118 protein-coding genes, 3 tRNA genes, 3 pseudogenes and 2 riboswitches (1 of these 126 only partly in view) are annotated in these 108,258 nt (G+C 67.2%); of the genes and pseudogenes, 59 read left to right on the top strand and 65 right to left on the bottom strand.

From position 1 onward, the window contains the following. Positions 1-178, bottom strand: a riboswitch (cyclic di-AMP (ydaO/yuaA leader) (it extends 15 nt beyond the left edge of the window). 271 nt (positions 179-449) lie between these two features. Next, positions 450-1,412, bottom strand: a complete 963-nt coding sequence (locus AB0P21_RS28745) for a threo-3-hydroxy-L-aspartate ammonia-lyase (protein ID WP_363700346.1) — start codon at positions 1,410-1,412, stop codon at positions 450-452. Between the two features lie 89 nt (positions 1,413-1,501). Between AB0P21_RS28745 and AB0P21_RS28740 the strand changes: the two genes are divergently transcribed. Continuing rightward, entirely contained in the window at positions 1,502-1,864 is a 363-nt protein-coding gene (locus AB0P21_RS28740) for a YciI family protein (protein WP_363700345.1), read from the top strand. A gap of 57 nt (positions 1,865-1,921) precedes the next feature. Here AB0P21_RS28740 and AB0P21_RS28735 read toward each other — a convergent pair whose 3' ends face one another. After that, a complete protein-coding gene (locus tag AB0P21_RS28735) occupies positions 1,922-2,104 on the bottom strand; it encodes a YegP family protein (protein ID WP_363700344.1) in 183 nt (60 codons plus the stop codon). A 51-nt stretch (positions 2,105-2,155) separates the two neighbouring features. Next, a complete protein-coding gene (locus AB0P21_RS28730; protein ID WP_363700343.1) occupies positions 2,156-2,836 on the bottom strand; it encodes a TetR/AcrR family transcriptional regulator in 681 nt (226 codons plus the stop codon). Positions 2,837-2,923: 87 nt separating this feature from the next. On the opposite strand from AB0P21_RS28730, the gene AB0P21_RS28725 reads away from it, so the two are divergent. Then, on the top strand, positions 2,924-4,351 hold the full coding sequence (locus tag AB0P21_RS28725) for an MFS transporter (RefSeq protein ID WP_363700342.1): 1,428 nt from the start codon (positions 2,924-2,926) through the stop codon (positions 4,349-4,351). A 24-nt stretch (positions 4,352-4,375) separates the two neighbouring features. On the opposite strand, the gene AB0P21_RS28720 is transcribed toward AB0P21_RS28725, so the two are convergent. Further along, complete coding sequence (locus tag AB0P21_RS28720) at positions 4,376-5,140, bottom strand: phytanoyl-CoA dioxygenase family protein (protein WP_363700341.1); 765 nt, start codon at positions 5,138-5,140, stop codon at positions 4,376-4,378. A gap of 70 nt (positions 5,141-5,210) precedes the next feature. Here AB0P21_RS28720 and AB0P21_RS28715 point away from each other — a divergent pair, with 70 nt between their 5' ends. Further along, the gene (locus tag AB0P21_RS28715; RefSeq protein ID WP_363700340.1) at positions 5,211-6,098 is read left to right on the top strand and encodes an AraC family transcriptional regulator; all 888 of its coding nucleotides are present in this window, start codon (positions 5,211-5,213) and stop codon (positions 6,096-6,098) included. Here AB0P21_RS28715 and AB0P21_RS28710 read toward each other — a convergent pair. Next, positions 6,091-6,936, bottom strand: coding sequence for a biopolymer transporter Tol (locus AB0P21_RS28710; RefSeq protein WP_363700339.1), 846 nt, complete (start codon positions 6,934-6,936; stop codon positions 6,091-6,093). The genes AB0P21_RS28715 and AB0P21_RS28710 overlap by 8 nt on opposite strands. Before the next feature lie 20 nt (positions 6,937-6,956). After that, positions 6,957-7,427 carry an NUDIX hydrolase gene (locus tag AB0P21_RS28705; protein WP_363700338.1) on the bottom strand — a complete coding sequence of 157 codons (471 nt, stop codon included), beginning with the start codon at positions 7,425-7,427 and terminating at the stop codon, positions 6,957-6,959. Positions 7,428-7,545: 118 nt separating this feature from the next. On the opposite strand from AB0P21_RS28705, the gene AB0P21_RS28700 reads away from it, so the two are divergent. Then, positions 7,546-8,664, top strand: coding sequence for a serine hydrolase domain-containing protein (locus AB0P21_RS28700; protein WP_363700337.1), 1,119 nt, complete (start codon positions 7,546-7,548; stop codon positions 8,662-8,664). Here the strand turns inward: AB0P21_RS28700 and AB0P21_RS28695 are convergent. Then, a complete protein-coding gene (locus AB0P21_RS28695) occupies positions 8,654-9,505 on the bottom strand; it encodes a carbon-nitrogen hydrolase family protein (RefSeq protein ID WP_363700336.1) in 852 nt (283 codons plus the stop codon). The genes AB0P21_RS28700 and AB0P21_RS28695 overlap by 11 nt on opposite strands. A 351-nt stretch (positions 9,506-9,856) precedes the next feature. Between AB0P21_RS28695 and AB0P21_RS28690 the strand changes: the two are divergent. Continuing rightward, positions 9,857-10,627, top strand: a pseudogene (locus AB0P21_RS28690) (LysR family transcriptional regulator); the annotation flags it as partial. A gap of 107 nt (positions 10,628-10,734) precedes the next feature. Here the strand turns inward: AB0P21_RS28690 and AB0P21_RS28685 are convergent. Continuing rightward, a complete protein-coding gene (locus AB0P21_RS28685) occupies positions 10,735-11,481 on the bottom strand; it encodes an oxidoreductase (RefSeq protein ID WP_363700335.1) in 747 nt (248 codons plus the stop codon). Between the two features lie 121 nt (positions 11,482-11,602). Between AB0P21_RS28685 and AB0P21_RS28680 the strand changes: the two genes are divergently transcribed. Genes AB0P21_RS28680 through AB0P21_RS28665 form a run of 4 tightly spaced genes read left to right on the top strand, consistent with a single transcriptional unit; the run spans position 11,603 to position 13,582 of the window. Further along, complete coding sequence (locus AB0P21_RS28680; RefSeq protein WP_363700334.1) at positions 11,603-12,118, top strand: DinB family protein; 516 nt, start codon at positions 11,603-11,605, stop codon at positions 12,116-12,118. Positions 12,119-12,166: 48 nt separating this feature from the next. After that, entirely contained in the window at positions 12,167-12,514 is a 348-nt protein-coding gene (locus AB0P21_RS28675; protein WP_363700333.1) for a winged helix-turn-helix domain-containing protein, read from the top strand. A 3-nt stretch (positions 12,515-12,517) separates the two neighbouring features. Next, entirely contained in the window at positions 12,518-12,997 is a 480-nt protein-coding gene (locus AB0P21_RS28670) for an SRPBCC domain-containing protein (RefSeq protein ID WP_363700332.1), read from the top strand. 6 nt (positions 12,998-13,003) lie between these two features. After that, positions 13,004-13,582, top strand: a complete 579-nt coding sequence (locus tag AB0P21_RS28665) for a dihydrofolate reductase family protein (RefSeq protein ID WP_363700331.1) — start codon at positions 13,004-13,006, stop codon at positions 13,580-13,582. Positions 13,583-13,590: 8 nt separating this feature from the next. On the opposite strand, the gene AB0P21_RS28660 is transcribed toward AB0P21_RS28665, so the two are convergent. Next, positions 13,591-14,187 (bottom strand): cadmium resistance transporter, encoded by a 597-nt coding sequence (locus AB0P21_RS28660; RefSeq protein WP_363700330.1) that lies wholly within the window; start codon positions 14,185-14,187, stop codon positions 13,591-13,593. Positions 14,188-14,251: 64 nt separating this feature from the next. Between AB0P21_RS28660 and AB0P21_RS28655 the strand changes: the two genes are divergently transcribed. Next, positions 14,252-15,070 (top strand): phosphotransferase, encoded by an 819-nt coding sequence (locus AB0P21_RS28655; RefSeq protein ID WP_363700329.1) that lies wholly within the window; start codon positions 14,252-14,254, stop codon positions 15,068-15,070. Between the two features lie 6 nt (positions 15,071-15,076). On the opposite strand, the gene AB0P21_RS28650 is transcribed toward AB0P21_RS28655, so the two are convergent. Then, positions 15,077-15,682: a choice-of-anchor C family protein gene (locus AB0P21_RS28650; RefSeq protein WP_363700328.1), complete on the bottom strand. Its 606-nt coding sequence runs from the start codon at positions 15,680-15,682 to the stop codon at positions 15,077-15,079. 394 nt (positions 15,683-16,076) lie between these two features. Between AB0P21_RS28650 and AB0P21_RS28645 the strand changes: the two genes are divergently transcribed. The 4 genes from AB0P21_RS28645 (at position 16,077) to AB0P21_RS28630 (ending at position 20,779) form a co-directional block, all read left to right on the top strand. After that, positions 16,077-16,265, top strand: a complete 189-nt coding sequence (locus AB0P21_RS28645; RefSeq protein WP_363700327.1) for a hypothetical protein — start codon at positions 16,077-16,079, stop codon at positions 16,263-16,265. A gap of 30 nt (positions 16,266-16,295) precedes the next feature. Continuing rightward, positions 16,296-17,303, top strand: coding sequence for a methyltransferase domain-containing protein (locus AB0P21_RS28640; RefSeq protein WP_363701253.1), 1,008 nt, complete (start codon positions 16,296-16,298; stop codon positions 17,301-17,303). Between the two features lie 674 nt (positions 17,304-17,977). After that, positions 17,978-19,630, top strand: a complete 1,653-nt coding sequence (locus AB0P21_RS28635) for a DUF6119 family protein (RefSeq protein ID WP_363700326.1) — start codon at positions 17,978-17,980, stop codon at positions 19,628-19,630. A gap of 333 nt (positions 19,631-19,963) precedes the next feature. Then, positions 19,964-20,779, top strand: coding sequence for a hypothetical protein (locus AB0P21_RS28630; RefSeq protein ID WP_363700325.1), 816 nt, complete (start codon positions 19,964-19,966; stop codon positions 20,777-20,779). A gap of 167 nt (positions 20,780-20,946) precedes the next feature. Here AB0P21_RS28630 and AB0P21_RS28625 read toward each other — a convergent pair. The 5 genes and pseudogenes from AB0P21_RS28625 to AB0P21_RS28605 all read right to left on the bottom strand — a co-directional run. Further along, positions 20,947-21,216: pseudogene (locus tag AB0P21_RS28625) on the bottom strand (HAD hydrolase-like protein); the annotation flags it as partial. A 13-nt stretch (positions 21,217-21,229) separates the two neighbouring features. Next, positions 21,230-21,445, bottom strand: coding sequence for a hypothetical protein (locus AB0P21_RS28620; RefSeq protein ID WP_363700324.1), 216 nt, complete (start codon positions 21,443-21,445; stop codon positions 21,230-21,232). Further along, positions 21,442-22,143 carry a GntR family transcriptional regulator gene (locus AB0P21_RS28615; protein WP_363700323.1) on the bottom strand — a complete coding sequence of 234 codons (702 nt, stop codon included), beginning with the start codon at positions 22,141-22,143 and terminating at the stop codon, positions 21,442-21,444. The genes AB0P21_RS28620 and AB0P21_RS28615 overlap by 4 nt, the downstream gene beginning before the upstream one ends. 97 nt (positions 22,144-22,240) lie before the next feature. Next, entirely contained in the window at positions 22,241-22,723 is a 483-nt protein-coding gene (locus tag AB0P21_RS28610) for an SAM-dependent methyltransferase (RefSeq protein ID WP_363700322.1), read from the bottom strand. A gap of 25 nt (positions 22,724-22,748) precedes the next feature. Then, on the bottom strand, positions 22,749-24,140 hold the full coding sequence (locus AB0P21_RS28605) for a hypothetical protein (protein WP_363700321.1): 1,392 nt from the start codon (positions 24,138-24,140) through the stop codon (positions 22,749-22,751). A 255-nt stretch (positions 24,141-24,395) separates the two neighbouring features. On the opposite strand from AB0P21_RS28605, the gene AB0P21_RS28600 reads away from it, so the two are divergent. From AB0P21_RS28600 to AB0P21_RS28585, 4 genes are read left to right on the top strand one after another with little or no spacing between them, the layout of a single operon-like run. Further along, positions 24,396-24,632, top strand: coding sequence for a hypothetical protein (locus tag AB0P21_RS28600; protein ID WP_363700320.1), 237 nt, complete (start codon positions 24,396-24,398; stop codon positions 24,630-24,632). 25 nt (positions 24,633-24,657) lie between these two features. Next, a complete protein-coding gene (locus AB0P21_RS28595; RefSeq protein ID WP_363700319.1) occupies positions 24,658-24,936 on the top strand; it encodes a hypothetical protein in 279 nt (92 codons plus the stop codon). A 14-nt stretch (positions 24,937-24,950) separates the two neighbouring features. Beyond that, complete coding sequence (locus tag AB0P21_RS28590) at positions 24,951-25,925, top strand: MvdC/MvdD family ATP grasp protein (RefSeq protein ID WP_363700318.1); 975 nt, start codon at positions 24,951-24,953, stop codon at positions 25,923-25,925. Positions 25,926-25,975: 50 nt separating this feature from the next. Next, positions 25,976-27,019 (top strand): methyltransferase domain-containing protein, encoded by a 1,044-nt coding sequence (locus AB0P21_RS28585; protein ID WP_363700317.1) that lies wholly within the window; start codon positions 25,976-25,978, stop codon positions 27,017-27,019. 421 nt (positions 27,020-27,440) lie between these two features. Here the strand turns inward: AB0P21_RS28585 and AB0P21_RS28580 are convergent, their stop codons facing one another. The 12 genes from AB0P21_RS28580 to AB0P21_RS28525 form a co-directional block, all read right to left on the bottom strand. Then, complete coding sequence (locus AB0P21_RS28580; RefSeq protein WP_363700316.1) at positions 27,441-28,583, bottom strand: tyrosine-type recombinase/integrase; 1,143 nt, start codon at positions 28,581-28,583, stop codon at positions 27,441-27,443. After that, positions 28,583-28,792, bottom strand: coding sequence for an excisionase family DNA-binding protein (locus tag AB0P21_RS28575; protein ID WP_363700315.1), 210 nt, complete (start codon positions 28,790-28,792; stop codon positions 28,583-28,585). The genes AB0P21_RS28580 and AB0P21_RS28575 overlap by 1 nt, the downstream gene beginning before the upstream one ends. 76 nt (positions 28,793-28,868) lie before the next feature. Beyond that, on the bottom strand, positions 28,869-30,425 hold the full coding sequence (locus AB0P21_RS28570) for a replication initiator (RefSeq protein WP_363700314.1): 1,557 nt from the start codon (positions 30,423-30,425) through the stop codon (positions 28,869-28,871). 65 nt (positions 30,426-30,490) lie between these two features. Next, a complete protein-coding gene (locus AB0P21_RS28565; protein WP_363700313.1) occupies positions 30,491-30,745 on the bottom strand; it encodes a hypothetical protein in 255 nt (84 codons plus the stop codon). A gap of 107 nt (positions 30,746-30,852) precedes the next feature. Further along, a complete protein-coding gene (locus tag AB0P21_RS28560; protein WP_363700312.1) occupies positions 30,853-31,863 on the bottom strand; it encodes a hypothetical protein in 1,011 nt (336 codons plus the stop codon). Positions 31,864-32,161: 298 nt separating this feature from the next. Then, positions 32,162-32,428 (bottom strand): hypothetical protein, encoded by a 267-nt coding sequence (locus AB0P21_RS28555; RefSeq protein ID WP_363700311.1) that lies wholly within the window; start codon positions 32,426-32,428, stop codon positions 32,162-32,164. Further along, positions 32,425-32,745, bottom strand: coding sequence for a hypothetical protein (locus tag AB0P21_RS28550; RefSeq protein ID WP_363700310.1), 321 nt, complete (start codon positions 32,743-32,745; stop codon positions 32,425-32,427). Before AB0P21_RS28550 ends, AB0P21_RS28555 begins: the two co-directional genes overlap by 4 nt. Then, the gene (locus tag AB0P21_RS28545; protein WP_363700309.1) at positions 32,742-32,954 is read right to left on the bottom strand and encodes a hypothetical protein; all 213 of its coding nucleotides are present in this window, start codon (positions 32,952-32,954) and stop codon (positions 32,742-32,744) included. Before AB0P21_RS28545 ends, AB0P21_RS28550 begins: the two co-directional genes overlap by 4 nt. Next, a complete protein-coding gene (locus AB0P21_RS28540) occupies positions 32,951-33,790 on the bottom strand; it encodes an FtsK/SpoIIIE domain-containing protein (protein WP_363700308.1) in 840 nt (279 codons plus the stop codon). The genes AB0P21_RS28545 and AB0P21_RS28540 overlap by 4 nt, the downstream gene beginning before the upstream one ends. After that, positions 33,783-34,616 (bottom strand): hypothetical protein, encoded by an 834-nt coding sequence (locus tag AB0P21_RS28535; RefSeq protein WP_363700307.1) that lies wholly within the window; start codon positions 34,614-34,616, stop codon positions 33,783-33,785. The genes AB0P21_RS28540 and AB0P21_RS28535 overlap by 8 nt, the downstream gene beginning before the upstream one ends. A gap of 130 nt (positions 34,617-34,746) precedes the next feature. Then, positions 34,747-35,106 carry a hypothetical protein gene (locus tag AB0P21_RS28530; RefSeq protein WP_363700306.1) on the bottom strand — a complete coding sequence of 120 codons (360 nt, stop codon included), beginning with the start codon at positions 35,104-35,106 and terminating at the stop codon, positions 34,747-34,749. A gap of 52 nt (positions 35,107-35,158) precedes the next feature. Continuing rightward, on the bottom strand, positions 35,159-35,494 hold the full coding sequence (locus AB0P21_RS28525) for a hypothetical protein (protein WP_363700305.1): 336 nt from the start codon (positions 35,492-35,494) through the stop codon (positions 35,159-35,161). Positions 35,495-35,759: 265 nt separating this feature from the next. On the opposite strand from AB0P21_RS28525, the gene AB0P21_RS28520 reads away from it, so the two are divergent. Further along, entirely contained in the window at positions 35,760-36,536 is a 777-nt protein-coding gene (locus AB0P21_RS28520) for a GntR family transcriptional regulator (RefSeq protein ID WP_363700304.1), read from the top strand. Between the two features lie 581 nt (positions 36,537-37,117). On the opposite strand, the gene AB0P21_RS28515 is transcribed toward AB0P21_RS28520, so the two are convergent. From AB0P21_RS28515 to AB0P21_RS28505, 3 genes are all read right to left on the bottom strand, one after another. After that, a tRNA-Phe gene (locus AB0P21_RS28515) sits at positions 37,118-37,190 on the bottom strand. A gap of 49 nt (positions 37,191-37,239) precedes the next feature. Continuing rightward, positions 37,240-37,316 (bottom strand) — tRNA-Asp (locus AB0P21_RS28510). Positions 37,317-37,375: 59 nt separating this feature from the next. Beyond that, positions 37,376-37,448: transfer RNA gene (locus tag AB0P21_RS28505), tRNA-Glu, on the bottom strand. Between the two features lie 236 nt (positions 37,449-37,684). Between AB0P21_RS28505 and AB0P21_RS28500 the strand changes: the two genes are divergently transcribed. Beyond that, positions 37,685-38,026 carry a metallopeptidase family protein gene (locus AB0P21_RS28500; RefSeq protein WP_363701251.1) on the top strand — a complete coding sequence of 114 codons (342 nt, stop codon included), beginning with the start codon at positions 37,685-37,687 and terminating at the stop codon, positions 38,024-38,026. A gap of 120 nt (positions 38,027-38,146) precedes the next feature. Here the strand turns inward: AB0P21_RS28500 and AB0P21_RS28495 are convergent, their stop codons facing one another. From AB0P21_RS28495 to AB0P21_RS28460, 8 genes are all read right to left on the bottom strand, one after another. Further along, positions 38,147-38,875 (bottom strand): polyprenol monophosphomannose synthase, encoded by a 729-nt coding sequence (locus AB0P21_RS28495; protein ID WP_363700303.1) that lies wholly within the window; start codon positions 38,873-38,875, stop codon positions 38,147-38,149. Positions 38,876-39,190: 315 nt separating this feature from the next. Next, positions 39,191-39,775: an SIS domain-containing protein gene (locus AB0P21_RS28490; RefSeq protein WP_363700302.1), complete on the bottom strand. Its 585-nt coding sequence runs from the start codon at positions 39,773-39,775 to the stop codon at positions 39,191-39,193. A 22-nt stretch (positions 39,776-39,797) separates the two neighbouring features. Further along, positions 39,798-40,826 carry a LacI family DNA-binding transcriptional regulator gene (locus AB0P21_RS28485; RefSeq protein WP_363700301.1) on the bottom strand — a complete coding sequence of 343 codons (1,029 nt, stop codon included), beginning with the start codon at positions 40,824-40,826 and terminating at the stop codon, positions 39,798-39,800. Positions 40,827-40,926: 100 nt separating this feature from the next. Further along, the gene (locus tag AB0P21_RS28480; RefSeq protein ID WP_363700300.1) at positions 40,927-42,756 is read right to left on the bottom strand and encodes a CheR family methyltransferase; all 1,830 of its coding nucleotides are present in this window, start codon (positions 42,754-42,756) and stop codon (positions 40,927-40,929) included. A gap of 9 nt (positions 42,757-42,765) precedes the next feature. Beyond that, positions 42,766-43,557, bottom strand: a complete 792-nt coding sequence (locus AB0P21_RS28475; RefSeq protein ID WP_363700299.1) for an ATP-binding protein — start codon at positions 43,555-43,557, stop codon at positions 42,766-42,768. Next, positions 43,554-44,453 (bottom strand): chemotaxis protein CheB, encoded by a 900-nt coding sequence (locus AB0P21_RS28470; RefSeq protein WP_363700298.1) that lies wholly within the window; start codon positions 44,451-44,453, stop codon positions 43,554-43,556. The genes AB0P21_RS28475 and AB0P21_RS28470 overlap by 4 nt, the downstream gene beginning before the upstream one ends. Before the next feature lie 25 nt (positions 44,454-44,478). Continuing rightward, positions 44,479-44,868, bottom strand: a complete 390-nt coding sequence (locus AB0P21_RS28465) for an STAS domain-containing protein (RefSeq protein WP_363700297.1) — start codon at positions 44,866-44,868, stop codon at positions 44,479-44,481. A gap of 194 nt (positions 44,869-45,062) precedes the next feature. Continuing rightward, on the bottom strand, positions 45,063-46,454 hold the full coding sequence (locus tag AB0P21_RS28460; RefSeq protein WP_363700296.1) for a hypothetical protein: 1,392 nt from the start codon (positions 46,452-46,454) through the stop codon (positions 45,063-45,065). Positions 46,455-46,559: 105 nt separating this feature from the next. Between AB0P21_RS28460 and AB0P21_RS28455 the strand changes: the two genes are divergently transcribed. Together AB0P21_RS28455 and AB0P21_RS28450 are read left to right on the top strand one after the other, a co-directional pair. Continuing rightward, positions 46,560-47,207: a DUF305 domain-containing protein gene (locus tag AB0P21_RS28455; protein WP_363700295.1), complete on the top strand. Its 648-nt coding sequence runs from the start codon at positions 46,560-46,562 to the stop codon at positions 47,205-47,207. Further along, the gene (locus tag AB0P21_RS28450) at positions 47,204-47,944 is read left to right on the top strand and encodes a DNA alkylation repair protein (protein ID WP_363701249.1); all 741 of its coding nucleotides are present in this window, start codon (positions 47,204-47,206) and stop codon (positions 47,942-47,944) included. Before AB0P21_RS28455 ends, AB0P21_RS28450 begins: the two co-directional genes overlap by 4 nt. Here AB0P21_RS28450 and AB0P21_RS28445 read toward each other — a convergent pair. The 3 genes from AB0P21_RS28445 to AB0P21_RS28435 form a co-directional block, all read right to left on the bottom strand. Then, positions 47,941-48,432: a hypothetical protein gene (locus AB0P21_RS28445; RefSeq protein ID WP_363700294.1), complete on the bottom strand. Its 492-nt coding sequence runs from the start codon at positions 48,430-48,432 to the stop codon at positions 47,941-47,943. The two genes, AB0P21_RS28450 and AB0P21_RS28445, sit on opposite strands and share 4 nt — an antisense overlap. 131 nt (positions 48,433-48,563) lie before the next feature. Then, positions 48,564-49,838: a hypothetical protein gene (locus AB0P21_RS28440; protein WP_363700293.1), complete on the bottom strand. Its 1,275-nt coding sequence runs from the start codon at positions 49,836-49,838 to the stop codon at positions 48,564-48,566. 64 nt (positions 49,839-49,902) lie between these two features. Beyond that, positions 49,903-50,733 carry a hypothetical protein gene (locus AB0P21_RS28435; protein WP_363700292.1) on the bottom strand — a complete coding sequence of 277 codons (831 nt, stop codon included), beginning with the start codon at positions 50,731-50,733 and terminating at the stop codon, positions 49,903-49,905. Between the two features lie 390 nt (positions 50,734-51,123). Between AB0P21_RS28435 and AB0P21_RS28430 the strand changes: the two genes are divergently transcribed. After that, on the top strand, positions 51,124-52,197 hold the full coding sequence (locus tag AB0P21_RS28430) for a hypothetical protein (RefSeq protein WP_363700291.1): 1,074 nt from the start codon (positions 51,124-51,126) through the stop codon (positions 52,195-52,197). After that, complete coding sequence (locus AB0P21_RS28425; RefSeq protein ID WP_363700290.1) at positions 52,194-53,414, top strand: hypothetical protein; 1,221 nt, start codon at positions 52,194-52,196, stop codon at positions 53,412-53,414. The genes AB0P21_RS28430 and AB0P21_RS28425 overlap by 4 nt, the downstream gene beginning before the upstream one ends. On the opposite strand, the gene AB0P21_RS28420 is transcribed toward AB0P21_RS28425, so the two are convergent. Then, positions 53,352-53,837, bottom strand: coding sequence for a GNAT family N-acetyltransferase (locus tag AB0P21_RS28420; protein ID WP_363700289.1), 486 nt, complete (start codon positions 53,835-53,837; stop codon positions 53,352-53,354). The two genes, AB0P21_RS28425 and AB0P21_RS28420, sit on opposite strands and share 63 nt — an antisense overlap. A gap of 220 nt (positions 53,838-54,057) precedes the next feature. On the opposite strand from AB0P21_RS28420, the gene AB0P21_RS28415 reads away from it, so the two are divergent. Beyond that, positions 54,058-56,067, top strand: coding sequence for a neutral/alkaline ceramidase (locus AB0P21_RS28415; RefSeq protein ID WP_363700288.1), 2,010 nt, complete (start codon positions 54,058-54,060; stop codon positions 56,065-56,067). Here AB0P21_RS28415 and AB0P21_RS28410 read toward each other — a convergent pair. Both AB0P21_RS28410 and AB0P21_RS28405 read right to left on the bottom strand, forming a co-directional pair. Continuing rightward, positions 56,054-57,532 carry a DHA2 family efflux MFS transporter permease subunit gene (locus AB0P21_RS28410; RefSeq protein ID WP_363700287.1) on the bottom strand — a complete coding sequence of 493 codons (1,479 nt, stop codon included), beginning with the start codon at positions 57,530-57,532 and terminating at the stop codon, positions 56,054-56,056. The two genes, AB0P21_RS28415 and AB0P21_RS28410, sit on opposite strands and share 14 nt — an antisense overlap. Before the next feature lie 31 nt (positions 57,533-57,563). Continuing rightward, complete coding sequence (locus AB0P21_RS28405; RefSeq protein WP_363700286.1) at positions 57,564-58,295, bottom strand: hypothetical protein; 732 nt, start codon at positions 58,293-58,295, stop codon at positions 57,564-57,566. A 198-nt stretch (positions 58,296-58,493) separates the two neighbouring features. On the opposite strand from AB0P21_RS28405, the gene AB0P21_RS28400 reads away from it, so the two are divergent. The 9 genes from AB0P21_RS28400 to AB0P21_RS28360 all read left to right on the top strand — a co-directional run bounded on the left by AB0P21_RS28400 (position 58,494) and on the right by AB0P21_RS28360 (position 65,494). After that, complete coding sequence (locus AB0P21_RS28400; RefSeq protein WP_363700285.1) at positions 58,494-59,333, top strand: DUF4397 domain-containing protein; 840 nt, start codon at positions 58,494-58,496, stop codon at positions 59,331-59,333. A gap of 8 nt (positions 59,334-59,341) precedes the next feature. Continuing rightward, positions 59,342-59,974 carry a sortase gene (locus AB0P21_RS28395; RefSeq protein WP_363700284.1) on the top strand — a complete coding sequence of 211 codons (633 nt, stop codon included), beginning with the start codon at positions 59,342-59,344 and terminating at the stop codon, positions 59,972-59,974. A gap of 73 nt (positions 59,975-60,047) precedes the next feature. Further along, entirely contained in the window at positions 60,048-61,412 is a 1,365-nt protein-coding gene (locus AB0P21_RS28390) for a S41 family peptidase (protein ID WP_363700283.1), read from the top strand. 166 nt (positions 61,413-61,578) lie between these two features. Further along, entirely contained in the window at positions 61,579-62,199 is a 621-nt protein-coding gene (locus AB0P21_RS28385) for an L-threonylcarbamoyladenylate synthase (RefSeq protein ID WP_363700282.1), read from the top strand. A gap of 91 nt (positions 62,200-62,290) precedes the next feature. After that, positions 62,291-63,262 (top strand): penicillin-insensitive murein endopeptidase, encoded by a 972-nt coding sequence (locus AB0P21_RS28380; RefSeq protein ID WP_363700281.1) that lies wholly within the window; start codon positions 62,291-62,293, stop codon positions 63,260-63,262. Between the two features lie 12 nt (positions 63,263-63,274). Continuing rightward, positions 63,275-63,916 carry a nitroreductase family protein gene (locus AB0P21_RS28375; RefSeq protein WP_363700280.1) on the top strand — a complete coding sequence of 214 codons (642 nt, stop codon included), beginning with the start codon at positions 63,275-63,277 and terminating at the stop codon, positions 63,914-63,916. 53 nt (positions 63,917-63,969) lie between these two features. Continuing rightward, positions 63,970-64,497, top strand: coding sequence for a CGNR zinc finger domain-containing protein (locus AB0P21_RS28370; RefSeq protein ID WP_363700279.1), 528 nt, complete (start codon positions 63,970-63,972; stop codon positions 64,495-64,497). Beyond that, positions 64,494-65,189, top strand: a complete 696-nt coding sequence (locus AB0P21_RS28365) for an AzlC family ABC transporter permease (RefSeq protein WP_363700278.1) — start codon at positions 64,494-64,496, stop codon at positions 65,187-65,189. Before AB0P21_RS28370 ends, AB0P21_RS28365 begins: the two co-directional genes overlap by 4 nt. After that, entirely contained in the window at positions 65,186-65,494 is a 309-nt protein-coding gene (locus tag AB0P21_RS28360) for an AzlD domain-containing protein (protein WP_363700277.1), read from the top strand. The genes AB0P21_RS28365 and AB0P21_RS28360 overlap by 4 nt, the downstream gene beginning before the upstream one ends. On the opposite strand, the gene AB0P21_RS28355 is transcribed toward AB0P21_RS28360, so the two are convergent. The 6 genes from AB0P21_RS28355 to AB0P21_RS28330 form a co-directional block, all read right to left on the bottom strand. Beyond that, positions 65,481-65,978, bottom strand: coding sequence for a DNA polymerase ligase N-terminal domain-containing protein (locus tag AB0P21_RS28355; protein ID WP_363700276.1), 498 nt, complete (start codon positions 65,976-65,978; stop codon positions 65,481-65,483). The genes AB0P21_RS28360 and AB0P21_RS28355 overlap by 14 nt on opposite strands. A gap of 86 nt (positions 65,979-66,064) precedes the next feature. After that, positions 66,065-66,877 carry a sigma-70 family RNA polymerase sigma factor gene (locus AB0P21_RS28350; protein ID WP_363700275.1) on the bottom strand — a complete coding sequence of 271 codons (813 nt, stop codon included), beginning with the start codon at positions 66,875-66,877 and terminating at the stop codon, positions 66,065-66,067. A gap of 215 nt (positions 66,878-67,092) precedes the next feature. Continuing rightward, complete coding sequence (locus tag AB0P21_RS28345; RefSeq protein WP_363700274.1) at positions 67,093-67,956, bottom strand: LysR family transcriptional regulator; 864 nt, start codon at positions 67,954-67,956, stop codon at positions 67,093-67,095. Positions 67,957-68,216: 260 nt separating this feature from the next. Then, entirely contained in the window at positions 68,217-68,495 is a 279-nt protein-coding gene (locus tag AB0P21_RS28340; RefSeq protein WP_363700273.1) for a DUF4235 domain-containing protein, read from the bottom strand. Beyond that, entirely contained in the window at positions 68,492-68,746 is a 255-nt protein-coding gene (locus AB0P21_RS28335) for a DUF3618 domain-containing protein (protein WP_363700272.1), read from the bottom strand. Before AB0P21_RS28335 ends, AB0P21_RS28340 begins: the two co-directional genes overlap by 4 nt. Beyond that, complete coding sequence (locus AB0P21_RS28330) at positions 68,743-69,177, bottom strand: phage holin family protein (RefSeq protein WP_363700271.1); 435 nt, start codon at positions 69,175-69,177, stop codon at positions 68,743-68,745. Before AB0P21_RS28330 ends, AB0P21_RS28335 begins: the two co-directional genes overlap by 4 nt. A gap of 56 nt (positions 69,178-69,233) precedes the next feature. Here AB0P21_RS28330 and AB0P21_RS28325 point away from each other — a divergent pair, with 56 nt between their 5' ends. Continuing rightward, the gene (locus AB0P21_RS28325) at positions 69,234-69,605 is read left to right on the top strand and encodes a glyoxalase superfamily protein (RefSeq protein ID WP_363700270.1); all 372 of its coding nucleotides are present in this window, start codon (positions 69,234-69,236) and stop codon (positions 69,603-69,605) included. Positions 69,606-69,885: 280 nt separating this feature from the next. Continuing rightward, positions 69,886-70,059: a hypothetical protein gene (locus tag AB0P21_RS28320; RefSeq protein ID WP_363700269.1), complete on the top strand. Its 174-nt coding sequence runs from the start codon at positions 69,886-69,888 to the stop codon at positions 70,057-70,059. 10 nt (positions 70,060-70,069) lie between these two features. Here the strand turns inward: AB0P21_RS28320 and AB0P21_RS28315 are convergent, their stop codons facing one another. Continuing rightward, complete coding sequence (locus AB0P21_RS28315) at positions 70,070-71,869, bottom strand: AfsR/SARP family transcriptional regulator (protein WP_363700268.1); 1,800 nt, start codon at positions 71,867-71,869, stop codon at positions 70,070-70,072. Positions 71,870-71,927: 58 nt separating this feature from the next. Between AB0P21_RS28315 and AB0P21_RS28310 the strand changes: the two genes are divergently transcribed. The 4 genes from AB0P21_RS28310 to AB0P21_RS28295 all read left to right on the top strand — a co-directional run bounded on the left by AB0P21_RS28310 (position 71,928) and on the right by AB0P21_RS28295 (position 75,490). Then, the gene (locus AB0P21_RS28310) at positions 71,928-72,797 is read left to right on the top strand and encodes an alpha/beta hydrolase (protein WP_363700267.1); all 870 of its coding nucleotides are present in this window, start codon (positions 71,928-71,930) and stop codon (positions 72,795-72,797) included. A 20-nt stretch (positions 72,798-72,817) separates the two neighbouring features. Next, positions 72,818-73,753 (top strand): LysR family transcriptional regulator, encoded by a 936-nt coding sequence (locus AB0P21_RS28305; RefSeq protein WP_363700266.1) that lies wholly within the window; start codon positions 72,818-72,820, stop codon positions 73,751-73,753. A 97-nt stretch (positions 73,754-73,850) separates the two neighbouring features. After that, a complete protein-coding gene (locus AB0P21_RS28300; RefSeq protein ID WP_363700265.1) occupies positions 73,851-74,600 on the top strand; it encodes an SDR family oxidoreductase in 750 nt (249 codons plus the stop codon). Beyond that, entirely contained in the window at positions 74,597-75,490 is an 894-nt protein-coding gene (locus AB0P21_RS28295) for an SDR family oxidoreductase (RefSeq protein ID WP_363700264.1), read from the top strand. The genes AB0P21_RS28300 and AB0P21_RS28295 overlap by 4 nt, the downstream gene beginning before the upstream one ends. On the opposite strand, the gene AB0P21_RS28290 is transcribed toward AB0P21_RS28295, so the two are convergent. Continuing rightward, a complete protein-coding gene (locus AB0P21_RS28290; protein WP_363700263.1) occupies positions 75,462-76,379 on the bottom strand; it encodes a TIGR03564 family F420-dependent LLM class oxidoreductase in 918 nt (305 codons plus the stop codon). The genes AB0P21_RS28295 and AB0P21_RS28290 overlap by 29 nt on opposite strands. Before the next feature lie 88 nt (positions 76,380-76,467). Here AB0P21_RS28290 and AB0P21_RS28285 point away from each other — a divergent pair, with 88 nt between their 5' ends. Further along, positions 76,468-77,328: a LysR family transcriptional regulator gene (locus AB0P21_RS28285; RefSeq protein WP_363700262.1), complete on the top strand. Its 861-nt coding sequence runs from the start codon at positions 76,468-76,470 to the stop codon at positions 77,326-77,328. A gap of 2 nt (positions 77,329-77,330) precedes the next feature. On the opposite strand, the gene AB0P21_RS28280 is transcribed toward AB0P21_RS28285, so the two are convergent. Then, positions 77,331-77,561 (bottom strand): DUF3072 domain-containing protein, encoded by a 231-nt coding sequence (locus AB0P21_RS28280; RefSeq protein WP_363700261.1) that lies wholly within the window; start codon positions 77,559-77,561, stop codon positions 77,331-77,333. A 158-nt stretch (positions 77,562-77,719) separates the two neighbouring features. Next, positions 77,720-77,817, top strand: a riboswitch (glycine riboswitch). A gap of 142 nt (positions 77,818-77,959) precedes the next feature. Here AB0P21_RS28280 and gcvH point away from each other — a divergent pair. From gcvH to AB0P21_RS28230, 10 genes are all read left to right on the top strand, one after another. After that, positions 77,960-78,367 carry a glycine cleavage system protein GcvH gene (gcvH, locus tag AB0P21_RS28275; protein ID WP_363700260.1) on the top strand — a complete coding sequence of 136 codons (408 nt, stop codon included), beginning with the start codon at positions 77,960-77,962 and terminating at the stop codon, positions 78,365-78,367. After that, positions 78,364-79,638: a serine hydroxymethyltransferase gene (glyA, locus tag AB0P21_RS28270; protein ID WP_363700259.1), complete on the top strand. Its 1,275-nt coding sequence runs from the start codon at positions 78,364-78,366 to the stop codon at positions 79,636-79,638. The genes gcvH and glyA overlap by 4 nt, the downstream gene beginning before the upstream one ends. A 181-nt stretch (positions 79,639-79,819) precedes the next feature. After that, complete coding sequence (locus AB0P21_RS28265; protein WP_363700258.1) at positions 79,820-82,081, top strand: MFS transporter; 2,262 nt, start codon at positions 79,820-79,822, stop codon at positions 82,079-82,081. A 182-nt stretch (positions 82,082-82,263) separates the two neighbouring features. Next, on the top strand, positions 82,264-83,577 hold the full coding sequence (locus AB0P21_RS28260; protein WP_363700257.1) for an SWIM zinc finger family protein: 1,314 nt from the start codon (positions 82,264-82,266) through the stop codon (positions 83,575-83,577). Then, a complete protein-coding gene (locus AB0P21_RS28255) occupies positions 83,574-84,968 on the top strand; it encodes a DUF5691 domain-containing protein (RefSeq protein WP_363700255.1) in 1,395 nt (464 codons plus the stop codon). The genes AB0P21_RS28260 and AB0P21_RS28255 overlap by 4 nt, the downstream gene beginning before the upstream one ends. Next, positions 84,965-86,044 carry an AAA family ATPase gene (locus AB0P21_RS28250; RefSeq protein WP_363700254.1) on the top strand — a complete coding sequence of 360 codons (1,080 nt, stop codon included), beginning with the start codon at positions 84,965-84,967 and terminating at the stop codon, positions 86,042-86,044. The genes AB0P21_RS28255 and AB0P21_RS28250 overlap by 4 nt, the downstream gene beginning before the upstream one ends. Further along, positions 86,041-88,218, top strand: a complete 2,178-nt coding sequence (locus AB0P21_RS28245) for a DUF5682 family protein (RefSeq protein ID WP_363700253.1) — start codon at positions 86,041-86,043, stop codon at positions 88,216-88,218. Before AB0P21_RS28250 ends, AB0P21_RS28245 begins: the two co-directional genes overlap by 4 nt. After that, on the top strand, positions 88,215-89,381 hold the full coding sequence (locus AB0P21_RS28240; protein ID WP_363700252.1) for a VWA domain-containing protein: 1,167 nt from the start codon (positions 88,215-88,217) through the stop codon (positions 89,379-89,381). The genes AB0P21_RS28245 and AB0P21_RS28240 overlap by 4 nt, the downstream gene beginning before the upstream one ends. A gap of 9 nt (positions 89,382-89,390) precedes the next feature. Then, positions 89,391-90,236, top strand: coding sequence for a formyltransferase family protein (locus AB0P21_RS28235; RefSeq protein WP_363700251.1), 846 nt, complete (start codon positions 89,391-89,393; stop codon positions 90,234-90,236). 57 nt (positions 90,237-90,293) lie between these two features. Then, on the top strand, positions 90,294-90,578 hold the full coding sequence (locus tag AB0P21_RS28230) for an antibiotic biosynthesis monooxygenase (protein WP_363700250.1): 285 nt from the start codon (positions 90,294-90,296) through the stop codon (positions 90,576-90,578). A 4-nt stretch (positions 90,579-90,582) separates the two neighbouring features. Here the strand turns inward: AB0P21_RS28230 and AB0P21_RS28225 are convergent, their stop codons facing one another. Continuing rightward, a complete protein-coding gene (locus AB0P21_RS28225; RefSeq protein WP_363701247.1) occupies positions 90,583-90,918 on the bottom strand; it encodes a YciI family protein in 336 nt (111 codons plus the stop codon). A gap of 78 nt (positions 90,919-90,996) precedes the next feature. After that, entirely contained in the window at positions 90,997-91,638 is a 642-nt protein-coding gene (locus AB0P21_RS28220; protein WP_363700249.1) for a hypothetical protein, read from the bottom strand. Positions 91,639-91,766: 128 nt separating this feature from the next. Here AB0P21_RS28220 and AB0P21_RS28215 point away from each other — a divergent pair, with 128 nt between their 5' ends. Continuing rightward, entirely contained in the window at positions 91,767-92,336 is a 570-nt protein-coding gene (locus AB0P21_RS28215) for a TIGR03086 family metal-binding protein (RefSeq protein ID WP_363700248.1), read from the top strand. On the opposite strand, the gene AB0P21_RS28210 is transcribed toward AB0P21_RS28215, so the two are convergent. Next, complete coding sequence (locus AB0P21_RS28210) at positions 92,337-93,614, bottom strand: hypothetical protein (protein ID WP_363700247.1); 1,278 nt, start codon at positions 93,612-93,614, stop codon at positions 92,337-92,339. It lies immediately after the preceding gene. Then, positions 93,502-94,551 carry a glycosyltransferase gene (locus tag AB0P21_RS28205; RefSeq protein WP_363700246.1) on the bottom strand — a complete coding sequence of 350 codons (1,050 nt, stop codon included), beginning with the start codon at positions 94,549-94,551 and terminating at the stop codon, positions 93,502-93,504. Before AB0P21_RS28205 ends, AB0P21_RS28210 begins: the two co-directional genes overlap by 113 nt. Before the next feature lie 116 nt (positions 94,552-94,667). Between AB0P21_RS28205 and AB0P21_RS28200 the strand changes: the two genes are divergently transcribed. Genes AB0P21_RS28200 through aceB form a run of 3 tightly spaced genes read left to right on the top strand, consistent with a single transcriptional unit; the run spans position 94,668 to position 97,676 of the window. Further along, positions 94,668-95,231 carry a TetR/AcrR family transcriptional regulator gene (locus AB0P21_RS28200; protein ID WP_363700245.1) on the top strand — a complete coding sequence of 188 codons (564 nt, stop codon included), beginning with the start codon at positions 94,668-94,670 and terminating at the stop codon, positions 95,229-95,231. Beyond that, a complete protein-coding gene (locus AB0P21_RS28195; RefSeq protein ID WP_363700244.1) occupies positions 95,228-96,094 on the top strand; it encodes an LLM class F420-dependent oxidoreductase in 867 nt (288 codons plus the stop codon). The genes AB0P21_RS28200 and AB0P21_RS28195 overlap by 4 nt, the downstream gene beginning before the upstream one ends. Before the next feature lie 10 nt (positions 96,095-96,104). Beyond that, positions 96,105-97,676, top strand: coding sequence for a malate synthase A (gene aceB / locus AB0P21_RS28190; RefSeq protein ID WP_363700243.1), 1,572 nt, complete (start codon positions 96,105-96,107; stop codon positions 97,674-97,676). Here aceB and AB0P21_RS28185 read toward each other — a convergent pair. Both AB0P21_RS28185 and AB0P21_RS28180 read right to left on the bottom strand, forming a co-directional pair. After that, positions 97,645-98,046, bottom strand: coding sequence for an SMR family transporter (locus AB0P21_RS28185; protein WP_363700242.1), 402 nt, complete (start codon positions 98,044-98,046; stop codon positions 97,645-97,647). The two genes, aceB and AB0P21_RS28185, sit on opposite strands and share 32 nt — an antisense overlap. A gap of 36 nt (positions 98,047-98,082) precedes the next feature. Beyond that, the gene (locus tag AB0P21_RS28180; protein WP_363700241.1) at positions 98,083-98,403 is read right to left on the bottom strand and encodes an SMR family transporter; all 321 of its coding nucleotides are present in this window, start codon (positions 98,401-98,403) and stop codon (positions 98,083-98,085) included. Positions 98,404-98,522: 119 nt separating this feature from the next. On the opposite strand from AB0P21_RS28180, the gene AB0P21_RS28175 reads away from it, so the two are divergent. After that, the gene (locus AB0P21_RS28175) at positions 98,523-98,960 is read left to right on the top strand and encodes a MarR family transcriptional regulator (protein WP_363700240.1); all 438 of its coding nucleotides are present in this window, start codon (positions 98,523-98,525) and stop codon (positions 98,958-98,960) included. Positions 98,961-98,980: 20 nt separating this feature from the next. On the opposite strand, the gene AB0P21_RS28170 is transcribed toward AB0P21_RS28175, so the two are convergent. The 6 genes from AB0P21_RS28170 to AB0P21_RS28145 form a co-directional block, all read right to left on the bottom strand. After that, positions 98,981-99,883, bottom strand: a complete 903-nt coding sequence (locus tag AB0P21_RS28170) for a universal stress protein (protein ID WP_363700239.1) — start codon at positions 99,881-99,883, stop codon at positions 98,981-98,983. Continuing rightward, on the bottom strand, positions 99,880-101,334 hold the full coding sequence (locus AB0P21_RS28165) for an amino acid permease (RefSeq protein ID WP_363700238.1): 1,455 nt from the start codon (positions 101,332-101,334) through the stop codon (positions 99,880-99,882). The genes AB0P21_RS28170 and AB0P21_RS28165 overlap by 4 nt, the downstream gene beginning before the upstream one ends. A 72-nt stretch (positions 101,335-101,406) precedes the next feature. Then, positions 101,407-103,902: a VIT domain-containing protein gene (locus tag AB0P21_RS28160; protein ID WP_363700237.1), complete on the bottom strand. Its 2,496-nt coding sequence runs from the start codon at positions 103,900-103,902 to the stop codon at positions 101,407-101,409. Continuing rightward, a complete protein-coding gene (locus AB0P21_RS28155; protein WP_363700236.1) occupies positions 103,899-104,669 on the bottom strand; it encodes a MerR family transcriptional regulator in 771 nt (256 codons plus the stop codon). The genes AB0P21_RS28160 and AB0P21_RS28155 overlap by 4 nt, the downstream gene beginning before the upstream one ends. 53 nt (positions 104,670-104,722) lie before the next feature. After that, positions 104,723-105,523 carry a serine protease gene (locus tag AB0P21_RS28150; RefSeq protein WP_363700235.1) on the bottom strand — a complete coding sequence of 267 codons (801 nt, stop codon included), beginning with the start codon at positions 105,521-105,523 and terminating at the stop codon, positions 104,723-104,725. Between the two features lie 10 nt (positions 105,524-105,533). Beyond that, entirely contained in the window at positions 105,534-106,244 is a 711-nt protein-coding gene (locus tag AB0P21_RS28145; RefSeq protein ID WP_363700234.1) for a DUF4386 domain-containing protein, read from the bottom strand. A gap of 91 nt (positions 106,245-106,335) precedes the next feature. On the opposite strand from AB0P21_RS28145, the gene AB0P21_RS28140 reads away from it, so the two are divergent. The 3 genes and pseudogenes from AB0P21_RS28140 to AB0P21_RS28130 all read left to right on the top strand — a co-directional run. Next, entirely contained in the window at positions 106,336-107,007 is a 672-nt protein-coding gene (locus AB0P21_RS28140; RefSeq protein WP_363700233.1) for a TetR/AcrR family transcriptional regulator, read from the top strand. Positions 107,008-107,210: 203 nt separating this feature from the next. Further along, positions 107,211-107,906: a GAF and ANTAR domain-containing protein gene (locus AB0P21_RS28135; RefSeq protein ID WP_363700232.1), complete on the top strand. Its 696-nt coding sequence runs from the start codon at positions 107,211-107,213 to the stop codon at positions 107,904-107,906. 17 nt (positions 107,907-107,923) lie between these two features. After that, positions 107,924-108,258: pseudogene (locus AB0P21_RS28130) on the top strand (glycogen debranching enzyme); the annotation flags it as partial.

The following is a 108,258-nucleotide window of genomic DNA, read 5'->3' as shown; positions in this document are numbered from 1 at the left end:
GCCTGTGAAGTTAGCTGTCGGGTTCGGGCTGAGAGTCAATAGCCCGGTCCGCTCCCGCGGACTTCACCCCAGGGCCCCGACCACTCACGGTCGAGACCCAACTTCCTGGGTCCCCCACTCCTGCCATGGTTGTTCGAGGGGAGCGACAGTGCCTGGCAGGACTCGGCGTTGACACAGTCGCAGTTCGGCGCATTTGTCGAACCGCCGACGACTGTATAACAGAATGATCACGACGCAAACCCTCAGATCGGCAGGGACCCTCTTGAAAGGCCCTGAGTGCCTCTCTGACGGATCAGGGACCCAGCTTGAACACCAGGTGTCCTGAGCGTGTCTGAGCGTCTCTCAGGCGGCCGCTGAGCATATTCGTGTGACCCCGGTCACAGTGAACGATCGCTTTCTGTGACGGTGAGCACAGTGCGTACTCAGGCTGCCCTTGGCCGTGGCCCGGATCAGCGCTTTCCGAGCAGCTCCAACCACCGCTCCAGGCCCACGTTCCCGCCTGAAACCACCACTCCGACCCGCTCCGGCAGGTTTTTCACCCGCCCGGCCAGCAGGGCCGCCAGCGCGCAGGCGCCGCTCGGCTCGGCGACCACCTTCACCCGCTCGAACAGGAACGTCATCGCGGCCCGGATCTCGTCGTCGCTGACCAGCTCGACGCCGTCGACCAGCCGCTGCACGATCGGGAAGGTCAGCTCGCCGGGGCTGGAGATCGCCTGGCCGTCGGCGATCGTCCGCGGGATCTCGATCTCCACCCGCTCGCCGGCGGCCAGCGACCTGGCGGTGTCGTCGCCGGCCTTCGGCTCGACACCTATAACTCGTATGCCCGGCGAAAGCTCGGTCGCAGCGGTCGCGCAGCCCGCAATAAGCCCGCCGCCGCCGATCGGCACGAGCAGCGCGCCGAGCGGCCCGACCTCCTCGATCAGCTCCAGCGCGACCGTGCCCTGCCCGGCCATCACGTCGTAGTGGTCGTACGGCGGGATCAGGGTCAGCCCGCGTTCCTCTGCCAGCTGGTTGGCCAGTGCGGCCCGGTCCTGGGTGTACCGGTCATAGGTGACCACCTCGGCGCCGTACCCGCGGGTGGCCGCGAGTTTGGTCGGCGGCGCATCCTTCGGCATCAGCATCACCGCGGTCGTGCCGGCCAGCTTGGCGGCCAGCGCGACCGCCTGGGCGTGGTTCCCCGACGAGTACGCCGCGACGCCGCGGGCCAGCTGCTCGGGGCTCAGCCGGCTGATCGCGTTGAAGGCGCCGCGGAACTTGAACGCGCCGATCCGCTGGAAGTTCTCCGCCTTCAGGAACACCTCGGCGCCGACCCGCTCGTTCAGCGTGCGCGATGTCAGCACCGGCGTCCGGTGCGCGAATCCCTTGATCCGTCCGGCCGCCGCTTGGACGTCCGCGAGAGTCAGCTCAGTCATGACTCGACGCTATGTCAAAGTGGCGGAGCCCGCTCCGTACTGATGACGAGAGGTTCCCGGCAGGGGAGCCGCCGGTGAAGGAGAGATCCGTGAAATACCTGGTCGTGTTGAACATCAACCCCGACGTCCTGAACGCGCTGACCGAGGCCGAGCAGCAGGCGATCTTCAGTGGGCACGAGAAGTTCCTGCAGGTCGTGCAGGAGTCCGGCGAGTTCCACAGCACGGTCGCGCTGGCCGAGCCGGCCAAGACGTCGGTGGTCAAGGTGCGCGACGGAGTACCGGCGGTCACCGACGGGCCGTTCCTGGAGGCCAAGGAGTTCCTGGCCGGCTACTACCTGCTCGACTGCGCCAGCCCGGAGCGGGCCCAGGAGCTGGCCGCGATGATTCCGGACGCCTCGGTCGAGGGGCTCGGGGTCGAGGTGCGCGAGGTCATCCACGAGCTCGGGCTCTGACCTGCAGAGCGGCAGGAACTCCGCTGTCGCGGGTGTTCCTGCCGCTCACTGTTACTACTAAGCAGTCTGGTCGTCGACCTTGGCGTCGCCGGCGTTCTTCTTCACGGACTCGATGCCGTTCAGCGCGCTGTCCTTGGTCTTGTAGCTCTCGCTGACCGCGATCACCTCGCCGTTGCCGGCCTTGAGGCGGAACCGGAACCCGCCCGACTTGTCTTCGTACAGCTCGAACTTTCCCGCCATGACGAAACCCTCCGTGTGATGGTTTGACTCCGCTTCGGAGCGTAGCGGGATTCAGGCCGCAGGCCCCGCCAGCACGCCGCGAATTCCCGCGACGACCAGGTCGAGTCCGAGGGCGTAGTACTGGTCGGCGGAGGTCGGGCAGATCAGGGTGTCCGCGGCCGCGGTGATCAGCGGATAGCGGTGCGGCGACAGCGCGGAGAGCGCGGCGCGCTTGGCGCGGAGGGCGTCCTCGCGGGTGGTCGGGTCGATGTCCTCGTTGGCGCCCGGCTCGGTGGTGACCAGGGTGATCAGCGAGCAGATCGACTGCCGGCCGACCTCTGCGGCGTTGTCGGTCGAGAAGCCGCCCTGGGTGAGCAGTTCCATCGTCCGCTCGGCCATCGCCAGGCCGGGCGGCGAGACCAGGATCCGGAACAGGGTCAGCCCGGCTGTCTTCGGGTGCGGCCGCAGCGCCTCGGTAAAGGCAGTCAGTACTGCGCGCAGCTGGGTCTCCCAGGGCTCCTCGGTCGGCGCGGGCAGATCGATGTCGGCCAGGATCCGGTCGCCGACCGCCGCGAGCAGGTCGTCCTTGTCGCTGAAGTGCCGATAGAGCGCCATCGGCGTCACGTCATGCGCCTGCGCCAGCCGGCGAATGGTGAGCGCCTCCAGCCCCTCGGCGTCGGCGATCGCCAGCGCGCTGGTGGCGAGCTGGTCCGGGTCCAGCCGCTTGGCGGTCTGACTGCTGGTGGGAGACACGTTGACAAGTTTACAACGTAGACCTACCGTTTACGACGTACGCATACAACGTATACATACAACGTAGACATCTCCTGTGAGGCAGACATGCGACGCAGTCCCTGGGCCACCCTTGCGGTGCTTGCCCTAGCGCAGTTCATCGTGGTGCTCGACGTGACGATCGTGAACGTCGCGCTGCCTGACATCCAGGCGGACCTGAACTTCTCCGCCGACTCGCTGCAATGGGTGATCAACGCCTACACGCTGCTGTTCGGCGGCTTCCTGCTGCTCGGTGGCCGGATGGCCGACCTGCTCGGCCCGCGCCGGGTCTTCGTCGCCGGACTGGTGCTGTTCGGCATCACCTCGCTGGTGGCCGGGTTCGCGAACTCGCCGGAGTTCCTGATCGGGGCGCGCGCAGTACAGGGGCTGGGTGGGGCGTTGTTGTCGCCCGCCGCGCTGGCAATCCTGACCGTCACCTTCGCGCACGGCCGGGAGCGCAACATCGCGATGGGCGTCTGGGGTGGCCTGGCCGGCCTCGGCGGCACGCTCGGGGTCGTGGCCGGCGGCCTGCTGGTCGACTCGCTGAGCTGGCAGTGGGTGTTCTTCGTGAACGTGCCGATCGTGGCCGTGCTGGTCGCGCTGATCCCGGTCTTCGTCCGCGACACCCGGCACAACGAGAACCGCAGCCGCGCCTTCGACACAGCGGGCGCAGTACTCGGTACTTCGGGTCTGCTGGCGGTCGTCTACGGCGTCGTACGGTCCGAGCCGAAGGGCTGGGGATCGGGCGAGGTCATCTTCTTCCTCGCGGCCGGAGTCGCGCTGCTGGCCGCCTTCGTGATGGTCGAGGCCCGCTCGAAGGCACCGCTGGTCCCGCTGCGGCTGTTCCGGTCCCGGGCGCTGAGCGTGTCGAGCGGCGCGCTGGCGCTGAACGGCGCGGGCTTCCTGTCGATGTTCTTCCTGACCGCGATCTTCCTGCAGCAGGTCCGCGGCGACTCCGCCCTCGAGGCGGGCGTGCACTTCCTCCCGATGGGTGGCGCCGCGATCATCGGCGCAGTACTCGCCTCACAGCTCGTCCAGAAGATCGGCACCCGCACAGTGCAACTCTCCGGCGCAGTACTGAGCGTCGGCGGCCTCCTCCTTCTCTCCCAAGCCGACGCGACCGGCAGCTACGTCACCCAACTCCTGCCCGGCCTGCTCATCTTCGGCTTCGGCATCCTCGGCGTCGGCGTACCGGGCCAGATCACCGCCGTCTCCGAAGTCGAGAACCACGAAGCCGGCGCCGCCTCAGGCGTGGTCAACGCGATGTACCAGGTAGGCGGCGCACTCGGCCTGGCCATCGTCACCACCCTCTCCATCACCCGCACCACCGAAGCCCTCGCCGCCGGCGTCCCGCAACAAGAAGCCTTGGTAGAAGGCTTCCAACGCGGCCTCCTGGTAGCCGCCGGCTTCGCGGTCGCCAACGTCTTCCTGACCTTGGCCTCCCCGCAACTACAGCCCACAGCCGAACAACTAACAGAAGCCACCGCAGCCGCCTGATAAGTCAGTTGCCGCGGCTGTTCTCTAGAGAGAGGACAGCGGCGGTTGCGCGGGTTGGGGGAAGGAGTCGCTGTTCAGGGGTTGGTTGGGGGTGAGGTTGAGGGGGTCGGTGACGGGGTGGGGGTTGCCGTTGAAGTGGGTGGCGGCGTCCATGTAAATGGTGACGTGCGCGATCCGGGCGATGTCGGTGCGGTTGGGGAGGGCCATGTGGCCGGTGTAGCTGTTGTGGAAGGTGCAGTCGCCGGCGCGGAGGGGGACGGTGACGCGGGGGATCCAGCGCAGGGACGGGTCGAGCTGGAAGAGGTCGTCCTCGTCGTGCAGGTTCTGGGGTTGCAGGGTGGTTTGATGCTGGCTGCCGGGGAGGAAGGTCATGCAGCCGCGCTCGGGTGGCACATCGACCAACGCGATCCAGGCTGACAGTGAGTGGCGGTCGTTGGTGTGCGGCCAGTACGGACGGTCCTGGTGGAACTCAGTGGCCGCGTTGTTGTGCGGCTCCTTCACCAGCAGTTGGTCATGCCACACCCGAACCGGTACGCCGGACAGCTGCTCCGCGACGCGAGCCACCTTCGGATGCAGGGTCAGGTCGCGCCCGGTCTCGTCGTGCTGCCACACGTTGACGAGCTGGCTGAACACCCCGCCCTTCTCCAGGCTCTCGTGCCGGTGCTGTACCAGGTACGCCGCCGCGCCCTCCCGGAAGCGCTCGACCTCCGCCGCGGTCAGGATCCCCGGCACTCGGACGAATCCGTTCTCCCGGTACTCCGCCACGAGCTCCTCGCTGATCTCAGTCATGACTCCAGCCTGGCCGCGCAGCCCGTCGATCGGCTAGGCGGATCCCGGCCAAGAGTCGTACGATCCCGACATGCCGGAGACGCTGCACGAGTATCCGCTCTTCGCCGGCAGCGCGGTGCTCGGCGCCGTCCACCTCTTGACCGACGATGTCGCCGCCCACACCCACGACTTCGTCGAGCTAGCCGTCGTCGGTCCGGGCGAGGGCCGCCACCTGACCAGTCGCGGCGAACACGCGCTCCACCACGGGGACGTCATCGTGCTCCGCCCCGGCGCGTGGCATGCCTTCGCCGACTGCGAGGACCTCACCGTCGCGAACTGCTGCGTCTCCACGCGAGCGCTCCGAGCTGAGCTGGCCGGCCTGCGCGAGTTCCCGGCGTACCGGCGGCTGCTCTGGACCGAGCCGTCGGCTCCCGGCGCGTACGGCGTACATGTTGCCGGCGTTGATCCGGCTGCGGCGACCGAGGCAATCGCCGCAATCGCTGCTCTGGAAGGACATCTGGAGAGAAACGCCAGCCCCGGACGGCTGCTCGGACATCTGGCGACGATCCTCGGCATCCTCGCCGACGCGCGCGTCGAGGCCGACGCACGTGCCGCCTCGCGCACCCCAGCCGCCGCCACGTCCGACGACACCGCCGCACACCCAGCAGTCCTCACTTGCATCGCCAGCCTCGAAGCCGACCCGGCAAAACCCTGGCGCCTCGACGACCTCGCCGCCGCGGTCACCCTCGACCCGGCGTACCTCGGCCGTCTCTTCCGCAAGTCGACCGGCCTCTCGCCGCTCGACTACCTCGCCCGCCTCCGCGCCGAACGCGCCGCCGCCCTCCTCGCCAACAGCGACCTGCCGATCGCCCGCGTAGGCGCCGAGGTCGGCTGGCCCGATCCGACGTACTTCGCCCGCCGCTTCCGCACGATCGCCGGCCTGACACCGACCGAGTACCGCCGCCGCTCAGCTACTTGATCGGGTAGGCCACATAGGCGAACTGCCGCCCGTCCGGCGACCAACTCGGCACGTTCATCGTCCCCTGCCCGCCGAACAGCCGCGCCACCTCACGAACCTGCCCGTCCTCCAGCACCCGGACGCGAACATCCTCGACATTCTCCGGATGCCCCTCCGTGCCCGGCGGGAAGCTCACATACGCGACCCGCGAACCGTCCGGTGACGGATGCGGAAACCAGTTCACCCGCTCGTCAAAGGTCAGCTGCTCAACAACCCCCTGATTGATCCGGAACAACTGCGCCTGTCCGGCCCGCTCGGAGTTGAAGTAGATCCACTCCCCATCCGGCCCGTACTCCGCCCCGTCGTCCGCGAAGTCGTCGTCAGTCACCTGCACGTCGTCCCCACCAGCCGCCGGAACCGTCCACACGTTGGTGATCCGCAGCCCGTCCCGGTTCTCCAACCCGATGTACGCCAACCGCGACCCATCAGGCGAAACCCCGTGCAGGTAATGGTGAACACCATGCTCATTACTCACCCGCCGACCAGCCCCACCCGCCAGCGGTACGGCGTACAAATGCCCGTCCTCGGCCGACACATAAACCGTCGACCCATCCGGACTCACCACATGATCGTTGTTGATCTCCGGTACGCCGCCGAGCTCGATCCGCTCGAGCTCGCCGTCCCCACTGACCGGCACCCGGAACAACCCACCGTCCCCGTTGACGACCAGCCAGTCACCAACCCAGTTAGGTGCCTCGAACAACAACTCGTCCGAGGACAGCACCAACCGGCGCTCCCCGCTGGCAACGTCGAGCACGTACAGCTCAGCTGTCTGACCCTCAAGCAGTTTCCTAGCCACACCTCAACACTAGGCGGCGACTAACCTGCCTGTGCCGCCAGCGCCATCTTCAACCACCGTGACACCGGCGCGTCCGGCGGCAGCTCGGCCAGCGTGGTGGAGACCCAGCGAGCCTCGGTGAGCTCCGAGTTGATCCGGAACTCAGGCGAGATCGGTTCCGCCAGGAAGATCGTCAGGCAGTCGACCTTGCCCTCCCGGGTGGTGACCAGGGTGTCCAGCACGCGCGGCGGCTGGGTGATCGTCAGCGACAACTCCTCCGAGACCTCCCGGATCGCAGCCGCCGCAGCGGTCTCGCGTTTCGGGTTGTAGCCGCCGCCGGGCAGCGCCCACCACGACCGGTCGACGTACGAGTGCCGCACGACCAGGCACCGGCTCGGATCATCCGGGTGCAGCAGCAACACCTTGACGCCGTACGACGAGGGCTTGCGCACCTTCCACCACAGGCGCCGCCCCCGATGACCCCACCGCATCAAGCCCGCTGCCACCTTCACCGCGCGATCCTCTCACGCCGTCCGGGCGATCTCCGGGACTCCCAGGGCGTTCCCTGATGCGGCCGCCGCGACCTGCGCCGCAGGGTGGATCGACAGCGTGTTGAGGGAGAGGCCGGGGATGAAGCGAGTACTGCGGATGCTGGTGACCGCCACGACGGCGATGGCGGTGATTGCTGTGCCGAGCGTTGCGATTGCTGCGCCACCCGGGCTGCAGCCGGAGTTGGATGATGTGGTCGCCGCGGGGTCGATCGGGGCGCTGGCCGAGGTCCGCGGCGACGGTCGCGTGTGGCGGGGGAGCAGCGGGGTCGCAGTACTGGGGACGACGCGAGCGATGCCGGTCGGCGGACGGTTCCGGATCGGCAGCGTGACCAAGACGTTCGTCGCCACTGTCGTGCTGCAGTTGGCTGACGAGCGGCGGTTGCGGCTGGACGACCCGGTCGAGAAGTGGTTGCCCGGAGTCGTGCCGAACGGCCGGAACATCACCTTGCGGCACCTGCTCAACCACACCAGCGGGCTGTACGACTACGTGAACACGATCCCGTTCCCGCCGAGTCAGGCCTTCCACGACCTCCGTTGGCGCACCTGGACCGCGGCCGAGCAGGTGCAGCGGGCACTGGCCTACCCGCCGACCTCAGAGACACCCGGTACGACGTACGCGTACTCCAACACGGGCTACCTCCTGCTCGGTCAGGTGATCGAGAAGGTGACCGGCAAGCCGTACGGCAAGGCGATCGAGCGCCGGATCATCAAGCCGCTGGGGTTGCACGGCACCGAAGTACCGGGGACGTCGCCGTGGATTCGCGGGCCGCACCCGCACGGCTATGTGCCGCTCGAGTCCGGCGACGGCTGGCGGCTGGTCGACTTCACCGAGATGAACCCGTCGTTGATGGGCGCGGGTGGCGAGATGATCTCCACCACCCGCGACCTCAACACGTTCTTCGCCGCGCTGCTCGGCGGCGACCTGCTGCCACGACGCCTGCTCGCCGAGATGAAGACACCCGGTACTGCGACCAAGAACTACGGGCTCGGCCTCGCCTGGCGCGACACCGCTTGCGGAGTACGGGCTTATGGCAACGACGGCGATGCGCTGGCGTACAACGTGTGGTCGTTCTCCACCGTCGATGGCCGGCGTCAGGTGACGGTTGCCCTCACCCCCAATTTCGCCGGAAGTGTTGACGGCGCTGTCAAAGCCTTTGTGGACAAGGGAATCTGCGGCCGCTCAGCTCTCAGGAGCTGACGCGAGCCCGGGTCTTGCGCCGGAAGTCTCGCCCGATCAGCGTGACTTCGTCGCTCTGCAGTTCGGTCACCACGACGGCCGGCCTACCATCCGCCGGCCCCTCGATGACCCACTCGCCGCGAGGGTCGATCACACCCGACTCAAGACCTGCCCCGGGGTTGGCGGCCGTCGCGATGCTGACCCAGCAGGTGTTGTTCGCGGCGGTACCCCGCGCCTGGACGCCGACCTGCGCGTTCTGCGAGACGCCGGTGGAGGCGTACGACACCAGTACGGCGTCGACCGCGAGCTGGTCGTACTCGGTGAAGATCTCCGGGAAGAGCACGTCCAGCCCCAGCGCGAGGCCGAACCGCCACCCGTCGACGTCGAAGGTGACCGGCTGATCGCCTTCGCTGTACATCCAGGTGACCTTGGTGGTGGAGAGCCGGCGTTCGTCGTACCGGTGGACGATCTTGCCCTGGTCGGACACGACGTACATGCTGTTGTACGGCCGCGCCGGCGCCGGCAACTGGTGCACCAACGGGATCACGGTCCAGATCCCGAGCTCGCCCGAGAGCGCGACGATCTGGTCCAGTTCCTCTTGCAGCACAGCCCATTCGGCCTTGTTCCAGTCGGCCGGACCGACCTCGTCGGGCCCGAGCTCGGACATCACGAACTTGCTCGGAAAACAGATCGCGCCCTCGGCGAAGTGCACCAACCGGGCACCCGCCGCGGCCGCATCGGTGATGAACCGGCGTACTTCGGCCGCGCTCGCGCGCAGCCCGTCGACATCGGTGGGATCCTGCCGAACCGTCGACTGGGCGACGGCGATCCGCAGGGTGTTCTGGGGGTTGTGATCCGGCATCTCTTCTCCAACTGGAGTCGGACGGAAGTGCCGGAGGGCAGCCGTGTAGGACTCGCCCGTTTTGGCGGCGCGGGCCCGAACCCGTCGCTTGAAGTTCCTGTGCGCTGTCATCTGGCCTTCCACGCACCCGCACGCGATCCCCCAGCGATCCCGTCCGAGGCAGCTGACCAGGACGAGCGGCCCGAGATCCGAGATCCCTTTGCCTTCTGAGGAGGACCAGGCTGGGGCCGGTCGACGAAGGTGAGGCGCAGGCCGCGCCGGGCCCTCATCCTTACCGATCGCCGACCCGCTCGTCAAACACCACCTGACCTACAATTACATGATTACATCTGCCTGCTGGAGGGTTAGCCGATGAGCCTGCGTCAGTACGAGTACGCCCTGGCCGTTGCCGAGCAGGGGTCGGTGACCGCGGCGGCCGAGCTGCTGCACGTCGCTCAACCGTCCGTGTCGCAACAGATCCGTGGCCTCGAACGCGAACTCGGCGTCAAACTCTTCGCCCGTACGCCGACCGGCCTGGTCCCCACCGCGGTCGGCCGCGCGTTCCTGCGCGAGGCAGAGGTCGCGGTGAACGCCTCGCGGCGTGCCCGGGCCACCGCGCGAGCCGGCGCCGACGAGCTGGTCGGCGAACTGGTGGTCGCCGCGCAGCTGGGTCTGGGCACAAGGCAACTACCAGGCGCACTGGGTGCACTGCGCCGCCGCTTCCCGCGGCTGGAGGTCACTGTCTTCGAAGAGTCGAGCTTCGCCGAGTTGGAGCGCCTCTGTCGCCGAGGCGTGGTCGACCTCGCCCTGATGGCTTCGTGCGACCGAAGCCCCTCGGACGCCCACCACCTCGGAGACGAGGAGTTCGTCGTGGTGCTGGGCGCCAACCACCCGCTACTCGCCGAAGACCGCGTCGACCTGCGCGACCTGGCGGGGGAGTCATGGGTCCGCTTCGACCGCGACAGCGCGCTCGACGGCGTACTGCTCGCCGCTCTGCGTGATGTCGACCTGACGCCGACCACAGTGGCCCGCGTCTCCCAAACTGCGACGGCAGTCGGCTGGGCCGCTCAGGGTCTGGGGACGGTCGCTGGTGCCGGCTTCCGCAGTACCACCTGGTCAAGAGCACCTCGTACGGCCACTGTCCCCGCCGGTCTCCCAGCCCGTCATCGCCGTCCTACGACAAGCCGCCGGCCCGGCCGAGACGGCCCTCCTCGAACTCCTGCGCCAGGAAACCTGGTCCTCTTCCTTGATCAACCTCTAGGGAATTCCCCGCCGTCGACCACAAGATTGCTCCCGGTCACCCAACTCGCCTGCTCGGACGCCAGAAACAACACCGCATTGGCAATGTCATCAGGCAACCCATCCCGCCCCAACGGCGGCTTGCTGTCATTCTGCCCCGGCCCTGATCCCAGCCGCGCCCACTCCTCCCGAGTCCGCTCCCCACCAGGAGTAGCAACCTTCCCCGGCGTCACCGTATTGACCCGAACCCCATACGGCGCCAACTCCGCAGCCAACCCCCGACTGTAATTCTCCAACGCCGCCTTGGCCGCCGTGTAATGCAAAAACGGCGGCGGCGCAGCTGGCACCGCAGCCGACGACACATGCACAATCACCCCGGCCCTGCGCTCCCGCATGCCCTGCGCCACCAGCGAATCCAGCCGCACCGACGCCAGATAGTTTAGCTCGAGCTGCTCCTGCCAAACCTCATCAGGAATCTCCGCCGCCGTCGCATATGGGCTCGCCCCACCCGCGTTCTCCACCAGAATGTCCACCCCACCCAGCTGCTCCTGCGCCGCCGAGGCGATCGCCTCCGCCCCCGCCTTCGTCCGCACATCAGCCACCACAAACCTGGCCCCCTCCGGCACATCACTCCCCGCCGACCGGGCGGTAGTCAGCACCTCCGCCCCGGCATCCAGCAACTGCCGCACAATCGCCGCCCCGATCCCGCGCGACCCACCTGTCACCACCGCACGCTTGCCTGCAAATTCCAGCGTCATATCGTCCGTTCCTCTCAATTCCGTGACCGTCCATTTCACGGTACGTCCGGAAAAGAACCACAGACAAAGACGAAATAGCAGTGGGTCCTATAGGCGTTTCCTATACGGCTATGGTCAGCTGATGGTATTCACCTCGCCCGTCGAGCGGGCCACGCCGAATCGTCTGGCTGACGAGCGCGACGCGCTCACCCAGCAACTCGACTTCCACCGCGCCACCCTGCTGCTCAAGCTGGAAGGCCTCGACGACGAGCAGCTGCGCCGCCCGATGACGGCATCCGGGCTAAGCCTGCTGGGGTTGGTGAAACATCTCGCCGAGACGGAGCACGGCTGGTTCCTCAAGATCTACGCCGGGCTGCCCGAGCCGGACCTGTTCCCGACCGACGACTCCGACCCAGAAGCAGAGTTCCGCGCCGGTCCCGACGAGACGACCGACGCCATCGTCGCGCAGTACCTGCGGACCAACGAGCGCGCCCGGGCGGTAGTAGCCGCCGGCAACCTCGACGACATCGTCACGACGCCCTGGGGAGCAGAGGTCAATCTCCGGGCGATCCTGATCCACCTTGTCCAGGAGACCGCGCGCCACAACGGCCACGCCGACCTCATCCGCGAGGCACTCGACGGCAGAACCGGCCACTAGAAAAACACCACTTGCCAAACCTCCGACGCCCGTCTAACGTACAACCACATGGTTGCACTTCAGAACGAGAGCGAGACCGAGGAGTCGCTGAACCAACTCTTCCGCGCGCTGGCCGACGGCACCCGCCGCGACATCCTGGCGCGGTCACTGACCGAACGGCCGTCGGTCTCCGAGCTGGCCGCGCGGTACGAAATGAGTTTCGCCGCCGTCCAGAAGCACGTCGCAGTACTGGAGCGGGCGGGGCTCATCCAGAAGCAGGCCACCGGCCGGACGCAACTGGTCTCCACCAACCTCGCGCGACTCCAGCGTGCCAGCGAGGTGCTCGACGCCTACGAAGCCATCTGGCGCCACCGCGTGGCGCAGCTCGATGAGCTTCTCCAACCGAAAGACGACTGAACGATGCCGATCACCGCTGTCACCAAAGACCCCGAGAACCTCACCCTGACCGTCGTCGCCGACTTCCCGGTGCCGCAGCAACGCCTCTGGGAAGCCTGGACCGACCCGCGTCAGCTCGAACGCTTCTGGGGTCCGCCGTTCGCGCCGGCCACCTTCACGCACCACGACTTCACGGTCGGCGGCCGGGCGGAGTACTTCCTGACCCTCGCCGACGGCCAGAAGTGGAGCGGCTCCTGGAGGTTCACCGCGATCAACCCGATCGACTCGTTCGAGGCGAGCGACGGCGACGACAACGCCGAGGACGAGAACTTGCCAGCAGCAATCAAGTTCCACTTCGAGGCGACCCCGACCGGCTCGCGGATGATCAGCATCAACTCGTTCGAAAGCCTCGAAGCGATGGAAGAAACCCTTCCTGGCATGGAAGAAGGCCTCCGGGCCGCACTACCCCAACTCGACGCACTGCTGACCGAAGACAAGGACTGACCCATCATGAGAGACCTCAAGATCATCCAGCACATCACCCTCGACGGCGTCATCCAGAATACTGCGGACGAGAACGACTTCCCGTACACCGACTGGGGCGCCGCCTACCGCAGCCCCGAGGGCCGCGACGCCGTCTGGGCCGCCCATGGCGAGACCTTCGACATGCTGATCGGCCGCCGTACCTACGATTCCTGGGCCTCCTTCTATCCACAGATGACGTTCCCGCTCGCGGACCGGATCAACGCGGGTACGAAGTACGTCGTCACCCACCACCCGGACACCCTGACCTGGGGCCCGTCCGAAGCCATCGGCCCGGATCTCGTCGAGGGCGTCCGCCGTCTCAAGTCCGAAGACGGCCCGGATCTCGTCGTCTGCGGCAGCTCCACCCTGACCTCGACCCTGCTCGAACACGGCCTGGCGGACGAGGTCTGGCTGATCACCAACCCGGTCCTGCTCGGCACCGGCAAGCGCCTCTTCGCCGAAGGCACTCCCGCGCAGACCCTCGAGCTGACCGACTCGAAGACGTTCGCCTCCGGCCTGATCCTCGCCACCTACAAGCCCGCCGGCCAGCTGAAGCCCGCGTAGTACGCCGGTCAAAGGCCGAACGCGTGCCCGTCGACCAAGATGACGAGGCCGATACCGATCAGCACGAGCGGCAGGACGACATGCCCCCACCGGGACAGCGCTCGTGCGATCACCGGCCGCGTCGCGAAGTACCGGCCGGCCAGGCACCAGACCGCCACGCCGACCAGGAAGACCACCACGAAGACGACCATGCCGCCGAGGCCCGCCACGGCGAACACCGGCACATAGACGCCGATGTTGTCGCCGCCGTTGGCAAAAGTCACAGCAGCGACCTGCCAGGCACTGGGCCCCGCGGTTGGCTCGTCGGTCAGGTCGTGGTCGGCGCGCTGCCGCCAGATCGACCAGGCCGCACGCAGCCCGAGGGCCAACGGCAACAATCCTAGATATGGGATCACCGCTTCGGGCAACAGCCCGGCGCCCAGCGCACCGATGATCGAAGCGGCGAGAATCGCAACAAATCCGAGGTACTGACCTGCCACCACCCGCAGCGCACCTGCGCGACCGCCTCCGCGTGCTTGCCCGAAGAACAGCGCCAACACCACGAGGTCATCGACATTGGTCACGGCGAACATGCCAATGGCCTGCCCCACCACCCCAAGGCTCACCGCTACTCCTGCCCGCTCAAATTGAGGCGACCAAACAAGACGGCAAATGTAGCCTGGCCGGACCATGGAGCCCCTCGACGTCACCCGCGCGATCGCCGCCGCGACCTCACTCGCCACATCACTCGACCTATCGGCCGATGACGCGATCGTTCTCCACAACTCCAACAAACTGGCGCTCCGCCTGACCCCTTGCGACGTCGTCGCCCGGGTTGCCTTTGTGGGGCAAGAGGTTTCCGAGTTCGAAGTCGAGCTGGCTCAGCGGCTCTTGGCAGTCGGATCACCGGTTGGCACCTTGGAGCCTCGGGTGGACCCGCTTGTCTACACACGTGACGGCTTCGCAGTAACGCTGTGGACGTACTACGAACCCGCGACCTCGCACGTCGCGCCAGCCGACTTCGCCGAAGCACTGGAGCAGCTGCACGTCGGCATGCGCAAGGTCGACATCGCGAGCCCACACTTCACAGATCGAATCGCCGAGGCAGAAGCAGTCGTCGCCGACCCCGCTCGCTCACCGGAGCTCGCCGATGTGGACCGCTTGTTCCTCGGCGAGAAGCTGGCCAGCCTCCGACGAGCAATCGAGGACCGCGGCGCCGCCGAGCAGTTGCTGCACGGCGAGCCGCATCCCGGCAACGTGCTGAGTACGAAGTACGGGCCGCTGTTCATCGACCTCGAAACGGTCTGCCGCGGCCCGATCGAGTTCGACCTCGCCCACGCTCCCGAAGAGGTCTGCGCCTACTACCCGAACCTCGACCAAGACTTCTTGGCCGACTGCCGCCAGCTAGTCCTCGCGATCATCGCCGCCTGGCGCTGGGACCGCGACGACCAGTTTCCGAACGGCAGGCAGTTCGGAGAAGACCTCCTCCGCTCGCTGCGAGCTGGTTAGGTCCTTTCAGCTTTGAATCCGGTTCACTGTGGAAGCCGAGGCCGGGCAGAAGATCAGCAGACAACTCTCCACCTTGACGTCGTCGAGCGCCGGCCCCCAGATGGACGGCGAAGTACTGCTGAACTGCAGCACCGACGAAGCCGACAACAGGTTGGTGAAGTAGAAGCTGCGATACACCCAGCCCATGTTGTAGATGCTCTTCCCCGCAATGCTGAAGCTAAAGGCATCCACCTGCTGCCCGTTGATGCTGACCTTCCCGCTCTTGACGGTCGGCCCACCTTCCGGATTCCCCGCCACGGCGTAGGTGACCTTGTACGTCGTAAGCAGTTGCGCGGGCACTGTGCGCGAGACCGCCCCCTCTGCGCTCCCGTTGAGGTCAAGCGACTGCTGCCCTTCGGCGTGCTCCCAGTAGGTGACGATGTCGACGCTCCCCGAGGCCACAGTCCATGCGCCGAGTTGCTCGCCTGCGGCGTACTGCTTGAACCCATCTGAGATTTGTGGATCCTCGAACCCACTGGCGAACACTGGCGCAGCCGAGGCCGGCGACGCGGTCAGGGCGACAAGCGCGGTGGTCAACGCGATCAGCAACGTCGTACGGCGAAATCTCGGCATGGCGGTGCCTCTCAGGCTGGACGGACGGGTCCTACCTGTCAGGCTACGGTCACCCTCCGCAGCCGGCCCGCCTCAACGGCGTGGGGCGGAAGTAGTTTTTCTTTCCCACGCAGGCTCCGCAGCCGCGCTTCGTCGCTTCGCTCCTCGCTACGTCTGCTGCGCTCTGCTCCCGCCCGCCCTCCGGCTGCGCCGGCGGAGGTTTGACGGCTGGCGCCGGGTGCATCGGCTTCCGCCGGACTTTGTTGGCTGTCGCCAGGCTTCGGCTGCGCCGGGCCTTTTGCGGCTGCGCCGGGCTTTGTGCGGCTGCGCCGATGTGTGCGGCTCCGCCGATGTATGCGGCTCCATCGCGCAATGCGCATACCCAGTACCGGGGTGTCGAGGTGCCCGAAGGTATATGCCGCGCGTGCTCGATCTGCCGCGCGAATTGCGGCTGACCTTCGCGGTGCTCGACTTCAGGCCTGAGCCTGAGCGTAGCTGGATCCTTCTCGAAGCCAACCCCAATGGACAATGGGCCTTCATTCCTGACCCGCGCGAATCCATCGCCGATGCGATCACGGACTTTCTGGAGACGAGTTGCCGATGAGCGAGCCTCGACCGTCAGGCCGCGGCCGACCTGGACAAGCTGGTCAGCGAACTCGTTGCCAACGGCTACATCACTGATCCACGCTGGCAGGCCGCGTTCAGCGCAGTACCGCGCCACCTATTCGTACCTCGGTTCTATCGAGGTGACGAGCAGGGCACGTCGATCGTCGACTCCACCTCCGGAGACCAGTGGCTGTCGGCCGTCTACTCGGACATCCACCTCGTCACGACCGAAGACGTCAGGTCGTCCTCGACGGCGCCGAGTCTGATGGCCGGCATGCTTCAGGCACTCGAGTTGTCCGGCGATGAGCGAGTGCTCGAGATCGGAACTGGTACTGGGTACAACGCGGCGCTGCTCTCGGAGAGGCTTGGCTCCGGCCAGGTGGTAAGTGTCGACATCGATCCTGAGCTTGTTGCTCAGGCGCGGAGTCGGCTCGACGCGGCGGGGTACCGCCCGCTGGCGGTAGTCGCTGATGGTGTCAATGGCTATCCGGACGCAGGCCCGTACGACGCTGTCATCGCTACCTGTCGGCTCGACTACGTGCCGGTGGCTTGGCTTCAGCAGCTTCAGCCGGGTGGGGTCATCGTGACTCCGCTCGGGGCGGGCGTCGCTGTGGTTCGGAAGAGCGGCCCTCGGGAGGCGACGGGAGAGTTCTTGCCGATCTCGGCGTACTTCATGCCGATGCGTCATCAGCCGGAGCCAGCGGTCGTCGGGGATGCGATACAGGTTGCCCTGAACGGAATCGGTGACAGTCGGGAATACCGCTTCGACGCCTCGATCTATCGCGACGACGAGGCGCGGTTCTGGCTCGATCTGACGAACCCTGACATCCGCGCGATGACTGTGGGCGGGGTCTCGGTGGTTGTTCGCCCAGATGGCTCTTGGGCCCGTCTGGCGGATGGTCTGGTGGTCCAAGGCGGTGGTGGGGCCGTCTGGGACGACGTTGAGGCGGTTCATGGTGAATGGCTCGCCGCGGGTCGACCTGCGCGGGAGCACACCGGCTGGTGTTCAGTGAGGCTGGTCAGGAGGTCTTTCTGATTGGTGGGCAGGTTGATCCATCGATTGAAGCCGTTGCCCGAGTGAGCTGATTCGCGGCGGGCTGGCGCAGGGCGATGGCCAGATCGGGTTCGTCGAGCTCGGAGGAAGCGGGCTGCTTGCAACATCCGTGCAACTGCGAAGAGGATCCGAGGCAACTCGGGTGGTTGGCGAACTGGCAGATGCGCGGTCGTGTCGACCGAGAGGCGGGCCATTGGTGACGAGCGCGCAGCGCGCGGCGCAGCCGCAAATGTCGGCGCAACCGAAGCTCGGCGGCAGCCATCAAAGCCCGGCGGAAGCCGATGCAGCCCTGCGTGGGAAAGAAAAATCCCTCTCCGCACGAAGGAGAGGGATCAGAAGAATTCTGTGTGGTCAGGGGCGGTCTCGAACCGCCGACCTTCTGCTTTTCAGCTCGACAGCGGGCCACCGACCGGCCCTCTATGCAGTCGTTTCTGGCCGGTGCCTATCGGCTGCCGTTGCTGGACCAGTCGCTGGACTCGTTCCCGCCGTTCGCTGCCGCTACTGAATGCACTGCCAGGCGTGACCCGTATTCCGCTGAATCACCGCAACTGCCTGAGATCTAGTCATGGCTCAGAGAAGCTGCTTAACTCTCTGTAGTCGACGGCTCGTGGCATCACGCGGGTCGAGGAGCGTTGGGGGGGCCAATGCGGTTAACGATGTATCTGCTTCGCAAGGACGCCAAAGGGGACGACAGTGTTATCCGTACGAAAGCGAGTGTGAAGTCTTTAAGTTCTAGGACTAACGAACCAAAGATTAAGAAGGTCTTCTTAATTGAAGGCGACTCGAAAGCGCCGAAATGGCTGATCGACCTGGATAAAGTTGCTGTCGCAAATGCGAGGAACAAGAAATACTCCAGTCCCAGTCTTGGGGCGGTGATGTTGGTGGCTGCTGAGGATCGTCTCGTGGCAGTGACGTTCGGGACGGGCTTTCACGCTCTAGATCCTAGTCTAGTGGAACGCGGCTTCGGATTGAAAGTAACTGCGAATATTATTGCCGCAAATAAAATAAAGAGTGTGCAGACGCGTGGTATCGCCAGCAATTCACGTGATCAGTACACTATGCTCCCCGTCGATGGGGAATTCTCCGATCTCAACGTCGAGGTTGACGAAGAGTGGTTGAGGCAACTTTCAGGCAAGGCTACAGATCAGAGCTTCGCCACCACCGTCGCCGGGTCGGACTCGCTCCGGATTGCTGTACCAGACTTTCCGCTATCACAAATAGCTTCAAAGGTCGAAAGTGTTCTGGCTGTTTATGTGAAGGATGACTATAAGAAGAACTTTGCCTTCCTTGATCAGATCACACCTCTTGACAAGAATGATCCATTGATTGAGTCGCTTGATGGTGAGCTAATCAAACTCTTGCGTGGTGGATCAGAGAAGATTGCCTTCTCTGCGCCTGACCCGTTCGATCAGGCAAATCTCGACCACTACGAGCTAGCCTGCGGTCGGCAAGGGCGCTTTATGCTGGGGAGCTTGGACAGCGGCCCGGTGATGAGCGTCGTGGCAGGACTTGAAGGCACAAAGAATCCATTGAAGGATATCAACGTGCATGCGTTGTCTGAGGATGAGAAGCCGGTCGATCGAGTACATCCTCTGAAGTCATATGTTATGGCTGAGGTTACCAGTGGTGGTGCCGACTATCTTTTGTCCGCCGGATTGTGGTTCGAAATTCAGAAGGAGTTCAGGAAAGAAGTGGACTCGAGGATTGCGTCGATCGAGGATGTCACCGATGATCTCAACCTCCCCCTGTGGGACGTGAGTGCTCTCGACGATGATCCGTCGGACGATACGATCGAGGGTTCGTACAACAAGATGGTCGCAGATAAAGAGACCTACGGCTTGCTGGACAAGAACTTGGTGTACTTTGCTCAGTATGACAAGTTAGAAATATGCGACTTGCTTACGCCGAATGCGGAACTCCTCTGCGTTAAGGCCGCCTCGAATTCTCCGAGCCTCTCGCATCTCGTTGCCCAAGCGATAAACAGTGCGCAAGCGTGGGGTGATGAGAAATACCAGAGCAAGCTGGGTGAAGTATGGGGTGAGATTCGTCCAGGCGATCCCATACCTGATCGACGGGATGCCAAATTCGTTTTGGCGATCGCGACGGACAAACCGGGGCCACTTAGTAAGAGTCTCTTCTTCTTCACGAAGGTGCAGATCGCGTTTTGCCTGAAGGAGATCAGTCGCTCTGGCTTCGGCGTGGCGCTGGCCCGGATCGATGTAAAGCCGGGTCTGGTAATTAAGAAGAAGCGCAAATCAAAGAAAGAATCGCCACCCGCAGAAGATGGAAATGTCCCGGACCCTAACTGAGTTGCGGCGCTCGCGAACGGTGTTGGGTCCGCTATCGACGACTCCGATCGTCCGATGGAGGCTTGAGATCGTAAAACGGTTCCTGGGTCCACCTATCCTGGGTGCCCGGGGACCGCTCTGTGTGCGAGTCGCCCGCCTGCCCGCGCCACACTTCCCTGACTAGGCGACATCGGTTCCGGCCCGCTGGGTTCCACTAGTCGAGTGCTGAGGTTAAATGGTCGGCGTAACTGTTGATCCGGTGAAAATGGTGAAACTGGAGAAGGCGTTTAGAATATGAATGCTAATGCAGATGAATCCCACGAGCAGAATCTTACCGAAAGGATACGGAGATGGATGCAAACCCAGGGTTATCCCCTGGAGATGCAGATCGCTCGCATCGCTCAGGAGGTGGGATTGATGGCTCACCAAGGCTTCCATTATTACGACAGTGAACAGCAGGTTCATCGCGAGATTGACGTTATGGTTACAACGGGCCGTGCGCAATCTAGGACTGGGCGCAGTCTACAATTAAGGGTGGTTTTCGAGGCAAAGAGTAGTACGGGAAGGTCGAAACCGTGGGTTATTTTGGCCGACAAGTCGAGCACGATGGCAAACCCTGCCAGAGTTGTTCAGCGCTATGTTAATGATCAGGCGAAGGATTGGTGGCGGCGGTCCGTCGGTCGGAGTCAAGCTGTCCACGGGCTATCACTTTTTGACGTGGACGACGTCCGCGGCTACTCGTTGATTCGCCCAACGCTTGCTGCTGGCGGTTCAAGGGATGATCAGGCATTCTCCGCAATGATGCAGGTTTCAAAAGCAGCTCATGGAGTATGCGAGTGGTTGACGGAGACTGGATCGAAGTCGAAGCGCCCGCGTGACTCATCAGAGCTATTCGCGATAGTACTGCCCGTGGTAGTGGTTGATTCGCCGCTCTACCAGTGTTGGCTAGATGGCGATGGTCAGATCCAGCTAGAGGAAGTTGGTGTAGGTACCGTTAAATGGGGTAATCGAGTATCTCTTCGAAGGTCGCCCAATACAATCATCAAAGTGATGCGTCTTGATGCGGTTCGGAAATATTTGCAAGATCTTGAAATTGCTGCTGACGTGTTATACGAGGATATGATGCGCTGGTCTAGAGAAACTGATGGCGAACTCGGCGCTGGCGCTTAATGATGCAAATGTCTATTATGTGATTCTGAGGTTGGGCTGACATGATCTGTCAATGAATCGCTGTCGCTAGGTCGAACATGGTACTCAATACGAAATCCGCGCCGGTGGCTTAGTGCCTTAGTCTTTCCTGGCTTGTTGGCATAGCCTATCGTTGTGATGCCTGCTGCTCAGCCAGCTTCAATATCGGTCGGCTGATCTCCGACAAAGGCGCAGGCAGACGCGGCAACTCCAAGCGCGTTGATCGCCCGGTTGATGAGATACGGGTCCGGCTTCATTAACTTCGGATCGTCCGGGTTGCGTCCCGTTATAAGAGCAACACCTTCGGAGAGGCCCGCGCGGGTGAGGTAGGTTGTGACCGCTCCGGAGTAATTGTTGCTAACGACAGCTACTGCTTGGCCACTTGCGCCGCAGGCGGCAATGGATTCGGCTGCACCCGCTGTTGGGCTAGTTCTAGATCGTCAGCCGCAGCCAGGAGTAGTTCATGTGGGCTGGTGGAGTGCTCCAAGGCATGCGGAAGGTCGCCGCGAAGCTGGTGCGCCAGCTCCAGGAGTTCACGAGTGATCTGGGGGCTGGGTAGCCGTCGAAGACGGAGCAGATTGGGCCGTCGAAGTCGAAGAGGACGGCTTCCGCGGAGCTGAGAATCTTGGCGAGGGGATCGATGGTCACAGGGCGCGGACCTGCCCGAGGGTGCCCCAGAGGCTGTCGAACCAGCGGCGGGCTTGGTCGACGTACTGGGAGCCTGTTGCGCGGTCGTCGTCGCTGGTTGAGTGGTGGAAGAGGACGGTGTCCTTGCCGACGGCATGGAACGTTGAGACCGGTTTGCCATCGATCTCAAGGTCTCGTTCTACGACGGGGTAGAAGCCGAAGAAGACCTCTTCTTCGTTCAGGGTGTAGAGCTTGAACATCATCGGTAGGCCGATGACGCGGAGTTCTGCGGAGACCTTGGAGACCAGGCCCAGCTTGCCGAGCTCGCGGATTGATTCGAGGATCTCTCCGGCTGAGTGGTGTGCGATCTTCTCGATGCGTCCTCTGACTGCGGGGTCGTCGCCTGGGTTCTTGCCAGCGCGGGGCGGTACGGCCATGGGCTGGGAGAGGTCCGGCAGGAGCATCCGGATTGTGATGGCCTGAGGGGTGAGGCGGCCGCGTCGGATGCGGTCGATGGGCTCTTCGAGAGCACCTAGGAGCGTCTCGCCGGTCAGGCCGGCGAAATCGATCGTGACTGAATCGCGCTCGAAAGCCTTCTCGATGTGCGGGCGCAGGCCGACGGCCTGGTCGGCCTGCTCGCGGACGTATACGCCGCTGCCGACGCGGGAAACGATCAGACCTTCATCCCGCAGTACGCGTAGCGACTGCTGGATGGTCATGCGAGCGACGCCGTACCGGGTGGAGGGGGCGTTCTGGGAAGGGAGTTCTCTCTCGCCTTGAACTTGGGCGTTGGGATAGCCGAGCGCAGCACGTTGGCTAGTCGTGCGGTGCGAAGTAGTTGGTGAGCATTTCGCTGGGCCAGGTGGGTTGGAGGACAGACCCGCGGGGTCCGAAGTCAGTGAACCAAGGCTTGATGTCGAGGACAGGTGTGCCGTCAACTGCGTCGAGGTCCTCGACGTGAAGGTCCAGGCCGTCGACTTTGAGCAGGCGGCAGCGGGAGACGCCTAGCCAGTTGAGGCGGCGCATGTTGCGGTGGGCGAAGGTACCTGCCGCGGGCCAGTCGGGGTTGTTGCGGGCTGGGCGGGCGCCGAGGTGGAGGTCCGATTGGTCGGTCAGGTGAAAGTGGAAGACGATCTCGAGGTGGGAGAAGTCTTCGAGGCCTTTGGTGGAGTCGGCGTCCAGGCGGGGGTCATCGATGCGGATGATGGCTTGGGTGCCGCCCCAGTAGTCGTCGGTGGGCTCGACTCGGCCGCCGATGACGTGGGCGACTGGGTGGAGGGTGATCGGCTGGTCAGTCATTGTTTCCCTTGTGAGTAAGGCACTGTCAGCGGTCGACTGAGGCGAGGTATCTGGCTGCTCGGGTATCGAGTTCAGCTACGGAGCGGATGCCCTTGGGGCGGTAGACCGAGAGGCTGGAGCGCATGTCGCGGACAGCCTGGCGAGCACGGCCGGAGTGGACTCCGTCCATCGCGTCGAGGGCCTCGGACCACGTGCCGCAGGCTTCCTCGATGTTGCCACTACGAGCCTGTACTGCGCCTAGGTAGCCAAGGGTCACCGAGTGGGTGCGCGTGAAGGTTGCAGCCTTGCGAGTACGCACGCTGTGCTGAAACTGTTTGGTGGCCATGGCAAGGTCGCCCATGTCGCGCAGCGTGCAGGCAGTTTCGTGCGCGAGGCTTGCCTCGCCGAAGAAGAACACGCGGCCAGGTTCGTCGTCGCCGGCTTCCGCGGAGGCGAGGTCCTTCTCTGCGCGGAGTAGAGCGCGGGCAGCAGCCGTGCGTTGACCGTCAACCGCCAGTGCTCGGGCCTGGACCACGCCGATCAGAGCGCGTTCGCGCGGGCTGGCGTCTTGGTAGCGGCGTCCGTCCAGCGATGCCTCGGCGACCTTGACCGCCTGACGGTGATGTCCTAGATCAACCGCCTGGTGCGCCATAGCGCGAAGGATGTGGCCGGCCAGCGGTGCATCGTCGGCTTCTGCGGCCAACTTCACTGCCACGGCGAAGTACTGCTGGGCAATCGCGTGCTCGGAGTTGTCGAATGCCATCCAGCCGACGAGATAGGCGAGTTCGCCAGCGGTGGAGAACATGCTCTTGCGGACGCCGTCGTCGGTGTAGGAGGCGCGCAGATATCCAGCGACATCGGAAGTCAGATACTGAACGACTGCCGCGCGGGCATGGCCTCCGCCTCGACGCTGGTCGATGCGGGTGAAGAGTTGCACCGTCTCCCGGACAGCTTCGAGATCTCCGGCACCGACCAACCGGCCGCGGCTGACAGTTCGCTTCGCGGATCGATCGGCGAGGTGGTCCCACCAAGTCTGGTCCGGTATGGCCAACCCGGCCACCGAGTAACCGGCGGCCCGCAGTACCGACCTGCGCTCGACATCCAAGGTGCTTCTCCCGAGATCGACCAGCGCCGTCAGCGTATCGGCATTCCAGTCGAGTATCGGCGACAAGGTCAACTGAGTGAGGCCGATCTCATCGGCCGTGATCGGCCGCCCGAGACGGCGGGACAGCGTCTCGACGAGGATGCCGGGCGCTGCACCGGAGGGCCTGGAGCCAGCCACCCAGTGAGAGACGTGCGATCGGCCGACACCTGCCTGGTCTTCGGATCGGCGTTCAGCCGCGACGCGTCCGAAAGCGAGCGCCAGTTGGGCATGCGACCAGCCGGCCTCAGCGATCACTGCCGCGAGCTTCTCGTTTCGTTGCCGGGTCTTTGACACGACAGCCGCCTCCCCTCGGCGAAACAGCTGATCAGGCTGCCGTTCACCGCTTTCACCACACCGGACCACCACTGCAGGTACCAACTCACCGTAACCGATGGTTCGCTCGACGTGTCGAGAAATTCCAGCTGTCGGGGCTGGACCGAAGGAAGTGGTGGATGTCGTGAACATACAGATGCGAGTGCTCGCCGTGATCGCTGCGGTCCTCGCTGTTGCGATGGTGGTCGACGTACTGCGTGATCTGCGGGGCCGTCCATGACAGTCCTCGAACGCCGCAGGGTGCAGGTCTGGTTCGGCAGCCATGTGATCGCTACCTACGTGGCCGAGAGGACCCTCGCGGATCGGTACGCCGCTGCGATGGGTCGCCGATTCGCCGGCCTCCGCGTCACCAATGAGCCGCTGCCGCCCATCGCCCTTGCCGAGCCCGACCAACTCCCTGACCATCCACCGATTCCGTCCGAGGCGCGGCTCTGGCCGTTGACCGTGCTCTGATTTTCAACTCACCAGGAGGACCGCTATGTGGCAAGACCAGGATCGCTTTCCGCTCAGCAGCGCTCAGGCTTCGGAGGCCCTCACGGAGGACCTCGTCCGCCCGTTCGGACTGCGATTCGTCGACCACTCGCCAGGGCGGCCGCGGTTCACTCGTCCGAGGGTGACGCTTTGCGGGGAGCGGCAGGTCGGACTCGTAGATGGGCAGCTGGCGACCGGAGTGATGCCATTGGCGGCGACCATGACGCAGACCGAGTCCGACGGCAAGGACGTGCTTGCCGTGGACTGGATGGTCGACGACAAGTAGCGGGGACGACAGAGATGATCGAGCCTGCCCGGATCCTGGTGCTGACTCACGATGACGACCCGACGGCGGATGTGGTCATGCACCAGCTCAATGACCGAGGCATCCAGTTCGTACGCTGCGACCCGGGAGACTTCCCGACAGATCTCTGTCTGACGGCGAGGCTCGATCCGGGTGGGACGAGCTGGGTGGGTCAATTCTCCGGCGCACCGCGAGAGATCGATCTGCAGTCGCTTCGCGCCGTCTACTACCGCCGGCCTTCGGAGTTCCGGCTTCCGGGCAACGGATCGCCGAGTGAGGTTGCCTTTGCTCGCTCGCAGGCCAGACATGGTTTTGCGGGTGTCCTCAGCAGCCTGCCGTCGGCAGTGTGGCTCAACAATCCGTCGGCGATGGCGGACGCACGAGTCAAGCCGCGTCAGCTTGCGCTCGCGGCACGTTGTGGCTTGCGAGTGCCGGCCACGCTCATCACCAACGAACCGGAGGTCGTCGGTGATTTCGCCAGGTCGGTCGGTGGCCGGGTCATCACCAAGTCATTGGCCACGATGGTGACGATTGATGATGTGCGGGGCAGCGGTGTTCTCTATACGGCTGAGGTCGCCGAGGAACTGTGGTGCGACCCCGGTATCGCCGCCACCGCGCATCTGTTCCAGGAACTCATTGATGGTGTCGATGTCCGCGTGGCTGTCGTCGGTAGGGAGTTCTTCGCTGCTGAGATCCGTCCCACGGATCCTGCCGGACCGGTAGACATCAGAGCTCATCATGAGAATGTCAGCTATCGGGTGGTCAAGGTGCCTGATGACGTACGTCGGGGCGTGCTGGACCTGATGCGCGAATTGCGACTGAGCTTCGCGGCCCTCGACTTCCGGGTAGTGCCGGGACGTGGCTGGATCTTCCTCGAAGCCAATCCTAATGGACAATGGGCCTTCATCCCGGAGCTACGAGACTCCATCGCCTCGGCGATTGCAGACTTCTTGGAGAGCAGTTGCCGATGAGCGAGTCGAGAGCGGACCTGGATCGCCAGGCAGCTGAAGCGCGGGACCGGATGGTCGGGGAACTCGTTGCGAGCGGCAACATCTCGGACTCTGGTTGGGAAGCGGCTTTCAGAGCAGTACCCCGTCATCTCTTCGTGTCCCGGTTCTATCGCGGCGACGCGAACGGAAGCGCGGTAATCGACTCTGGCGCCGGGAACGAATGGCTGGCAGCCGTCTACTCGGACACTCACCTCGTGACGACGGAGGACGTCAGGTCCTCGTCGACCGCGCCGAGTTTGATGGCCAGCATGCTTCAGGCCCTCGAACTGACCGGGAATGAGCGGGTTCTCGAGATTGGTACTGGTACTGGCTACAACGCGGCTCTGCTCTCGGAGCGGTTGGGAGCCGATCAGGTAGTGAGCATCGACATCGACCCTGGTCTGATCGTTGAGGCTCGGGAGCGCCTGGAGGCCGCGGGGTACGAACCCTTGGTGGCGGTGGCCGATGGGGTGAATGGCTATCCGGTTGCAGGGCCGTACGACGCGGTCATTGCGACCTGCCGGCTCGACTACATCCCCGCGGCTTGGCTTCAGCAGCTTCGCCCGGGTGGTGTAATCGTGACGCCGTTGGGTGCAGGCGTCGCGGTACTGCGGAAGACTGGTGATGGCGCTGAGGGTGAGTTTCTGCCGAACCCGGCGTACTTCATGCCTCTCCGTCATCAACCGGAGCCGACTGACATCGCTGAGCTGATCCAGGTCGCGCTGAACGGAACCGGTATCAGTCGGCCGCATCGCTTCGACACCTCGATGTATCGCGACGACGAGGCGCGATTCTGGCTCGATCTGACGCAGCCCGGCGTTCGCCTCGTCACCGTGGATGGCGTCGCGTTGGCCTTCCGTCCTGACGGTTCCTGGGCGCGTCTGGTCGATGGCTTGGTGGTGCAAGGCGGTCCTGGGTTTGTGTGGGATGACGTTAAGGCCGCGCATGAGGGTTGGCTGTCGGCTGGGCGCCCGTCACGTGAGCGACACCGGTTGAGGGTCAGCAGTGCTGGTCAGGACGTCTATCTGGTTGATAGTTCGGAGTCGAGGCATCGGCTGGAACCGCTGCAGGGCTGATCTGGTTCCGCCTCCGCCGGTTGGTGGGGTAGGTCACGTCAGTAGCGGGGGATGGCGGAGGTGGTCGAAGCGCGCAGCGCCCGGCGCAGCCGCAGAGTCGGCGGTAGCCGATCAAGAACCGGCGAAGGCCGGCACTCCGGCGGAGCCGGGAAACCCCGGCGCCAGCCGGCAAGCTCCGCCGGCGGTAGCCGGAGGGTGGGCGGGAGCGGGGCGTAGCTGGCGGCCGGAGGAGCGTAGCGACGGAGGTCGACTGCGGAGCTCGCGTGGGAAAGAAAAAACCCTCTCCGGACAGACGGAGAGGGTGGTGATGAGATGTGTGGTCAGGGGCGGTCTCGAACCGCCGACCTTCCGCTTTTCAGGCGCGCACATAACCGCAGGTCAGAGGCCACTTCCAAGCACGGCGTGCGATCCCCGTGCGACATCAGTCGATTTTAATTGTGCGAGGAAGCCGAGCCGCAGAACCGTTTGCCGCGATGTCACTCAAAGCCTTGGCGACTTCCTTGTCGCGACCTTCCACAGCGTGGATGTACCTCTGAGCAGCGACAGCCGTGGAATGGCCGGCGCGCTTCATCAGGTCAACGGTGCTCGCTCCCGACGCAGCCGCCAAGCTCTGGCCGGTATGGCGAAGGTCGTGAAACGTAAGTGTCAGTCCGACCTTCTTACGGGCGCGGACGAACGCCTGATAGACGGCATTGCCGCGCATCCGGTTGCCATCCTTACCGATGAAAAAGAACTCCGGCCCAGCGAACTCGTCAGCATGCGCGGTGAGCAGTGGCCAGACGTGCGGAGGCACAGAAATCTCGCGCTTGCCCGCCTGAGTTTTCGGTTCCTTCTCAAACTTCTTCGGTGATTCCAGCAGCTCGACCCAATTCTTTCTCACCCAAACTTCTTGATGCTCAGTGTCGATATCTGCTGTCCGGAGACCACACACTTCACCTCGTCGCAACGTGCACCAGGCGGCCACTGCCACGGCGGCCCGGTACCTCGGGGTTATTGCGTCAATGAGTTGTTGGACCTGGTCAGGCGTTGCGATGGGCCGCTCGGTTGCCTTGTCCGCACCAGCTCCCGGAATCTGGCATGGGTTCTTGACGATCGCCTCATCTCGAACCGCCGCATTCATCACAGCTCGCAGGAACCGATATGACTGCGCGATGGAAGTCCGACCGCCCTTGCCTTTGCGTGCTTTCGAATACCACTTACGCACGACAGGTGGCGTGATGCTTCGCAACGGTATGTCAAGGATATCCACCATGTGCAATCGCATGTTTCGCCGACAGGTTTCCGCCCACCGCTCGCCGATCTCTTCGTTCTCGTTGAGATAGTCCTCGGCGTACTGCCGAAATGGGATCTTGCCTATTGCCTCGTCCTGCCATGCGCCACTGCTGAGATCCGCCTCAACCTTATTCAGCCAACGGTCGGCATCGCGCGCGCTCTTAAATGTCGCCGGAGCAGGATGCCGAACGCCGTTGCGGCCAATGTATGACGCCTGAAACTTGCCAGACGACAACTCCCGTACGTAGCCGAATGAACGGCGCGGCCTCTTGGGTTTTTCGCCCTTGGTCATTAGGCAACTACCTTCTGGCCGCTCCACCGCAGCTCGATCGGATCTACGGTCTGCTCTTCGATGTAGGCCAAAAGCACGTCCTCGGCAATACGAACATGGCGACCAACGCGCACGAACTGAATGCGTCTCTCTTCTATGAGACGACGAGGGAAACGAGCGGTGGTTCCCAACACCTCGGCCGCCTGTGCGATTGTCAGCAGTCTCTTCACTTCGATCCCTTCATTCAGATTCCCGATAAAGATCGTTAGCGAGTTCTAGATATGTCAGCCCGTTGACAGTTACGTGTCAGAGGTTGTTGCTCTCAGCAATCAGATCTTTGACCAACCGCTGGTGTTCGCGTGCTTTTGCTGCTGAGGTGTTGGCGAGTAGTGCGTCGCCCATGGTTCGCCAACCGGTGTCGGCATAGGTGAAGTTGCCGACGATGAGGGTGGTTTCGGTGGCGCCAGTGTGTTCGGCGGTTCGGTGCCGTTCGCGGCGCCAGTTGCTGCGGGCTTCGCGCAAGGCTTTGAGGGTGGTGGAGTACTGGCGGGACTTGGTGGAGAAGTGACCTCCAAAGCCGAGCATGTGAGCCCAGCGTTGGAGTCGCCGGTAGGACAGGCGTCCGGAGTTCTTGGCTGCTTCTTCGGGGTCGAGGTCGGAGCCGGTGCGTCCGAGTCGCCAGCAAGCGTCGACCAATCGGCCGGCATGGGTGTCCAGGGTGGCGTAGCGGCGAACGGTGGCATTCGTGAGACGCGCGGAAGAGTGGCCAGTCGCTTCGGCAGCCTTGGTGGCGTATTTGGCGAGGTAACCCGCAACGGCGGTTTCGGTGATCACGCCATCGACGCTTTGGCGAACTGGCCGGATGTCGAGTTGGTTGCCCCAATCAACGACCCATCCTTCGGGCTTATCGGGATGGGGGAGTGACCGGAACTGGGTGCCTTCGACTACGCGGCGAATGACGGCTGCTAGGAGTGTGTAGTCCGCGGTGATGTGGGGTGTGGCGATGCCGTGGGGTTCGAGCAGGTCGATTCCGTCGAGGCGGACGAGGGCGTGGAAGTGTGCGACGCCTCGTGCCTGCATTTCAGCGACCTTGCCGTAGGACAGCTTGATCTGGACGCCGTGCTTCTTACCCCACCGTTTGAGGGTGTCTTTGGTCCGTTCCATGGTGCGGCGCCACAGTTCGCCGGATAGGGCGTTCCAGACGACCTGGTGGTTGTGGTCGTAGCAGTCCAGGCAGAACGGGGTACCGAGGATTCTTTCGCCGTCGCGGTGGGTCTGGTGGCAGCGCTGGTCTACGCCGTGCGGGCAGGGATCGGGTTTGCGTCGTGGGCGGCAGGCCTGGTTGCGGAGTTGCCCGTCATGGCCACGGGCTTTGCGGGCGGAGTGGACTGGGCCGAACGATGGTGCGGTGAAGGTGACGAACGCGCAGGGGTGCTGTGCGACGGTTTCGGGGATGCCTTTGCCGCCTCGGAGTCCGGCCAGGACGAGTTGGTAGGTGTCGGCGCGGTAGGTCTCTGCGCAGGAGGGGCAGACGGCGGCGCGGCGGTTGCCGCAGGCTTTGTAGATGACGCCGTCGGGCATCTGGTCGGTGTGGCGGGTGGAGATGATGCGGCCGGTGCGTTCGGACACGATGTGGGATTCGCCGCGGAGCTGGATCGGCCGGATACAGCCGCCTGCCGACGCGGTGTGGTCGAGCCACTTGCCGTAGTCAGCGGTGGACGCGGCGCGAGCGACGGCGTGCTCGATCGCTGAGGCGGGGTTGACGCGTTTGCCGGGGTCGAGGGTGTGCTTGTGCTCGGAGATGACCTCCACGCCGCCCAGGAGGCCGCTCAGGACGTCTAGCGCGTCGTCGGTGCTGGTCATGAGTGGCCTCCTTCCGGGGTGGCGTCGTGGGGTCCGGTGATTGTTGGCCGGGGCCGGCCTTGGAGTTACGGGGCAAGCGGCGCGGGCGCGAACTCGAGTTCGGCGGTGCCGAAGAGGTGGTAGCCGCAGCCGATGCAGTAGCGGCCGACGAGGGCGTCGCCCATAACGACGCTGGTGAACTCGTCACCGGGTTCGAGGACCGTGGGGCACCAGTCGTGTCCGCCGAGGTGTTCGTTGGCGACCCAGTCGCACAGGAACGTGGTGTCGGCGATGTCGCGGTGGGCGGTGAGTTCGGCGTAGGCGCTGAGGTCGAGAGTCATCGGTGGTTCCTTCCGATCGGTCTTGCCGGGGTGGGTGTGGTTCGGTGTTCGCCCTCTCCTCCGGGACCGTGTTGATTCCGGAGGAGAGAGCCAGCAACGGACCGGTGTTACTCGTCTGGTTCGAAGTGGGTTTCGCAGATGTCGCAGGTGATGGCGCCCTCTTCGAGGACTGCTTTGGCGACTCGGATGCGGCGTGGGCATTGGCATACGCACGGGACCGCGTTGTTGTTGTTCTTCTTGGTTTCGCCCCCGGTGGTTTCGGGGTGGCGGAAGGCGATGAGTGCCTTCTTGAGGTCAGCGATGACCGGTTTGTAGGTGGTCGCTGTTTCCTTGCGGAGGGTGCAGAGTGACCAGCCGATCTTGGGGTCTTTGGTGGTGTTGAGGCCGAGCTCGGAGGCGAGGTCGGCGAACTTCTGGTTGTGCCAGCGGCCTTGTCGGCTGGTGTCTTTGACCTCGCGTGCGTGGGCGAGGGCGTGGGTGGCTTCGTGGAGCAGGGTGGTGAAGACCTCTTCGACGGGTCGTTTGAGTCCTTCGCCGGAGATGAGGACTTCGGCAAGTTGGTGGTCTCCGTGTTGCCAGCGGATCGGGGCGAAGTGCCCGTAGCGGGCTTGTTTGGAGGCGGTTCCGGAGCCGACGATGATGACGACGGCCGGGACTTCGGGGTGGTTGGTGCGGATGGCGGCCCATCCGGTTTCGAGGGTGGCGACGAGTTCCGCAGTGGTGTACTCGTTTTGACGCTTACGTGTCAGCCGGGCTGCCGGTGATCCGGTCCGGGTCTTGGCGGGCTTCTTCGTGGCCCGTTTGATAGTGACGGTGACGGCCGGGTGACTTCCGCCCTCTGTGAGTTCGCGCAGTTTGTTGCGTACGGCAATGAGTGATTGGTAGCCGGATACCTTGCCGCCTTCGGCAGCGCGGACGGTGTCCATCTGCTGCTGGACCGCTTTGTGAGCGGCGGCGGGAGTGCCTTTGTAGACGGCGGTGGTCTTGGTGACCGTCCAGCCGGAAAGGCCGGCCAGGGTGGTCGTGTTGTTGTTGGTCAGGCCGGTGAGCCGGGTGGTGGTTGCGGGCTTGGTCGCAGCAGGTTCCGCGATGGGTGCGAGGGTGTTGGTGGTCACCATTGCTCTCCTCTTTCGGTGGCTTGCTGTTTGGCGCATGTCATGTGGCATGGCTCGTTGGTGTAGGGGTTGCGCATCGACGCGGGGAGCCCGCAGAGGATGCAGGGCCGGGGGTTGCCGACCGTGGTGTAGGCCCAGTCCTCGGCTCGCTCGGAGCGGTGCGTCTTGCCCGGGGTCTTCTTCTTGACCGGCTCGGTAGCCGGGGTGCTGACGGTCGGGGTCAGATCTGTCGTGATGGCTTGTTGGCCTTGACAATTACGTGTCACGCGGCGCCGGTTGCCCGGTTTGGGTGCCGCGCGCATCAGTCGGCCTGGGCGATGAGTCGCAGTTCGCAGGAGTTGCGGAAGCAGGCGGGACGCCATTCGACGCCGTCTTCGTACTCGGTGAGTGCGGGGACATCGATGACGATGTGCCACTCGTCGGGTCCGCCTTGACCGATGACTTGGCCACGCAGCCAGGGCCAGTTATCGCGATCGGCCAGAGTGTTCTTGTCGTCGGTAAGCGGGTAGGGGGTCCAGACCTCGAAGTCGTCGGGGAACTGGCCGTCATTGGTCAGGTAGGCGCTCATTGAGGGCCTCCGGTCCATTCGTCGGGGACGTACAGGGCGTCCGGAGCCGAAGGGGAATCGTTGCCATTGAGGTGGTGGATTTGGTGGTCTTCGAGCAGGGTTCGCGCCTCGTACAGTGCGTCGATGAGTCCGCTGATCGCGGTGACGCTGCTGGTGAGGAGTTCGATCTCGATCGGGTTGCCACCCAGGTCGATGACGACGCTGGGGGTTTGGCCGTTGCAGACGAGCTGAACGCCGGTAACGGCGTCGTCGGTGAAGTCGTAGCCGATAATGATGCGGTCTTCACGTTCTCCGCTGTTGGCGTCGTGGTAAGTCACGAGGACACCTCCTGGCGGGCGGTGTAGGCCTTGTTCCATTGGCCGTTGAAGGCTTGACCGGTCCGGCAGGCGGACCAGCAGACACCGCAGCGGTGAGGCTGGGAGTCGAGGTAGACGAAGGCTCCGCAGTTGTGGAGCCAGCCGTTTCGGCCGGCCTGGTCACGGACGGCGTTCATGGAGCCTGCGGGTACGGGTTTGACGGTGATCATGCGGCGGCCCTCCTGAAGTAGGCAGCGCGACGAACGAGCTTGGTGACGTGAAGATCGGTGAGGAAGGCGGTCTTGAAGCGGCGGGGGATGCCGCCTTCGGCCAGCAGGAGTCCGATGCCGAGGGCGTCGGGTGAGATCTGCTTGGCGGAGTAGCCTTCTTTGGCCCAGCCGGTGCCGAGGATGATGTCGCTGGACGAGTCGGTGGTGCAGCGGAACGCGATCCGGTAGGAGAACAGGTCGCGCAGTGAGGTCGGGACGATGTCCGCCGAAGGCCGCTGGGTCGCGGCGACGACGATGATGCCTGCGGCACGGCCACGGGCAACGAGGTCACGAACGAGGGTGACGAATTCCTTCTGCTGTTCGGGTGTGCCGACGGTGACCGAGAAGTAGGCCAGCTCATCGATAGCGAGCAGGGTTGCCCGGAACTCGTCTTTGCTAGTGATCTTCTTGGCCCCGGTCCGGGCCAGGTGCAGGTACCTTGCGTCCATCTCGGCCTGGAGGCCGCGGAGCACCTTGAGTGCCTGGTTGATGTTGTTGCCGACGAACTCTTTCGCCACCGGTGCGTAGGGCAGCAGTTCAACGAGCTTGCCGTCGATCAGAACAAGATCGACATCGGTACAGAGTGCGGCGTGGGAGACGATGTTGCCGAGCGCAACGGATTTGCCGGAGCCGGGTTCGCCACCGAGCAGGACGTTGCGGTACATGAGCGGCAGGTAGACAGCCTTGCCGCGTGTGTCGATGCCCAGGTAGGCGGGCTGGTAGATGAACAGTGCTCCTCTAGGGGTGGCCCCCCGGTTGCGCCGGGGGAACACCTGTTTCGCAAAATGGCTAGACATAGTCGGATACGTCTTCTCCGCTGTGACTCAAGATCACCGTCTGGTTGTCGTTCACGGCAGCGCTGGTCTTGGTCTTCGAGGTCTTGGAGCGGCCCTCTGCGGCATTGCCGGTTTTGGCCGGCCTGTCGCTGGTGTCGGGGTCGCTGGAGGCGTCGTCTTCCTGGTGGATGAGTGCCAGGAGTGCGTCGTCGTTGACGGATGCCTCTGGCATGCCGTCGGTGTCTTCGAGCAGTGGTGAGGTGATGTTCGTCTTCGCCAGTGGGTCGCGCCGGTCGATGTCGACGCGGATCAACGAGGCGTTGCGTTCGCTACGGCCGATCAGGGCGGTGCGTGCCCAGCAGGCAGCGGCGATGGTTTCGGACTTGTTGTCGAGGTCTTCGGCCGATAGGCCGGGACGCATCCACAGGTAGACGGCTTCGCCGGTCTTGGTGGAGAAGCAGCCGATGATGAACGGGAGGTTCCCTGAGTAGTTCAGGGTCCTCATCTCGGTCAGGCAGGCGCGGATACGGTGCCGGGTGATGACGCACCAGATCCGGTTACGGGTGAACCGGCGGACAGGCCGGACAGCCAGCACCACGGGAACGGGTGCGGCCATGACGAGCAATGCCGGGACGGGAGCGAACTCCCAGCCGTCCGGCGTGGTCAGGTGGTAGTAGACGACCACCAGAGCCGTCAGGATGGTGATTTCCCAGCGCCAGCGCCACAGGCACAGCGCGATGATGACCGGCAGGGACTGTGACGGCCGGATAATGGTCTCAACGGTGCTGGTCGCACCACGACCACGGCGTACTCGACCGGCAGACCGGTTACGGGTAGATTTAGGCATGACAAGACGCCCCTTCCAATGGGGGGTTGAGTCAGGAAAAACACGAAGCCAGGACGGTTTCTCAGGCCTATGACCCGGCTTCGTGTCTCGTTTCCAGGGAACGGCTCCTAGCTAGGGGGCCGTTCTTTGGTTACAGCGCTTCACCGGCTGTCTGTGACACGTAAGTGTCAACGCCGGTGTTTCCTTCACGAGCAGTCAAAGCCGACTGCCAGACCGCGTACGTGTAGTCGCGAGCGGCGTAGAGAGCGAGGCAACGCTTCGAAGCCTCGTGGAACAGGTCCAGCAACTGCCAGAACGCGTCGGTGACGAACGCGGCACAGATGCTGTTGCTAACAGCAACGACAGGTTCAGCCCGGTTCAAGCTCTGGGCGATGCGATCGTCCAGAAAGACGATCACGTGTTCGATCTCGATGATTTCGTTGCACGTGGACACGTACTCGGTCCATGCCTCATTCGCTGTGATGGTTCGATGGTCCATCGGTTGCGACATGACTACCCCTTTCACTGAGCAGTTGCACGAGATCACGGGACGAGCGAGGAAACTAAGCAGCCTTGCCAGCGGCCTGCTGGTTGAGCGACTTGGCGCGGTACGCGACACCGTTCTTGCCGTTGGTGGCCCACGGCATGGCTTCCAGCTCGACCGGCGTGACAGCGGCGCCAACGACAACCTTCGGCATGGCATTGCCCGCGAGAGTCACGTTGATCACCTCGCCACCCGTCACGTCGAGCGCCATCACCTGAACCGTCCACAGCAACTCATCGGTGGTCCGATCCGTCTTCTGCCGGCCCTCCCGGCCGTTCTGGCTCTGCTCACGCTTCTCGACCGCGGCCTTGGTGACCGTGAACGTCTTGCCCGTGATGTCGATGATCAACTTCATTACATGCCCTCCTAGGCATTAGGCGCGCTCCCAATGAGCGCTACGCAGGTTGTCTAGAGAACCTTGCGCTAGGAAGAGCTTCTCTAACTTCTCTAGAGAAGTCAAGCAGATTCTCTAGAGAACTTTGCTAGACGTGTCTACTCGGTGGCGGTCCGCATCTGGGGAGTCGCTTGACACATACGTGTCACGCCCGGGCCGTAGGTAAAGGGTGTGTACGCCGGTAAGCTGAGTGCTCTAGAGAAGTCAACCTCAGGAGTCGAAACTTGTGACCGATAGTCAGGACGCCCCTACGTCGCATCGCTATGAGGAGATCGCCGCAGAACTCCGCGGTGCTATCGAGCGTGGCGATTTCCCTGAAGGCTCACGTCTGCCAAGCGAAAACGACATCATCCGGGACTACGACGTCGCCCGTAATACGGCTCGTGACGCCCTGGCGGTATTGAGGCATGAGGGTCTTGCCATCGCACGGCAGGGGAGTGGAACTGTCGTCAGCACCCGAAAGCGGATCAAACGCAATAGCCAGGGGCGGTATTCGCGGACACCTTCGAAGGTCAACTCCCCATTTGAGCGTGACGCAGCGACAGCGGGCCAGCGTGGTGACTGGGAGTGCGAGACGGTGAAGGCAAAGGCGAGTCCCGAGGTTGCTCGCAGGCTGTCCCTAGACACCGGAGATCCTGTCACGCAGACCACCTATCGATTCTTTGGCGATGGGCGGCCCATCCAGGTTTCTCAGTCATGGGAGCCGTTGGCGATTACAGGTGGAACTCTCATTGAGAGGCCTGAGGATGGATCGGCAATCGGGGTCATCGCTCGGATGGACACGATCGGCCAGGCCGTCGATCACGTGGTTGAGAAGGTGACGGCCCGCGCTGCTTCACGGGAAGAGGTCAAGCGACTCGATCTACCGACCCGTGGTGCCTATGTCCTCGTAATCGAGCGGACCCATTTCGTTGGGGACGCACCTGTCGAGACCTGCGACATTGTCTTCCCCGGTGATCGCTACGAACTCACCTACGACATCCCTGTCGAACTCAAAGCCTGACAAGTTTCTCTACGTCTTCAAGACGGGCCCTTCCAGGGCCCGAAAGCGCGCCGCCACCCGAAGGACGGGCCGACTGCCCGCCACTCCGCTAGCGCTCCGTTCTGGGCGCGGCCCTTGGCTTGGCGCGCACGTGCCAAAGGGTGCCGTCGTAGACAGCAGACCTCGCCATCACGATCGACACCCTGTCGTCTGTCGTCTTCGCCTAGTCACTCGTCTTGATCGGCCGGCCTCCCGCCCGTCCGTGGCTCAGGTAGTCATCCGCCTGGTCGTGGGTTGCCGCATCGTCCCGCTAGCAATCATGGGAGGGACGGTCCGGTCCGGCCCGCGTCAAGGGCGCCTCCGGCGTCGCTCCGCGATCGAGCAAGCTCGCCCCTGGACCCACACCGAACCGAACCTAAGGTCGGCAGCTATCGGGACGATGCGGCAGGTCTGCCCGTGTGCTTGACACGTAACCGTCAACACGACCCACGAGGTAGCCGAACCCAGCGTGCGATATCCGTGCGATTAGAGATGGTCGATCAAAGGGTCCTGCGGGGACTCACGGTCGGGCCCAGAGTGGCCCGGTTCACGCTTAAGAAGGGTGGTCAGGGGCGGTCTCGAACCGCCGACCTTCCGCTTTTCAGGCGGACGCTCTACCAGCTGAGCTACCTGACCGGGAGAGAAATAATGGCGACGGGTGTGTGGACACCTGCCGCCACTCTCCTGGCGACCCAGACGGGACTCGAACCCGCGACCTCCGCCGTGACAGGGCGGCACGCTAACCAACTGCGCTACTGGGCCTAGCAACTCGATGATGCTACACCATCATTCGAGCCTTGTTCACATTGGTCTTTCGACCGTATCCCCAACGGGATTCGAACCCGCGTTACCGCCTTGAAAGGGCAGCGTCCTAGGCCACTAGACGATGGGGACTCGGACCGCGGGAGCCGAAGCTCCTAGGGACAGCCGTAAGCATAGAGGAGAGTTCGCTGAGGTCCAAAACGAGTTCTTGGGGGCGGGGGAAACGAGGGGCGGAAGGCGGGGAGGAGGGGGTGAGATCGCCTTGTGGGGTGCGGATCGCGGGCGGTGGAAGGCACGCGCTGAGCGTGCAGGGGAGTGCTCGACCAGGCGGATGTGGAGTGCATCACTACGCTGGGGCGGTGATCGAGATGAGCCGGGCTGATTTCGAGGTGCTGGTGTCGGAGGCGCTGGATCAGGTGCCGCCGGAACTGGCGGCGTTGATCGACAACGTGGCGGTGTTCGTCGAGGACGATGCGCCGGCCGCTGATCCGCACCTGCTCGGGATCTACGAGGGGATTCCGCTGACCGAGCGCGGGCACTACTACGGCGGGGTGCTGCCGGATCGGATCATCGTTTATCGCAATCCGACGTTGGAGATCTGCGAGAGCGTCGAGGATGTCGTCGATGAGGTGAACATCACGGTGGTGCACGAGATCGCGCATCACTTCGGGATCGACGATGCCCGTCTCCATGAGCTCGGCTACGGCTGAGCCTGTACGTCGTACAAGCACGCCAGCAAGCCGCCCGGCACAAGCCGAGCGGCTAGACCACCAACCAGAGCTAAAACCCCAGCAGCGAGCAATCAGCAGCGAGCGATCAGCAGCACCCGATCAGGAGCGCTTGAACAGCAGCTTCCACGGCATCAACGCCGACTCGAGCTGCACCTTCAGACTCATCTTCGACGCACCGACAGTCCGCTCCTCGAACCGGATCGGCACCTCGGCGATCCGCTTGCCCTGCCGGACCGCGCGGTAGTTCATCTCGACCTGGAACGAGTACCCGTTGCTCTGGATCGTCGCCACGTCGATCGCCCGCAGCGTCTCGGCCTTCCAGGCCTTGAAGCCGGCGGTGGCGTCCTTCACGTGCAGGCGCAGGATCGTGTTCACGTAGACGTTCGCGAACGCCGACAGCAGCCGCCGGTGCCAGGCCCACTCGGCCGCGGCGGAACCGCCCTCGACGTACCGGGAGCCGATCACCACGGCGGCGTCGGTGGTCTGCAGGGTCTTCACCATGATCGGCAGCACCGACGCGGGGTGGGACAGGTCGGCGTCCATCTGGATCACGATGTCGGCGTTCTCGTCCAGCGCGCGGCTGATGCCGGCGATGTAGGCGCGGCCGAGGCCGTCCTTCTCGGTCCGGTGCAGCACCGAGACCTCCTCCGGGGAGGCCTTGGCCAGCTCGTCGGCGACGTCGCCGGTACCGTCGGGGGAGTTGTCGTCGACCACCAGCATCTGCAGCCCGGGCAGCTTCAGGTCGGACAGCAGCGCCGCCAGCACGGGCAGGTTCTCCCGCTCGTTGTAGGTCGGCACCACCACGACGATCTTGGCGCTCTCAGCCATTCTCAATCCTTCGTAAAAGCCAGCTCCGGACTAGTGTCCGGCGTCGGGTGTATTTCGGCACTTCCGGCGCCCAGGCACGCACCTCACGTCCCTTGAGCAGCATCCACGATGCTCCGCATCGAGGACGCTCCTCAAGCGCCGCGATGCACGCACCTGGACACCGGAAGCACTCGAACTACACCCGACGCCGGACACAGGACGCTATCTCATCAACTGTTCGAACGACGCCTCGGTGACGGATTCCAAGGTTGCAGTACGGCGAACAAGGTGAAGGCGAGCCGGGTGGGGCGTTCCACCCGGCCGCGCCTCAGGTGGTCAGTAGGCGGCTGCCCACTGGTCGACCAGCTCGCTGACCATGTGCAGGGCGAGCAGGTGCATCTCCTGGATCCTGGCGGTCTCCTCGGCCGGTACGACGATCGCCAGGTCGGCGGCCGCGGCCAGGCCGACGCCGCGCCGGGAGGTGAAGGCGACCGAGCACGCTCCGGCCGAACGGGCCGCCTCCAGGCCCTTCACCACTGTCGGCGAGGTGCCGGAGGTGCTGAAACCGACCACCATGTCGCCCGGCCGGACCAGCGCCTGGACCTGCCGGGAGAACACTTCGTCGTAGCCGTAGTCGTTGGCGATGCAGCTGGTGACAGCGGCATCCCCGACCAGGGCAACGGCGGGTAGCGGCCGCCGTTCCCTGAGGTAGCGGCCGATGAGCTCACCGACCAGATGTTGTGCGTCGGCAGCGGATCCTCCGTTGCCGTAGGTGTAGAGCACTCCGCCCATGTCGAGCCGGCGGATGAGCTCGTCGGCGACCGCTTGGATCGCGTCCAGCTGGCTGTGCATCGCCTGGGCGACCTCGGTGTGACGTTCGAGCTGCCTGGCGATGACCCGGTCTACATAAAGTTGTGTCATGTGCCGGTGGTACGCCAGAAACTCACTTTCTGGGAGCGGGTCCGGTAGATCCCCGGATGACAAGACGGGGCGCGACCCGCACAATTCGGCGCCGTGCGGGCAGTTCGTCCCTGATTCTGGCCAGCAACAGTTGCGCACAGCTACGGCCCAGATCCACTGTGTGCTGATCCACCGTGGTGATTCCAGGTTGAACCAGTGACATCCACGACACGTCGTCATAGGCGGCGAGGCTTATTTTGTTCGGTATCCGGAGTCTCCGGCGCTTCAATTCGGCCAGAGCGCCCTGCGCGAGCACGTTGTTGGCCGACAGGATCGCGGTCACGTCGTGCTGGTCGAGCAGCTCGCGGGTGGTCTGCGCGGCCGCCGCGGCGTCGAAGCTGGTGAAGACGATCAGGTCCTCGTCGAGCTCCAGCCCGGCCGCCTCGTACGCCGCCCGGAAGCCGGCCAGCCGGCCCGCGCCGGTGGACCATTTGGTCTCGTCGATCAGCAGGCCGATCCGCTCGTGGCCGAAGCCGAGCAGGTGCTCGGTCAGCTCCCGGGCGCCGGCCTTGTTGTCACTCAGTACCGCGTCCCCGCCACGGCCGAGCTGCCGGTCGGCGGAGACCACGTGGATCCCGTTGTCCTGCAGCATCTTCGGGCAGGCCGCCGCGACCGGTGTCACGATCACCCCGGCGACCTGCATCGCGAGCAGCGTCTCGGCCGCGTGCATCTCCTCTTCGGGGTCGCCGTTGTCGTTCACCAGGATCATCTGGTGCCCCTCGGACCGGAGCACCTCCTCGATCCCGGCGGCCAGATCGGCGTAGAACGGGTTGCGCAGGTCGGAGATCAGCACGCCGATCGCCGTCGACGTCCGGCTGCGCAGGTTGCGGGCCATGTGGTTCGGCACGTACCCGAGCCGCTGGGCGGCCTGCTGGACCCGTTCGCGGACCTCCGGTGAGGCGTACCCCCGGGTGTGCAGCGCGCGCGACACGGTCGATGGCGAGACACCGGCCTCCCGGGCGACGTCCTGCACGGTCGGCCGGCTCTGCTGCTTCCTGTTTTCCCCGGTCACAGGCGTCATGGTAGGGCCAGTATCGGCAATTACGCCCTAACTGGGTTCCATCGTGAGCAAAGCGCCGCACCTTTGAGCGCTGACGGACGAACCGCAACGGCTACCGGGGCTCGACCGGCTCCATCGTCAGCAGCACCCCGCGCTGCTGCCCGTCAGCGCCCCGCAGCGCGCTGCAGAGCAGCCGTACGACGATCGCCCGCCCCCGCCGGTTCACGGCGTCCAGCCGGGCCTCCTGGGGGCTGGCAGGGTCGGTGAGCGCCTCCCGGACCAGCGGGCGCAGTACGTCGGCAGGCAACCCCACGTCGAGGTTGAGCAGGTGCTGGCCCTCCGCCTCATCGGTGCGGACCCCCCAGAGCTCGTGGGCAGCCGCATTCCAGGCCAGGATCCGCATCTCCAGGTCGACCACGACCACGCCGACGGTGAACGCGGTCAGCACCGCCTCGAGGAAGTCGTTCACGTCGTTCAGCTCGGTACTGCGCTCGCGCACCGCCTCGTTGATGACCTGCAGCTCGTCGTTGGCCGACTGCAGCTCCTCGTTCATCGTCTCGAGTTCCTCGTTGGTGGACTGGAGCTCCTCGTTGGTGGTCTCCAGCTCCTCCACCGTCGACTGGAGCTCCTCGTTGGTGGTCTCGAGCTCCTCGTTGGTGGACTGCAGCTCGGCGTTGGTCGACTCCAGTTGCCGGCTGGCCCGCTCGACCTCCTGCCGCAAGGCCCGGATCGCGCTCACGTCGTGGAAGACCACCGAGACGCCGAGCAGCTCCGAGCCGTCCAGGATCGGGTTCAGATGCACCTCGAACCAGTGCACCACCCCGCCCGGCCGGTTGAACTCGACGTCGGAGACCCGGACCGGCTTGCGGTCGGCGATCACCTGGTCGAGCTGGCCGCGCAGCGTCAGCGGCTGGTAGGACACCTCCAGCTCGCGGATCGGCCGGCCGACGTCGCGCCGGCTCAGCCCGAACAGGGTCGACGCCTGGTCGGTCAGCATCACCAGGGTGTCGTCGACCCCGACCACCAGCTGGGCGATCGGGCTGGCCGCCAGCGCGAGCTCCCGCAGCCGGTCGGGGACCTGCGTCTCGGTCCGGTCCACTCGTCGGCCGGTGGTCATCGACCGGTCGGCCACCCGGCGGAAGATCCGTTGTTTGAGGTCGATCGGCTCGAACAGCCGGCTGCGGCCGAGCAGCATCTCGGCCCGGCCGAGGAACAGCACCCCACGTGGTACCAGCGCGAAGTGGAAGCGGTTCAGGATCCGTTGCTGGGTCTCGGAGTTGAAGTACATCAACGTGTTCCGGCAGACCAGCAGGTCGACCCGCGAGATCGGCGCGTCCTGGACCAGGTCGTTGCGGCCGAAGATCACCGTCCGGCGCAGCTCCGGGTTGAACAGGTAGCGGCCGTCGCGCAGCTCGAAGTACTTGGCCTTGAGATCAGCCGGTACGCCGTCCAGCTCGGTCTCGCTGTACGACGCCTGCCGGGCCTGACCGAGCGCCTCCTCGTCGATGTCGGTCGCATAGACCTTCACCTGCTTGAGATACGCGTCGGTGCCCAGCTCCTCGGCCAGCAGCATCGCCACCGAGTACGCCTCCTGGCCGGACGAGCAGCCGGTACTCCAGACCCGCAGCGGGTCCCCTGGACTGCGCTCGGCGAGCAGCCCGGGCACGACGTCGGAGCGCAGCCGGTCCCAGGCGTCGGAGTCGCGGAAGAAGCCGGTGACGTTGATCAGGATCGTGTTGAACAACGCGGTGAACTCACCCGGGTCGACCTGCAGCCGGTCCAGGTAGTCGTGGAAGTCGGTGATCCCGACCTGACTCATCCGGTGGGTGATCCGGCGGACCAGCCCGGTCCGCTTGTAGCCGCCGAAGTCGAAGCCGCGGGACTCGCGCAGGTAGTCGAGCAGGGTGTCGATCTCGTCGCCGACCGGGATGGGATTGGTCACGCCCCAACGCTACTTCCCGTCGTGCCGTCCGTTGCCGATCTCCGTTCGCGCGTCCGGCGAGCTGACCCGGATCGTGGCCCAGACGATCTTGCCGCCGCTGCTGGTCGGATTCGCGCCCCAGGCGGTGGCGAGGCCCGCCACGATCCCCAGGCCACGACCGCACTCCGCCGAGTCGGTGAGCGGCCGCAGTACCGGGAGTTTCGCATTGCCGTCGCTGACCGCCACGGTCAGCAGTTGCCGGCGGAACTCGAGCCGCAGTACCGCGTCGGTGCCGGCGTGCTGGACGACGTTCGCGACCAGTTCGGAGACGATCGCGACGGCGTCCTCCAGCGCGTCCTCGCAGCGCCACAGCTGACAGGTGGCGCTGACGTAGCGCCTGGCCGCCGCCGAACTGCCCGGCTCCGGCGCCAGTCTGAGCCGGGTCAGTTGCCGGGCCGGCGGGCTGTTCATCGAGACGAGCGCCGACGCCAGGTCGTCGAAGACCGGGATGAACTGGGCCACCACCGTCGAGTGCAGCTGCACTTGGCGGTCGTGCTGGCGGCCGGTGACCAGGATCAACGGGATGCCCGACCAGGCCGAGGTCTGCCGGGCCACCGCGGTGAAGACGCTGAGCGTGTAGGCCTTGGCCAGCACCAGGTCCTGCAGCATCACGATCACCGCGGCCGGCTGCTCGGCCAGTTGCTTCAGCAGGAACGTCCGCAACTGTGGCGCGGTGGACACGTCCAGCAAGCCCGTCGGCGTGACCACCACGGCCTCACCGACAGCCTGTACTCCGATCCGCAGGCGATCGCCTCGACTCATCCCGAACCCCCAGTCTCCGGCGCAACCTCTGCCGGCTGCGCAACGGTCAGCCGGGCCCGTAACAACTCAGCTGCCTGTCCAGCTTCCTCGGCCGATTCCAGATACCGCTGTGTCAGCTTCCGGGTGCCGCGGGTCGCCGCCGACGCGGCCATTCGCCGGGCGAGCGCTGCCTTCTCGTCCAGGGCCCGCACCGCAGCCCAGAGCGCCGCCTGCAGGTCGGAGTCAGCGAGCTCGAACTGCGCGGGCGATCCAGGGCCGGCCGGATCGGGCCTCGGCCTACCGGAAGCCTTCCCGCAGTCAGGGCAGATCAAGCCTGTCGACTGGACCAGAATTCCGGCCAGTTGCCGGCCGATCATCACCGCGGGCAGCACCTGGTCGACCCCGACGTTGGCCAGCGCGCTGTCCGGCATTCCCCGGTACGCCGCGTCCTCGGGGTCCTGCACGATCGCCAGGCCGCCGCGCGCCTTGATGGCGACCAGCCCGGCGGTGCCGTCGTCCAGCACACCGGACAGGATGATGCCCACCACCCGCGGCCCGCCGGTCAGCGCGGCGGACCGGAAGAGCGCGTCGATCCCGGGCCGGTGGCCGTTCTCGGCCGGCCGGTCCGACAGCACCAGGCCGCTGTCGTCGATCAGCAGATGGCGGTCCGGGGGCGCCACGTAGAGATGGCCGGCCTCGATCTGGGCGCCGTGCTCGGCCACCGTGGCCGGCAGCCGGCCCGCGGCCGTCAGGATGCCGGCCAACATGCTGGTCGCCCCGGCGGGCAGATGCAGCACGATCAGGACGCCGGCCGGCAGATCGGCCGGCAGCACCGAGACCAGGTTCCGCAGGGCTTCCACGCCGCCGGCGGAGGCGCCGATGACGACCAGATCGCGGGGTGTGCCCGGCGGGCCCATGGTCAGCCGCCGGCTACCCGCTTCATCAGGAGCCCTTCTGCTGCAGAGCGTCCTCGACCGAGGCGAAGATCGCGAAGTCCCGGCCGAGGCCGGTGATGGACAGCGGCCGGTCGACCGGGCGGCCGACCCCGACCAGTGCGAGATCGATGCCATGTTGCCCGGCCAGTTGGCGAGCCTCGACCAGGTTGCCCAGTCCGGCCGAGCTGCAGAACGTCACCGCGGAGACCTCGATCAGCACCAGCCGGGCCGGCGGCGCGACCGCCGCCCGGATCGCCTCGGCGGCCAGCTCGGTGGTCGCGATGTCGATCTCACCGGACAGCCGCACCACCAGTACGCCGGGCGCGGGCTCTTCGGTGGCAGCACCGAAGACGGTCCGGATCATCTCCCCGTCATGGGATTCGTACTGGCTCGTCACGCTGATCTCCCCCGGGTGTCCCCTGGACGCCGGTCGGTCCTGGCGTGGTGGAAGACAGCCCTGATGTCACCGTATGCCCCAACAACCGAGCGCCACAACGGGTCTGGCGGCAGCGACCCCGGAGCGTGACCAAAGCGCGAACGGCGCTGTCGCCCTGGGCGACCAGGGCGACAGCGGACCGTCACGACGGGTGGTTACCGGAAGGCGGGCTGGGTCTGCACGTTCAGTTCCTTCAGCCGGACCCGCTTGGCCGAGTCGGTGCGCCGGTCGTCGATCTTGAAGATGTCGAAGGCCTTCACCGCCTCGGTGCCGTAGATGTAGCCGTTGTAGTAGTACACGGACCAGTAGCCGCCGAACGAGGCCGGCTCGATCGGCGGTCGGTCGAAGTACCCGATCTCCTGCGGGCGGGACGAGTCGGTGAAGTCCCAGACCGAGAAGCCGCCCTGGTACCACGCCTGCACCATGATGTCGCGGCCCTTGACCGGGATCAGCGAGCCGTTGTGCGAGACGCAGTTCTCGTCGGCCGCCTGGTGCCGCGGGATCTTGTAGTAGCTGCGGAACTTCAGCTTCTTGTGCTTGATGTCGAAGACCGCCGTCGCGCCCCGGTTCGGGCCGACCTCGGCGTTGCACATCGCGCCGCCGCCGCCACCGAGCTCGTCCATGAAGACGACCTTGCTGCCGTCGGCGTTGAAGGTGGCGCCGTGCCAGAAGGCGAAGTTGGCGTCCTGGATCTTGTCCAGCACCTTCGGCCGCTCCGGCTTGGAGATGTCCAGCAGCAGGCCGTCACCCATACAGGCCGCGGCGGCGATGCCCTTGGACGGGAAGGCGGTGATGTCGTGGCAGCCGCTGGTCGCGCTGCGGTTCGGGCCGCCGGGGACCGGGCTGGGCGCACCGGGGAAGCCACCGTCCGGGAACAGCACCGGCGAGGCGACCACGGCCGCCTGCTCCGGGTGCCGGACCGGCACCTTCACGATGTCGATCTTGTCGTTCGGCGGCTGGCAGTCCGGGAACGTCACGTTCGGGTTGTACGACGAGTTGTAGATGTAGATGTTGCGTCGCGACTTGTCCGGGACCAGCGTGTGCGTGTGCGAACCGCAGCTGGTCTCGACGGCGGCGACGTAGCGCGGGTTCGCCGGGTCCTTCACGTCGAAGATCTTGATCCCTTCCCACGACTCCTTGATGGTGGCCGACTGGGCCACGCTCTGGCAGGAGTTGTCGTTGCGGGACGAGTCGGTGCTGAGGAAGAGCAGCCCGTCGGAGACGCTGATGTCGTTCTGGCTGCCGGGGCAGGACACCTGGCTGATCAGCTGCGGCCGGGCCGGGTCGGCGACGTTGTAGATCGCGAAACCGGAGTAGTTGCCGACGTAGGCCAGCTTGCCGGCGAACGCGATGTCGGTGTTGACCCCACCGGCCAGCGGTCCGCTCAGCGGCGCGCTGGCCAGGTGGGTGATGTTGTCGCTCTTCGTCGCGCCGGTTTCCGGCGGCGTCGGTACCTCGGCACTCGCGGTGCCGCCGGCGACCAGCGCGGCGACCAGGCTGAGGCCAAAGGTGAGACTGGCGAGCGTGCGGGGGCGGCCCATGCGCATGCCTCGGTCCCTTCAGTGAGTGGTTCGAGGAAAGTCTTTCGGCGCTCAAGGGTAAGCGTGATAGACACTGTCCGGAAGCGATTTGCCACTGGGAGTGAGGCCAAGGTGACCTTTTTCGCATGCCGCCGGGCGATTGCGGTGCTGGTGCTCGCGCTGCCGATCGCGGGCTGCAGCTCCGATCCCGAGCCGCGGGTGGCGCCGACCCCGACCGGACCACCGGTGATCGTGCCCGGTACGCCGGGCGGCCCGAACAAGACCGTCTCGGAGCTGCCGAAGGTCGAGCAGACCGTCGACCCGGACGACACCGCCTTCCTGAGCGACATGATGATCCACCACACCCAGGCGCTGCAGATGGCCGGCTGGGCGCCGGCCTCGGCCGCGAATCCACGGGTGAAGGCGCTGGCCGAGCGGATCCGGGTCGGCCAGAAGCCCGAGATCGAGTCGATGCGGCAACTGCTCACCGCCTCCGGCCAGACCCCGCCGAATCTCGAGCACGTCCAGCACGAGGACCACTCGAAGATGCCGGGGATGGCCACCCACGACGAGCTGACCACCCTGCAGAACGCCCGCGGCAAGGCCTTCGACCAGCTGTTCCTGAACCTGATGATCAAGCATCATGAGGGTGCGGTGTCGATGAGCGTCAAGCAGTTCGAGAACGGCACCGAGATCCGGGTCGGCGAGCTGGCCCAGGAGGTCAGCGCCACCCAGTCCAAGGAGATCAGCACCATGAAGCAGCTGCTGAAGGAACTCTGACCCTGAGCACGATCGACGACCTGCTGCGGGAGATCGACCAGGCGGCGGATCCGGCCACCGCCGAGATCCTCGCGCGCTACTTCCAGGTCAAGCCGGGCGGCTACGGCGAGGGCGACCGGATGATCGGCGTCAAGCTCTCCGCGCTGCGCGTGCTGCTGAAGCCCTACCTGCGGGCCGAGCTCCCGTTGCCCGCGGTTGAGCAGGCCCTCGCCAGTCCCGTGCACGAGCACCGGCTGGCGATCCTCTGCCTGCTGGCCGACCGGGCCGACCGAGCCCTCAAGCCCCGTACTGCGAACCCCGCGGAGCTGCAGGCGATCTACGAGCTCTACCTGCGCAACACGCGGTACATCGACAACTGGGATCTGGTCGACTGCAGCGCGCCCGAGATCGTCGGCGCCCACCTGCTCGACCGGCCCCGCGACCCGCTGTACAAATTGATTGCCTCAAGCAATCTCTGGGAACGGCGGATCGCGCTGGTCGCCACCCACAAGCTGATCATCGCCGGGCAGACCGCCGACACGTTCGCGCTGGCCGAGCTGGTCCTCGACGACCGTGAGGACCTTGTGCACAAGGCCTCCGGCTGGATGCTCCGCGAGGCCGCCAAGCACACCACCCCCGACGACCTGGTGGTCTTCCTCGACGCGCACGCGCACCGGATGCCCAGAACCATGCTCCGCTACGCGATCGAGCGGCTCCCCAAGGAGCTTCGCACCTACTACCTGACCAGCTCGCGCTAGGAGTGCTCGGCGGCCAGTGCGAAGACGCAGACCAGCACCAGCATCGTCGCCAGGAAGAGCGCCATCGTCGCGACGAAGACGACCAAGATGCCGGTTACTCCCACCAGGGTCAGCCCCGCGGCCGAGCTGATCAGCAGCCGGCCGTTCGAGCTCGAACTCGTCAGGCCGCGGGTGAAGAAAGCTGCCACCAGCAGCGCCGCGCTCCCCACTGCGGCGAGCAGCAGCGTGACCAGCGGATGCCCGCCGAAGGTGGCCACCGAGCAGACCGTGCCGGTGTAGCCGCCCTGCTCGCCGAGGATGCCGGCCAGCCCGATGGAGCTGCCGATCCCAACGGCCACGAGCACCCACAACACGAACGTCGTACGCCGGGCCAACGGCACCCGTTCCGGCTTCCAGGTGTCGGCATAGGCGGGCAGCGCCTCAGTCGGCCAGTGATCCTGAATCCTTTGCAGCACAGGCGTTTGCGGAGCAAGTGTATCGATGGACATAGCGCCGGACTCCCTCGGTCGGGTGGGGCGGTCGCCTTGATCGGAAGGACATCGCCCTCACCTTTATTAGGCGACACCCGACGCGGATCCGCACGTGTCGATGCCGGGATGGCATCGACACCACAACGGCGTCAGCCGGCCAGCGCGTGCACGGCCGCCAGTTCGGCGACGAGAGGCTCGCCCGGGCCGCCGCCGAGACCTGCTGTGGCGGCCGCGACTCTCTTCGTCCGAAGCGTCGAGACCGCTCGCAAAGCGCCCAGCAGACCGCTGTCCGAATCAGCGCGGGCCGGCGTTCGATCGCTGCTCGCATCGAAGATGTCGGCCCGCAGATGCGCGGCCGACGCGGCAGGCATCGGCAACACCCGCGCGAAGACCGGTACGTCGAAACCGAGGTCGGCGGCCTCCTGGCCGGTCACCAGGTTCAGCAGGGCCGGTTGGTGCACCTGACCCGATTGGCTGTCCACCAGCCGCACCAGCAGCCGATCCGTGATGATTGCTGAAGGCAACCGTCGACCGAAGGCGGGGACCGTGACGAGTACTCCTTGCCCGCTTTCGTCGCGCACGATCGCCTGCCGGATCTGGGCTCCCGGGCCGACCAGCCGGGCTCGCAACTGCCGTGGATCCACCAAACTGAACGAGGTGGTGGCGTCCGCCACAGGTGTTGCCGCGGGTCCATTGACAGCCCCGTGGTTGAGGAAGCTGCCACCCGGCCGATGGGCGACGGACACCTGGTCCTTCAGTCTCCGCCACGCCTTGGCCACGCCGGCCAGCTCCTTCTCGGGACCACTGGCCACGTCGCGAGCCAACGCCGCATAGCCGCTGACGAGGCGTCCGAGTCCGGAGAACAGATCCGCCGGGACTGCCGAGGCCGTGTCGGCCAACGTGGACAGCTGAGCGGCAAGTCCGATCGCGGCCTCCCGTGCGATCACCAGAGCCTCACCCACCAGGCGCGTTCGCAGCGGGCCCGGCGGCAGGGTCGCGGCCGCCTGGCTCCGCGCGACTCCCCGCTCGGCATCCAGCAAAGCCTGATCGAGCTCGAGATGGAGCCAGCGGTCCAGCGCGTCCAGCACGGCCACTCTGAGCCAGGCGCTCGGCGCCGCGAGCGCCGACGACAGCTCGAACTCCCGCCGACTGCTGCCGGTCGAGCGCAGTTCCTCCCGCAGCCCGGCCAGCCGTTGCCGGGCGGCGGACCCGATCAGGGAGTCGAGCAAGGCGGGATCCGCCTCGTCCCAGCGAGCGATCGAGATCGACCGCCAGCGGTACGGGCCGGCCAGGTCGACGGTGACGCTGATCCCGGTGCCGAGCGGGGTCGACCCGACGAGATCGCCGGCCTCCCCGGTGGTGACCAGGATCTCGGGCGAGGTGTCGCGCTCCGTGCTCTCCGGCGCGGTCACGAAGGCAATCATGGCTCGACCTCACTCTCGCGCGCCGGCAATGCGAAGCAAGCAGGTGGTCCCCAAAGGTTAGGACTCAAGCGGTGGCGCGTAAAGACCACGTAAAGGACGGGCCGTCCTGGAGGGTCTGCGCCGCCGACCAGACGTTCGTGGCCCAGACCCGGGCGGGCAGTCGATCCGCCAGCGCCGGCTCCGCCCAGGCCGGGCGGCCCCGGTGCGAGAGGTCGGTCAGCGCGAGGCCCCGCAGGCCGCGGTACTGGCCGGCCCGGTCCCAGACCGCGCGGGTCATTTCGCCGGCGGTCGGCCGGGAGAGCCGGCGGAGGTCGGTGGCGCTGCGCAGCAGGGCCTCGCGGCGGCGATCGATGAACTCGGAGATCCGTTGCTCGACCTCCGCGGCCTCGTCGTCCGGTGGTGTCTGCGGCTGCCAGGTCCCCGGGTCGGCGTCGACCCAGGTGAGGTACTCGACCGTGGCGAGCACCAGGATGTGCTGGTCCTCGGTCAGCCCGTCCGGGCACTCACCGGCCCGGCGCCGGAGCAGCCTCAGCTCACCTTGCTCGCGGCAGATCAGCTGGATGGTGCGGAAGGCGGCCTGCGCCGGGTGGCCGGGCTCCGGCTCGAGCGGCAGGGCGAGTTGAACGACCGTGGAGCCTCTCGACGGGAGGACCGGCAGGGTGCGCTGGCGCTCGTAGAGGCTCTCGGCTGCGATGGCCAGCGTGGCCCAGGCCTTGCTGTGGTTGCCTGCCGCGCGGTAGCCCATCGCCCGCGCGATCGTCCTCAGGTCGGCGCCCAGCCGGGCCTCGTAGAGGTTGTCCTGCCGCAGTTGGCCGAAGGCGCGTCGCCAGTTGCCGGACTCCAGCTGCTGGATCGGGTCGGAGTTCGTAGGCGCTTTGACAGCTGACCTGGTCATTGAGCACCTGCTTCCGTCAAACGCACCCGCCAGGACGGGACAGCTTGAACGCCTCAACAGGTGATCAGCGACCCCACAGCCAACTCTTCGGGGAGATCTTCGGAGTGGCTTCACTTGGCAACACGCAGATTCAGGTACTACGGTAGAACTCAGGTGGAATCGGGTCAATATCAGGCGCGTCGATAACATATCGCAGGTGTTTCACTACTGAACGCAGCGAAGTGATTGCGAGTGCAGGGAGCCTGGAGGGGCCGGGGTCTGCCGCTGAGCAGAGCCAACACGCAGGCCGGTACACCGTGGGTAGAAGTGGTGGTCCTCGGTGGAAACAGGTGTAGCGTGACCGGTGCAGCGACCGCGACGTAGGCGGGCGCCGACCCTTCGGGAGTGAATGTGGCCCCCTCGTCAGAGGCCGTCCGCCTCGCCAAGAGGCTGCGCGCCCTGCGCGACGACCAGGAGCCCGTGCTGACGCAGTCAATGCTCGCGCGGGCGCTCAGCGACGACTCACGGGTGGCCGTGGCAACGATCAGCTCCTGGGAGTCACTGACCAATCCCAAGCTGCCGCCGGCTGACCGGCTCCGGTCGTACGCGCTGTTCTTCTGTACCGAGCGGTCGGTCGAGGGCACTCCTCACCTGATCCCCGAGAACCAGCTGACCGACCACGAGCGGGCCAAATTCCAGACGCTGCACCACGACCTGATCGCGCTCCGGGACGCGGTCCGCGGGCCGAGCGGGGTGACCGGCGGCTCGTCCGGCGGCTCCTACACCTGGGACTTCGAGAGCGGCCCGATCACGATCATCTGCCCGGAGACGCCGCTGAAGGACCGCTCGCCGATGGCCGAGGAGCGGCACGCCAACTTCACCCGGATGTACCGGTACGCCGACCTCGACTCGCTGATCGAGCTGTGGGGGCACATCCGGGCCTCCAACCCGGATCTGAAGGTGAACCACCGGCTGCCGTCGGAGGTGGTGGCCGACGACCTGTCCGGCCATGTGGTGGTGCTCGGCGGGATCGCCTGGAACCAGGTGGCCAAGTGGATGCTGAAGACGCTGAGCGACCTGCCGGTCTCCCAGGTCAAGGTGGACGACCTGAACGAGGGTGAGATCTTCCGGGCCGGCGGACCGGGCGGCACGGAGTACCGGCCGGTCTGGGAGGAGAACGGCAAGGAGTTGGTCGAGGACGTCGCGCTGCTGGCCCGGGTGCGGAACCCGTTCAACCACAGCCGCACGGTGACGATCTGCAACGGCATCTACAGCCGCGGAGTACTGGGGGCGGTCCGGGCGCTGAGTGATGTCGCCGTCCGCGAACGCAACGAGGCCTTCCTGTCCAGAGAGTTCCCCGACGGGCTCTTCGCGCTGCTGCTACGGGTCCCGGTGATGAACGCCGAGGCGATCTCGCCCGACCTGGAGATCCCCGACAACCGGCTGTTCCAGTGGTCTCCGGACGAGACGGAGGCCGCCCGGTGAGCCGCCCGGTCCGCCACCACCAATCCCACGCCTCGTTGCTGTGCGACGTGTCGGGTGTCTCGGTCACCTCGACCCGCAGCGGTCTCGACGCGATCGTGGTCCCCGCCGCCCGGGCGATCCCGCAGAGCGCGATCGCGTTGTCGGCCGAGCTCTCGGTGCCGCTCGTCATCCTCTGCAGCCGGCAGGCCAAGGCCGAGAACATCGCCGAGCGGGTGGAGAAGACGTTCAACGCCCGGGCGTTGGTGGTCCAGGTCGACGACAGCCATCAGTTGCTGTCGAGCTCGCTGCTGACCTCCCACAACCGGTTCAAGGACCTGAGCGCCGGCCGGTCGAGCGACCTCAGCGTCAAGCGCAACCTCGGGCTCCGGCTGGCCCGGCTGCGCGGCTGGCGCAAGATCCTCTTCGTCGACGACGACATCTTCCAGATCCGCCGCCAGCAGGTCGACCGGCTGGTCAAGTACCTGGACAGCCACCCGGTGGTGTCGATGGCGAGCCGGGAGTTCCCGGACAACTCCGTGGTCTGCCACGCGCGCCGGGAGGCGGGCTTCAGCCAGGACGTCTTCGTCAGTGGAGCGGTGCTCGGCGTGAACACCCAGCACCCGGACTTCCCGTTCTTTCCCGACGTCTACAACGAGGACTGGTTCTTCTTCTCCCGGTACGCCGCGCAGCGGTCGCTGGCGAAGATCGGCGAGGTCCGCCAGGACGAGTACAAGCCGTTCGCCGATCCGCTGCGAGCGGCGCGGGAGGAGTTCGGCGACCTGCTCGCCGAGGGGCTCTACGCGATGTTCGAGAACACCCAGGGGCTGAGCTTCAAGGAGCAGTTGGCTGCGGCGGGGGCGAGCTACTGGGCGCGCTTCGCCGAGGCCCGGCAGGCGATGATCACGCAGACCGCGGAGGCGCTCGAGAAGCGACAGCTCACCGCGGACGCCACGAAGTACCGGGCCGGGGCACAGGCGCTCGAGTCGCTGCGCTTCGCCGAGAAGTACCTGCAGCAGATCGAGCCCGCCGACTGTGTCGAGTTCATCCAGCGCTGGCGGGCCGACGAGCACGACTGGCAGTACCAGATGGCCCGCAGCCCCACCGGGCTCAGCGAGCGGGACGCCTTCGACCAACTCGGGCTGGCGCAGCCGATCCGCTGCGGCTACGGACACCAGCTAGGGCACGGGAAGCGTCCGGCGCCGCAGCCGAAGTTCAGTCCGGCCGGAGTCGTCGTCTAGCAGCTGACGCTCGCCGGTGGCCTGGAAGCCCAGCCGTTCATAAACCGTGCGGGCGTCGACGTTGCGGTCGACGACCCAGAGCAGCCATTCGCGGACCTCCGGCTCGAGCTCGGCCAGGCAGCGCAGGATCGCGCGCATCACGCCGCTGCGGCGGTACCGGGGATCGACCCAGATCGACTCCAGGTGCCGCTCGTCGGCGGGCCGGTCGGTGACCCGGAGCGACCTCGCCAGCCCGATGATGCGGCGGCCGCGCTGGGCGACGATCCAGAGTCCGTCGGTGAAGGTCTGCCGCCAATCCGCCTCGGTCCTGGCCGCCGCGGCCTCGTAGTTGGAGATGTAGGCGGTGGGGGAGTCCTTCAGCGCCTGGAGCCGGACGTCTCGCACTGTCTCCCAGTCGTCCGCGGCAAGCACCAAGAAGTCCAAGGCCCGACCCCCCTCCGTACGGCAGCGTGCTGCCGGCAGCACGGGGCGGTGCCGCGACAGCAATCGTTACCAGTTTCGCCCCTCGACGGGGTCGGCAGCCGATCAGCCGGTGCGTCGGACCCGCGGCCCGGCTACCAGGTCTTCACAGTGCGCGAGCGAGCCAGTACTCTCCGGTAAAGATGAAATTGACTCAGGTTTCGTCCGTGCAGAAGGAGACGCCATGCGCCGCCGCCCCCTCGTCGCCGTCCTAGCCCTCGCGCTCGTCGCCACCGGGGTGGTGAGTGTCCACCGGACTCCGGCCGCGCAGGCCGTCGATTCGCCGTACCTGGTAGGGCGTGGCATTTCCGACGTCACCGGCCCGGCCGCGGAGAACGGGATGATGGGCTACTCGAAGTTCGGGCAGAACACCACCGGTCTGCACCAGCGGTTGCGGGCCCGGGCGTTCGTCACCGTCGAGCAGGCCACCGGGTCGCGGGTCGCCTACGTGAACGCCGACCTGGGAATGATCTTCCAGGCCCAGCGCGACGCGGTACTGGCCAAGCTGCAGGCGAAGTACGGCGACCTGTACAACACCCGCAACTTGTTGCTCTCGGCAACTCACACGCACAGCGGGCCGGGTGGTCAGTCGCACAACCTGGCCTACAACCTGTCCATCCTCGGCTTCCAGAAGCAGGCCTTCGACGCGACCGTGGACGGCATCGTCGAGGCGGTCACCGAGGCGCACCAGAACCTTGCTCCGGGCGCCGTCAGTCTCGGCCGCTCGACTCTCACCAACGCCAGCGTCAACCGCTCCAGAGTCGCCTTCGACCAGAACCCGGCCGCCGACCGCGCCGCGTTCCCGCAGGCGATCGACCCGGCCGTCACCGTACTGCGCTTCCAGCAGGGCGGCAGCGAGATCGGCGCGATCAGCTGGTTCGCCACCCACGCGACCTCGATCACCAACGAGAACACGCTGATCAGCCCGGACAACAAGGGTTATGCGGCCTATCGCTGGGAGCACGACCAGAAGGGTGTCCGGTACCTCGACGAGAGCGCGGGCTTCGTGGCCGCGTTCCCGAACACGAACGCCGGCGACATGTCGCCCAACCTCAATCTCAAGCCGGGCTCCGGGCCGACCGAGGATCCGTTGCTGAACGAGCAGATCCTCGGCGACCGGCAGCAGCAGGCCGCCGAGCAGGCCTACAACGGGCCGCGCGCGACGATCACCGGCAGCATCGACGCCCGGATGCGTTATGTCGACATGTCGGCTGTTCAGGTCGCGCCGCAGTACACGCCCGACGGGCAGCCGCATCGGACCTGTCCCGGCGTGGTCGGCGTCTCGACGCTGGCCGGCAGTGTCGAGGACGGTCCCGGGATCGCGATCATCCCCGAGGGCGTAACGAACCCGTTCTTCGAGCTGCTCAAGCCCTTCAACGTGGACGTGCCGCCGTGGCTGATCAGCTGCCAGTCGCCGAAGCTGGCCGCGGTGCCGACCGGGTTGCTGCAGGCAACGCCTGACATCGTCCCGATCCAGTTGGTGAAGCTCGGCCAGTTCCACCTGGTCGCGGTACCCGGCGAGGTGACGATCGTGGCCGGGCTGCGACTTCGGCGTACGGTCGCGGCCGAGCTCGGCGTGCCGCTGGAGAACGTCTTGATCCAGGGCTACTCCAACGCCTACAGCCAGTACGTGACGACGCCGGAGGAGTACCAGCTCCAGCAGTACGAGGGCGGCTCGACGCTGTTCGGCAAGTACACGCTGCCGGCGTACCAGCAGGAGTTCGCCGGCCTGGCCAAAGCGCTCAAGGCCGGTACGCCGGTTGCGGCCGGAACGCATCCCCCGAAGCCTGCGACCGCCGAGCTGAACCTGCAGACCGGAGTGGTGTTCGACAGCCCGCCGCCGTTCAAGTCGTTCGGCCAGGTGCTGACCGACGCGGCGCCGCAGTACCAGCGGGGTGCGACGGTCTCGGTCACCTTCGTGACCGGCCACCCGAAGAACAACCTGCACCGCAACGGCACCTACCTCGAGGTGCAGAAGCAGGTTGGTAGCCAATGGCAACGAGTTGCCGACGACGGTGACTGGGACACCAGGTACCAGTGGGCGCGGACCGGTGTGGCCGCCTCGAAGGCGACGATCACCTGGAAGGCGACCGAGGCCGGTACCTACCGGATCGTCCACCACGGCGACTCGAAGGCGCTGAACGGCACCATCACGCCGTTCACCGGAACGTCGCGCACCTTCACGGTGTCTTAGCCGAGGGCGGCGGCGGTGCGACCAGCGGGCAGTGCGTGTAGTTCTGCTGGTCCACCGGCCGTCGCGGCTCCTTGCCCGGAGCAAGCGTCACCCAAGCCAGTACTGCGCCCGCCGCGGCGAGGCCGGCCGAGATCCACATGGCCATCCGGAAGCCGTCGCTGAAGGCGGCGGGATCGCGGTACGAGTCGCCGGTGATCCCCGCCGCCAGGGGAATCGCGGCGACGGCCATCAGTTGCGCAGTACGGGCGATGGCGTTGTTGACTCCGGAGGCGACACCGGCGTGGTCGTCCTCAACGGCTGACAGCACAGTCGAGGTCAGGGGAGCCACCGTGCACACCAGACCGATGCCCAGCACAACGACCGAGGGCAGTACCGCGGTGAGGTACTTCGCGCCTGGCTCGACCCGCATCATCAGCAGGAAGCCGCCGGCCATGAAGAGCGGCCCGACAGTCATGTGGATCCGGGCGCCGATCCGCTCGGACAGGGCGCCGGCGTACCCGGAGAGGCCGAGCATCAGCAGTGTCATCGGCAGCAGCGAGGCGCCGGCCGTGAGGGCGTCGTACCCGAGGGCTGTCTGGAGGTAGACGACCAAGAGGAAGGTGGCGGTTCCCAGAGCGCCGTAGACGGCGACGGTGACCAGGTTGGCGCCGGTGAAGCGCAGGTTGCTGAAGATGCCCGGTGGCAGGATCGGGTGCGAGCTGCGGCGCTCGACCTCGACGAACGCCGCCATACCGAGGACGCCGATCGCCAACGTGGTCAGCACCAAGGCGTCGCCGAAACCACGGTCGCCGGCGCTGATCAGGCCGAAGGTGAACCCGGCCAGGCCGATCGTCGCCAGTGCGGCGCCGGCCACGTCGAGCTTGCCGGTGGCCGTCTCGTCGCGGGTCTCCGGCACATGGCGGAGGGTGACCAAAACGGTGGCCGCGGCGATCGGGAGATTGATGACGAAGATCCAGCGCCAGGATCCGCTGTCGACCAGACTGCCGCCGACGAACGGGCCGACCGCGGCGGCGACCGAGGTCAGGCCGGACCAGGTGCCGACCGCCTTGGCCCGGTCCACCGGCCGGAAGCTGGTCTGCAGGATGGCGAGGCTGCCCGGAGTGAGGAGCGCGCCGCCGATGCCCTGCAGGATGCGGCCGGCGATCATCACCTCGAGGTTCGGCGCCACCGCGCAGATCAGCGAGGCGATCGCGAACCAGATGACGCCGGCGACGAAGGTCCGGCGGCGGCCGAGGCGGTCGCCGAGTGAGCCGCTCAGCAGGATCAGCGAGGCGAGCATCAGCAGGTAGCCGTTGACGATCCACTGCAGACCGGAGATCTCGGCGCCGAGGTCCTCGCCCATCGCGGGCAGGGCGACGTTGACCACCGTGCCGTCCAGGAAAGCCATACCGGAGCCGAGGGCGGTGGCGGCCAGCACCCACCGAGCCCGGGCAGTACCGAATGCAATCTGAGCGCCGTCGACCATGCGGTCAGCCTAAGCGCTTCAATCGGTGTGGTTAGGGCTGCATCGGCAGAGTCAGCTGCAGTACTGCGAGGGACTGGTCGGCCGGCAGACCCTGCTGGATCCCGAGGCCCGGCGGTTCGCCTACTGCGCAACGGGTCTCGGTCATCGCCGGGCAGGTCGCATTGAGCAGGCCGCCACCCGAGATCAGGTAGTTGGTCGGCAGCGTGCCGTCGATACCGGCCGTGAGCGGCATGATCGCGGCCGAGGCGCGTCCGGTCTCGGACGGCAGGCTGCGCACGGTCGAACCCGACAATCGGTAAACCAACCGCAGTCGCGTCGTGGCAACCGGCAAAGGCAGGTCCCGGGTGGCGGCGAGCTGACTGGTCTCGATCGGCACCGGTTCGTCGTCCGCGGTGATCTTCAGGCTGGTCGCCACCGGCTTCGTCTTCTGCATCATCCCGACCAACTGGGTGGCCGAGGGCGGCAATTGCAGCCGGACCAGCGCGACTTCGGAGCGCAGTACGACGTCCTCGGTGATGTCGAAACTGCCATCACCCCGCGGTACTGCGGCCAGCCGGATCCCGGGCGCGGTCAGCCCTGGTCCCTCCGCCGTCGGTGGCGCCTGGACGGGCGCCGCTCCGCCGCCGTTGGCGAGTGGGCCGGGACTGGGCGCGACCGGAGTACCAGCCTGTTCGTTCGCTGAACAGCCTGCGGTCGCGCAGAAGCCCAGAGCCAGTGCGGCCACGGCCAGCACCGAGCTCCTCATCGATCTGCGTGCGGACATGCGGCATCGCCCCCAAGGAACCCGGCCACTTCCTCTGGTGGCCGGATCAACTTCCGCATACGATACCGCCGAATTCGCCTTTGCAGGCAAATACTTATGCATTCTCGAAGGGGTGCGAAAATGCAGGAACGCAGCGTGTCCGGGCACTCTCCATCAGTAATCTCCAGGGGCGGGAAAATCAGGACAATGTTATCGAGAATGCCAGGTTCCGGATTCCGCAGAGTAATTGTCGGCGCTCTGGCGGTGACCGTGGTGGCGCTCGGAGCGCTGGTCGCAGTCCCGGCCCAGGCGGCCGGCAACGGGGTGCTGCACGTGATCCAGGGGCTGCCCGGCCGGACCGTCGACATTGCCGTCGACGGCAAGACGGTGGCCAGCGGGGTGAAGGCGACCGAGGTGGTCGGCCCGCTCACGGTGGCCGCCGGCGCGCGCAAGATCACCGCGAAGGACGGCGGCAAGGTCGTCCTGGAGCGCCAGGTGACGGTGGCCGCGGACAGCAACCTCGATGTCGTCATCCACCGGCCGGCCTCGCCGACGGCGGCGCCGGTGATCACCACCTACGTCAACAAGTTGACCGCCGTGCCGCGGGACAAAGGCGCGGTCCGGGTCGCGCACACGGCCGCGGTCGGGCCGGCCGACATTCGGGTGAACGGCAAGGTGCTATTCGCCAACGTGGCGAACGGGGAATCGCTCGACGTAGTCGTTCCGGCCGGCACGTACAAGGTTGAGATCGTCCCGTCGGGGGCGACCACCCCGGTTGTTCTCGGCCCATTGGATTTGCCGGTTCGGGCCGGTTACCTGACCCGCGTATTCGCGGTCGGCGAGCCGACCTCGAAGACGATGAATGTCGCGGTCGCGACTCTCAAGCTGCCCGGCGCGGGCAGTGACAAGCCCGGTCTGGTCAACACGGGCACCGGCGGCCAGGCGGCCGAACTGGGGCTGACCGGTGAGCGGCGCGGGTCGTCGTTGCCGTTGGCCCTGATGCTGCTCGCGGGCGCGCTGGCCTTGACGGTGACGGTCCGGAAGGTGGTTCGTCGCTGAAGCGGTTCTTGCTCGGACTGCTGTTGTTCACCTGCGTGGCCCTGGAGGGGTGTGCCGCGCAGGTGAACGAGGCGGCTCCGGGTTCTGGTGCGAATGGCGACGGCGCTCCGGCTGCAGGACAGCAGCCGGAGCCGTCGTCATCCGTGATGCCCGGCAGAGTCGGTACTCCGGCCGCCAGCCAACGGGTCAGGTTCGTGCCGACCCAGCTGGTGATGCCCGGCGGCGCCAAGGCCGATGTGTTGCCGGCGGCAACCGTCAGCGGGCAGCTCGTCGTACCGGAGCATGTGCAGCGGGTCGGCTGGTGGGATGGTGGCGCCGAGGCGGGTGATCCGTTCGGCTCGGTGGTGATCGCCGGGCACGTCGATTCTGCCAAGGAAGGCATCGGCTTCTTCGCGCGACTGTTGAAGGTCAAGGCCGGCGAGGTCGTCGTACTCCGCGGCGCCGGCCACAGTGCGTCGTACCGGGTGAACTCGGTGACGTCGGTGCCGAAGGGCGCGCTGGCGACCGAGAGCGGCGCGTTCGACCAGACGGGTGACCATCGGCTGGTGCTGATCACCTGCACTGGCGCCTACAACCGGGCGCGGGGTGGCTACGAGAAGAACTTGGTAGTGAGCGCGACTCCGCTGGGGCTGGCGAAGTAGTGGGGCTAGGTCTACCTCCGCTGTAGTGGTCGCTCCCTGTCAGGGAGCGCGCGGGCGGACCAAGGTTGTCCGCATGACCTTCCTTTCGTTTCGTGCCCTGGCGGCGGTCGGGATCGCCGCCGGACTCGTGGCCGCACCCCTGTCGGCTCCGTTGGCGGCCACGGCCGCGACCTCTGTCAACGGGGTCTGGGCGATGGACGGCTACGGCACGATCGTTGCCATTGACAACGGCAAGGCCGAGTTGTTCTCGACCACCTCGATCAGCTGCGCCCCGGCCGGTGAGTACACCCGGTCGGGCGATCGGTTCACGGCTGCCGAGGAGCAGGCGTTCACCGTGCGGGGTCGCCGCGATCGCGCAGTACTGCAGGTCGAGGGCAACGTCGGCGACAAACACCTGCGTCGGTTGGCGAAACTCCCCAAACTCTGCACGATGCCCGGGGCAACCGGTCCGGTCGCGGTCTTCGATCAGTTCTGGACGACGTACGCCGAGAACTACCCGTTCTTCCAGGCCAAGGGCGTCGACTGGAACAAGGTCCGGGACACCTACCGGCCGCAGGTCAAGCCGGACATGTCGGACGACGCGCTGTTCGATCTGCTCACCGCGATGATCAAGCCGCTGGGCGACGCGCACACGGCGATCCGCAGCGAGACCAGGAGCTTCCCCGGCGTTCGGCCTGGTACGACACTGCCGTCGCCGGAGCTGGAGGCGGTGATCCGGCCGTACGTCGAGGCGACCGCGCTCAAGGGCGTCAGCTTCACGTCGTACGCGAACGAACGGATCGGGTACGCCGACCTGCCGGGCCGGATCGGCTACCTGCGAGTGATCGCGTTCCTCGGGTACGGCGACGTCGCCGACTACAACGCCGAGCGGAAGGTGCTGGACGACACCCTCGACAAGATCCTCACCAGGCAACGCGTGAAGACCCTACGCGGACTGATCATCGACCTGCGCGTCAACGGTGGTGGCTCGGACCAGCTCGGCCTGGACCTGGCCTCGCGCCTGACCGGCAAGCCGTTCTTCGCGTACAGCAAGCGGGCCCGCAACGACCCGGCGGACCCGGCCGCGTTCACCGTGCCGCAGCCGCTGTTCGTCCAGCCGTCGGAGCGGACGAAGTACACCGGACCGATCGCGATGCTGACCGGCGGGTCGCAGATGAGCGCCGGTGAGACCTTCACCCAGGCGATGGCGAACCGCACCCCACGGCCGATCCGGATCGGGCAGAACACCCAGGGTGTCTTCTCCGACGTACTGGTCCGGACGCTGCCCAATGGCTGGCAGTTCACGGTGCCGAACGAGGAGTTCCGCACCCGCGACTGGAGGACGTACGACGGCGCCGGCATCCCGCCGGACCTCCGGACACCGGTCTTCACTCCCGCCGAACTCGAGGGGCACCGGGACAGCGCCTTCGCGACAGCCCTGAAGGTGCTGGTCAGGTAGCCCATCGGGGCACCCCGGACCTGTCCCTGATCTACACTCCAAGCCGTTCCCAGCGCCGGGAACGGCTTGGAGTATGTGTCTCATGAACGCCCGCCCGATCCTGATCACCGTCTTCGCCCTGACCACGCTGGCCCTCACGCTGCTGCTTTAGCGCTAGGGTCGGAGAATGGCCAGGTATTTCGACGTGCACCCGGAGAATCCGCAGAAGCGAGCGATCGGCCAGGTGGTCGACCTGATCCGCGACGACGGCCTGATCGCCTACCCGACCGACTCCTGCTTCGCGCTCGGATGCCAGCTGGGCAACAAGGACGGCCTGGACCGGATCCGGTCCATCCGGCACCTCGACGACCGGCACCACTTCACCCTGGTCTGCCAGGACTTCTCCCAGCTCGGGCAGTTCGTGCACGTCAGCAATGCCGTCTTCCGCTCGATCAAGGCGGCCACGCCGGGCAGCTACACGTTCATCCTGCCCGCGACCAAAGAGGTCCCGCGCCGGCTGCTGCACCCGAAGAAGAAGACGGTCGGCGTCCGGATCCCCGATCACGTCGTCACCCAGACTCTGCTCGCGGAGCTCGGTGAGCCGCTGCTGTCGAGCACGCTGCTGCTCCCCGACCAGGAGGAGCCGATGACCCAGGGCTGGGAGATCAAGGAGCTGCTGGACCACCAGATCGACGCGGTGATCGACTCCGGCGACTGCGGCACCGAGCCGACCACGGTGATCGACTTCTCCGAGGACGTCCCCGAGATCGTCCGGATCGGCGCGGGGGATCCCACCCCGTTCGAGTAGGGCGACCTCTTGCGGTGCGGAAAATTGTGTCCGAAAGTGGCCAGCAGAGGTTACTGATTCACGGACTCGACCGCCCCGAATGGAGACAACCGTGCCCTCGCTCAAACGAACAGGTCTTGCGCTGCTCGCTGTGGTCCTGCTGATCGGCGGGATTCCCGGTACCGCGCAGGCGTACGCGAACGCCTTCTTCCCGACGCAGAGCAGCGGGAACCGTGGTGCCGACGTACTGGCGATCCAGTATCTGCTGCAGCACAACGGGCAGTCCGTGCCCGCCGACGGGGTCTTCGGCGCCGGCACGGTGGCCGCGGCCAAGGCGTTCCAGACGGCCAAGGGCCTCGGGTCCGACGGGATCGTCGGGCCGCAGACCTGGGGCGCGCTGGTGCCGACGATCCGGTCCGGTGACAACAACGCGGCAGTGAAGGCGTTGCAGGTGGAGCTGAACGCCAAGCGCCGGCTCAGCCTGCCGGTCGACGGAGTCTTCAGTACTGCGGTGCGCGACGCCGTCTCCGCCTTCCAGTCGCACGCGGGCATCGGCGCCGACGGGATCGTCGGCCCGATCACCTGGCGCAACCTGGCCTGGCACTACGACTACCCGGACTTCACCGCGAACCTCTGCGACCAGGACCCCGATGGCAACGGCACCGCAGCCAACTGGGCAGCGGCCGCTGCTGTGGCGCAACTGGAGCAGGCCACGCGTAATTTCGCCGGCACCAGCCAGGGCAAGGTCGGGTACGGCGACGCCGGGTTCGAGCACGGCGGCGACATCCCCGGCCACGGCAGCCACGAGGCCGGCATGGACATCGACATCTGGCCGATCCGCACCGACAACGGGCAGTGCACGGCCGGCCGGATCACCTGGCAGTCCGCGACCTACGACCGCGCCGCGACCCGGCAGTTGGTGCAGATGATCCGCGCGGCGGCGCCCGGGCACGTCAAGTTCATCTGGTTCAACGACCCGACCCTGATCAACGAGGGCCTGACCGCGAACTGGCCGGCCCACGACAACCACCTGCACGTCCGGTACTGCGAGAAGGTTCACCCCAGCTCGACGTACGTCTGCTGACAAACTGGGCGGGTGACCACACTCGACTTGACCCCAGACGAACTGCTCACCACCACCCGAACGGTCCGCAAGCGGCTCGACTTCGACCGGCCGGTGCCGATGGAGCTGATCCGCGAGTGCCTCGAGGTCGCGCTCCAGGCGCCGTCCGGGAGCAACCGGCAGACGTGGCACTGGCTGGTGATCACTGATCCGGAGAAGCGGGCCGCGATCGGGGAGTACTACCGGAAGTCGGTCGCGGTGTACTTGGAGTCCGCGCGAGCGAACACCAAGTACGCCGACGACCCCGAGCGAGCAAAGGTCCAAGAGCGGATCACGGCGAGCGCCGCCTACCTGGGCGACCGGATGGGTGACGCGCCGGTGCTGGTCATCCCCTGCATCGAGGCGGCTGCGCTGCCCGAGGGCAACCAGGCGGGCCTGTGGGGCTCGATCCTCCCCGCCGCGTGGCAGTACTGCCTGGCGGCGAGGGCCCGCGGACTCGGTACTGCGTGGACCACGCTGCACATGAGGTACGAGCAGGAGATCCAGGAGCTGCTCGGACTGCCTGAGCATGTCCGGCAGTCTGTTCTGCTGCCGACCGCCTACTACACCGGCGACACCTTCAAGCCGGCCTCCCGCCAGCCGCTCGACGAGGTACTGCACGTCGACGGCTGGTGAGCCGTTGCCTAACAAGCAAAACTCATTTAGCTTGTTAGGTGAGGTGATACCGCATGCCCTACCAACCGGAGCTGATCGGCGGCCACATCGCGCTGGACCTGGTGAACACGGTCTCCTGGCGCCTGGATGCGAGCCGCACGATCGACCGCATCTCCACCCCAGATGCGTTGGCCCGCTGGTGCACGGCAGTAGGAGTAGCGGGAACGGGAGTTGGGAGGGTCTCCGAGGTTCGGGAAGCGATCTACAGCGTCATCCTTCCCCTCGCACGAGGGTTGGAGCCTGCCGGTCTCGGAGAACTGCAGCTATTTCTGGTGGGTGCCCTTGGGCGGGCGTCTGCGGTGGCTGTGCGGCCGTTGGACTGGCGCGGGGTGGATCTGCCCGACGAACTACTTCTAGCCGCCGGACGCCTGCTGGAGCGGGAGGACCTGACCAGACTGCGCGAGTGCCAGGACGACGACTGCGGCTGGCTGTTCCTCGATCGCACCAAGAACGGCTCTCGCCGCTGGTGCAGCTCCGGCGACTGCGGCAACCGCGCCCGGGCCAAGCGGCACTACCAGCAACTCAAGGCAGGAAAACCGTGATCCGCCAGCTGCAGCAAGACCGCAAGCAAGCACTCAAACAAGGCATGCGACTAGGCATCGGCCCAGGTGCGGCGGCGTTCGTGCTCGCGTTGAGCTTCGGCGCCGAGGCGGTGGCCCGCGACTGGGGCTTCGGGCTGCCAGTCCTGTTCTCGATGTTCGCGTTCTCGGGCTCGGCCCAGTTCACCCTGCTGACCTCCCTGGCCGGCGGCTCGGCGGTCGCGGCGGTCATCTCCGCGGTACTGATCAACGCCCGCTACCTGGTGATGAGCGTCGCGCTCAACGAGAGCCTGCGCGGCGGCCGGCTGTCCCGGGCGATCCAGGCCCAGGCGCTCTGCGACGCCTCCTTTGTCGTTGCCCACCGCAACGATGGTGGCTACGACATCGTCCGGCTGATCGGCGCGAGCATCCCGCAGTGGCTGCTCTGGGTCACCGGTACGGCGGTCGGCGCGCTCACCGCGCCGTCCCCGGACCTGATGCACCGGCTCGGCCTCGACGTCGCCTTCCCGGCCTTCTTCCTGATCCTCGCCCTCGACGAACTCCGGCACTCGTCGCGAGCCCTGCTGGCAGCTCTCCTCGGCGCCACCATCGCCGCCGCGCTGCTCTTCGTCACCACCCCCAGCTACGCGCTCCTGGGCGCCATCGCCGCGGCGCTCCTCGGCGTACTCCCGGAGAAGAAGGGCGACCCCGCATGAGGATCTGGTTCTCCGTCCTGGCAATGACCGTGATCAGCTGGCTGATGAAGGCCAGCGCTCCGCTGATCATCGGCCAACGCAAACTCCCGCCGGCGGTGATCCGGATGACCGCCCTGACGGCCCCGGTGCTGCTCGCCGGGCTGATCGTCACCGAACTGGGCGGCGAGCACTGGCAAGACGTCGACTGGACCCAGCTGATCGGCGTCGGCACGGCCGGCGGACTGTGCCTGGCCAAGGTGCCCATGCTGCTGGCCGTCGGCGGAGGCATCGTGGTCACCGCCGTAGTACGCCTCAGTCTGCGGTAGCCGCCAGCTCCTCGATGGTCAGCCCGCTCACGATCGAGCGCGGCTCGGCCACCGTCACGTCGAGCAGCGGATCCGCAGCCTCGTCACGAACCTTGACCAACAGCCAATCGCCGTCGCGTCCGGTCCGTGTGAAAGCCCACGACCCACTCAACTTCACGCCCTGCAAGGCGAAACGGAAGTGCCCACGGTCGATCGCGTCAGCCGGATCGACCAGCTTCCGCGCTTTGTCCCGGGTCTGGTTCTGATAGACCCCGGCATCCCAGATGATCACGGCGCCACTCCCGTAGCGAGCACCGGCATGAACACCCTCGTACTGCGCGTACTCCATCGCGTGATCATCGGTCGGCACCGCCAACCGCTTGACCACCGGATCGAGTGACGGACCGCGCGGCACCGCCCACGACTTCAGCACGCCATCCACTTCCAGACGTACGTCGTAATGCAATCGCCGCGCATCATGAAGCTGGATCACAAAAGCAGGCATACAAGACCCCTCCGCCGGTGATCCGCCGTACAGACAAGCTTACGGCGGATCACCGCGGGGAGGGCGCTACCGCTCTGATGGGAGGATCAGGCCGCGGTAGCGGCGGGGGGCTCGATCTGGTCGCGCAGGCGGTCCAGGATGCCGCGCAGCAGCCGGGAGACCTGCATCTGGCTGACGCCGATCTCGGCGCCGATGTCGGCCTGGGTGTGACCCTCGACGAACCGCAGTTCGAGGATCTTGCGCTCGCGCGGAGCGAGGTCGTTCAGCACCGGCTCGAGCATCGCGATCGCTTCGGTGCGCTCGAACTCGCTGTCGCCCTCGTCGGCGATCGTGTCGGCCAGGCTGGCGGTGGACTCGCCGTCCAGCGGACGGTCCAGCGACAGCACGGAGAAGCAGCCGTCCGCGGCCAGCGCGGCCTCGATCTCGGAGACGGTCGTGCCGACCGCCCCGGCGAGCTCCTCCAGGGTGGGATCACGCTGCAGGTCCTGCACCAGCTGCGGCCGCACGGAGGCGATCGAGCCCTGCAGTTCCTGCAACCTGCGCGGGATCCGGACCGTCCAGGAACAGTCGCGGAAGTAGCGCTTCACCTCGCCGCGGATGGTCGGTACGGCGTAGGCGAGGAACGGCGTCTCGGTGTCGGGACGGTAGCTCCGGGCGGCTTTGAGCAGCCCCAGGTAGGCGACCTGGTCCAGGTCATCGGCCTCGACACCGCGGCCGCGGAAACGGCCGGCAATGCTGTGGGCGATCCCGAGATTCAGCTCGATGGCTTCTTCCAGCAGGGCCTGCCGGACGGTCTCGTCAGTGGCCTCAGCGCGGCGGGTGAGAAGGTCCCGGGTGGTGAGATCGCGCTGCTGCTTCGGATCGCTGTGCTGCTTTGTTTCGGCAAGTACGGTAACCATGATTCTTGACCTCGCGACTGTGAGTCACGGCGCGGCACATGTCTGGACCGCGGTCAATATCTCTGTGGGGTCATTCCTACCCCATGAATCTGGAAGTTATGCATCCGAGGGTCGAACTTCACCAACCCGCAGGGTCGAGATCTACCGGAAACACCAACCCCGCTTGAAAAAAACCTACGACGAGATCACGTTCGCTATGCGGTCAGATCTCAGCGCTAGTCCAGACTGCGGAGTACCGCGAGGGCCGCGGCGGGCGTGCGCGGGGAGTCACGCCAGCGCAGCGACCACCCGTACGGCGGGACGCCGGCGGCGAGTGGCCGGACCACCACACCCCGCGGGTACGGCGTCGACAGCAGCCCGAGCGCGACACACTCGCCGGCCCGCACCAGGTCGGCCGGCGAGCCCGAACTGGCCGGATGCCGGCGCGGCGCGAATCCCGCCGTCCGGCAGCAGGCGAGCACGAACTCGTTCCACTCCGGAGCGAGGTCGTCCGACGGCAGGTAGTGCAGCTCGTCGGTCAACTCCCGTACTGCGACCGACTCCGCCGACGCGAGCGGATGGCTCTCGGGGAGTGCGACCCCGAGCGCTTCCCGCCGGATGATGCGCTGCATGACTCCGTCGGGGCACCGGGCCGTGGAGCCGCAGAGCGCGAGATCGAGCTCGCCGGCCAGCAGCCGCTCCTGTTGCTCGCGAGTGCCGCGGTTGCTGATCTCCAGCCGGAACGACGGCAGCCGGTCGCGCAGCCGGGCGAGCACAGCTCGCGGAGTCGCGAGGTTGGTCTGCATCAGGTCGATCCGCAGTACCTGGTCGCGTTGCGCAGCCGCGGTCGCATCGGCAACGCCCGACCTGATCGCATCGAGCGCGCCGCGGGCGTGCGGAAGGAACGCGTCCCCGGCGGCGGTCAGCGTCACGCCGCGCGGAGACCGGTTGAAGAGCTGGGCGCCGAGCTGGGACTCGAGCCGGCGGATCTGGTTGCTCAGGGCCGGTTGTGACACATAAAGCCGACGTGCCGCGGCGGTGAAATGCAGTTCCTCCGCCATCACCAGGAAGTACCGCACCAGCCGTAGATCGACGTCCATACCTCTCGGGACCTTCCCCAGCCTCGCCTGCCAGAAGCCTGCGACGCTAGTGGGCCGGACCGGCGTACGTCGAGGGTTGGGCGCGGAGAACACACATCCCTTACACAGAACGAAGAAAGCGACGGCTGTCTGTCGGCCGTTTACCCGACATCGCCCGGCCCGGGACAGGCGACGGCCCCGGCGCTTGCTGCTAAACGCCGGGGCCAATGGCAACCAGTACTTGCTGTTCCTCTAGTGCCCTTCAACTCTGATTTGATGCATCAGTTTCCGGGCCATTCTCCGGTCCAGCGCTCGAACGCCTTGGCGCCGCCGCGGTCGACAGCGGCCTTCACCACGGCGTAAACGGCGCCTTGAAGTGCGGCGGCGAGCAGGACCTCACGCCACGGGTACTCGGACTGAAGTGCGTCCGGAGCGTCGTCCTCGTTGCTGATCCGGCGCCAGACCTGCTTGAAGACGGCGCCGGCGATCAGACCACCCGCGATGCCGCCGAACAGTCCGAACGGCCGGTAGGCGAGCTTGACGGCTTTGTTGTCGGTCACTTGCCACGCCCGACGATCCAGGCAGCCGCGCCGACGCCGAGAGCCAGTGCGCCACCCACTGCCGCAGTGGCCTTCGGGTTCTGACGGGCCTTCGCCGGCACCTGCAGAGCAGATTCCTTCAACCGGCGGGGGACGTTCAGCTGGCGGCTCAGCTCCTGCACCGTGTCGGCGAGGTGCTGGCGAGTCAGCGCCAGATCGGCTCGGAGGGCTTCGGTCTCTGTCATCTTGGTGTTCTTGGCAGTGGTGGTCATGCGCTGACCTTCCCTTCCGGCTGGTGGCCCTTCAGAGCCTCGAGGTCCTCGTGCACGCCTTCGGACAGATGCTCCGGCAGCGGCGGAGTGGCGTGCGCGACATGCTTCTTGCCGAGCAGCGCGGCGATCCCGGCCACGGCGAACAACACCAGCGCGATGATCAGCGCCGACAGCCAAGCCGGTACTGCGGTCGCCAGGCCGAGGATGGCCGCCGCCACCAGCGCGCCCACGCCGTACACGGCGACCGTGCCCGCACCGCCGAACAGTCCGATGCCGATCCCGGCTTCCTTGCCCTTGTCCTTGAGCTCGGCCTTGGCCAGCTGCAGCTCGTCGCGAACCAGCCGGCTCACGTCGTCGCTGAGCTGGGCCACCAGGGCGCCGACAGGCTGCTCCTGACGGTCGGTTTCGGTGTTCTCCCGCTGCATGGTCATGGTGACCCGGTACCCATCGATGATGACGCCAAGCAACGATTGGGGAGGTAGGCACGATGAACTGGAAGCTCGAACTGGTCTCGGTACCGGTGTCGGACGTGGACCGGGCGAAGCAGTTCTACACCGAGAAAATCGGCTTCAACGCCGATCACGACCACCAGGTCACCGACGAACTCCGGTTCGTCCAGCTGACCCCGCCGGGCTCGGCCTGCTCGATCGCGATCGGCTCCGGGATGCCGCAGGCGGAGCCCGGTTCGGTCCGCGGTCTGCAGATCGTGGTCGCGGACGTCGCCGCCGCCCGGGAGGAACTGGCCGGCCGTGGCGTCGAGGTCAGCGAGGTGCAGGAGTTCCCGTGGGGGACCTTCGTCTTCTTCGCTGATCCGGACGGCAACGGCTGGGCCCTGCAGCAGCTGCCTGACTGGCGGTGACCGACGGGCGGTCACGGATTAGGGACGGACAGTTCGAAAAAGTCCTTACCTGGTTGGAGATGAACCGATGGTTTCCGACCATCGGACAGTTGGAGATACTGCTGGGTTCTCGCTGGTCACTGGTTGTAAGGTGGCCTTTGGTTGAGCAGCCAGCCGGCGTTGGATGCGTCGACGACTGCGGTCCCTGCCGAGGACGACTATGACCGATCTGCATCACCACCCAGTTCCAGCTGCACGACGCCGCAAATCCGTGACCGCCCCTGTTCAGAAGTCTGGTGCCATGTCTGTTGCCACCCCGGTGCGTCCCTCGAACGCCCGGCCAGAAGCCGTCCAGGTCCAACTCGGCGGTCGCTGGATCGCCGGCCAGGCGCTGGCCCGGCGCAGCGGCGAGGTGCTGGTCAGCCACCACGGCCACCTGGTCTGGGTGGACCAGCGGTCCGTCCGCAACCCCTGACCGCGACCCGCTAGCAGCGCCGGCCGAGCTCTTCCAGGTACTCGGCGACCGGCCCGAGGTTGATCAGTCCGCTGCCGGCGGCCAGCTCGCCCGCGGCGGGAGACAACGTTGCCAGCGCGCGCCGCATCAACGGCAGATCGTTCTGCTCGATGGCGGAGCGGGCGATCAGGCACCAGCGCGCTTCCTGCAGCAGGTCCGGGCGCGGTTCCGCCGGTGAGCCCTCGGACCCCTCGGCTTTGAGGGATTGCAGCGCAAGAGTCAGCAGGTCGTCCTCCACCAGGCCAGGCATGCCGGCGCCCTCCAACAGCAGGGCCGCCTCCCGGTACGACGTCTCGTCGGCGGCGCGCATCGCGCGGTACCAGGTGGTGAACACAGCGACCAGCGGCAGCTCAAGGCGTTGCGCCAGCTCGTCGACGGCCACAGCGTGTTGGTCGGCCTCGGCGAAGTCACCGAGCGCGCTGCGAGCTTGCAGCCGGATCAGGTGGCCCAGGACCTCGTAGCCGGCCAGGTCGTGGCGTTGGGACAAGTCGAGGAGTTCGCTGCCGATCGCGTCGCGCTCGGGCGCCAGACCTGCGCGGTAGAAGGTCTGCATGAAGAGGCCGTTCAGCGCGAACGCCAGCAGGGCGGGGTCTTCCAGCCGTCTGGCGATCTCCACTGCCTCTTGTGCAGCCGCCAGACCCCTGACGTTGTTCTGACCGCGGGACTCAATAGCCACGGTGGTCAGCAGCCGAGCCCGGGCTGTCTCCTGGGTGATCGCCGGCAACGTGCGCTCCGCGGCGGCCACGATCTCGTCGGCTTGCTGCTGATCATCCGACCGCGTCCAGATCGCCGGTACGTCGTACAGGCCGATCACGCGGGCAGTCAGGTTCGGATCGCCCAACTCCTCGGCAGCGGTGATCGTGGCCAGCCGGTGTTCGCGCGCAGCCTCCAAGCCGCTGCCGCCCGTCACTGCGAGGTTGCGGAGCAGTCCGACGGTCGACTCCAGCCGAGCGCGAGCAGTGGAGCCCACTACGCGGTCATAGGCGGCAGTGGCCTGTGCCCACACCTGACTGGCCGCTTGCGGGTCCAGGTGGTCGGCCTGGTTGAGGATGTCCGTCTCCAGGCGCTGCAGCGCGGGGCCGGGGTCGAGACCGAGTTGCTCGACCAGCAGGGTGCGGGCGTTGCGTAGTACGGAGAGAGCGTCGCCTTGGCGGCCGGAGCGATACAGGGCGAGTGCCAGCAGCCGCCAGGCGTCCTCGCGCCACGGGTGCTCGGTCACATGCGCATCCAAAGCCGGTACTGCGTCCGCCGCGAGCCCCAGCGCGAGTCTCGCCTCGGCCTGACGCTCGATGGTGCTCAGCCGCAGCTCGGCCAGTCGGGAGCGTTCGCCATGAGCCCAAGCCGCGTCGGCGAACTCGGCGTACGCCGGCCCTCTCCACTGCCCCACTGCTGCGTCGAGCATCACCAGTGCTTCCTGCGGCGGCCGCCGGGCGCTCTCCTCCAGGGCCTGCTCGAAGCGCCAGGCATCGACATCGGTGGCCTTCAACGCGTAGCCCGGGCCTTCGGTGATCAGCAGCTCGGGCGGAGTACGAGGCGGCCGGTCGGGCTCCAAAGCGCGTCTCAGCGCTGCGACGAATGTGCGAACCGCGCTGGTGGCGCCGTCGGGCGGGACCAGCCAGAGGTCGGCGACAAGCGAGTCGACCGGTACGACGCGGCCGCGAGCGATGATCAGCCGAGCCAGCACGGCGCGATGCCGAGGCCCTTTCAGCGCGAGCTCCGTGCCGTCACGCCAGGCCGTCACCGGTCCGAGCACTCCGAAAGCCACCTGCACCCGCTCACCGTATAGCGCTGCTCATCGGATGCTCATCGCCGCGCGGCAGGCTCGAGCCATGACGATTCCTGGTTTTGACTATCAACGTGTACAGGTCGCAGACGGTGTCTCCCTCAACGTCGCGGTGGGCGGCACCGGCACCCCGATCGTGCTCCTGCACGGCTTCCCGCAGACCCATCTGATCTGGCGCCACGTCGCGGCCGAGCTGGCCGCCGACCACACGGTGATCTGCCCCGACCTGCGCGGCTACGGCGCCAGCGACAAGCCGGCCGAGACCGACGGTACGGCGTACTCGAAGCGCACGATGGCGGCCGACATCGTGGCGCTGGCCGCGGCGCTCGGTCACCCGAAGTTTGCCCTGGTGGGGCACGATCGCGGTGCTCTGGTCGCGTTCCGGGCGGGCCTCGATCATCCGGACAAGATCACCCAGCTGCTCTGCCTGGACGTCCTGCCGACCTTGGACATGTGGGACGCGATGCACGGCGTCAACGCGGCCGTCGCCTTCCACCTGTACCTGATGGCGCAGCCGCCCGGGATGCCCGAGGAGCTGATCGCGGCCGCGCCGGACGCTTTCTTCGGTTACTTCCTCGACCTCTGGGTGAAGAACCCGGCCGCCATCCCCGCCGAGGTCCGCGCCACCTACCTGCAGGCGTCCCGCGAGGCGGTCCCGTCGATCGTCGCCGACTACCGCGCCAGTGCGGGCATCGACATCGAGCACGATCGCGAAGATCTTGCTGCTGGCAACAAACTGCGGATGCCGGTCGCGGTGGTCCAGCAGGACTGGGGCAGCGCCCTGGGCTTCGACGCCGCCGCGCTCTGGTCGGCCTGGGCGCCTGACCTGCAGCATTCGACCACCACGGCTGGGCACTTCATGGCCGAGGAAGCGCCGGCGGAGATCACCAAGACCATCAGGGCTCTCGTCGGCTGAGGTGCTGTCAGACTCTGGGGGTGGAGTTGCGGCAGCTGGAGTACTTCGTGGCGGTGGCGCACGAGCGGAGTTTCACGCTCGCGGCGCGGCGGCTGCATGTGGTGCAGAGTGCGGTGAGCGCTGCGATCGCTTCGCTGGAGCGGGATCTGAAGGTCACGCTGTTCGAGCGGAGCGCGCAGCGCGTAGTACTGACTGAGGCCGGTACTGCGCTGTTGCCCGAGGCGCTGGCCGTGATGGACGCGGTCCAAGGCGCCCGGGATGTGGTCGACGAGCTGGGCTCGGGGATGCGGGGGACGGTTCGGGTCGGGTTGCTGCCGGGGCTCGGGCTGATCGATCTGCCTGCTGCCGCCGGGGAGTTCCGGCGGCGCTACCAGAACGTCGAGCTGCAGTTGCGGGTGGAGCCGGAGGGGTCGGCCGGAGTGATCGTGGGACTGCGCAACGGCGACATCGATGTCGGTTTCCTCGGGGTCCGCGCAGGCAGTGTGCCGCGGGAGCTGACCGCGTGGGAACTGCTGAAGGTGCCGCAGGTGCTGGCGGTGCCGACCGGGCATCGGCTGGCTCGCCGGCGGTCCGTAGTACTGGCTGAGCTCGCGGACGAGGCCTTCGTGGACTTCCCGCCGGGCTTCGGCAGCCGGACGCTGATCGACCAGAGGTTCGAGGCGGCCGGGATCGGGCGGCGCGTGGTGGTGGAGGCGCTCGGGATCGACAACGGTGTCCAGTTCGTCCGGCACGGCGTCGGGCTCGGGATCCTGCCCGGGTACGCGGTCGCCGGCGAGGAGAAGATCCGCGCGGTTCCGGTGACCGGCGAGGCGTTCCAGTGGTCGCTCTACCTGGCGACCCTGCGCAAGCGGAAGCCGTCGGCCGCGCTGCGGGCGCTGCTCGGCCTGGTGACCACTCATCTCCAGCATCCTGACGGAACCGAGCTCGGCCTGGCTTTGATGGATCAACAGAACTGATTCACCCATCGACTTGAGTCGTTGGACTTGATCCGTCGGCCGTCGCAGGATCTAGGTGTCAGCAAGAAACGGACACCGAGGATCTGGAGTGAGAGCAATGACAGAGAACGCATCCACCACCGAGCGGGTCGCGATCGTGACCGGCGGCTCCAGGGGGATCGGCCGCGAGACCGCGGTCCGGCTCGGGCGTGAGGGCTACGCGGTGGTGGTGACCTACAGCGGGAACACCGCGGACGCCGACGCGGCGGTCAAGGAGGTCGAGCAGGCCGGTGGCCGGGCGATCGCGGTCAAGGCCGACGTCGCCGACGAGACCGCCGTGGCCACCCTGTTCGACCGGACCGAGGAAGCCTTCGGCGGCGTCGATGTGGTCGTCCACGCGGCCGGCATCATGCCGCTCGCACCGCTGGCCGACCTCGACCTGGCGGTCTTCGACCAGGTGATCCGGACCAACCTGCGCGGCACCTTCGTGGTCGACCAGCAGGCCGCCCGCCGGGTCCGCAACGGCGGCGCGATCATCAACGTCTCCAGCTCGCTCACCCTGCTCGCCCGCCCCGGCTACTCGGCGTACGCCGCCTCCAAGGGTGGCGTCGAGGCGATCACCCTGATCCTGGCCCGCGAGTTGCGCGGCCGCGACATCACCGTCAACGCGGTGGCCCCCGGCCCGACCGCGACCGCGCTGTTCTTCGAGGGCAAGTCGCAGGAACTGATCGACCGGATCGCCGCCGAGCCGCCGCTCGAGCGGCTCGGGCAGCCCGAGGACATCGCCGAGATCATCCACTTCCTGGCCGGCCCGGCGCGCTGGATCAACGGACAGGTCATCTACGCGAACGGCGGCTCCGCGGCATGAGCGACAAGACTGTCCTGATCAGTGGCGCCTCCAGCGGCTTCGGCGCCCTCACCGCCCGGGCGCTGGCCGACGCCGGCCACACCGTGTACGCCGGAATGCGCGACCTCGCCGGCCGCAACACCGAAGCCGCCGCCGCGGCCAAGCAGTACTCCGAGGAGCATCGCGTCGAACTGCGGCCGGTCGAGCTCGACGTCAGCACCGACGAGTCAGCTCAACAGGCCGTGCAGACTGTGCTCGCCGAGCAGAGCAAGCTCGACGTACTCATCCACAACGCCGGCCACATGGTCACCGGCCCTGCCGAGGCATTCACCCCTGAGCAGATGGCCCAACTCTTCGACACCAACGTGCTGGGCACGCAGCGACTCAACCGGGCAACCCTCCCGCACCTTCGTGAGCAGGGCGACGGACTGCTCCTCTGGGTGGGCAGCTCCAGCACCCGCGGCGGCACCCCGCCGTACCTCGCCCCGTACTTCGCGGCGAAGGCCGCCATGGACGCGATGGCCGTCAGCTATGCGCTGGAGGTCGCCCGGTTCGGCATCGAGAGCACCATCGTGGTGCCCGGCTCCTTCACGCACGGCACCAACCACTTCGCGCACAGCGGCAAGCCGGCCGACGACGGCATCGTGGCGGCGTACGAGACGAAGTACGCCGGACTGATGGACCAGGTCGCGCAGAAGCTGCGCGAGCTGGAGCCGGAGTGGGCCGACGTGGCCGAGGTCGCCCGGGCGATCGTGACCGTGGTCGACACCGAGAAGGGCCGCCGTCCGTTCCGCGTGCACATCGACCCGTCCGACGACGGAGCCGCCGTGGTCAACGCGGTGGCCGACCGGGTCCGCAGCGAGTTCCTGCGCCGAGTAGACCTCAGCGACCTGCTGCATCCGACTGCGTGACGGTGGAGCCGAGCGAGTACGCGAACTCGACCGTCCGGGCGATCTCCTCCGCAGTACCGACGGGGGCGAACATGAACTCGGTCGCCCCGGCGTCGGCGAAGCGCTGAAGCTGCCGCTCGACCTCGGCCTCGTCACCCAGTACTGCGGTGTCCGCCGGCCCGGCGGCGGCACCCCGATCCAGGATCGCGCGGTACGCCGGCAAGGTCCCGGCCATCCCGTAGTGATCCTGGATCCACTGGTGCGCGGCCTCCGGCTGGTTGGTGACCGCAACGCACACGCAGGCCACGATCTCCTTGCCTGCCGAGGCTTTGTCGAGAGTCGGCCGGATGTAGTCGGCGATCACCTCGGGCCCGGCCCAGCTGGTGATCGTGCCGTCGGTCAGCTCGCCCGCGATCTGCAGCATCCGCGGACCGAGCGCCGCGATGAGCAACTCGGGGGCCAGGGCGCCGTCGATCGCCAACTGGCCTCGCGCGGTCAGCCTGTCGCCTGCGCGGTCGACAGGTTGTCCGGCCAGTAGCGGCGCGAGGGCTTCGACGTACTCGCGCATGTACTTCGCAGGCTGCTCCATCGAGAGTCCGTACTGGCCTTCGATGATCACCGGATGGCTCGACCCGATGCCGAGCGTCAGGCGGTTGTCCGTCGCGGCTTGCACACTGAGCGCCTGCGCGGCGAGGGCGAGTGGGTGGCGTGGGTAGATGGGGACCACGCCTACGCCGTACCGGATCTGGGGTGTCTGTGGGGCCAGGGCGGTGATCAGGGAGAGCGAGTCCCAGCCGTCGCGCTGGCTGAACCAGAGCCGGCTGATGCCGTGCTCCTGCGCGGCCTTGGCGTCCACGGCGATCTCGTTGAGCCGACGGGCGGCGTCCTCGATCCAGAGTCCGATTCTCATGTCCACCAGTCAACGAGGGCGGGACGGTGCGACCAAGCCCCGATTACGCTGTTCAGTGATAAGGATCCGTGATTGATGGAGGCCTGCGATGGAGCTGCGGCAACTCCGGTACTTCGTCACCGTGGCCGAGGAACTGCACTTCGGCAAGGCTGCCGAGCGGCTCGCCATCGTCCAGCCGGCCGTGAGTCAGCAGGTTGCCCGGCTCGAACGCGAACTCGGTCTGCGGCTGCTCGACCGGACCTCGCGACGGGTCACGCTGACCGGCGACGGCGAGCGGATGCTGCGCGAAGCCAGAGCGGTGCTGGCCGCAGCGGATCGCGCGACCGAGGTGGCGGCCGAGTTGGCTGCGGGACAGGCTGGTGTGTTCCGGATCGGGTCGAGCGCGGGGCTACGCGAGCGGTTGGATCGCGGTCTGTCGGCATTGCGGGCAGCCGCGCCGGGGATCGAGATCAAGGTCAGCTCGCGACCACCGGCCGAGCAGATCGAGGCGGTGCGGACGGGCGAGCTGGATGTTGCCTTCGTGCGCGGGCCGGTGGCGGCGGGCGGCGTACGGGCTGTTCCGCTGTGGGAGGAGCCGCTGTCGGTGCTGCTGCCCGCTGCCTTCCGTGATGACGGTGGGGTGAAGCTTGCCGACCTCGCCGAATTGCCGTTGCGGCTGCCGCCCAGACCGGAGGATCCGGCGCTGACCGACCGCCTCCTGCTGGCCTGCCGCGAAGCCGGTTTCGAACCAGTGGCCGGGCGCCCGGTGGACACCTTCGAGGATGCCGTCGTCGAGATGACCAACGGGTCACCGGCCTGGATGGTTGTCTATGGCAACGCTTGCGACACGGCCGACGGCGCCTTGTGGATGGGGCCGTTCGCGCCGCCGATGACGGTGACCGGGCAACTCGTCGTACGGGATGCTCCGGCGCCGCCGTGCCTGGACGTATTGGTCCAGGCCTTCAGCTGAGCTCAGCTCTGGCCGCGGCCGGTGCGGGCCTGCAGTTCGTCGATCAGCTTGGACGCCTCTGCCTTCGTCAGCTCGCCGCTCGGTGCTTCCTCGCCGGCTTCCTGCGCGAGGGTGCTCAGGTACGACGCCTGCGGGCCGGTCATCGGCTCGTCGCCCGTGGTCCAGTCCTCCGGGTCCTTGTCGGCAATCGGCTGTACTTCGTCGTGGGTGCTCATCAGGTCACTCCCGCTCATCGAACAACTGCTCGTTTGTAGGTCAGTGGGTGCCCGGTACCCAGCGGGCCGACGGCTAAGCGCGGCGCGGTTCGGCCGGCTCGCAAGTGAAATCGAGCACCTCGACAAGCCGTCGGGCATCGCCTACTCTCGGGCTCGACAACTCAAGACCGCGCCGTCGACACCGGGCGGGAGAGTCCCCGCCGCACGAGGTGAGGGGACGCCGGAGGAGCAACTCTCCCCAGAATCTCTCAGGCCCCGATACCGCTCGGAAGAGGCGACTCTGGAAAGCCGGGACCGAGGTTTCGATCCCGCACCCACGGTGCAAATCGCCTGATCGGCGGTGAAGCTCTCAGGTATCGATGACAGAGCGGGGAGGCCCACCATCCCGGCCGTGGCCGGGGGAAAAGAGCCTCCTCATGCCCCAGAGTCCTGCCGGTTCGCTGCCCGACGACGACCGGTTCCGCTACACCCCTGCCCACGAGTGGTTACGCCTCGAAGCCGACGGCCTGGTCGTGATCGGGGTGACCGCGTTCGCCGCCGAGGCGCTCGGCGACATCATCTTCCTCGATCTGCCGCCGGTCGGCACGGTGCTCACCGCCGGCGCCGTCTTCGGCGAGATCGAGTCGACCAAGTCGGTCGGCGACCTGCACACCCCCGCCTGCGGAGAGGTTGCCGAGGTCAACGAGGCCGCGGTCGACGAGCCGGGGCTGCTGAACGCCGACCCGTTCGGCGCCGGCTGGCTGGTCAAGCTGCGGCTGACCGAGGAGCTCGGCGACCTGCTCGACGCCACCGCGTACGCCGAACTGATCGAGCGGGGGGAATGACCGTGCTGGAGACCTCACTCACCGAGTTCGACCCCGAGATCGCCGCCGCGCTGGAGGCCGAGCTGGTCCGCCAGCAGAGCACCCTGGAGATGATCGCCTCGGAGAACTTCGCCCCGCTGGCCGTGATGCAGGCGCAGGGCTCGGTCGCCACCAACAAGTACGCCGAGGGCTACCCTGGCCGCCGGTACTACGGCGGCTGTGAGCACATCGACGTGATCGAACGCCTCGCCCAGAGCCGGGTCAAGGAACTCTTCGGCGCCGGCTTCGCCAACGTCCAGCCGCACTCCGGCGCGTCCGCCAACGCCGCGGCGATGAGCGCCTTGATCCAGCCCGGGCAGACGATCATGGGCCTCGACCTCGCCCACGGTGGTCACCTCACCCACGGGATGCGCCTCAACTTCTCCGGCCGCCTGTACGACGTGGTGCCGTACCACGTGAGCGCCGACGATCACCGGGTCGACATGGCCGAGGTCGAGCGGCTGGCGAAGGAGCACCGGCCGGCCCTGATCGTGGCCGGCTGGTCGGCGTACCCGAGAGTGCTGGACTTCGCGGAGTTCCGCCGGATCGCGGACTCGGTCTCGGCGTACCTGATGGTCGACATGGCGCACTTCGCTGGCCTGGTCGCGGCCGGAGTACATCCGAATCCGGTGCCGTTCGCGCACGCCACGACGACCACTACGCACAAGACGCTCGGCGGTCCGCGGGGCGGTGTGATCCTCACCAACGACGCCGACCTGTCCAAGAAGATCAACAGTGCGGTCTTCCCCGGTCAGCAGGGCGGTCCGCTGGAGCACGTGATCGCGGCGAAGGCGGTCGGCTTCAAGCTCGCGGCGAGCGCGGAGTTCCAGGAACGGCAGAAGCGCACGCTCGCGGGGGCTCGAATCCTCGCTGATCGGCTGCTGGCCGATGATCTGCGGGAGGCCGGAGTCACGGTGGTTTCGGGCGGGACCGATGTACACCTGGTGCTGGCTGATCTGCGTGATTCCGAGTTGGACGGTCAGCAGGCCGAGGACCGGTTGCACCAGATCGGCATCACGGTGAACCGCAACGCGGTGCCGTTCGACCCGCGGCCGCCGATGGTCACCTCGGGACTACGGATCGGCACCCCGGCGCTGGCCAGCCGCGGCTTCACCGAACCCGCCTTCGAGGAAGTCGCGGAGATCATCGCCCGGGCGCTGCTTCCCGACTTCGACGACCACCGCTCCGCCGTACTGCGGCAAGCGGTCGCCACGCTGGCGGCGGCGTACCCGCTGTACTCCTCGCTGAGCTGAGCCCCCCGCGGGGGCGGGGTGAGCGGCCGGGCTTATCGTTGGGTACTGCAACTAAACCTGGTCCGGGTGAGGCTTCGCCGTGTACGTACGGTGAGGTGCCGGCCGCTCTCCTCCGCCTCGGCGCAGCGCGATCAGCTGCGCCGACCCCGAACGACCCCAGCGCGCAGGAGAACGGACCCCGATGTCTGTCACCGAGACAAAGGCACCATCAGCAGCTGCTGCGCCGGCCGGCGGGCCACCGTCGGCCGGTGATCCCGCGCTGACGCATCGGGAGATTCTGGAGATCCTCGCCGGGCTGCTGGCCGCGCTCTTCACCGCGGTGCTCAGCTCGACCATCGTCAGCAACGCGCTGCCGACGATCATCGCCGACCTCGAGGGGTCGCAGACGCAGTACACCTGGGTGATCACCTCCAGCCTGCTCGCGATGACCGTCTCGACGCCGGTCTGGGGCAAGTTGTCCGACCTGATGAGCAAGAAGCTGCTCGTCCAGGTCGCGATCGTGCTGTTCGTGATCGGCTCGGTGCTGGCCGGGATGGCGCACAACGTGCCGTTCCTGATCGGCGCCCGGGTGCTGCAGGGGCTCGCGATGGGCGGGCTGATGGCGCTCGCGCAGGCGATCATCGGGGCGGCGATCCCGCCCCGCGACCGCGGCCGGTACTCCGGCTACATGGGTGCGGTGATGGCGCTGGCGACCGTCAGCGGGCCGCTGATCGGCGGGATCATCGTCGACACCTCGTGGCTCGGCTGGCGCTGGTGCTTCTACGTCTGCGTGCCGCTCGCGGTGATCAGCCTGCTGGTGCTGCAGCGCTACCTGCATCTGCCGGTGGTCAGGCGCAAGGTCAAGATCGACTACCTGGGCGCGATCCTGATCAGCGGCGCGGCCAGCCTGCCGTTGATCTGGGTGTCGTTCGCCGGTGAGCACTTCGCCTGGTGGTCGTGGCAGACCGGCGCCTACCTCGGCGGCGCCGCGCTGCTGGCGCTGCTCGCGGTCATCGTCGAGACGAAGGCGAGCGAGCCGCTGGTCCCGATGAAGGTCGTGCGCGAACGGACCACCGCGCTGGCGATCCTGGCCAGTCTGGCGGTCGGGATCGCGATGTTCGGCAGCGCGGTGTTCCTCGGGCAGTACTTCCAGGTCGCGCGCGGCTACAGCGCCACCGAGGCCGGGCTGCTGACGATCCCGATGATGTTCGGGTCGTTCCTCGGCTCGGTCGGGGCCGGCCAGCTGATCACCCGGTTCGGCAAGTGGAAGCTGTACCTCGTACTGGGTGGCCTGTTCCTGACCGCCGGGCTCGGGTTGCTCGGCACCATCGACCACCTCAGCCCGTACTGGTACATCGGCCTCGGAATGCTTGCCATGGGCATCGGTATGGGCATGATGATGCAGAACCTGGTGCTGGCCGTGCAGAACACCGTGGACGTGAGCGAGGTCGGCGCGGCCAGTGCGTCGGTGACGTTCTTCCGCAGCCTCGGCGGCGCGGTCGGCGTCTCGGTGCTCGGCGCGGTGCTGGCGACCCGGGTCAAGGACCTGATCACCGACAACGTGCGCGCGCTCGGACCTGATGGCGCGGCAGCGGCGCGGGCTTTGCAGGATGGGTCGGGCGCGAGTGTGCTCGACGTCGGATCGCTCCCGCCGCAACTGGCCGAGATCGTCCGGCACGCGTACGGCGACGCGACCGGCCGGATCTTCCTGATCGCCGCCGGCGCGGGACTGCTGAGCCTGCTCGCCGTGCTGTTCATCCGCGAGGTGCCGCTGCGGACGACTGTCGCGATGACAGAGGACGTAGTACCGGCTGATCTTGCTGCGGCAACTGCTCCCGGCGCCGGAAGCCCCGGCGTCGTTCCTACCGCCGTCGATGACCCCGCAGAGCGAGCCGCCGTGGTCGCCCTCGACGTGATCACCTCTGCCGAACGCACCGCCCGCGAACGCGAACGCGAAGCCACCGAGCGAGTCCAGGCAGCCGCCACCGTCATCCGCCAGATGCGCACCGACGTCGCCGACCTCTTCACCCGGGTGGACCAGCAAATAGCCAACCTGGAGTCGACGCTCCCGGTGGCAGCCGACCCCAATAGCCCCGCCGCCGCGTTGCTGGACGCCCAACGCCCCGACGGCGAACTGGTCGACGAACTCCGCCGCTACGAGCTGAGCGTTTTGAGCGCCAGCCAACGCACCGCCAACCACCTCCGCGAAACCGCCAAAGCAGAAGCCGAAGAACTCCTCGCCCAGGCCCGCACGGAAGAGGATGCAGTCCGCCAACGCATCGCCGAGCTGGAAGCCGTCGAACACCGCCTCCTGGGCGCCATCCAGGACGGCCTCTCCAACACCCCCACCCCACCCGCCGCAATCACCCACCCCGCCCGAGACCACGAGTACGCCACCAACGGCTACCCCGCCGACCACACCACCCCCAACGGCCACACCCCCGACCGCCAAGCCTTCGGGTAACCCCCGCCCACCAGTACATCGAATGCCCGGCTCTAGAGCACACTTGCAGTAAGCGGTGGAGCCGGCGGCGCTCAGCACCCGCTGGCGGTTGCTGGTGGTTGCCGACGTAGTACTCGGCTGATGGGGTTGTCGGCGGCTGGTGGCATGCTCTGCGGGGTAGAGGTTGAGCGGCAGGGGGTGTGGTGGCGGGCTTGGATATGGAGCAGGTGCTGGCGCTGGCACCCGATGCTGCGTCAGCGAAGGCTGCTCAGGGGCTGGCCAAACCGCAGAAGTGGTCAGCAACAGGCAGCTCTGAGCGAGCGCTCTGGGGGTTGTGTCAAGGCAGCGGGAAGAAGCCGTATCAGACCGTCGTCGATCTGAGCGGGCCGGCGTTCAAGTGCTCCTGTCCGAGTCGGAAGTTTCCGTGTAAGCACGGGCTGGCGTTGATGTTGCTGGCGGCGACCGGGCAGTTGCGGGAGGCGCCTGAAGCCGAGTGGGCAGCCAGTTGGTTGGAGGAGCGGGCGGCCCGGGCGGAGAAGTCGGCGGAGAAGGCTGAGCGGAAGCCGGGGGAGGTGGCTGATCCGCTCGCGGCGCAGCAGCGGGTGGCTCGGCGGGCTGATCGGGTGTCGGCGGGGATGGCCGAGCTGGAGAGCTGGCTCAACGACCAGGTACGCCGGGGGCTCGGTGGGTTCGAGCAGCGCGGGTACTCCGAGCTGAGCCGGCTGGCCGCGCGCATGGTGGATGCCCAGGCGCCAGGAGTAGCAGGCGCCGTACGCCGAGCCGCCGCCGTCGTCGGGCGCGGTCACGGCTGGCCCGGCGAACTGCTGGAGGAGCTGTCTCTCATCCACCTCATCGTCTCCGCGCACAGCCGACTCAGCGACCTCCCACCGAGCCTCGCCGACACTGTCCAGTCGCGGATCGGCTGGACCGTCGAGACCGCTCGCGTGCTGGCCGAAGGTGAGAAGGTCGAAGACGACTGGCTGGTGCTCGGCCGTGTGATCGAGCCCGACGACCACCTGACCGTACGACGCCTCTGGCTCCGCGGCTCGAGCACCGGACGCCTGGCCCTGATCCTCAACTTCGCCGCCGGCGGACGCCAACTCGACCCACTCCCGGCCCGCCCCGGCGAGCTAGTCCCCGCGGTGCTCTCCTACTACCCAGGCGCCCTCCCGATGCGAGCCCTCCTGACCCAAACGGCCCCACGCCTCCCCGCCCCAAGCCCAGCAGGCTTCAACGCCAAACAAGCGCTCGCCTCGTACGTTGAATCGCTCGCCGCCGACCCCTGGAACGAACGCTGGCCTCTCGTCCTCACCGACGTCCGCCCAGCCCCCAACGGCGAAAACTGGGCCCTGGTCGACGCCGAAGGTGACGCCCTGGAAGTCCTCCCCGGCGTAGACCTCTGGCAGCTACTGGCCGTGTCCGGAGGCGACCCCATCACCGTCGCCGGCGAGTGGAACCGAGCCGGCTTCAAGCCGATGACCTGCTGGGACGGCGACCGACCGGTGATCCTGTCATGAGGGGCTGGGACGGCCTGGTCAGCTCAGCACTGCTAGGCACCGAGCGCAGACCGGCACGCTTCGAGGACCTACCACCCAAGATCCAGGAGCAACTAGGCGACGGTGACCTCCTGGATGCGGCCGCCCTCGCAACCCTCTACAAGCGAGCCGGCCGTACTCCGCTGGAAGGCCTCACCCCACTACCGCAAGCCCAAGGCGAAGACCGCCCACTCCCCAGACCAGCCGCCATCCGCCGCCTCACCGCCATGCTGACCGGCTTCCAGACCACAGCTCTGGGCGAGTGGCTGAGAGCCGCCGATGCCAAGGGCTGGGGTGTCCCGCCCGAGCACCTCCCCGCCTTGGCCGACTATGCGCGCGGCAGAGCGGAGTACCGGCCGTTGGTGGTGAAGGCAGCAGGCCGCCGGGCGAGCTGGCTCGCGGATCTCAACCCGGACTGGCGATTCCTCCACGAGGCAGTTGTCGAAGGCAACGACCACTGGACCCACGGCAACCCGACCCAGCGCCGCTCCTGGCTGCGCGCCCGCCGCCAGGAAGACCCCGCCGCAGCACTGGAAGCGCTCAGAGAGGTCTGGCCGAGCGAGCCGGCCCCAACCCGTCTCGACTTCCTCAACCTGCTGGCCGCCAACCTGTCGGCAACTGACGAAGAATTCCTCGAACACGCCCTCGACGACCGTGCCAAAGACGTCCGCCGAGCCGCCGCCGGACTGCTCGCGCGCATCCCCGGTTCCCAGTACGGCGTACGCATGGCACAACGCGTCTGGTCACACCTCACGATCAGCCAAGGCGTCATCGCCGTCGACCTGCCGGCCCGGCTGACAGCCGCGATGGAACGCGACGGCATCGACCCACAGCCGCAGGACGGAATCGGCAAGCGGGCTTGGTGGTTCCGGCAGATCGTTGCCGCCGCACCGCTCTCCACCTTCGAGCTCGACCAGCTGCAGCTGGAGGTCGAAGGCTGCTCGCCCGAGGTGTTCCAGGTCGCGTGGACCCAGGCCGCCATCCGCGAAGGCTCCGCCGAGTGGGCCCGCGCGCTGCTGCTCGCTGATGCCAGGACCGGTGGGAGAGTCGCCGAGCTGCTGCGGATCCTGCCGCCCGACGAGTGGGGGCCGGCCGTCGAGTTGCTCCGCACCCGCGTCGACATCGCCGACCTGGTCGGCGGCCTCCCGGTCCCGTGGCCTCCGACACTGGCCAACAGCATCCTCGACGAGCTGGCCAAAGCCGGCACCGCAAGAACCGCCGCGCGGCTGGCCAGCATCGCGGCGCGCGCCGTACCGGCCGAAGTACTGGACCATCCGATCACCCGCGAACCGACCGGCGAGGAAGACACCTGGCGGCGACGCCTGGTCGAGACCCTGATCTTCCGCCGTGAAATGTACGAGGAGCTGTCATGACTGAGGTACTGCGCCCGCACGCCGAGGACGAGTACGCCGCGGAGCTGGCCGCGCTGGCAGCCACCGACGACCGGACTCGGCCGCCTGCCTGGAAGCTGTCACCGGCTGCGGTGGTCACCTATCTGCTGGGCGGCAAGGCGGGCAATGTCGAGATCACCCCCAAGTACGTCGGCCCGCGCCGCCTGGTCGAGGTAGCGGTTGCCACTCTCGCGACGGACCGCGCGCTGCTGCTGCTCGGCGTACCGGGAACGGCGAAGACCTGGGTCAGCGAACACCTGGCTGCGGCGATCAGTGGTGACTCGACCCTGCTGGTGCAGGGCACCGCAGGCACAGCCGAGGAGTCGATCCGGTACGGCTGGAACTACGCGCAACTGATTGCCCAAGGCCCCAGTGAGGCGGCGCTGGTGCCGAGTCCGGTGTTCCGGGCGATGGCCGACGCGAAGATCGCCCGGATCGAGGAGCTGACCCGGATGCCGTCCGACGTACAGGACGCGCTGATCACGATCCTGTCCGAGAAGGCGCTGCCGATCTCCGAGCTGGGCACGGAGGTCCAGGCCCGGAAGGGATTCAACGTCATTGCCACCGCCAACGATCGCGACAAGGGCGTGAACGAGCTGTCCAGCGCGCTCCGGCGCCGGTTCAACACGGTCGTCCTGCCGCTCCCCGACGACGCCGAGGACGAGGTCGCGATCGTCTCCCGCCGGGTCGCGCAGCTCGGTGCCTCACTCGAACTGCCGCAGCAAGACGACGCAGTGGAGGAGATCCGCCGCGTCGTGACCGTTTTCCGCGAGCTGCGATCCGGGCGCACCGAGGACGGCCGTACTGCGGTCAAGTCGCCCTCCGGCACGCTGTCGACGGCCGAAGCGATCAGCGTGGTCACCGGCGGTCTCGCGTTGGCGGCGCATTTCGGCGACGGCGTACTGCGCTCGAACGATGTTGCCGGCGGCATCCTCGGGGCCGTGGTCAAAGACCCGTCGGCGGATCGCGTGGTCTGGTCGGAGTACCTGGAGACGGTGGTCCGCGAGCGGGACGGCTGGGCCGACTTCTACCGCGCATGCCGGGACATCTCCGGATGACCGTTCACCTCTTCGGTATCAGGCATCACGGTCCCGGGTCCGCCCGGGCGCTGGCGGCTGCCCTGGCGGAGTTGCAGCCCGACATCGTGCTGATCGAGGGACCGCCGGAGGCCGACAAGGTGGTCGAGTTGGCCGCCTCCGAGGAGATGGTGCCGCCGGTGGCGTTGCTGGCCTACGCGGCCGACGACTCGACCCGGGCCGCGTTCTGGCCGTTCGCGGTGTTCAGCCCGGAGTGGCAGGCGATCAAGCACGCGCTGGCGAGCGGCGTACCGGTGCGGTTCTGCGATCTGCCGGCGGCGTACCAGTTCGGCAGCTCGGGGCGGGAGGATCGGCGCGGGATGTCGGCCGACCCGCTCGCGACGCTCGCCTCGGCCGGTGGGTACGACGATCCCGAGCGCTGGTGGGACGACGTGATCGAGCACCGCCGCGACGGCGCCGAGCCGTTCACCGTGATCGCCGAGGCGATGACCGAGCTGCGGCGCGGTGAGGAGGCAGTCGGCCGGGAGGCGCAGCGCGAGGCCTACATGCGGATCACCTTGCGCAAGGCAATCAAAGAGGGCTTCGAGCGGATCGCCGTGGTCTGCGGCGCCTGGCATGTCCCGGCCCTGCAAGCACCGTTGCCACCGGCAACACACGACCAGCGGATCCTGAAAGGTCTGCCGAAGCGCAAGGTCGCCTGCACCTGGGTTCCGTGGACGCACGGCCGGCTCGCCACCGCGAGTGGGTACGGCGCCGGCGTGACCTCGCCCGGCTGGTACCACCACCTCTTCACCGCGCCCGACCAGATCACCACCCGCTGGCTCACCAAGGTCGCCCACGTACTGCGGGCCGAGGACCTGCCGGTGTCGAGCGCTCACGTGATCGAGGCCGTGCGGCTCGCAGATGCCCTTGCTGCGTTGAGAGAACGGCCGCTGGCTGGGTTGAGTGAGGTCACCGAGGCGACGCGGGCGGTGATGTGTGGCGGCAACGACGTGCTGCTCAACCTGGTGACCCGCGAAGCGGTGGTGGGCGAGTTGCTGGGCGCAGTACCGGCTGAGACGCCGCAGGCGCCGGTGGCTGCCGATCTCGCCGCGCAAGCTCGACGGCTGCGATTGAAGCGGGATGCCGCCGAGCGGGTGATCGAGTTGGACCTGCGGAAGCCGAACGACCTGGAGAAGTCGCGGCTGCTGCACCGGCTCCGGATCCTCGGTATCGACTGGGGTGTGCCGACCGCCGATGAGCGCCGCAACCAGGGCACCTTCCGGGAGAGCTGGAAGCTCGCCTGGGATCCCGGTCTGGAGGTCGATCTGGTGGCCGCGGGCGCGCACGGGACCACGGTGCTCGGCGCGGCGACCACGACGATGCTCAAGGCAGCGGATGATTCGGCCACGCTGGCCGAGGTGACGTTCGCGCTGGAGCGGTCGCTGCTGGCCGATCTCGCCGACGCGTTGCCGACCTTGCTGCAGGGCGTCGATACCCGTGCGGCGAAGGACGCGGACGTGGGTCACTTGATGGCCGCGCTGCCTGCCCTCGCGCGCTCCGCCCGGTACGGCGACGTCCGGGGTTCATCGGCCGAAGGGCTGGGGCTGGTCGCCGGACGGATGGTCTCGCGCGTTTGTGCCGGTCTCGCGCGCACTGTCCACGGGCTCGACCCAGAGGCGTCCGCGACGGTGCTGGAGCTCATCGACGGTGTTCAGGATGCGACGGCGCTGCTGGACGAGGCCGTCCGGCTCGAATGGTTGAACACCTTGCAGGGCTTGAGCGACCGGCCGTCCGTGCCGCCGCTGATCGCCGGCCGCCTGACCCGGCTGATGCTCGACAAGTCCCGCCTGGAGGCCGCCGAGGTCGCACTCCGCCTGGGTCGCGCACTGTCTCCCGGTACTCCGACCGCCGACGCCGCGGGGTACGTCGAAGGCTTCCTGGCCGGCGGTGGACTCCTGCTGGTGCACGACGAGCGGCTGCTCGCGCTGGTCGACGCCTGGCTGGGCGCGATCCCTGAGGACGCGTTCGTGGAGGCGTTGCCACTGCTGCGCCGGACCTTCGGGACCTTCGCCTCGCCGGAGCGCCGCTCGATCGGCGACCGTGCCCGCGCGCTGGGCGACCCGGCTGCCGCAGTACTTGCTGACGACAACGAGCTGGATTCGTTGCTCGCGGCCTCGGTCCTGCCGGTCGTCAAGCAATTGCTGGGGGTGTGACGATGCCTGCGGACGACGAACGCATGCGCCGCTGGCGGATGGTGCTCGGCAGCGAAGCCGACCCCGAATCCGGTACGACGCTCTCCGCCTCCGACCGCTCGGTCGACGCGGCCCTGGCCGCTCTGTACGACGCGGAGCGCGGTGAGCCCGGCACCAAACGGTCGGCCGGCTTGGGCTCGTCGGCTCCCCGAGTTGCCCGGTGGCTTGGCGATATCCGGCAGTACTTCCCGACCTCGGTCGTCCAGGTGATGCAACGCGACGCGGTCGAGCGGCTGGGCATCACCCGGATGCTGATGGAGCCCGAGCTGCTCAACGCGGTCGAGCCCGACGTCCACCTGGTCAGCACGCTGCTCGCGCTGAACGAGGTGATGCCCGAGGAGACCAAGCAGACCGCGCGCGAGGTGGTCGGCCGAGTGGTCGCCGAGCTGGAGGCCCGGCTGGCCGAGCGGACTCGCGCGGCGGTGAGCGGCGCACTCGATCGTGCCGGTCGCACGGGCAGGCCGCGGCACTCGGACATCGACTGGGACCGGACGATTCGCGCCAACCTGAAGCACTTCTCGCCCTCGCTGGGCACGATCGTCCCCGACCGGCTGGTCGGCTACGCGCGACGCAACCACAGCGTGCAGCGCGACATCGTCCTCGCTGTCGACCAGTCCGGCTCGATGGCCGAATCCGTCGTCTACGCGAGCCTGTTCGGCGCAGTACTGGGGTCGATGCGGGCGCTGCGGACCAGTCTCGTCGTCTTCGACACCGCCGTCGTCGACCTGACCGACCAGCTGGACGATCCGGTGGACGTCCTCTTCGGCACGCAGCTCGGCGGCGGCACCGACATCAACCGCGCCGTCGCGTACTGCGAACAGCTCATCACCCGCCCCGGCGAGACGGTGATGGTGCTGATCAGCGACCTGTACGAGGGCGGCGTCCGCGAGGAGCTGTTGCGCAGAGCCCAGGGCCTGGTCGAGTCAGGGGTGCAGCTGATCGCGTTGCTGGCGCTCTCCGACTCGGGCACGCCGTCGTACGACGCGGAGAACGCGGTCGCGCTGGCCGACCTCGGGGTGCCCACCTTCGCCTGTACGCCGGAGCTGTTCCCCGACCTGATGGCGGCGGCGATCCGGCGCGACGACATCTCGGCCTGGGCGGCAGCGAACGTCACGGGTGATTGACTGGGCCACATGCGGATCGTCACGATGAACGCGTTCTGGCCCGGTTACGCCAACATCGCCGGCTGGGCCGAGGAGCAGGGCCACGAGATCGTGCTGGTGGTGACCCCACCGGCCGGTGCCAGTGACCGGTACGACCCCGCCGCGAAGCCGTTCCTGCTGGAGCTGCCGCGAACGGCCGACGTGCTGGTCACCGGCAAGCTCCGGACCGTGGCCGCCGCCGCGATCGCGGCGCTGGAGCCCGATCTGGTGATCTCGGCCGCTTTCCCGCGGCTGATCCCGGCGGAGATCCTGAAGATCCCGACCTACGGCGCGGTGAACCTGCACCCGTCGCCGCTCCCGGCCGGCCGCGGGCCGAACCCGGTCCGGCTGGTCTACGAAGGCGCGACCACCGTCGGCGCGACACTGCACCGGACCGAGGCGGAGTTCGACACCGGCGCGATCCTCAGCCAACGCGAGCGGCCGCTGCCCGAGGAGCTGACCGGCCCGGCGATCTTCCAGGCCTGGCGCGAGATGCTGCGCGAAGTACTGGAAGAGGGCGCGGCACGAGCGTTCGCCGGCGAGCCGGGATCCCCACAGGACCCAGCCCTCGCCTCGGAAGCGCCGATGTTCACCCCGGCCGAGCAGGTACTCCGCCTGACCGACCCCGGCGCGGTCCTGGTTCGCAAGTCGGCGGCGCTGAACGTCATCGAGGCCAAGACCAAGGTGCTCGTGGCCGGCATCAAGCAGCCGATCAGCCGGATCGAGCTGATCTCGGCCGGCGAGGACTCGACCCAGCCCGGCGAGATCGTCACCTACCACACCGACGGCTGGACCGCCCGCTCCGGCGACGGCGTCGTCCGCCTCTTCAGGTCTTGAACGGCACTGGTAGTTTAGTCAATATCACTGACTATCAGGATCGATGACGGAGTTGAGATGAGTACGATCGAGCTGACCCGCTTCAAGGTTGCCGACGACAAGGAAGCCGAGCTGTTGGCGGCCCGGCCGGAGATGCTGGCCGACTTCGCCGCTGATCGCGCCGGGTTCGTCGCGGCGCAGTTGGTGCGGTTGCCGGGCGGTGAGTGGCTCGACATCGTCGAGTGGGAGACGCCGGAGGACTTCGCCGCCTCCCGGGAGAAGGGCGGCAATCTGCCCGGCATCGCCCGCTTCTTCGCTGCCATCGAGTCGCTGGTCAGCGCGGAGGAAGGGACTCTCGTCTAGGGGATCAGTCGGCGATCTCGAGGATCTCGATCTCGGTGCCGGGGTCCGCGTCGGCGAAGCGGAGGGCCCAGCCGACCGCCACGTCCTTGGACTCGACCCGGATGATCGAGACCCCGGCGACCAGTTCCTTGGTCTCGGCGAACGGGCCGTCGATCACGCGTGGCGCCCCACCCCCGGGGAACGTCACCCTGGCGCCGTGCGAGCTCGGCATCAGGCCTTCGGCGACGAGCAGGATGCCCGCCTGCCGCATCTCCTCCAGTACCGCGTCCGCTCGGGCCAGGATCTCCGGATCAGGAGCCTGCCCGGCCTCGAGTTTCTCGTTCGTCTTGTGCAGCAGCATGTAGCGCACCGGCTCCACCCTTTCGTCGTCCTGACCCTGAGGGTTCTGACGGTAGTGGGTGGAGCCGCTGTGCGCAGGTCACCCGGCCTGGTACGCCGAGGTGGTGGCGCGGGCCAGGACGTTGGTCAGCGCGGTCTTGTCCTGCACGGGACCGCCGACGGTCAGCTCGATCGCGGCGGAGCGGCCGTTGTAGCCACTCGGGTCCAGGAAGCGGGTGGCCACCCAGCGGGTGGTCTTCGCGGCGTCCGTGTAGGTGTAGACGATGGTGGAGTACGACTTGCCACCGGTCGTCGCGGTGGTGTTGACCACCCCGAGGACCTTCAGGTCGCGGGTGCCCTTGAGCGCCGCCTTCTTGTTGGCGATCGCCTTGGCGGTGGTCAGCTGCTGCGGTCCGTCGGCGACCCGGAGGAAGTCGGTGCCGACCGCGAACTTCGCGTCGTGCGCGCCCACCTTGGTGGCCTTCCAGCCCTTCGGCACCATCGCGCCGAAGTGGCAGTTCTTGGCGTTGAAGTAGCTGCCACCCTGGGTGCAGTCCCAGCGGCTGGCGACGAAGCTGAGGCTCGACGGCTGCAGCGCCGAAGCGTTGCTCGCGGCAACGGTCTTCGCGTCGGTGGTGCTTGCGTTACCGGGCAGCGCGCCCAGCAGCATCGCCCCGGCGGCGCCGAGCGCCGCAATCCCTGCGGTGACAGAGGAAACGGCCAGCTTGGTCTTCTTGTTCATGGTCCCCACCTTTAGGTTTCGCAGCACCCCCTTGGTCCTGCACACACTGAGACGGCGGCTCTCGCCAAAAGGTTGGCGCTGACGGAGACTATTCGAGCAGAACCGCAAAAGATGGTCGGGAGGACCTGATGGGTGAGATCGCGGATCGGTACCGGCGGCGGGCGGAGGCGTTCGAGCAGAAGGTTGCGGCGGTGCGGCCGGAGCAGTGGGCGAACCAGTCGCCCTGTGACAAGTGGACGGCGCGCGACGTCCTCGATCACATCGTGGCGATGCACGGCTACATGCTGATGCCGGTCGGGCAGACGGTGCCGGCGGAGGAAGACCCGCTCAAGGCGTTCCAGGCGGCGCGCGCGGCGGTGGAGGCGGTGCTGGCCGATCCGGCGCTGGTGGCACAGGAGGCAGACACGCCGGCCGGGCGGACCACGGTCGAGGGGCAGATCGACTCGGTGATCAGCGACGACCTGGTGCTGCACGGCTGGGACCTGGCCCGTGCGACCGGCCAGGACGAGACGATGGACCCGGTCGACGTCGAGCGGCTCTGGGCGGGCAACTCGGCGATCCCGCCCGAGGTGATCGAGATGTACCGGACCCCGGATGCCTTCGGGCTCGGGATCGAGGTGTTCGGCCCGGAGGTCGTCGTGCCGGAGGATGCTTCGCTGCAGGACAAGCTGCTCGGCTTCATCGGCCGGCAGCCTTAACTACACCGGCAGCCGCAGCGGGGCGTAGTACGTGGTGGGGTCGGAGGCCTGGGGGAGAGTGCTGAGGGCGGGGGCCAGTTCCTCCGGGCCGGCGACCAGGACGGAGTCGCCCCGAGCGATGGCCGGGGCCAGGTACTCATGCCCGGGAAGCTCCGCGACGGCCGTCCGGCAGCCCAGCACCATGCCTTCGAAGAGCGCGGTCGTGGAGACCCCCACCTGGTACGTCGCGGTCTTCAACACCGCCAACGTATTGCCTGCCGACAGCCGCACGCCTACCGGCACCACATAGTCCGTACTGCGCTCGCTCGGGTGCAGGTGGAACGCCACGTCCAGGTCCGGCCGCGCTGCCGCCAGTGCCGCGGCATAGCCGAGCAGAGTCGGCCCGGTCGTGCCCTGTGACAGGAAGACGACCAGTCGCGGATCCTTGGCCGTCAGCTCGGCAGACGTGAGCGGCGCGATGAAGGACGAGCCGACCACCGACGCCTTCATGCCCGCGGGCAGCTCGGCGACGTCGGTCCAGTAGGAGCCGAAGCACCACAGCTCGTCCGGCTGGTCCGCGACGTCTGGACGGCCGGGGTAGCTGTAGCCGAGGTGGTAGGGGCTGATCACCCCGTGCTGGAGCTCCACGACCCGGATGCCGAGGTCGCGGGCTGCTCCGACGAGGTGCTGGTGGAAGTACGCGACCACGACGTACACGGTCTTGATCCGGCGGCGTCGCAGCAGCGCCCGGTACACCGCCCGGAGTCGAGCGTGCTTCGGCACCTCCCGCCCGATGAGCGAGCCGATCGGCACTCTGACCCCGGTCGCCGCCTCCAGCGCCGCAGTGATCTCGGCGCAGCGAGCATGCACCTTGCGACTGCGGACAGCCCCGGCGGCCGAGGTGAAGAAGTCGAGGTTGTGGCTGTCGGGCAGCGGAGTGCCGTTGATGCCCGAGTCCAGGACCAGCGCCGAGCTGCCGAGCGCGGCGCGCAGCGAGTCGGTGTAGATCTCGACGCCGCCGGGCTTGCGCGGGTGCGGGATCACCAGCGAGTCGAACGAGCCGCGGGCCAGGAACGGGTTACGGGTGACCGTGCCGGCCAGGTGCTTGCCGACCAAACGTGCCTGGTCGGCGCGAGTACGGCGTACCGGGTGGGGGTCGCCGTGCAAGCCGCTGCGGCGGGTCAGCTCATGGAAGATGCGCATCCGGATGATCGGCCACGGCCGCACTTCGTCGATCTGCCAGGTCAGCAGGTCCAGCTCCCGCTCCACCGTCCAGACCGCTTCGCACAGCGTCCTCACCGTCAGGATGGTGCCGCTCCCGGTACTCGTCGTGATTGATCCCTACTATCCCCGCGAGGCTACCGATGCCGGAGAAGAACCGGCGGACCGCCTTCAGCTGGTAGGACTTCCGGAACAGCACCAGGCCGCCGAGGCCGAAGCCCAGCGCCGACACGATCCGGGCCAAAGAATAGGCCAGCACCAGCAGGTAGCCGCGCACCCCCGGCCGGATCAGCAGCCGGCTGATGGTGTCGCCGCTGCCGGAGCGGAAGGCGCGCCGGACCAGCCAGGACAGCGTCGTCCGGGAGGCCGGCACGTGCTCGTGGATCTGGGCTTCCTCGCACCAGACGATCTTGTAGCCGGCCCGGTGCACCCGCAGGAAGAAGTGCAGGTCGCTGGAGCCGGTGTAGCGGAAGGCGGGGTGGAAGCTGGGCGTCACCGAGTGGAAGACGTGCTGCGCGACCAGGGTGTTGTTGGTGTACGCCTTGTTCCGGAAGTCGCCGGTGGCGTGCCGCCCGGTCGAGTCGTGGACGTCGCTGTGCTGGTTCCAGGCCGGCGCGTCCGGCGGCAGGATGCCGCGAACCGGTCCGGTGACCACGTCGGCGCCGGTCGAGCGCCAGGCCCGCAGGATCGTGCACAGCCAGCCGGGCGGCGCCACCTCGTCGTCGTCCACGAAGATCAGCGCGTCGTCGTCCCAGGCCAGCAGCACCGACTTCTCCCGGGCGAACGGGATCCCGGGCTCCGGCTCCATCGCGGCCTCGATCGGGAACCGGGACTCCTTGGCGGCGCGCTGGATCACGTCGGTCGCGGTGCCGTCCTCGTCGTTGTCGACCACGATGATCCGGACGGCGAAATCCTCCTCGGCCGGAAGCTCCTGGGCCAGCAGGCTGTCGAGCAGCGCTTCGAGCAGAGCGGGCCGCCGAAAGGTGATGACGGCGATCGCGACCCTGGTGCTCATGGAGGCCGACAATATCTGTAAGCCGTGGTCAGGCGTCAGGTCGCCCGTGGGTCGGGCTCGGCCGGGAAACGCACTGTTAACGGGACGCTGTACCTATCGGTGGGTACAGTGGCGCGGTGGAGACGATCGAACGGTTGATCCGCAGTACCCAGGAATTGCTCTGGGAGCGGGGCTACGTCGGTACCAGTCCGAAGGCGATCCAGCGGGCCGCGGACGCCGGTCAGGGCAGCATGTACCACCACTTCACGGGCAAGGCCGAGCTGGCACGAGCGGCCATCGAGCGGTCCGGCGCCGAGCTGCGCGCGGCGGCCGAGGAGCAGTTCGCCGGCTCCGGCCCGGCGACCGACCGGATCGCCGGTTACCTGCGGCGCGACCGCGAGGTGCTCAAGGGCTGCCGGATGGGCCGGCTGACCGCCGACCCGGACGTGATGGCCGACCCGGTACTCCGTGCGCCGGTGGCCGAGGTCTTCGCCTGGATCCGCACCCGGCTCGCCGAGATCATTGCCGAAGGCAAGGAATCTGGCGAGTACCCGGCCGGCCTCGATCCGGACCGGACCGCCGCGACCATCGCGGCCGTCCTGCAGGGTGGTTACGTACTGGCCGCCGCGGCCGGCTCGGACGAGCCGTTCGAGCTGGCGGTCGAAGGCCTGGTCGATCTACTCGAGGGAGTCACAGCGTGAGAATCGGTGCCGTCTTCCCGCAACTCGAGATCGGTGCGGACCCGGGCGTCGTCCGGGACTGGACCAGGACCGTCGAGACCGCCGGCTACACCCACGCGCTCGCCTACGACCACGTGCTCGGCGCCGACCCGGCCAACCGGCCGGGTTGGCAGGGCTACACCGACCAGTCGCTGTTCCACGAGGTCTTCGTGCTCTTCGGCTTCATGGCCGCCATCACCACCACACTGGAGCTCGTCACCGGCGTGCTCGTGCTGCCGCAGCGGCAGACCGCGCTGGTCGCCAAACAGGCCGCCGAGGTCGACGTACTGAGTGGCGGCCGGCTGCGGCTGGGCGTGGGGATCGGCTGGAACGCGGTCGAGTACCAGGCGCTCGGCGTGCCGTTCGAGCAGCGCGGGGCGCGGCTGACCGAGCAGGTCGAGTTGTTGCGCAAGCTCTGGGCCGATCCGGTCATCTCGACCGAAGGCCGCTTCCACGAGGTGGTCGAGGCAGGGCTCAACCCGCTGCCGCCGCGGCGCAGCATCCCGATCTGGTTCGGCGGCGGCGCGGACGCCGTACTGCGTCGTACGGGGCGGATCGGGGATGGGTGGATGCCGCAGAGCCCGCCTGACGCGGCTGCTCGGGCGCAGCTCGACACGATTCGCGCTGCCGCAGTGGAGGCGGGACGCGATCCGGCCGAGATCGGGTTCGAGCCGCGGTTGTCGCTGGGCGCAGTACCGGAGAAGGAGTGGCGTTCGTACGTCGACGGGTGGCGGGAGCTGGGCGCCACCCATCTGTGCGTGAATACGATGAACATGGGGCTCGGGAAACCCGAGGAGCACGCCGCCGTACTGCGTGACGTCCTGCCGCTATTGCAAGACAGCTAAGGAGCTATTTGTGTCAGTCGAGGTCATTGGGCCGAAGCACGACCGGTACGACGAGATCCTGACCGAGCAGGCGCTGGAACTGATCGGGCTGCTGCACCGGGAGCTGAACCCGCGCCGGCTGGAGCTGCTGGAGCGGCGCAAGGCCCGGGTGGCCGAGATCGCCGCGGGTGGCTCACTCGGCTTCCTGGAGGAGACCAAGGCTGTGCGCGAGGACCCGGATTGGCGAGTCGCCGATCCGGCACCGGGGCTGGTCGACCGGCGGGTGGAAATCACCGGGCCGACCGATCGGAAGATGACGATCAACGCTCTCAACTCCGGCGCCAAGGTGTGGCTGGCCGACCAGGAGGACGCGAACACGCCGACCTGGGAGAACGTGGTCGGCGGGCAGCTCAACCTGCTCGACGCGGTCACTCGCCGGATCGACTTCACCAGCGAGGCGGGCAAGTCGTACGCGCTGAAGCCGGACGCGGAGCTGGCGACCATCGTGGTCCGGCCGCGCGGCTGGCACCTGCCGGAGAAGCACCTGCTGGTCGACGGTGAGCGTACGTCGGGCTCGCTGGTCGACTTCGCGCTCTACCTGGTCGCCTGTGGACAACTCCAGCTCGACCGCGGGCAGGGGCCGTACTTCTACCTGCCCAAGATGGAGTCGCATCTCGAGGCGCGGCTGTGGAACGACGCGTTCGTACTGGCCCAGGACTTCCTCGGGCTGCCGCGCGGCACGATCCGGGCGACCGTGCTGATCGAGACCTACCCGGCCGCCTTCGAGATGGAGGAGATCCTCTACGAGCTGCGCGAGCACTCGGCCGGGCTGAACGCGGGCCGCTGGGACTTCATGTTCAGCGTGATCAAGACCTACCGGACCCGGGGCGCCGACTTCCAGCTGCCCGACCGGAACTCGGTCACCATGACGGTGCCGTTCATGCGCGCCTACACCGAGCTGCTGGTCCGGACCTGCCACAAGCGCGGCGCGCACGCGATCGGCGGGATGGCAGCGTTCATCCCGAGCAAGGACCCGGCGGTCAACGAGCAGGCGTTCGCGAAGGTCGAGGCGGACAAGACCCGCGAGGCCGGCGACGGCTTCGACGGCTCGTGGGTCGCGCACCCCGGCATGGTCGAGACGTGCAAGGCCGTCTTCAGCTCGGTCCTCGGCGACCGCTCGAACCAGCTCGACGTACTGCGTCCCGAGGTCGAGGTGACCGCCGAGCAGCTGCTCGACGTGGCCGCCACTCCGGGGGAGGTGACCGAGGCCGGACTGCGCAACAACATCAGCGTCGCGGTCCAGTACCTCGCCGCCTGGCTCGAGGGAACTGGTGCGGTCGGCATCTTCAACCTGATGGAGGACGCCGCCACCGCCGAGATCTCCCGCTCGCAGATCTGGCAGTGGCGGCACAACAACGTCGTCCTCGACACCGGCGCGGTGGTGACCACCGAGCTGGTGACCGGCCTGGCCGACGAGGAGATCGCGAAGCTCGACGGCGACCCGGCCGGCTATGCGACCGCTCGTGAGACCTTCCTCGCGGTGGCGCTGGCCGACGAGTACATCGACTTCCTCACGCTGCCTGCGTACGAGAGCTTCGAGTAGCAGTTGCGGCTGCGGGCCGCCTGGCGTTGTCCAGGCGGTCGGCGAGCTTGAGCCAGATGACGCCGGCGATGATCAGGCCGAGCCACAGGGACTGGACCAGCGTGAGGCGCTCGTCGAAGAAGACCGGGCCGAGGGCCGCTGCTCCGGCCGCGCCGATACCGGCCCAGACGGCGTAGCCGATGCTGACCTCGATGGTGCGGAGCGCGGCGCTCAGCGCCCAGAGCGTGAGTAGGAAGAACACGACGGCGACCAGCGACCAGGTCAGCCGGGTGAAGCCGTGGCTTCCGCCGACCGAGAGTGCGTAGCCGATCTCGAAAACGCCGGCCAGCAGGAGCATCAGCCAGGAGCGCGCGGCGGTGGGGTTGGACATCTGGGGTTCCTTCCGGTGAGGTCTGGTGGGCAGGGGTCAGGCCGCGCCGCTGAGCTGGAGGCCGACGACGCCGGCGATGATCGCCGCGATGCCCAGCCCCTTGCGCCAGCTGAGCCGCTGGCCGAACAGCAGCGCGCCGAGCAGCGTGATGCCGATCCCGGAGACCGAGGTCCACAGGGCGTAGCCGACGCCGACGTCGAAGGTGAGCAGCGCCCGGCTAAGGAAGTAGGTGCCGAAGGCGCCGCTGACCAGCGTCACGATCGTCCAGTTGCGGTGGGAGAAGCCTTCGGCCTTGCCGGCCGCGATGGCGACGACGATCTCGAAGACGACGGCGATGCCTAGGTAGAGCCACTGCATGTGGGGTGTCCTCTCGAGTTAGTAGTTGCATGTACATGCAAGCACTTCACCGGAGCATACGCTATCGGGTGCGGGGGATGAACCATCGAGATCTTGTCTGTGCATGTACTCTGAGGTTCATGAGTACTTCGCTGCGCGCGTCCGACAGCAGTGCGTGGGACCGGGTCCTGATGCTGCACGCGCGGGTGGAGCGCGACCTGACGCTGGCGTTGCAGAGTCAGCACGGGATCGGGCTGTCGGAGTACCGGTCGCTGGAGCACCTCGCGCACTCCGAGAGCAGTGAGCTGCGGATGCAGGACCTCGCCGACAAGGTAGGGCTGGGACAGTCGTCGATCACCCGGCTGGTCGGGCGGTTGGAGACGGCCGGGTTCGCCTTCAAGGATCTGTGCCCGTCGGACAAGCGTGGGGTCTACGCGGTCATCACGGATCAAGGGCGGGAGCGGTATCAGTCAGCGCGCGCGACCTATGCGGAGGTGCTGTCCTCCGCGCTGAACGTCTTCGCCGCGGATCCTGAGCTGGGCGCCACGGTCCAGGCGCTGCGGATCCCGCAGAGCTAGTCGGTTCAGGTGAAGCAGAGCTAGTCGGTCCAGGTGTAGGAGCCGGACGGGACGACGAGGGTCGGCACCGGGGTGTGCCGGAGGATCTTCGTCGCGGTCGAGCCGAGGAAGACGCGGGCCAGCGGGCCGAGCCGGCTGGAACCGAGTACCAGTACGTCGTCCGCGGTCCAGGGGATCGCCGTCAGCGCGCCTTCCCAGCCGCGGCCGCGGGCCACGACCGTCTCGACGTCGGTGACGCCGCGGTTCTTGCAGAACTCCTCGGCGTCCTCATGCAGCTCGACCGCCTGCTCGGCCCACTGCGCGGCGACCATGTCCTCGGCGTCGAGGCCGACCTCGGGCGGATACATGGTGTTCGCGCGCGGCACGAAGGTGGCGACTCGCAGATGCCCGTCGTAGCGCTTGACCAGGGCGCAGGCCGCGGCCAGTGCTTCGCGGGACCGATCGGTGCCGGCGTACGCGCAGGTCAGCGAGCCGAAGGTGGCGAGCGGATCGCCGCCGTAGCCCTGGGGCGCGAGCAGGATCGGGACCGGGGACGAGTGCAGGAGTCGCGAGCTGACGCTGCCGACCAGCAGCGAGCCTTCGGTGGCGGCGCGGGCTGAACCCAGTACCAGTAGGTCGACGTCTGATTCGCCTGCCACCCGTACCAGGCCGTCGGCGACCGAGTGCGAGGCGATCCGGCGGAACTCCAGGCCTTCGGGATCGTCGTGGGACAACGCGTCCACCGCGTTGCGGCGGGCTTCGTCGGCGACCGAGTCGAGCCATTGGCGGTACTCGAGATCGATCCGCTCGGTGCCTGGTTCGGAGGCGGGCGGCAGGACGGCGACGACGACCAGCTCGGCTCCCGTCGTACGGCGTAGGGTCGCGCCGAGTTCGAGCGCCTCGGGGGTGTCGTCACCGCCGCGGTAGGCGACTACGGCCTTCACTGCTCACCCTCCTCGCTGCGATCGGCCAGGATCGAGTGCTTGTGGCTGTAGAGGAAGTAGACGGCCAGCGCGAGGATCAGCCAGAGGCCGACCGAGATCCAGGTGACGGCCGCGATCGTGCTCGCGGCGTACGCGCAGGACAGGATCGACAGGATCGGGATCACCGGGCCGAACGGCAACCGGAAGCCGCGCTCCAGGTCGGGCCGGGTCCGGCGCAGGATGATCACCGTCGCGGAGACCACCATGAACGCGGCCAGGGTGCCGATGCTGACCAGGTCGAACAGTTTGTCGATCGGCACCACGGCGGCCAGGATCGCGATGAAGGCGCTGGTGAAGAGCACGTTCTTGTTCGGCGAGAGGGTGTTGCGGTTCACCTCCTTGAACAGCGGCGGCAGCATGCCGTCGCGGCCCATCGCGAACAGGATCCGGGTCTGGCCGTAGACGGTGATCAGGGTGACCGAGAAGATCGAGACCACCGCGCCGGCGGCGATGATGATGCCGGGCAGCGAGACCCCGGTGACGTCGTTCAGGATCGCTTCCAGACCGGCGTCCTGGCCCTCGAACTTCGAGGTCTCCTGGGCACCGACGGCGGCGAAGGCGACCAGCAGGTAGAAGACCGTCACGATCAGGACCGCGCCGAAGACGGCTCGCGGGATGGTCCGGCCGGGATCCTTGACTTCCTCACCCGCGGTCGAGACGGCGTCGATGCCGAGGAAGGTGAAGAAGATCGCCGGGATGGCGGCGGAGATGCCGCTGATCCCCTCGGGCGCGAACGGCTGCAGGTTGCCGGACTTGAAGCCGGTCAGCGCGAGCACCACGAACAACCCGAGGACGCAGAGCTTGATGACGACCATGATCGCGTTCGCGCGGGCCGACTCCTTGGCGCCGCGGAGCAGCAGCAGGCAGCACATGCCGACCAGCACGACGGCCGGCAGGTTGATGATGCCGGGGCCCTCGGCAAGCAGTCCGGAGCTCAGCGACTCGGGGATGGTGACGCCGAAGACGTCGTCCAGCAAGGCGTTGAAGTACTCCGCCCAGCCGACCGACGTGGCGGCGCCGGCGACGCCGTACTCGAGGATCAGGCACCAGCCGACGATGTACGCCGGCAACTCGCCGAGCGAGGCGAACGAGTACGAGTAGGCGGAGCCGGAGACCGGGATGGTCGAGGCGACCTCGGCGTAGCACAGCGCGGTCAGCGCGGCGATCACACCGACCAGCAGGAAGGTGACCATCACCGCCGGGCCGGCCTTGGGCACCGTCACCGCGAGGACGAAGAAGATCCCGGTGCCGATGGTGGCGCCGACGCCGAACATCATCAGCTGGAAGGTGCCCATCGTCCGCTGCAGATGCGCGGATCCGTGATCGCCGCGACTGGCGGCGAGCATGTCGTCGATGTTCTTCTTGCGCAACAGCGGATGGGACGCTGACGGCGGGCGAGTGGTTCGGCTCATGCTGACCTCCGACCGGATCGATCGGGTCAGCGTGACAGGGCTCGCCCGCCGTTGTACAGCCCTAACTGCTGATCACGACTTTTTCCAGAACGGTCGCTTCGGTGCCGCGGCAGCGGGGCTCGCGCCCGCCCCGAGCGCGGGATCGGCGGCGCCGCCGGCCGACTGGCCGGCGAACTCGTCGAGGACTCGCAGGGCTTGTGCCCAGAGCTCGTCGAGTTGCGACTCGGGGACTGCGATCGGGTTTTCGAGTGCTGCCAATGCGGTGACGAGCTCCCGGACCGGCTCGGCGCCCGACCCGAGGTTGCGGAGCAGCGCGTCGAGACGGCTGGCCAGGTCGGACAGGATCATCCGCCGCTGCAGAGCTGTCGGCGTACCGGCGTCGCGGAGCAGCCGTGCCTCGGCGGCAGCCTGCAGACGAGCGTCGGCCAGGTGATCGGGGCCGGACTGCAACTCCTCCGTGAACCCACCCGCGACGCCACTCGGTGCAAACCCAAGGCTTAACCCCTTCGCGTTGGCGGCTCGACGCCCCCCGGACATCCGGCGCGAGGCGACCGCCCCGAAGCCGCCACCGACCGGACCACCGGCGAGCGGGAAGCCCGCGGGAGCGGCAGCAAGCCCGCCCGCGGGGGCGGCAGCGGCAGGCGCACCGGCGGCGAAGGCTACCGGCATGGCAAGCGCCGCTTGGTCCCAGCCGGCCGGCAGCTCGACCGGCTGAGTGACTCGATGCCCAGGGCCACCATCGGCGACGACTCGGGAGTCGACGGCAACAAGTGCGGTGAAGCGGCAGAGCACGTGGTGCCGCAACGACACCGCGACGATCTGCTGCTCCAACTCCTGCAGGTCGCCGTGCGAACTGGAGTAGCGGTCCTCGAGATCACGCAAGTGGCCGCGCGCCCAGACAGCACCTGCCGACGCGCTCTCCGTCTGGACAGCCGGTACGTCGACCTGCCACTCCTCGCCCGACGCGGTGATGCCACGCAGGTGGGCGGTGGCGTTGTCGGCCGCGCCGCGGTATCGGCCACGCAGTACGAGGGGAACGCCGGCGAAGGCGTTCGGCGTACGGGCCGGGCTGATCGAGTCGGTCTGCAGAGTCAGTCCGTCGACAGACAGCGCGACGCCGGTGAGCAGCGGCGTACCGATCCGGAGGTGGATGCGGTCCAGGGCCTCGTCGAGGCGGTCTTCGCTCTCGACCAGTTCGCAGCGGCCGCCGCCGAGACCGGCCAGCCGGCTGAGGAAGCCCGTGTTGACCGCCTGGTCGATGCCGACCGTGTGAATCCGTACGCCGGCCAGCGGGGTGTTCAGCTCGGAGAGGAGTTGGTCCTCGTTGCCGACCTGGCCGTCGGTCACCAGGATCAGGACTCGATCGCGCTCGCTGTCACCACTCAGCAGGGTGGCTGCTTCGCGCAGCGGTGCGAGCATCTCGGTGCCGCCGCGGGCCTCCAGGCCGGCGAGATGCTCGACCGCGCGGAAGCGATGCCGGTCGGTGGCGTCGGAGAGGCCTTCGGGCAGGCCGGCCGGGCGCTCGATGACGGTGTCGAAGCTGAGCACGGCGAAGCGATCGGCCGCGGTGAGAGTGTCGACGATGCGCGCGGCTGCTCGGCGGGCCGCGACCATTTTCCAGCCGCCCATGCTGCCGGAGCGATCCAGCACCAGTACGACGTCACGAGGGCGCGGCGAGGTGGTTGCCACTGGCGGCAGGACGGTGAACTCGAAGGTGCCCTCGCCGTCAGCGTCGTTGTCGGGGGCAACGGTGAAGGCGGTGGCGGTCGCCTCGGCCTCGCCGTACGCGAGTCTGAGGATGAAGTCGCGGTCCACCCGCTCACCGGGGTTGATCGCGACGCTGGTGACGCGGTCGCCTTGCTCCGTGCCGATCGCGTGCAGGCTGGAGCGGATCCCGTGCAGGGGCAGGCCGGACGGGTCGATGTCGGCGGTGATGCTCAGCTGGACGGGGTTGGGGAAGCCGGGGAGCAGGATCGGCGGCGTGATGCGGGAGGCGTCCGGTACTGCGTTCGTGTCCGGTACGACGCCGTCGCCGACGCTGGGGCCGTCGAGTGGAGCGCCGGGAATGTAGCGCGGGGCAACCACCAACGGCAGCCGGTACGTCGCTTCGCCGTCCTCGTAGGGGAGGGGCGCGACCAGGGTGAGCTGCACTGTCACGCGCTCGCCCGGGACGATGTTGCCGACGCGCAGAGTGAAGACGTCGGGGCGCTCCTCCTCGGCGATGGAGGCGCGCTGGCCTGCCGCGATGGCGGTGTCGTAGGTCTCGCGAGCTTGGGCGCGCTCTTGGAGCTCTGCCTCGACGGTCCGGCCGTCGGCGGTCAGCCGGAGCGTGGTGACGGCGGCGCGGGGTGGGAGCGGGAAGATATAGGTCGCTTCGAGCGGGACGTCGTACGGGTTGCGGAAGTCCTGGGTGAGCACGGTGCCGGCGGTCAGGCCAGTGATGGTGGCGTGCGCGTCGATGCGCTCCAGCGGGAGGTTGCCGCGCTCGGTGCTGAGCGTGCCGAGACCGGCGTCGTCGGTGCTCGCGTCGCGTCGGTCGTCGGGGTGGAGGGTGGGAAGAATGGTCATGTCTCGTCTCCTGACGATCGGTTGAGCAGGCCTTGCTTGGTCAGCTCCGCCAGCAGCGGGGCGGCGGCGGCCGCTAGGCGGGCGGGGTCGGCGATGGGGCCGGGGTGGTCGAGCACGACGGTGATGCCGTCGGCTAGGCGGACGGCTGTGACCACTGCAAGCTGATCCGCTGTTGGTGTTGGGGCGGGGTCGGCTGCTGGTGGTTGTTGGGGGTGGTCGGCCCAGAAGCGGGGGCGGGACGGCGGAGGCGGCTTGACGTGGCTGCCGGGTGCGGGATCGCCTGGGCTGCCGGGGGCGGGGGTGGCGGCGCTGGGGTTGGCAGCTGCGGCGGCAGTGGTGGCGGCAGTGGCGGTGCTGGAGGTGCCTGAGGCGGCGGGGCTGGGTGCAGCGGCGCTGGGGATGCCTGCGGCGGAGGGGCTGGGTGGGGCGGTGTCGCCTGCGGGCCCGCCTGCAGCGGTGGGTGGGAGGGCGGCGATGGGGTGGAGGGTTTCGTTGGTGGCGCCGGTCAGTTCGGTTTGGATCTCGGCGAGGGTGTGGCCTTCGGACTGGCGGCGTTTGATGGCTACCAGTTGCAGGAGGTGGCGTTGGCTGTAGAACGCCGTGCGGCCGCGCATCTCGGTCGGCCGGTCGATCAGGCCGATGGTCGTGTACCAGCGGATCGCGCGCTGGTCCGGAACGGCGCGCACCCGGCCGTTGACCTGGCCCGGGTAGTCGGCCAGTGCCGCGCCTACCCGGTCCGTCAGCTCACCAAGCGTCCACAGTTCCATGCTTGGATCATGACACTGTCATATGACAGTGTCAACGTCAGTGACAGTAAGAACTACCGAGCGATCTCCGCCTGCAGCGCCTTCCCGGCGGAAGCGACCTGCGCGTAGACCCCGGGATAACCGCTCTCGGCGCAGCCCTTGCCCCACGAGACAGTGCCGAGGAGTCGGCCGTTGAGGACGAGCGGGCCGCCCGAGTCGCCCTGGCAGGCATCGCGGCCGCCGTCGACGTACCCGGCGCAGACGTTGGTGGCAGCGGAGTACCCGTTGGTCTTGTACTCCTCGTTGGCCAGGCAGGTGGCATCCCCGAGATCCGGTACGGCGAGCTTCGACAACGTGTCGGCGGGACCCGTGTCCTGCGTGTCGCCCCAGCCGTAGACCGTCGGCACCACACCCTTCCGGTCAGCCTTCGGGTCGAGCTCCAACGGCAGCAGCGGTACGCCGTTGAGCGGCCTGCTGAGCGTCAGTACGGCGAAGTCGTAGCGGTTCTCGGTCTTGTTGTAGCCGGGGTGGATCCAGATCGACCTGATCCCGGAGGCGCGGCCGACCGAGGTGTCGGTCAGGTCCGGCCGGCCCTGGATCGCGAGAAAGGTATTGGCCGGCTTGATGATGCAGTGCGCGGCGGTGATGATCTTGTTCGCCCTGACCAGCGCGGCGCCGCACCAGCGGCCGGTCGAGCGCGCGGACTCGGTGTTCGTCAACGCGATCGCCCACGGCGCTTCCGTCGTACTGGACAGCGTCCCGCCGACGATCAGCTTGTGGTCCTGACCCTCCGTCGATGCCGTCATGGAGGCGGTCGCGGCGCCGGCGGTCGCGAGTAGTAGAGCTCCGGCAATAACTGCAGCGCGCTTAAGCATGCGGGTGAACCTACTCCACGTGCTCACTCAATTGCGTAACGTCACCGGTACGCCGCCAAACAGTCACCCCGATCGCGACCGTCCACAGGCCCCACGCCGTACTGCCGATCAGCCCGCCCAGGTCCCAGACCGGGAAGTCCGGGATCGCCGTCGCCAGCACATCGCCCTGGTTGGTGAGATACAGCGCGCTCGCCACCAGCCCCGCGATCGCCACCCACCGATGCTCGCGCAGCAACGCGACGCAAACCCCAACGCTCCAAGCGATTCCGAGCAACTGCCCGAGATGCTCCCCGAGCAACGCCCCACCGAACTGATGCTGTGCAGTCCAAGCAGCCCGTACTGCGGCGCGCGTCGTCTCGTCCCCTTCGGCATAGGCGCGGGCGAGCGGCGGAACCACGAAAACCCAGCGCAGGAAGCCGATCAGCGACAGCAGCACCGACGCTGCGCCGAGCCAGGTGGCGGTTCGTAGTACGGGGTCGTGGCGGCGATTGAGCACATGCGGAAGCAGCAGGATCGGTATGGCGAGCAACGCATAGGTCCAGGCGACCGCGAACCAGGTCCAGATCAGGCTGGTGCCGCCCGCGGTGAAGGCCGGCAGGACCACGTCGGCCGGCTCCCGCAGGATGTCGGGCCACTCGAAGGTCGACGAGAGCACACTCGCGGCCACCCCGAAGGCGATCGCGGCGAGAACGAACAACGCACCGGTGATGCGGCGGATCATGGCGTCTCCTCAGAAATTGTACGGCGTACAGAATTTGTACAGTGTCCAAATAATGTACACTGTCCAGAGATACGTCAAGAGGAGATTCTGGATGACACCGGCAGGACGGGGACGGCCCGGACCACGGCGGGCGCTGACCGAGGACGAGATCCTCGACGCGGCGCTCGCTCTGCTCGACGAGGCCGGACCGGCGGGTGCCTCGATCCGGGGCATCGCCGCGAAGGTCGGCGTGGCGCCGAACGCGGTCTACACCTACTTCCCGGACAAGGCGGCGGTGGTCCGGGCGCTGGTCGAGAAGCTGCTCGGCGACGCCGACCACGGCGTCTTCGCCGACCGCGACCGGCCCTGGCGGGAGCGGATCGAGGCGTTGGCGATCGACCTGCGCGAGCGGCTGGTGGCGCATCCCGGCGCGGCCGCGCTGTTGATGAGCGGGCCGATGGACGGGCCGCGGGCGACCGCGATCGGCGAGCAGTTGCAGGAGCTGCTGATCGGGGCCGGGCTGGCGCCGACGGCGGCCGCGCGGTCGACGTACCTGCTGATCGTCTACGTCCTGGGCTCGATCGCCCTCGAGGTGGCCGACGAGTCGGAGCCCGGGCCGCTGCCGTCCGAGGCGGCCCGGATCGACAGCCGCCGACGGGTCTTCGAACAGATCCCAGCCGAGGTTTTCCCTCGCTCCGCCGCCGCGGCGCGGACGATGGCGACCTACGTCTCGACCGACCAGTACCTGTGGGGCCTGCGCCGGATCCTGGACGGAATCAGTTGACCGGCCGGATCCTGCTTAGGACCGGCAGCTAAGGGCACAGGACCGCTACGAGAGTGCAGGAACTCGAGGTCCCGCAGTCTCCAGGCCCCGGCGTTGAGGAAAGCAGCGCCGGGGTCGACCCTTGTCCAGCCGGTTATGACGCACACTGGGGTAAGACGCGCCGAAGTCCCGGGGGAATCGGCTTTTTTGCTCGAGGGGCTGACATGACTGAACTGCATCTGGAGATCGCCGACGCGATGGCCGAGGTGGCCGCATCGCTGAGCAACCCGATGGATCTGGACGAGACCCTGGCGGTGATCACCCGGGTGACCGCGGAGACCATCCCGGGCATCGTCGAGGCGAGTATCTCGATCACCACCAAGGAAGGCCGGATCGAGACACTGGCGCCGACCGGCCCGACCGTCACCAGGGCGGACCACCTGCAGTACGAGCTGGGCGAGGGCCCGTGCCTGGACGCCGCGATCGAGGAGCCGGTCGTCGCCGTCAACGACCTGGCCGCCGATCCGCGCTGGCCGGACTTCGGCCCGAAGGCGGCGGCGCTCGGCTTCGGCTCGCAGGTCGCCTTCCAGTTCCGGGCCGTGCCGCACGTCCGCGGCGCGCTCAACCTGTACGCCCGGGAGCCGAACGCGATCGACCAGGACGCGATCCAGCTGGGCAGCATGTTCGCCGGCCAGGTGGCGGTGGCGATGGGCTGGGCCCGGCAGGACCAGACGCTGACCGAGGCGCTGGCCACCCGGAACGTGATCGGCCAGGCGGTCGGCATCGTGATGGAGCGCTACCAGCTCGACTCCGACCGGGCGTTCGGTTTCCTCACCAGGCTGTCCCAGACAAGTAACACAAAGTTAAATCTGGTCGCCACTGCACTGGTTCGGCAGACCAATGAGCAATCGCGGCAGTGAGTGGCTACTGTCATCGAGTGCAGAAATGGCCTGGTCGTCCCTATCCCCTCGGAGCCACGTACGACGGCTCCGGTACGAACTTCGCGCTGTTCTCGGAGGTTGCTCAACAAGTTGACCTGGCTCTCATCAATGACGACGGATCGGAGCAGCTGGTCCAGCTGACCGAGGTCGACGGATTCGTCTGGCACGCGTATCTGCCGGCGGTCCAGCCCGGCCAGCGTTACGGCTACCGCGTGCACGGCCCGTACGAGCCCGCCAACGGGCACCGGTGCAACCCGTCGAAGCTGTTGCTGGACCCGTACGCGAAGGCCATCGACGGGCAGGTGGACGCCGACGAGTCGCTGTTCAGCTA

The organism is Kribbella sp. NPDC056861 (assembly GCF_040687575.1).
Lineage (GTDB): Bacteria > Actinomycetota > Actinomycetes > Propionibacteriales > Kribbellaceae > Kribbella.
This window is presented reverse-complemented; position numbering and strand designations above follow the sequence as displayed.

Excerpts from the sequence above, each read along its gene's own strand:
- AB0P21_RS28650 (WP_363700328.1), bottom strand. The coding sequence starts at position 15,682 with ATGCCGAGATTTCGCCGTACGACGTTGCTGATCGCGTTGACCACCGCG.
- AB0P21_RS28370 (WP_363700279.1), top strand. The coding sequence starts at position 63,970 with ATGCCCTACCAACCGGAGCTGATCGGCGGCCACATCGCGCTGGACCTG.
- AB0P21_RS28435 (WP_363700292.1), bottom strand. The coding sequence starts at position 50,733 with ATGACCAGGTCAGCTGTCAAAGCGCCTACGAACTCCGACCCGATCCAG.
- AB0P21_RS28695 (WP_363700336.1), bottom strand. The coding sequence starts at position 9,505 with ATGCCGGATCACAACCCCCAGAACACCCTGCGGATCGCCGTCGCCCAG.
- AB0P21_RS28725 (WP_363700342.1), top strand. The coding sequence starts at position 2,924 with ATGCGACGCAGTCCCTGGGCCACCCTTGCGGTGCTTGCCCTAGCGCAG.
- AB0P21_RS28665 (WP_363700331.1), top strand. The coding sequence starts at position 13,004 with ATGAGAGACCTCAAGATCATCCAGCACATCACCCTCGACGGCGTCATC.
- AB0P21_RS28300 (WP_363700265.1), top strand. The coding sequence starts at position 73,851 with ATGACAGAGAACGCATCCACCACCGAGCGGGTCGCGATCGTGACCGGC.
- AB0P21_RS28530 (WP_363700306.1), bottom strand. The coding sequence starts at position 35,106 with ATGTCGCAACCGATGGACCATCGAACCATCACAGCGAATGAGGCATGG.
- AB0P21_RS28215 (WP_363700248.1), top strand. The coding sequence starts at position 91,767 with ATGGGTGAGATCGCGGATCGGTACCGGCGGCGGGCGGAGGCGTTCGAG.
- AB0P21_RS28720 (WP_363700341.1), bottom strand. The coding sequence starts at position 5,140 with ATGACTGAGATCAGCGAGGAGCTCGTGGCGGAGTACCGGGAGAACGGA.
- AB0P21_RS28685 (WP_363700335.1), bottom strand. The coding sequence starts at position 11,481 with ATGACGCTGGAATTTGCAGGCAAGCGTGCGGTGGTGACAGGTGGGTCG.
- AB0P21_RS28150 (WP_363700235.1), bottom strand. The coding sequence starts at position 105,523 with ATGCTTAAGCGCGCTGCAGTTATTGCCGGAGCTCTACTACTCGCGACC.
- AB0P21_RS28180 (WP_363700241.1), bottom strand. The coding sequence starts at position 98,403 with ATGCAGTGGCTCTACCTAGGCATCGCCGTCGTCTTCGAGATCGTCGTC.
- AB0P21_RS28255 (WP_363700255.1), top strand. The coding sequence starts at position 83,574 with ATGAGGGGCTGGGACGGCCTGGTCAGCTCAGCACTGCTAGGCACCGAG.
- glyA (WP_363700259.1), top strand. The coding sequence starts at position 78,364 with ATGACCGTGCTGGAGACCTCACTCACCGAGTTCGACCCCGAGATCGCC.
- AB0P21_RS28655 (WP_363700329.1), top strand. The coding sequence starts at position 14,252 with ATGGAGCCCCTCGACGTCACCCGCGCGATCGCCGCCGCGACCTCACTC.
- AB0P21_RS28540 (WP_363700308.1), bottom strand. The coding sequence starts at position 33,790 with ATGTCTAGCCATTTTGCGAAACAGGTGTTCCCCCGGCGCAACCGGGGG.
- AB0P21_RS28155 (WP_363700236.1), bottom strand. The coding sequence starts at position 104,669 with ATGGAACTGTGGACGCTTGGTGAGCTGACGGACCGGGTAGGCGCGGCA.
- AB0P21_RS28290 (WP_363700263.1), bottom strand. The coding sequence starts at position 76,379 with ATGAGAATCGGACTCTGGATCGAGGACGCCGCCCGTCGGCTCAACGAG.
- AB0P21_RS28335 (WP_363700272.1), bottom strand. The coding sequence starts at position 68,746 with ATGACCACCACTGCCAAGAACACCAAGATGACAGAGACCGAAGCCCTC.
- AB0P21_RS28635 (WP_363700326.1), top strand. The coding sequence starts at position 17,978 with ATGTATCTGCTTCGCAAGGACGCCAAAGGGGACGACAGTGTTATCCGT.
- AB0P21_RS28385 (WP_363700282.1), top strand. The coding sequence starts at position 61,579 with ATGGCCAGGTATTTCGACGTGCACCCGGAGAATCCGCAGAAGCGAGCG.
- AB0P21_RS28295 (WP_363700264.1), top strand. The coding sequence starts at position 74,597 with ATGAGCGACAAGACTGTCCTGATCAGTGGCGCCTCCAGCGGCTTCGGC.
- AB0P21_RS28680 (WP_363700334.1), top strand. The coding sequence starts at position 11,603 with ATGGTATTCACCTCGCCCGTCGAGCGGGCCACGCCGAATCGTCTGGCT.
- AB0P21_RS28160 (WP_363700237.1), bottom strand. The coding sequence starts at position 103,902 with ATGACCATTCTTCCCACCCTCCACCCCGACGACCGACGCGACGCGAGC.
- AB0P21_RS28175 (WP_363700240.1), top strand. The coding sequence starts at position 98,523 with ATGAGTACTTCGCTGCGCGCGTCCGACAGCAGTGCGTGGGACCGGGTC.
- AB0P21_RS28670 (WP_363700332.1), top strand. The coding sequence starts at position 12,518 with ATGCCGATCACCGCTGTCACCAAAGACCCCGAGAACCTCACCCTGACC.
- AB0P21_RS28325 (WP_363700270.1), top strand. The coding sequence starts at position 69,234 with ATGAACTGGAAGCTCGAACTGGTCTCGGTACCGGTGTCGGACGTGGAC.
- AB0P21_RS28630 (WP_363700325.1), top strand. The coding sequence starts at position 19,964 with ATGCAAACCCAGGGTTATCCCCTGGAGATGCAGATCGCTCGCATCGCT.
- AB0P21_RS28460 (WP_363700296.1), bottom strand. The coding sequence starts at position 46,454 with ATGCGCATGGGCCGCCCCCGCACGCTCGCCAGTCTCACCTTTGGCCTC.
- AB0P21_RS28745 (WP_363700346.1), bottom strand. The coding sequence starts at position 1,412 with ATGACTGAGCTGACTCTCGCGGACGTCCAAGCGGCGGCCGGACGGATC.
- AB0P21_RS28285 (WP_363700262.1), top strand. The coding sequence starts at position 76,468 with ATGGAGCTGCGGCAACTCCGGTACTTCGTCACCGTGGCCGAGGAACTG.
- AB0P21_RS28280 (WP_363700261.1), bottom strand. The coding sequence starts at position 77,561 with ATGAGCGGGAGTGACCTGATGAGCACCCACGACGAAGTACAGCCGATT.
- AB0P21_RS28545 (WP_363700309.1), bottom strand. The coding sequence starts at position 32,954 with ATGATCACCGTCAAACCCGTACCCGCAGGCTCCATGAACGCCGTCCGT.
- AB0P21_RS28165 (WP_363700238.1), bottom strand. The coding sequence starts at position 101,334 with ATGAGCCGAACCACTCGCCCGCCGTCAGCGTCCCATCCGCTGTTGCGC.
- AB0P21_RS28445 (WP_363700294.1), bottom strand. The coding sequence starts at position 48,432 with ATGTCCATCGATACACTTGCTCCGCAAACGCCTGTGCTGCAAAGGATT.
- AB0P21_RS28350 (WP_363700275.1), bottom strand. The coding sequence starts at position 66,877 with ATGGTTACCGTACTTGCCGAAACAAAGCAGCACAGCGATCCGAAGCAG.
- AB0P21_RS28220 (WP_363700249.1), bottom strand. The coding sequence starts at position 91,638 with ATGAACAAGAAGACCAAGCTGGCCGTTTCCTCTGTCACCGCAGGGATT.
- AB0P21_RS28555 (WP_363700311.1), bottom strand. The coding sequence starts at position 32,428 with ATGAGCGCCTACCTGACCAATGACGGCCAGTTCCCCGACGACTTCGAG.
- AB0P21_RS28700 (WP_363700337.1), top strand. The coding sequence starts at position 7,546 with ATGAAGCGAGTACTGCGGATGCTGGTGACCGCCACGACGGCGATGGCG.
- AB0P21_RS28140 (WP_363700233.1), top strand. The coding sequence starts at position 106,336 with ATGACACCGGCAGGACGGGGACGGCCCGGACCACGGCGGGCGCTGACC.
- AB0P21_RS28735 (WP_363700344.1), bottom strand. The coding sequence starts at position 2,104 with ATGGCGGGAAAGTTCGAGCTGTACGAAGACAAGTCGGGCGGGTTCCGG.
- AB0P21_RS28585 (WP_363700317.1), top strand. The coding sequence starts at position 25,976 with ATGGTCGGGGAACTCGTTGCGAGCGGCAACATCTCGGACTCTGGTTGG.
- AB0P21_RS28390 (WP_363700283.1), top strand. The coding sequence starts at position 60,048 with ATGACCTTCCTTTCGTTTCGTGCCCTGGCGGCGGTCGGGATCGCCGCC.
- AB0P21_RS28615 (WP_363700323.1), bottom strand. The coding sequence starts at position 22,143 with ATGACCATCCAGCAGTCGCTACGCGTACTGCGGGATGAAGGTCTGATC.
- AB0P21_RS28590 (WP_363700318.1), top strand. The coding sequence starts at position 24,951 with ATGATCGAGCCTGCCCGGATCCTGGTGCTGACTCACGATGACGACCCG.
- AB0P21_RS28495 (WP_363700303.1), bottom strand. The coding sequence starts at position 38,875 with ATGGCTGAGAGCGCCAAGATCGTCGTGGTGGTGCCGACCTACAACGAG.
- AB0P21_RS28405 (WP_363700286.1), bottom strand. The coding sequence starts at position 58,295 with ATGTCCGCACGCAGATCGATGAGGAGCTCGGTGCTGGCCGTGGCCGCA.
- AB0P21_RS28320 (WP_363700269.1), top strand. The coding sequence starts at position 69,886 with ATGTCTGTTGCCACCCCGGTGCGTCCCTCGAACGCCCGGCCAGAAGCC.
- AB0P21_RS28265 (WP_363700258.1), top strand. The coding sequence starts at position 79,820 with ATGTCTGTCACCGAGACAAAGGCACCATCAGCAGCTGCTGCGCCGGCC.
- AB0P21_RS28400 (WP_363700285.1), top strand. The coding sequence starts at position 58,494 with ATGCCAGGTTCCGGATTCCGCAGAGTAATTGTCGGCGCTCTGGCGGTG.
- AB0P21_RS28355 (WP_363700276.1), bottom strand. The coding sequence starts at position 65,978 with ATGCCTGCTTTTGTGATCCAGCTTCATGATGCGCGGCGATTGCATTAC.
- AB0P21_RS28410 (WP_363700287.1), bottom strand. The coding sequence starts at position 57,532 with ATGGTCGACGGCGCTCAGATTGCATTCGGTACTGCCCGGGCTCGGTGG.
- AB0P21_RS28675 (WP_363700333.1), top strand. The coding sequence starts at position 12,167 with ATGGTTGCACTTCAGAACGAGAGCGAGACCGAGGAGTCGCTGAACCAA.
- AB0P21_RS28415 (WP_363700288.1), top strand. The coding sequence starts at position 54,058 with ATGCGCCGCCGCCCCCTCGTCGCCGTCCTAGCCCTCGCGCTCGTCGCC.
- AB0P21_RS28715 (WP_363700340.1), top strand. The coding sequence starts at position 5,211 with ATGCCGGAGACGCTGCACGAGTATCCGCTCTTCGCCGGCAGCGCGGTG.
- AB0P21_RS28595 (WP_363700319.1), top strand. The coding sequence starts at position 24,658 with ATGTGGCAAGACCAGGATCGCTTTCCGCTCAGCAGCGCTCAGGCTTCG.
- AB0P21_RS28360 (WP_363700277.1), top strand. The coding sequence starts at position 65,186 with ATGAGGATCTGGTTCTCCGTCCTGGCAATGACCGTGATCAGCTGGCTG.
- AB0P21_RS28490 (WP_363700302.1), bottom strand. The coding sequence starts at position 39,775 with ATGACACAACTTTATGTAGACCGGGTCATCGCCAGGCAGCTCGAACGT.
- AB0P21_RS28250 (WP_363700254.1), top strand. The coding sequence starts at position 84,965 with ATGACTGAGGTACTGCGCCCGCACGCCGAGGACGAGTACGCCGCGGAG.
- AB0P21_RS28310 (WP_363700267.1), top strand. The coding sequence starts at position 71,928 with ATGACGATTCCTGGTTTTGACTATCAACGTGTACAGGTCGCAGACGGT.
- AB0P21_RS28345 (WP_363700274.1), bottom strand. The coding sequence starts at position 67,956 with ATGGACGTCGATCTACGGCTGGTGCGGTACTTCCTGGTGATGGCGGAG.
- AB0P21_RS28645 (WP_363700327.1), top strand. The coding sequence starts at position 16,077 with ATGCCGCGCGTGCTCGATCTGCCGCGCGAATTGCGGCTGACCTTCGCG.
- AB0P21_RS28330 (WP_363700271.1), bottom strand. The coding sequence starts at position 69,177 with ATGACCATGCAGCGGGAGAACACCGAAACCGACCGTCAGGAGCAGCCT.
- AB0P21_RS28135 (WP_363700232.1), top strand. The coding sequence starts at position 107,211 with ATGACTGAACTGCATCTGGAGATCGCCGACGCGATGGCCGAGGTGGCC.
- AB0P21_RS28205 (WP_363700246.1), bottom strand. The coding sequence starts at position 94,551 with ATGAGCACCAGGGTCGCGATCGCCGTCATCACCTTTCGGCGGCCCGCT.
- AB0P21_RS28500 (WP_363701251.1), top strand. The coding sequence starts at position 37,685 with ATGAGCCGGGCTGATTTCGAGGTGCTGGTGTCGGAGGCGCTGGATCAG.
- AB0P21_RS28145 (WP_363700234.1), bottom strand. The coding sequence starts at position 106,244 with ATGATCCGCCGCATCACCGGTGCGTTGTTCGTTCTCGCCGCGATCGCC.
- AB0P21_RS28475 (WP_363700299.1), bottom strand. The coding sequence starts at position 43,557 with ATGAGTCGAGGCGATCGCCTGCGGATCGGAGTACAGGCTGTCGGTGAG.
- AB0P21_RS28470 (WP_363700298.1), bottom strand. The coding sequence starts at position 44,453 with ATGGGCCCGCCGGGCACACCCCGCGATCTGGTCGTCATCGGCGCCTCC.
- AB0P21_RS28560 (WP_363700312.1), bottom strand. The coding sequence starts at position 31,863 with ATGGTGACCACCAACACCCTCGCACCCATCGCGGAACCTGCTGCGACC.
- AB0P21_RS28600 (WP_363700320.1), top strand. The coding sequence starts at position 24,396 with ATGACAGTCCTCGAACGCCGCAGGGTGCAGGTCTGGTTCGGCAGCCAT.
- AB0P21_RS28235 (WP_363700251.1), top strand. The coding sequence starts at position 89,391 with ATGCGGATCGTCACGATGAACGCGTTCTGGCCCGGTTACGCCAACATC.
- AB0P21_RS28570 (WP_363700314.1), bottom strand. The coding sequence starts at position 30,425 with ATGACCAGCACCGACGACGCGCTAGACGTCCTGAGCGGCCTCCTGGGC.
- AB0P21_RS28535 (WP_363700307.1), bottom strand. The coding sequence starts at position 34,616 with ATGCCTAAATCTACCCGTAACCGGTCTGCCGGTCGAGTACGCCGTGGT.
- gcvH (WP_363700260.1), top strand. The coding sequence starts at position 77,960 with ATGCCCCAGAGTCCTGCCGGTTCGCTGCCCGACGACGACCGGTTCCGC.
- AB0P21_RS28230 (WP_363700250.1), top strand. The coding sequence starts at position 90,294 with ATGAGTACGATCGAGCTGACCCGCTTCAAGGTTGCCGACGACAAGGAA.
- AB0P21_RS28225 (WP_363701247.1), bottom strand. The coding sequence starts at position 90,918 with ATGCTGCTGCACAAGACGAACGAGAAACTCGAGGCCGGGCAGGCTCCT.
- AB0P21_RS28440 (WP_363700293.1), bottom strand. The coding sequence starts at position 49,838 with ATGATTGCCTTCGTGACCGCGCCGGAGAGCACGGAGCGCGACACCTCG.
- AB0P21_RS28185 (WP_363700242.1), bottom strand. The coding sequence starts at position 98,046 with ATGTCCAACCCCACCGCCGCGCGCTCCTGGCTGATGCTCCTGCTGGCC.
- AB0P21_RS28525 (WP_363700305.1), bottom strand. The coding sequence starts at position 35,494 with ATGAAGTTGATCATCGACATCACGGGCAAGACGTTCACGGTCACCAAG.
- AB0P21_RS28565 (WP_363700313.1), bottom strand. The coding sequence starts at position 30,745 with ATGACTCTCGACCTCAGCGCCTACGCCGAACTCACCGCCCACCGCGAC.
- AB0P21_RS28245 (WP_363700253.1), top strand. The coding sequence starts at position 86,041 with ATGACCGTTCACCTCTTCGGTATCAGGCATCACGGTCCCGGGTCCGCC.
- AB0P21_RS28580 (WP_363700316.1), bottom strand. The coding sequence starts at position 28,583 with ATGACCAAGGGCGAAAAACCCAAGAGGCCGCGCCGTTCATTCGGCTAC.
- AB0P21_RS28610 (WP_363700322.1), bottom strand. The coding sequence starts at position 22,723 with ATGACTGACCAGCCGATCACCCTCCACCCAGTCGCCCACGTCATCGGC.